This is a genomic window from Pseudomonas kielensis (genome assembly GCF_014236655.1).
In the GTDB taxonomy this organism is placed as follows: domain Bacteria; phylum Pseudomonadota; class Gammaproteobacteria; order Pseudomonadales; family Pseudomonadaceae; genus Aquipseudomonas; species Aquipseudomonas kielensis.
Map to the genome: position 1 here is coordinate 1 of NZ_JACMYG010000014.1, position 111,165 is coordinate 111,165.

114 protein-coding genes and 1 pseudogene are annotated in these 111,165 nt (G+C 62.7%); 56 read left to right on the forward strand and 59 right to left on the reverse strand.

Features of this window, described 5'->3' with window-relative positions; all coding sequences use genetic code 11:
• Positions 1-154: 154 nt before the first annotated feature.
• From H7995_RS14840 to H7995_RS14860, 5 genes are all read right to left on the reverse strand, one after another.
• On the reverse strand, positions 155-853 hold the full coding sequence (locus H7995_RS14840) for an OmpW/AlkL family protein (RefSeq protein ID WP_166590485.1): 699 nt from the start codon (positions 851-853) through the stop codon (positions 155-157).
• A gap of 183 nt (positions 854-1,036) precedes the next feature.
• Complete coding sequence (locus H7995_RS14845; protein WP_166590484.1) at positions 1,037-1,555, reverse strand: DUF3299 domain-containing protein; 519 nt, start codon at positions 1,553-1,555, stop codon at positions 1,037-1,039.
• 9 nt (positions 1,556-1,564) lie between these two features.
• Complete coding sequence (locus H7995_RS14850; RefSeq protein ID WP_166590483.1) at positions 1,565-2,830, reverse strand: ABC transporter permease; 1,266 nt, start codon at positions 2,828-2,830, stop codon at positions 1,565-1,567.
• A 1-nt stretch (position 2,831) separates the two neighbouring features.
• On the reverse strand, positions 2,832-3,542 hold the full coding sequence (locus H7995_RS14855) for an ABC transporter ATP-binding protein (RefSeq protein WP_185818550.1): 711 nt from the start codon (positions 3,540-3,542) through the stop codon (positions 2,832-2,834).
• A 73-nt stretch (positions 3,543-3,615) separates the two neighbouring features.
• The gene (locus H7995_RS14860; protein ID WP_185818551.1) at positions 3,616-4,236 is read right to left on the reverse strand and encodes a DUF2796 domain-containing protein; all 621 of its coding nucleotides are present in this window, start codon (positions 4,234-4,236) and stop codon (positions 3,616-3,618) included.
• A gap of 133 nt (positions 4,237-4,369) precedes the next feature.
• On the opposite strand from H7995_RS14860, the gene H7995_RS14865 reads away from it, so the two are divergent.
• Entirely contained in the window at positions 4,370-4,729 is a 360-nt protein-coding gene (locus H7995_RS14865) for a hypothetical protein (protein ID WP_166590480.1), read from the forward strand.
• A gap of 15 nt (positions 4,730-4,744) precedes the next feature.
• Here H7995_RS14865 and trxA read toward each other — a convergent pair whose 3' ends face one another.
• The 3 genes from trxA to H7995_RS14880 form a co-directional block, all read right to left on the reverse strand.
• On the reverse strand, positions 4,745-5,617 hold the full coding sequence (trxA, locus tag H7995_RS14870; RefSeq protein ID WP_185818552.1) for a thioredoxin: 873 nt from the start codon (positions 5,615-5,617) through the stop codon (positions 4,745-4,747).
• Between the two features lie 81 nt (positions 5,618-5,698).
• Entirely contained in the window at positions 5,699-6,358 is a 660-nt protein-coding gene (locus tag H7995_RS14875) for a class I SAM-dependent methyltransferase (protein ID WP_166590478.1), read from the reverse strand.
• Positions 6,355-6,819, reverse strand: coding sequence for a hypothetical protein (locus H7995_RS14880; protein ID WP_166590488.1), 465 nt, complete (start codon positions 6,817-6,819; stop codon positions 6,355-6,357). The genes H7995_RS14875 and H7995_RS14880 overlap by 4 nt, the downstream gene beginning before the upstream one ends.
• A 128-nt stretch (positions 6,820-6,947) precedes the next feature.
• Between H7995_RS14880 and nrdR the strand changes: the two genes are divergently transcribed.
• The 12 genes from nrdR (at position 6,948) to H7995_RS14940 (ending at position 15,639) form a co-directional block, all read left to right on the forward strand.
• Positions 6,948-7,412 (forward strand): transcriptional regulator NrdR, encoded by a 465-nt coding sequence (gene nrdR / locus H7995_RS14885; RefSeq protein WP_166590477.1) that lies wholly within the window; start codon positions 6,948-6,950, stop codon positions 7,410-7,412.
• Positions 7,409-8,542, forward strand: a complete 1,134-nt coding sequence (ribD, locus tag H7995_RS14890) for a bifunctional diaminohydroxyphosphoribosylaminopyrimidine deaminase/5-amino-6-(5-phosphoribosylamino)uracil reductase RibD (RefSeq protein ID WP_185818553.1) — start codon at positions 7,409-7,411, stop codon at positions 8,540-8,542. The genes nrdR and ribD overlap by 4 nt, the downstream gene beginning before the upstream one ends.
• Before the next feature lie 44 nt (positions 8,543-8,586).
• A complete protein-coding gene (locus H7995_RS14895; protein WP_166590475.1) occupies positions 8,587-9,252 on the forward strand; it encodes a riboflavin synthase in 666 nt (221 codons plus the stop codon).
• A 31-nt stretch (positions 9,253-9,283) separates the two neighbouring features.
• Positions 9,284-10,375 (forward strand): bifunctional 3,4-dihydroxy-2-butanone-4-phosphate synthase/GTP cyclohydrolase II, encoded by a 1,092-nt coding sequence (gene ribBA, locus H7995_RS14900; RefSeq protein ID WP_166590474.1) that lies wholly within the window; start codon positions 9,284-9,286, stop codon positions 10,373-10,375.
• 91 nt (positions 10,376-10,466) lie between these two features.
• On the forward strand, positions 10,467-10,943 hold the full coding sequence (gene ribH, locus H7995_RS14905) for a 6,7-dimethyl-8-ribityllumazine synthase (protein ID WP_003228649.1): 477 nt from the start codon (positions 10,467-10,469) through the stop codon (positions 10,941-10,943).
• A complete protein-coding gene (gene nusB / locus H7995_RS14910; protein WP_056728930.1) occupies positions 10,940-11,440 on the forward strand; it encodes a transcription antitermination factor NusB in 501 nt (166 codons plus the stop codon). The genes ribH and nusB overlap by 4 nt, the downstream gene beginning before the upstream one ends.
• Before the next feature lie 17 nt (positions 11,441-11,457).
• Positions 11,458-12,423: a thiamine-phosphate kinase gene (gene thiL, locus H7995_RS14915; RefSeq protein WP_166590473.1), complete on the forward strand. Its 966-nt coding sequence runs from the start codon at positions 11,458-11,460 to the stop codon at positions 12,421-12,423.
• Positions 12,420-12,923 (forward strand): phosphatidylglycerophosphatase A family protein, encoded by a 504-nt coding sequence (locus H7995_RS14920; RefSeq protein WP_027617722.1) that lies wholly within the window; start codon positions 12,420-12,422, stop codon positions 12,921-12,923. The genes thiL and H7995_RS14920 overlap by 4 nt, the downstream gene beginning before the upstream one ends.
• Before the next feature lie 23 nt (positions 12,924-12,946).
• Positions 12,947-13,702 carry a substrate-binding periplasmic protein gene (locus H7995_RS14925; protein WP_185818554.1) on the forward strand — a complete coding sequence of 252 codons (756 nt, stop codon included), beginning with the start codon at positions 12,947-12,949 and terminating at the stop codon, positions 13,700-13,702.
• Positions 13,703-13,811: 109 nt separating this feature from the next.
• A complete protein-coding gene (gene ribA, locus H7995_RS14930) occupies positions 13,812-14,429 on the forward strand; it encodes a GTP cyclohydrolase II (protein ID WP_027617724.1) in 618 nt (205 codons plus the stop codon).
• Positions 14,426-14,845, forward strand: coding sequence for an MFS transporter (locus H7995_RS14935; protein WP_166590471.1), 420 nt, complete (start codon positions 14,426-14,428; stop codon positions 14,843-14,845). Before ribA ends, H7995_RS14935 begins: the two co-directional genes overlap by 4 nt.
• Positions 14,845-15,639: a cobalamin-binding protein gene (locus H7995_RS14940; RefSeq protein ID WP_425312237.1), complete on the forward strand. Its 795-nt coding sequence runs from the start codon at positions 14,845-14,847 to the stop codon at positions 15,637-15,639. Before H7995_RS14935 ends, H7995_RS14940 begins: the two co-directional genes overlap by 1 nt.
• A gap of 42 nt (positions 15,640-15,681) precedes the next feature.
• Here the strand turns inward: H7995_RS14940 and H7995_RS14945 are convergent, their stop codons facing one another.
• From H7995_RS14945 to exaC, 15 genes and pseudogenes are all read right to left on the reverse strand, one after another.
• Entirely contained in the window at positions 15,682-17,580 is a 1,899-nt protein-coding gene (locus H7995_RS14945; RefSeq protein ID WP_185818555.1) for a TonB-dependent receptor domain-containing protein, read from the reverse strand.
• A gap of 157 nt (positions 17,581-17,737) precedes the next feature.
• Positions 17,738-19,636 (reverse strand): 1-deoxy-D-xylulose-5-phosphate synthase, encoded by a 1,899-nt coding sequence (gene dxs, locus H7995_RS14950; RefSeq protein WP_166590468.1) that lies wholly within the window; start codon positions 19,634-19,636, stop codon positions 17,738-17,740.
• A 99-nt stretch (positions 19,637-19,735) separates the two neighbouring features.
• Positions 19,736-20,623: a (2E,6E)-farnesyl diphosphate synthase gene (gene ispA, locus H7995_RS14955; RefSeq protein ID WP_166590467.1), complete on the reverse strand. Its 888-nt coding sequence runs from the start codon at positions 20,621-20,623 to the stop codon at positions 19,736-19,738.
• Positions 20,620-20,862, reverse strand: coding sequence for an exodeoxyribonuclease VII small subunit (locus H7995_RS14960; RefSeq protein ID WP_095080522.1), 243 nt, complete (start codon positions 20,860-20,862; stop codon positions 20,620-20,622). Before H7995_RS14960 ends, ispA begins: the two co-directional genes overlap by 4 nt.
• Positions 20,863-21,009: 147 nt before the next feature.
• Positions 21,010-21,114: pseudogene (locus H7995_RS14965) on the reverse strand (Fic family protein); the annotation flags it as partial.
• Positions 21,115-21,147: 33 nt separating this feature from the next.
• A complete protein-coding gene (locus H7995_RS14970; protein WP_182342523.1) occupies positions 21,148-21,288 on the reverse strand; it encodes a hypothetical protein in 141 nt (46 codons plus the stop codon).
• 348 nt (positions 21,289-21,636) lie between these two features.
• Positions 21,637-22,386, reverse strand: coding sequence for an XRE family transcriptional regulator (locus H7995_RS14975; protein WP_166590465.1), 750 nt, complete (start codon positions 22,384-22,386; stop codon positions 21,637-21,639).
• A gap of 228 nt (positions 22,387-22,614) precedes the next feature.
• Positions 22,615-23,142 carry an inorganic diphosphatase gene (gene ppa / locus H7995_RS14980; RefSeq protein WP_166590464.1) on the reverse strand — a complete coding sequence of 176 codons (528 nt, stop codon included), beginning with the start codon at positions 23,140-23,142 and terminating at the stop codon, positions 22,615-22,617.
• Between the two features lie 111 nt (positions 23,143-23,253).
• Positions 23,254-24,066: a M90 family metallopeptidase gene (locus H7995_RS14985; protein ID WP_166590463.1), complete on the reverse strand. Its 813-nt coding sequence runs from the start codon at positions 24,064-24,066 to the stop codon at positions 23,254-23,256.
• A gap of 6 nt (positions 24,067-24,072) precedes the next feature.
• Entirely contained in the window at positions 24,073-24,729 is a 657-nt protein-coding gene (locus H7995_RS14990) for a DedA family protein (protein WP_095166259.1), read from the reverse strand.
• A gap of 283 nt (positions 24,730-25,012) precedes the next feature.
• A complete protein-coding gene (locus H7995_RS14995) occupies positions 25,013-25,474 on the reverse strand; it encodes a GNAT family N-acetyltransferase (RefSeq protein WP_166590462.1) in 462 nt (153 codons plus the stop codon).
• Positions 25,475-25,604: 130 nt separating this feature from the next.
• On the reverse strand, positions 25,605-26,429 hold the full coding sequence (gene eutC, locus H7995_RS15000; RefSeq protein WP_166590461.1) for an ethanolamine ammonia-lyase subunit EutC: 825 nt from the start codon (positions 26,427-26,429) through the stop codon (positions 25,605-25,607).
• Between the two features lie 11 nt (positions 26,430-26,440).
• Positions 26,441-27,835 carry an ethanolamine ammonia-lyase subunit EutB gene (locus tag H7995_RS15005; RefSeq protein WP_166590460.1) on the reverse strand — a complete coding sequence of 465 codons (1,395 nt, stop codon included), beginning with the start codon at positions 27,833-27,835 and terminating at the stop codon, positions 26,441-26,443.
• Positions 27,836-27,933: 98 nt separating this feature from the next.
• A complete protein-coding gene (gene eutH / locus H7995_RS15010) occupies positions 27,934-29,214 on the reverse strand; it encodes an ethanolamine utilization protein EutH (protein ID WP_095166265.1) in 1,281 nt (426 codons plus the stop codon).
• Between the two features lie 186 nt (positions 29,215-29,400).
• Positions 29,401-30,921, reverse strand: coding sequence for an acetaldehyde dehydrogenase ExaC (gene exaC, locus H7995_RS15015; RefSeq protein WP_185818556.1), 1,521 nt, complete (start codon positions 30,919-30,921; stop codon positions 29,401-29,403).
• A gap of 358 nt (positions 30,922-31,279) precedes the next feature.
• Here exaC and H7995_RS15020 point away from each other — a divergent pair, with 358 nt between their 5' ends.
• On the forward strand, positions 31,280-33,193 hold the full coding sequence (locus H7995_RS15020; protein ID WP_185818557.1) for a sigma-54-dependent Fis family transcriptional regulator: 1,914 nt from the start codon (positions 31,280-31,282) through the stop codon (positions 33,191-33,193).
• A gap of 23 nt (positions 33,194-33,216) precedes the next feature.
• Here the strand turns inward: H7995_RS15020 and H7995_RS15025 are convergent, their stop codons facing one another.
• Positions 33,217-34,326 (reverse strand): J domain-containing protein, encoded by a 1,110-nt coding sequence (locus H7995_RS15025; RefSeq protein WP_185818558.1) that lies wholly within the window; start codon positions 34,324-34,326, stop codon positions 33,217-33,219.
• 179 nt (positions 34,327-34,505) lie between these two features.
• On the opposite strand from H7995_RS15025, the gene mpl reads away from it, so the two are divergent.
• The 3 genes from mpl to H7995_RS15040 are packed head-to-tail and all read left to right on the forward strand — an operon-like array spanning position 34,506 to position 36,770.
• Positions 34,506-35,855 (forward strand): UDP-N-acetylmuramate:L-alanyl-gamma-D-glutamyl-meso-diaminopimelate ligase, encoded by a 1,350-nt coding sequence (mpl, locus tag H7995_RS15030; protein ID WP_166590455.1) that lies wholly within the window; start codon positions 34,506-34,508, stop codon positions 35,853-35,855.
• A complete protein-coding gene (ubiX, locus tag H7995_RS15035) occupies positions 35,852-36,484 on the forward strand; it encodes a flavin prenyltransferase UbiX (RefSeq protein WP_095166275.1) in 633 nt (210 codons plus the stop codon). Before mpl ends, ubiX begins: the two co-directional genes overlap by 4 nt.
• Positions 36,477-36,770, forward strand: coding sequence for a YceK/YidQ family lipoprotein (locus H7995_RS15040; protein WP_185818559.1), 294 nt, complete (start codon positions 36,477-36,479; stop codon positions 36,768-36,770). Before ubiX ends, H7995_RS15040 begins: the two co-directional genes overlap by 8 nt.
• Positions 36,771-36,776: 6 nt before the next feature.
• Here H7995_RS15040 and H7995_RS15045 read toward each other — a convergent pair whose 3' ends face one another.
• The 3 genes from H7995_RS15045 to H7995_RS15055 form a co-directional block, all read right to left on the reverse strand.
• Positions 36,777-37,418 carry an oxidoreductase gene (locus H7995_RS15045; protein ID WP_185818560.1) on the reverse strand — a complete coding sequence of 214 codons (642 nt, stop codon included), beginning with the start codon at positions 37,416-37,418 and terminating at the stop codon, positions 36,777-36,779.
• Positions 37,419-37,445: 27 nt separating this feature from the next.
• Complete coding sequence (locus H7995_RS15050; RefSeq protein ID WP_166590452.1) at positions 37,446-39,164, reverse strand: C13 family peptidase; 1,719 nt, start codon at positions 39,162-39,164, stop codon at positions 37,446-37,448.
• A 103-nt stretch (positions 39,165-39,267) separates the two neighbouring features.
• Complete coding sequence (locus H7995_RS15055; protein WP_166590451.1) at positions 39,268-39,723, reverse strand: MaoC family dehydratase; 456 nt, start codon at positions 39,721-39,723, stop codon at positions 39,268-39,270.
• A 182-nt stretch (positions 39,724-39,905) separates the two neighbouring features.
• Here H7995_RS15055 and H7995_RS15060 point away from each other — a divergent pair, with 182 nt between their 5' ends.
• From H7995_RS15060 to H7995_RS15070, 3 genes are read left to right on the forward strand one after another with little or no spacing between them, the layout of a single operon-like run.
• A complete protein-coding gene (locus H7995_RS15060) occupies positions 39,906-40,268 on the forward strand; it encodes a CidA/LrgA family protein (RefSeq protein ID WP_166590450.1) in 363 nt (120 codons plus the stop codon).
• On the forward strand, positions 40,265-40,981 hold the full coding sequence (locus tag H7995_RS15065) for an LrgB family protein (protein ID WP_095166287.1): 717 nt from the start codon (positions 40,265-40,267) through the stop codon (positions 40,979-40,981). Before H7995_RS15060 ends, H7995_RS15065 begins: the two co-directional genes overlap by 4 nt.
• Positions 40,982-40,991: 10 nt before the next feature.
• Positions 40,992-41,582, forward strand: coding sequence for an LON peptidase substrate-binding domain-containing protein (locus H7995_RS15070; protein ID WP_166590449.1), 591 nt, complete (start codon positions 40,992-40,994; stop codon positions 41,580-41,582).
• 7 nt (positions 41,583-41,589) lie between these two features.
• On the opposite strand, the gene H7995_RS15075 is transcribed toward H7995_RS15070, so the two are convergent.
• Together H7995_RS15075 and H7995_RS15080 are read right to left on the reverse strand one after the other, a co-directional pair.
• Positions 41,590-42,906 carry a bifunctional DedA family/phosphatase PAP2 family protein gene (locus H7995_RS15075; RefSeq protein WP_182342470.1) on the reverse strand — a complete coding sequence of 439 codons (1,317 nt, stop codon included), beginning with the start codon at positions 42,904-42,906 and terminating at the stop codon, positions 41,590-41,592.
• Positions 42,907-42,949: 43 nt separating this feature from the next.
• A complete protein-coding gene (locus H7995_RS15080) occupies positions 42,950-43,633 on the reverse strand; it encodes a DNA-3-methyladenine glycosylase (protein WP_166590447.1) in 684 nt (227 codons plus the stop codon).
• 187 nt (positions 43,634-43,820) lie between these two features.
• Between H7995_RS15080 and H7995_RS15085 the strand changes: the two genes are divergently transcribed.
• From H7995_RS15085 to H7995_RS15145, 13 genes are all read left to right on the forward strand, one after another.
• Positions 43,821-45,092, forward strand: coding sequence for a glutamate-5-semialdehyde dehydrogenase (locus tag H7995_RS15085; protein ID WP_185818561.1), 1,272 nt, complete (start codon positions 43,821-43,823; stop codon positions 45,090-45,092).
• Positions 45,061-45,783: a nicotinate-nucleotide adenylyltransferase gene (gene nadD, locus H7995_RS15090; RefSeq protein ID WP_371927843.1), complete on the forward strand. Its 723-nt coding sequence runs from the start codon at positions 45,061-45,063 to the stop codon at positions 45,781-45,783. Before H7995_RS15085 ends, nadD begins: the two co-directional genes overlap by 32 nt.
• Positions 45,784-45,856: 73 nt before the next feature.
• A complete protein-coding gene (rsfS, locus tag H7995_RS15095) occupies positions 45,857-46,351 on the forward strand; it encodes a ribosome silencing factor (RefSeq protein WP_166590444.1) in 495 nt (164 codons plus the stop codon).
• 9 nt (positions 46,352-46,360) lie between these two features.
• On the forward strand, positions 46,361-46,828 hold the full coding sequence (rlmH, locus tag H7995_RS15100) for a 23S rRNA (pseudouridine(1915)-N(3))-methyltransferase RlmH (RefSeq protein ID WP_185818562.1): 468 nt from the start codon (positions 46,361-46,363) through the stop codon (positions 46,826-46,828).
• A gap of 10 nt (positions 46,829-46,838) precedes the next feature.
• Complete coding sequence (gene mrdA, locus H7995_RS15105; RefSeq protein WP_166590443.1) at positions 46,839-48,734, forward strand: penicillin-binding protein 2; 1,896 nt, start codon at positions 46,839-46,841, stop codon at positions 48,732-48,734.
• A 31-nt stretch (positions 48,735-48,765) separates the two neighbouring features.
• Positions 48,766-49,869 carry a rod shape-determining protein RodA gene (gene rodA, locus H7995_RS15110; RefSeq protein WP_166590487.1) on the forward strand — a complete coding sequence of 368 codons (1,104 nt, stop codon included), beginning with the start codon at positions 48,766-48,768 and terminating at the stop codon, positions 49,867-49,869.
• A gap of 17 nt (positions 49,870-49,886) precedes the next feature.
• Positions 49,887-50,897: a lytic murein transglycosylase B gene (gene mltB, locus H7995_RS15115; RefSeq protein ID WP_182342461.1), complete on the forward strand. Its 1,011-nt coding sequence runs from the start codon at positions 49,887-49,889 to the stop codon at positions 50,895-50,897.
• A 56-nt stretch (positions 50,898-50,953) separates the two neighbouring features.
• Positions 50,954-51,910 carry a septal ring lytic transglycosylase RlpA family protein gene (locus tag H7995_RS15120; RefSeq protein ID WP_371927845.1) on the forward strand — a complete coding sequence of 319 codons (957 nt, stop codon included), beginning with the start codon at positions 50,954-50,956 and terminating at the stop codon, positions 51,908-51,910.
• Positions 51,911-52,105: 195 nt separating this feature from the next.
• On the forward strand, positions 52,106-53,263 hold the full coding sequence (locus H7995_RS15125; protein ID WP_166590440.1) for a D-alanyl-D-alanine carboxypeptidase family protein: 1,158 nt from the start codon (positions 52,106-52,108) through the stop codon (positions 53,261-53,263).
• A gap of 80 nt (positions 53,264-53,343) precedes the next feature.
• The gene (locus H7995_RS15130; RefSeq protein ID WP_008152827.1) at positions 53,344-53,619 is read left to right on the forward strand and encodes a DUF493 domain-containing protein; all 276 of its coding nucleotides are present in this window, start codon (positions 53,344-53,346) and stop codon (positions 53,617-53,619) included.
• Positions 53,619-54,266 carry a lipoyl(octanoyl) transferase LipB gene (gene lipB, locus H7995_RS15135; protein ID WP_166590439.1) on the forward strand — a complete coding sequence of 216 codons (648 nt, stop codon included), beginning with the start codon at positions 53,619-53,621 and terminating at the stop codon, positions 54,264-54,266. The genes H7995_RS15130 and lipB overlap by 1 nt, the downstream gene beginning before the upstream one ends.
• Position 54,267: 1 nt before the next feature.
• Positions 54,268-55,290, forward strand: coding sequence for a lipoyl synthase (gene lipA / locus H7995_RS15140; protein WP_371927842.1), 1,023 nt, complete (start codon positions 54,268-54,270; stop codon positions 55,288-55,290).
• Between the two features lie 81 nt (positions 55,291-55,371).
• Positions 55,372-56,322, forward strand: coding sequence for a S66 peptidase family protein (locus H7995_RS15145; RefSeq protein WP_166590438.1), 951 nt, complete (start codon positions 55,372-55,374; stop codon positions 56,320-56,322).
• A gap of 93 nt (positions 56,323-56,415) precedes the next feature.
• Here H7995_RS15145 and H7995_RS15150 read toward each other — a convergent pair whose 3' ends face one another.
• The 5 genes from H7995_RS15150 to leuS all read right to left on the reverse strand — a co-directional run bounded on the left by H7995_RS15150 (position 56,416) and on the right by leuS (position 62,445).
• Positions 56,416-57,738, reverse strand: coding sequence for a lytic murein transglycosylase (locus tag H7995_RS15150; protein ID WP_166590437.1), 1,323 nt, complete (start codon positions 57,736-57,738; stop codon positions 56,416-56,418).
• A 61-nt stretch (positions 57,739-57,799) separates the two neighbouring features.
• Complete coding sequence (arfA, locus tag H7995_RS15155) at positions 57,800-57,955, reverse strand: alternative ribosome rescue factor ArfA (RefSeq protein WP_095166318.1); 156 nt, start codon at positions 57,953-57,955, stop codon at positions 57,800-57,802.
• Positions 57,956-58,068: 113 nt separating this feature from the next.
• A complete protein-coding gene (holA, locus tag H7995_RS15160; protein ID WP_166590436.1) occupies positions 58,069-59,106 on the reverse strand; it encodes a DNA polymerase III subunit delta in 1,038 nt (345 codons plus the stop codon).
• A gap of 39 nt (positions 59,107-59,145) precedes the next feature.
• Entirely contained in the window at positions 59,146-59,751 is a 606-nt protein-coding gene (locus tag H7995_RS15165) for an LPS-assembly lipoprotein LptE (RefSeq protein WP_166590435.1), read from the reverse strand.
• Positions 59,752-59,838: 87 nt separating this feature from the next.
• Entirely contained in the window at positions 59,839-62,445 is a 2,607-nt protein-coding gene (gene leuS / locus H7995_RS15170; RefSeq protein WP_182342453.1) for a leucine--tRNA ligase, read from the reverse strand.
• 271 nt (positions 62,446-62,716) lie between these two features.
• Between leuS and H7995_RS15175 the strand changes: the two genes are divergently transcribed.
• Entirely contained in the window at positions 62,717-63,037 is a 321-nt protein-coding gene (locus H7995_RS15175) for a hypothetical protein (RefSeq protein ID WP_166590433.1), read from the forward strand.
• A 137-nt stretch (positions 63,038-63,174) separates the two neighbouring features.
• Positions 63,175-63,942 carry a YdcF family protein gene (locus tag H7995_RS15180; RefSeq protein ID WP_182342449.1) on the forward strand — a complete coding sequence of 256 codons (768 nt, stop codon included), beginning with the start codon at positions 63,175-63,177 and terminating at the stop codon, positions 63,940-63,942.
• 55 nt (positions 63,943-63,997) lie between these two features.
• Here H7995_RS15180 and lnt read toward each other — a convergent pair whose 3' ends face one another.
• The 5 genes from lnt to miaB all read right to left on the reverse strand — a co-directional run bounded on the left by lnt (position 63,998) and on the right by miaB (position 69,407).
• Complete coding sequence (gene lnt / locus H7995_RS15185; protein ID WP_182342446.1) at positions 63,998-65,521, reverse strand: apolipoprotein N-acyltransferase; 1,524 nt, start codon at positions 65,519-65,521, stop codon at positions 63,998-64,000.
• Between the two features lie 15 nt (positions 65,522-65,536).
• Complete coding sequence (locus tag H7995_RS15190; RefSeq protein WP_016773041.1) at positions 65,537-66,376, reverse strand: CorC family transporter; 840 nt, start codon at positions 66,374-66,376, stop codon at positions 65,537-65,539.
• A gap of 5 nt (positions 66,377-66,381) precedes the next feature.
• Complete coding sequence (ybeY, locus tag H7995_RS15195; protein WP_185818563.1) at positions 66,382-66,876, reverse strand: rRNA maturation RNase YbeY; 495 nt, start codon at positions 66,874-66,876, stop codon at positions 66,382-66,384.
• A complete protein-coding gene (locus H7995_RS15200) occupies positions 66,869-67,873 on the reverse strand; it encodes a PhoH family protein (RefSeq protein WP_166590429.1) in 1,005 nt (334 codons plus the stop codon). Before H7995_RS15200 ends, ybeY begins: the two co-directional genes overlap by 8 nt.
• Positions 67,874-68,078: 205 nt before the next feature.
• A complete protein-coding gene (gene miaB / locus H7995_RS15205; protein WP_166590428.1) occupies positions 68,079-69,407 on the reverse strand; it encodes a tRNA (N6-isopentenyl adenosine(37)-C2)-methylthiotransferase MiaB in 1,329 nt (442 codons plus the stop codon).
• Between the two features lie 135 nt (positions 69,408-69,542).
• Here miaB and H7995_RS15210 point away from each other — a divergent pair, with 135 nt between their 5' ends.
• A complete protein-coding gene (locus tag H7995_RS15210; protein ID WP_003185742.1) occupies positions 69,543-69,872 on the forward strand; it encodes a DUF1820 family protein in 330 nt (109 codons plus the stop codon).
• 66 nt (positions 69,873-69,938) lie between these two features.
• On the opposite strand, the gene H7995_RS15215 is transcribed toward H7995_RS15210, so the two are convergent.
• The 4 genes from H7995_RS15215 to H7995_RS15230 form a co-directional block, all read right to left on the reverse strand.
• The gene (locus tag H7995_RS15215) at positions 69,939-70,493 is read right to left on the reverse strand and encodes a tetratricopeptide repeat protein (protein WP_166590427.1); all 555 of its coding nucleotides are present in this window, start codon (positions 70,491-70,493) and stop codon (positions 69,939-69,941) included.
• 224 nt (positions 70,494-70,717) lie between these two features.
• Positions 70,718-72,001, reverse strand: coding sequence for a glutamate-1-semialdehyde 2,1-aminomutase (gene hemL / locus H7995_RS15220; protein WP_166590426.1), 1,284 nt, complete (start codon positions 71,999-72,001; stop codon positions 70,718-70,720).
• Between the two features lie 18 nt (positions 72,002-72,019).
• The gene (thiE, locus tag H7995_RS15225; RefSeq protein ID WP_185818564.1) at positions 72,020-72,643 is read right to left on the reverse strand and encodes a thiamine phosphate synthase; all 624 of its coding nucleotides are present in this window, start codon (positions 72,641-72,643) and stop codon (positions 72,020-72,022) included.
• 18 nt (positions 72,644-72,661) lie between these two features.
• Positions 72,662-73,459 (reverse strand): hydroxymethylpyrimidine/phosphomethylpyrimidine kinase, encoded by a 798-nt coding sequence (locus tag H7995_RS15230; RefSeq protein ID WP_182342442.1) that lies wholly within the window; start codon positions 73,457-73,459, stop codon positions 72,662-72,664.
• A gap of 324 nt (positions 73,460-73,783) precedes the next feature.
• On the opposite strand from H7995_RS15230, the gene H7995_RS15235 reads away from it, so the two are divergent.
• The 4 genes from H7995_RS15235 (at position 73,784) to H7995_RS15250 (ending at position 80,137) form a co-directional block, all read left to right on the forward strand.
• Positions 73,784-76,165 carry a hybrid sensor histidine kinase/response regulator gene (locus H7995_RS15235; protein WP_185818565.1) on the forward strand — a complete coding sequence of 794 codons (2,382 nt, stop codon included), beginning with the start codon at positions 73,784-73,786 and terminating at the stop codon, positions 76,163-76,165.
• A gap of 73 nt (positions 76,166-76,238) precedes the next feature.
• A complete protein-coding gene (locus tag H7995_RS15240) occupies positions 76,239-77,888 on the forward strand; it encodes an acyl-CoA dehydrogenase family protein (protein WP_185818566.1) in 1,650 nt (549 codons plus the stop codon).
• 51 nt (positions 77,889-77,939) lie between these two features.
• Positions 77,940-79,439 carry an AMP nucleosidase gene (gene amn, locus H7995_RS15245; protein WP_166590421.1) on the forward strand — a complete coding sequence of 500 codons (1,500 nt, stop codon included), beginning with the start codon at positions 77,940-77,942 and terminating at the stop codon, positions 79,437-79,439.
• A gap of 131 nt (positions 79,440-79,570) precedes the next feature.
• Entirely contained in the window at positions 79,571-80,137 is a 567-nt protein-coding gene (locus H7995_RS15250) for a pseudouridine synthase (RefSeq protein ID WP_182344815.1), read from the forward strand.
• Here the strand turns inward: H7995_RS15250 and H7995_RS15255 are convergent.
• Both H7995_RS15255 and H7995_RS15260 read right to left on the reverse strand, forming a co-directional pair.
• A complete protein-coding gene (locus tag H7995_RS15255; RefSeq protein WP_166590419.1) occupies positions 80,132-80,341 on the reverse strand; it encodes a DUF2788 domain-containing protein in 210 nt (69 codons plus the stop codon). The two genes, H7995_RS15250 and H7995_RS15255, sit on opposite strands and share 6 nt — an antisense overlap.
• Positions 80,342-80,492: 151 nt before the next feature.
• Positions 80,493-80,972 carry an Lrp/AsnC family transcriptional regulator gene (locus H7995_RS15260; RefSeq protein WP_095166364.1) on the reverse strand — a complete coding sequence of 160 codons (480 nt, stop codon included), beginning with the start codon at positions 80,970-80,972 and terminating at the stop codon, positions 80,493-80,495.
• Between the two features lie 415 nt (positions 80,973-81,387).
• On the opposite strand from H7995_RS15260, the gene H7995_RS15265 reads away from it, so the two are divergent.
• Positions 81,388-82,200 (forward strand): DUF6515 family protein, encoded by an 813-nt coding sequence (locus tag H7995_RS15265; RefSeq protein WP_182342438.1) that lies wholly within the window; start codon positions 81,388-81,390, stop codon positions 82,198-82,200.
• On the opposite strand, the gene H7995_RS15270 is transcribed toward H7995_RS15265, so the two are convergent.
• A complete protein-coding gene (locus H7995_RS15270) occupies positions 82,194-83,090 on the reverse strand; it encodes a cation diffusion facilitator family transporter (RefSeq protein ID WP_166590417.1) in 897 nt (298 codons plus the stop codon). The genes H7995_RS15265 and H7995_RS15270 overlap by 7 nt on opposite strands.
• A gap of 28 nt (positions 83,091-83,118) precedes the next feature.
• Positions 83,119-83,538 (reverse strand): polyribonucleotide nucleotidyltransferase, encoded by a 420-nt coding sequence (locus H7995_RS15275; RefSeq protein WP_095166375.1) that lies wholly within the window; start codon positions 83,536-83,538, stop codon positions 83,119-83,121.
• Positions 83,539-83,647: 109 nt separating this feature from the next.
• Between H7995_RS15275 and hrpB the strand changes: the two genes are divergently transcribed.
• Positions 83,648-86,182, forward strand: coding sequence for an ATP-dependent helicase HrpB (gene hrpB / locus H7995_RS15280; RefSeq protein WP_166590416.1), 2,535 nt, complete (start codon positions 83,648-83,650; stop codon positions 86,180-86,182).
• Positions 86,183-86,350: 168 nt separating this feature from the next.
• Here hrpB and H7995_RS15285 read toward each other — a convergent pair whose 3' ends face one another.
• Entirely contained in the window at positions 86,351-87,430 is a 1,080-nt protein-coding gene (locus H7995_RS15285; RefSeq protein ID WP_185818567.1) for an endonuclease/exonuclease/phosphatase family protein, read from the reverse strand.
• 74 nt (positions 87,431-87,504) lie between these two features.
• Entirely contained in the window at positions 87,505-88,179 is a 675-nt protein-coding gene (locus H7995_RS15290; RefSeq protein WP_166590414.1) for a YciC family protein, read from the reverse strand.
• Between the two features lie 178 nt (positions 88,180-88,357).
• Between H7995_RS15290 and H7995_RS15295 the strand changes: the two genes are divergently transcribed.
• The 3 genes from H7995_RS15295 (at position 88,358) to H7995_RS15305 (ending at position 90,374) form a co-directional block, all read left to right on the forward strand.
• Positions 88,358-89,122 carry a DUF2076 domain-containing protein gene (locus H7995_RS15295; protein WP_166590413.1) on the forward strand — a complete coding sequence of 255 codons (765 nt, stop codon included), beginning with the start codon at positions 88,358-88,360 and terminating at the stop codon, positions 89,120-89,122.
• Between the two features lie 138 nt (positions 89,123-89,260).
• Entirely contained in the window at positions 89,261-89,740 is a 480-nt protein-coding gene (locus H7995_RS15300) for a LabA-like NYN domain-containing protein (protein WP_166590412.1), read from the forward strand.
• Positions 89,741-89,762: 22 nt separating this feature from the next.
• Complete coding sequence (locus H7995_RS15305; RefSeq protein ID WP_166590411.1) at positions 89,763-90,374, forward strand: 3'-5' exonuclease; 612 nt, start codon at positions 89,763-89,765, stop codon at positions 90,372-90,374.
• A 30-nt stretch (positions 90,375-90,404) separates the two neighbouring features.
• On the opposite strand, the gene H7995_RS15310 is transcribed toward H7995_RS15305, so the two are convergent.
• Positions 90,405-90,866: an Lrp/AsnC family transcriptional regulator gene (locus H7995_RS15310; RefSeq protein WP_166590410.1), complete on the reverse strand. Its 462-nt coding sequence runs from the start codon at positions 90,864-90,866 to the stop codon at positions 90,405-90,407.
• A gap of 160 nt (positions 90,867-91,026) precedes the next feature.
• Here H7995_RS15310 and yedA point away from each other — a divergent pair, with 160 nt between their 5' ends.
• Positions 91,027-91,917 carry a drug/metabolite exporter YedA gene (gene yedA, locus H7995_RS15315; protein ID WP_166590409.1) on the forward strand — a complete coding sequence of 297 codons (891 nt, stop codon included), beginning with the start codon at positions 91,027-91,029 and terminating at the stop codon, positions 91,915-91,917.
• Positions 91,918-91,975: 58 nt separating this feature from the next.
• Complete coding sequence (gene rhlE1 / locus H7995_RS15320; protein ID WP_166590408.1) at positions 91,976-93,304, forward strand: RNA helicase RhlE1; 1,329 nt, start codon at positions 91,976-91,978, stop codon at positions 93,302-93,304.
• 36 nt (positions 93,305-93,340) lie between these two features.
• Here rhlE1 and H7995_RS15325 read toward each other — a convergent pair whose 3' ends face one another.
• Entirely contained in the window at positions 93,341-94,579 is a 1,239-nt protein-coding gene (locus tag H7995_RS15325) for a TIGR03862 family flavoprotein (protein ID WP_182342434.1), read from the reverse strand.
• Positions 94,580-94,810: 231 nt separating this feature from the next.
• The gene (locus tag H7995_RS15330; RefSeq protein WP_166593157.1) at positions 94,811-95,731 is read right to left on the reverse strand and encodes a histone deacetylase family protein; all 921 of its coding nucleotides are present in this window, start codon (positions 95,729-95,731) and stop codon (positions 94,811-94,813) included.
• Between the two features lie 86 nt (positions 95,732-95,817).
• Between H7995_RS15330 and H7995_RS15335 the strand changes: the two genes are divergently transcribed.
• The 3 genes from H7995_RS15335 (at position 95,818) to H7995_RS15345 (ending at position 97,962) form a co-directional block, all read left to right on the forward strand.
• On the forward strand, positions 95,818-96,387 hold the full coding sequence (locus H7995_RS15335) for a GNAT family N-acetyltransferase (RefSeq protein ID WP_166593158.1): 570 nt from the start codon (positions 95,818-95,820) through the stop codon (positions 96,385-96,387).
• 106 nt (positions 96,388-96,493) lie between these two features.
• Positions 96,494-97,363 carry an acyl-CoA thioesterase II gene (gene tesB / locus H7995_RS15340; protein ID WP_166593159.1) on the forward strand — a complete coding sequence of 290 codons (870 nt, stop codon included), beginning with the start codon at positions 96,494-96,496 and terminating at the stop codon, positions 97,361-97,363.
• Positions 97,360-97,962: an HAD family hydrolase gene (locus H7995_RS15345; protein WP_166593160.1), complete on the forward strand. Its 603-nt coding sequence runs from the start codon at positions 97,360-97,362 to the stop codon at positions 97,960-97,962. Before tesB ends, H7995_RS15345 begins: the two co-directional genes overlap by 4 nt.
• A gap of 84 nt (positions 97,963-98,046) precedes the next feature.
• Here the strand turns inward: H7995_RS15345 and ypfJ (H7995_RS15350) are convergent, their stop codons facing one another.
• Together ypfJ (H7995_RS15350) and ypfJ (H7995_RS15355) are read right to left on the reverse strand one after the other, a co-directional pair.
• Positions 98,047-98,934, reverse strand: a complete 888-nt coding sequence (gene ypfJ, locus H7995_RS15350; RefSeq protein ID WP_166593161.1) for a KPN_02809 family neutral zinc metallopeptidase — start codon at positions 98,932-98,934, stop codon at positions 98,047-98,049.
• 121 nt (positions 98,935-99,055) lie between these two features.
• On the reverse strand, positions 99,056-99,907 hold the full coding sequence (ypfJ, locus tag H7995_RS15355) for a KPN_02809 family neutral zinc metallopeptidase (RefSeq protein WP_182342429.1): 852 nt from the start codon (positions 99,905-99,907) through the stop codon (positions 99,056-99,058).
• Positions 99,908-100,140: 233 nt separating this feature from the next.
• Between ypfJ (H7995_RS15355) and H7995_RS15360 the strand changes: the two genes are divergently transcribed.
• Complete coding sequence (locus tag H7995_RS15360; RefSeq protein ID WP_166591536.1) at positions 100,141-100,818, forward strand: TetR/AcrR family transcriptional regulator; 678 nt, start codon at positions 100,141-100,143, stop codon at positions 100,816-100,818.
• 79 nt (positions 100,819-100,897) lie between these two features.
• Here H7995_RS15360 and trmA read toward each other — a convergent pair whose 3' ends face one another.
• Together trmA and H7995_RS15370 are read right to left on the reverse strand one after the other, a co-directional pair.
• Positions 100,898-101,977, reverse strand: coding sequence for a tRNA (uridine(54)-C5)-methyltransferase TrmA (gene trmA, locus H7995_RS15365; RefSeq protein ID WP_166591535.1), 1,080 nt, complete (start codon positions 101,975-101,977; stop codon positions 100,898-100,900).
• Positions 101,974-103,269, reverse strand: a complete 1,296-nt coding sequence (locus H7995_RS15370) for an NCS2 family permease (RefSeq protein WP_166591534.1) — start codon at positions 103,267-103,269, stop codon at positions 101,974-101,976. The genes trmA and H7995_RS15370 overlap by 4 nt, the downstream gene beginning before the upstream one ends.
• A gap of 204 nt (positions 103,270-103,473) precedes the next feature.
• Between H7995_RS15370 and H7995_RS15375 the strand changes: the two genes are divergently transcribed.
• Positions 103,474-103,932 (forward strand): DUF4879 domain-containing protein, encoded by a 459-nt coding sequence (locus tag H7995_RS15375; RefSeq protein WP_185818568.1) that lies wholly within the window; start codon positions 103,474-103,476, stop codon positions 103,930-103,932.
• Positions 103,933-104,013: 81 nt separating this feature from the next.
• Entirely contained in the window at positions 104,014-104,565 is a 552-nt protein-coding gene (locus tag H7995_RS15380) for a DJ-1 family glyoxalase III (protein WP_166591532.1), read from the forward strand.
• On the opposite strand, the gene H7995_RS15385 is transcribed toward H7995_RS15380, so the two are convergent.
• Positions 104,531-105,814 carry an MFS transporter gene (locus H7995_RS15385; protein ID WP_166591531.1) on the reverse strand — a complete coding sequence of 428 codons (1,284 nt, stop codon included), beginning with the start codon at positions 105,812-105,814 and terminating at the stop codon, positions 104,531-104,533. The genes H7995_RS15380 and H7995_RS15385 overlap by 35 nt on opposite strands.
• A 337-nt stretch (positions 105,815-106,151) precedes the next feature.
• Here H7995_RS15385 and H7995_RS15390 point away from each other — a divergent pair, with 337 nt between their 5' ends.
• The 3 genes from H7995_RS15390 to H7995_RS15400 are packed head-to-tail and all read left to right on the forward strand — an operon-like array spanning position 106,152 to position 108,822.
• Positions 106,152-107,591 (forward strand): cytochrome ubiquinol oxidase subunit I, encoded by a 1,440-nt coding sequence (locus tag H7995_RS15390; protein ID WP_166591530.1) that lies wholly within the window; start codon positions 106,152-106,154, stop codon positions 107,589-107,591.
• 3 nt (positions 107,592-107,594) lie between these two features.
• The gene (gene cydB, locus H7995_RS15395) at positions 107,595-108,602 is read left to right on the forward strand and encodes a cytochrome d ubiquinol oxidase subunit II (protein WP_166591529.1); all 1,008 of its coding nucleotides are present in this window, start codon (positions 107,595-107,597) and stop codon (positions 108,600-108,602) included.
• Positions 108,603-108,654: 52 nt separating this feature from the next.
• The gene (locus H7995_RS15400; protein WP_166591528.1) at positions 108,655-108,822 is read left to right on the forward strand and encodes a DUF2474 domain-containing protein; all 168 of its coding nucleotides are present in this window, start codon (positions 108,655-108,657) and stop codon (positions 108,820-108,822) included.
• A 73-nt stretch (positions 108,823-108,895) separates the two neighbouring features.
• Here H7995_RS15400 and H7995_RS15405 read toward each other — a convergent pair whose 3' ends face one another.
• Positions 108,896-110,020 (reverse strand): methyltransferase, encoded by a 1,125-nt coding sequence (locus tag H7995_RS15405; RefSeq protein WP_182342425.1) that lies wholly within the window; start codon positions 110,018-110,020, stop codon positions 108,896-108,898.
• A gap of 201 nt (positions 110,021-110,221) precedes the next feature.
• On the reverse strand, positions 110,222-110,938 hold the full coding sequence (locus H7995_RS15410; protein ID WP_166591526.1) for a helix-turn-helix transcriptional regulator: 717 nt from the start codon (positions 110,936-110,938) through the stop codon (positions 110,222-110,224).
• Positions 110,939-111,165: the final 227 nt, after the last annotated feature.

The following is a 111,165-nucleotide window of genomic DNA, read 5'->3' on the forward strand; positions in this document are numbered from 1 at the left end:
CATCCACTACGTCCTACCTCATCGACGGGAGGAGCGCGTTTATCCTCGGGCGATTCGGCTGAAATCGCCGAAGTACCCGATCAAAAATAAAAATGCCAGTCAGCTTAACTGACTGGCATTAGCCTGTCGAGGCGCCTTTTTTTGCGTGTGTGGCTTAGAACTTGTAGCCCAGGCCAACCATGTAGACCCATGGGTCCACATCGATGTCGACCTTGGCGCGGGTGCCTGGGGCGACCGCGTTGTTATCCACATAACCGGTGGTGTCGATGTCGATGTAGCGCACCTGGCCGTTGATCATGACCTTGTCGGTCAGCATGTAGTCGGCACCCACTTGCCATGCCACACCCCAGGTGTTCTTGGCCCGGAAGTTGTCGAAGCCGTTGGCGCTGGCCTGGCTGCCGACGTGCTCGTCATAGATCCAGGTGTAGTTGATGCCCGCGCCCACGTAGGGTTGGAACACCGATTTGTGATCCAGTGGGTAGTACACCAGGCTCAGGGTCGGCGGCAGGTGTTTCAGGGAGCCGAGCTTGCCATTGGCCGCAGGCAGCGCGGTGCCTTTGAGTTTGACGTCGTGTTCGAACGGCGTGGCCGCCAGCAGCTCGATCCCCAGGTTGTTGGTGATCATGTACGCGAAGTTCAGGCCCAGTTGGGTGTCGCTGCTCATCGTCGCCTTGCCGCCCAGGTCGGCACCCGCCAGCGGGCCGCGATCGACCTTGACGCTGGAACTGTCAGCCTTCGGATTGACGGTGATGGCACCGGCCCGGACGATGATGTCGCCGGTTTCGTGGGCTTGGACGGAAGGGGCTGCAAGCGCGAATGCAATGAGGGAAGCGCTAAGCAAAGACTTGTGCATGGGGGCTCCAAGGGACAATTTGAATTCTATGTCCCATTTTATGGAGGGATCGACCTGGGACGTTGACGCAGCTCAATGAAAGAGTGATGGCGCATTAAGATCGTTGCTCGGAAGAGCGGGTCGTCGTAAGCGCGACTTCAGCGTAGACGTCAGTTCAGGTCAGCCCATGAAAAATATGCGGTTTCACTCCTGCAATTCGTACACGTAGATCTTCTGGGCATCCATCTGGTAGCCGGCATCCGCCAGTTCGCTGGTGGAGGCTTTGACCTGCAGGGCGCCTTCAATCCAGTACGGCTGGTACAACTCTTCGAGCTTGACCCCGATCTCGCTCCTGACATGCACGATCTGGTTCGACGGCGGCGGGGGGACGTGGATGCAGGCGCCGAAATACGGCACCAGCAAAAACTCGGTGGTGCGCCCCTGCTCATTGACCTCCAGCGGCACGATGTAGCCAGGCAAGCGAATGGCCTGGCCGTCGAGGTTCTGCACCACCGGCGCGTTGGGCAGATCCTGCCGGGCGGCCGGGGCCGACTCTGCCGACAAGGCGTCGCTCATCTGCGACAGGTCGTGCAGCGGCTTCATGTTCGGTACTTCGGCGGGCGCGTCCGGCGGAATCATCTCCGACCAGGTCAGGTCCCTGGGTTCGGCCGCCCACAGGGGCAGGGCGACCAACATCAACAGCGCAAGCAGAGCGCGGGGCATTTAACGTCCTCATAAACGGATCGACAGACCGTCGGCCAGCGATTGCCGGTAGGCCCGCCAGGCAGGCACGCTGCCCATCAGCAGCGCGGCAAGCAGGATGCCACCGAGCAGCGTCCATTCATACTCACTTGGCCAGGACAACGGTAGAAAAAGGCCGTAGTTGGACTGCACATAGCCCTGCGCCAGGGCGATGCACAGGTACAGCAGGCCGAGGCCGGCGATCACCCCCGACAGTGCCAGCGCAAAGGCTTCCAGCACCAGCAGCGTGGCGATATGCCAAGGCCTGGCGCCGACCGAGCGCAGGATCGCCATTTCCCGCCGGCGTTCGTTGAGGCTGGTGAGGATCGCCGTGAGCATGCCGATCAAACCGGTCAGCACCACGAACAGCGACACCACGAACAGCGCTTTTTCAGCGGTGCCCATCAGGCTCCAGAGCTCCTGCAACGCCACGCCCGGCAGGATCGCCAGCATCGGTTCGCCACGAAACTCATTGATCTCGCGTTGCAGGGAGAAGGTCGCGATCTTGCTGTTGAGGCCGAGCATGAACGCAGTGATGGCCTGGGGGGTGAGGTCCATGTTGCGCGCCTGCTCGGCGCTGATCCGGCCATCGCCGCGCGCCGGCACGCCGTTGTGCCAGTCGACATGGATCGCCTCCATGCCGCCTAGGCTGATGTGCAGCGTGCGGTCCACCGGGGTGCCGGTGCGCTTGAGGATGCCGACCACGGTGAAGGGCTTGTCGTCATGCTTGACCAGGCTGATCACCGCCACGCCGTGGGCCAGCACCAGTTGGTCGCCGAGTGAGTAGTGCAGCGCGTCGGCCACTTCCGCGCCCAGCACCACCTCGAACGGATCCGTGGCAAAGGCCCGGCCGCTGGCCAGTTGCAAGTGTTGCTGGCGGCCGTACTGGTAATGCTGGAAGTAGGCATCCGTGGTGCCCATCACCCGGTAGCCGCGGTGGGAGTCGCCGAGGGAGATCGGGATCGCCCACTTCACCTTGGGGTTATTGGCGAAGTGCTCGAAGCTGTCCCAGCGGATGTTGTTGGTGGCATTGCCGATCCGAAACACCGAGTACAGCAGCAGGTTCACTGAACCGGAGCGGGCGCCGACGATCAGGTCGGTGCCGCTGATGGTGCTGGCAAAGCTGGCGCGGGCTTCGGTGCGCACCCGCTCCACGGCCAGCAGCAGGCAGACCGACAGGGCGATGGCGAGGGCCGTGAGGATGGCGGTGAAGCGGCGGTTAGCCAGGCTGGCCATGGCTAGACGAAACAGATACATCTCAGACCTCTACGGGCGTGGCGGCGCGATTGAGTTCGGCCAGCGACAGGTGACGATCGAACAGCGGCGCCAGGCTCTGGTCGTGGCTGACGAACAACAGGCTGGAGCCGGCTTCCCGGCATTCGGCGAACAGCAGGCGGATGAAAGCCTCGCGGGCGTCGTAGTCGAGGGCCGAGGTCGGCTCGTCGGCGATCACCAACTCCGGCTGGCCGATCAATGCGCGGGCAGCGGCCACCCGTTGCTGTTGGCCAATCGACAGGGAGTCGGCCCGTCGCCCGAGCAGGCCTGGATCCTTGAGCCCCAGGTGCGCCAGCAGCGTCGCGGCGGCGCTGTCGACACTGCCATGGCGCTGGATCGCGCGGTTGGCGCGCAAGGTCGAGAAGTGGCAGGGCAGTTCGACGTTCTCGCGCACCGAGAGAAACGGCAGCAGGTTGAACTGCTGGAAGATGTAGCCCGTGTGGTCGACCCGAAAGCGATCCCGGGCGCCGGCCGACAGGTCCGTCAGTTCCTGCCCGAGCAAACGGATGCTGCCGCGATTGGGTTTCTGCACGCCGCCGAGCAGGCCCAGCAGGGTGGTCTTGCCGCTGCCGCTGGGGCCCTTGAGAAACAGGGTTTCACCGGCCTCCAGGCGAAACGCCGGGATGTCCAGCAAGGGCGGGTGACCAGGCCAATGGAAGCCCAGGTCGGTCAGTTCGATGAGTGCTTGGGTCATGTAGCGCCGGTCAGGTTGATGGTGAACCCAGCGGAAGCGAGCCTGCTCGCCCCACACTGGGATAGGGGATGGATCAGAATTTAAGGGTCGCCGCCTTGGCCGTCACCTCAAGCCCTTGCTGGCCGTTGGGGCTGATGAGTTGTACCTGAATTTTCTGGGTGGCGGGGAAGGTCTTGAACACCTGGGCCAGGTCCAGGGTCTTCAGCGCATCCGGTTGGCTGCAGGTGAACTGGTAATGCGCGTGGATTTCGCTGTGGTCATGGTGGTGTTCATGGCCGTCGGCGTCCTTGGCGTCCTTGGCGTCTTTGTGGTCATGGTCATGGTCGTGGTCATCGTCGGCGTCCGGTTTGTCACCGAACAGCGGGCTGTTCAGCTCCTGCTGGCTGAGCACGCAGTTGGCGGCTTGTGGCAGGCTGAACAGCACCAGCGGTTGCTCCAGTTGCGCCCGTACCGCGGCGACCTTGGCCTTGTCTGCCGGCGTGCTGGCGGCGTGTTCGAAGCCCACCAGGTTCATCGCCGGGCTGTCCAGTTCCAGCTCCAGGGTCTGGCCGTCCAGCGCTGCGTTCAAGCGGCCGACGCCATGCTCGTGGGCGCTGAGGCTGGCGTGTTGATGATCGTGGTCATGTTCTTCGGCCGCTTGGGCGATGGCCAGTGGCAACAGGGCAAACGGCAAAGCGAGAAGCAGACGGCGCATGGGAAGTCTCCGGGGCGGAAGTGAACTATTTTGTTATGTGATCTTATAACAATATCGGCGGGAGTTTGACGGCATGCTTGGCGTTGCGCAAGACGCGTGGGAGCATGTTCGCCATAAATCTGAGGAAACCCCAATGTTGCGCATACGTGGAAGCATCGGCGACTGGCCGGTGGATTTGACCCTGGAGCTCGATGATGGCGACTGGGCGAAACTTGGCGCGCAGTTGCAGGTGAGCAAGGTCGACGGCGTTGAGCCCGCCGCCAGCGCTGCGGCGAAACCGGCCAATCCGGACGACGCCCAGTGGCAGTTGGCCAAGGCGTTACTGCGCAAGTCCGGGCAACTGAGTGGGCCGGATCTGCTCGAGCAACTGGAAGGGCTGACTGGCAGCGCGGCGGCCGGCAAGCGCTTGTTGGTGCGCTTGCGCCACTGCGCCGAGGTCAAGGTGCTGAGCGGCGGCGATACACCGCTCTATAGCTGGGTAGAGCCTTTGTAGACGCTCCGGTTGCGATCAGTACAGCGCCGCAAACAACTTGCGGCGGTAGCTGGTGACCAAGGGGTGATCATTGCCCAGCAGCTCGAACACCTGCAGCAAGGTCTTGTGTGGCAAGCCTTCGCTATAGCCGCGGTTGCGGATGAACAGCTTGAGCAGCGAGTCCAGTGCCGGGTCGTATTGCTGGCGGGCCAGTTGCTGGATAGCCAGTTGATAGACGGCTTCGTCGTCCTGTGGATTCTGTGCCAGGCGCGCTTTCAAGTCGGCCACATCCGGCAGGTTCGCCGCCTGGCCGAGGAACTGGATCTGCGCCTTGGCGCCCGCCAGTGCAGCCTTGTGTTCATCGCTCTTGACCGCATCCAGCACGGCCTGGGCTTCGCCGAGCTCGCCGCGTTCGGTCAGGCAGCGGGCATACAGGATCAGTGCGCCGGCGTGGGTATTGTCTTCCCCCAGCAGCACCTTGAGCGCGGCCTCGGCCTCGGCAAACCGGCCCTCGTCGAACAACCCTTGGGCCTGTTCGAACGGATCGGCCGCAGGCGGCGGTGGCATCTGTACATGGGGTTCGAGCAGGGCGCGCACCGCGGATTCGGGTTGCGCGCCGGCAAAACCGTCCACCGGCTGACCGTCCTTGAACAGCACCACGGTCGGCAGGCTGCGAATGCCGAAGCGCGCCACCACGTCTGGCTCGACATCACAATTGACCTTGGCCAGCAGCAACTCGCCCTGGTAGCTCTCGGCGATGGTTTGCAGCATCGGCATCAGCGCCTTGCACGGTGCACACCATTCAGCCCAGAAATCCACCAGCACGGGTTTGTGGAACGAGTTCTCGATCACCGACTGCTCGAAATCAGCGGTGGTGGCGTCGAAGATGTACGGCGTGTCTTGACTCATGGGGTATCTCGAAAAAACGTGGATGGGGCAACTATAAGGCTTGGTGGGGGTTGGCCGAAAGCGCAGGACGCTCGGCCGCTGCTACGCGTTGCGGGAGGCATGGTACAGGCTCACATGGCGAAACTCTTCAGGCTCGGCCAGGTCGGGCAGGGTCATGGCCTCGAGCATCTCCAGGCGCCGGTAGAGCGGGTGCGAGAAGTCGCGCACCCGTGAGTCGGCGACCAGGGCTTCGCGGCCTCGGCTGAGGAAGGCGTCGAGTAGCGGCAGGTTGGCGCGGTCGTACAGGACGTCAGCCACCAGGATCAGGTCGAAACGGTCGGCCTCAGCGAAAAAGTCCGTCGAATAGCTGAGCTCCACAGCATTGAGCCGGGCATTGGCCCGGCAGGCGGCGAGCGCCAGGGGATCGAGGTCGCAGGCCACCACTTCGAGCGCGCCGGCCTTGACCGCCGCAATCCCCGCCACCCCGGAACCGGCACCGAAATCCAGCACCCGCTTGCCGGCCACCCACTGTGGGTGTTCGGCCAGGTAGCGCGCCACCGCCAGGCCGCTGGCCCAGCAGAAACTCCAGTACGGCGGTTCATGCAGTATGCGTCGGGTTTCTTCCGGGCTGAAGGCGCGGTCCATGTTGTCGCCGTCGATCAGCCACAGTTGCAGCTCGGTACCCGGCAGCGGGCAGGGCACCAGTTGCGCATCGCCAAGCAGTTCGCTCAGGGCGTGTTGCAGGTCGAGCGGTGCATTCATGGTGCTTTGACGAACTGCAATTGCCCCAGTGCCTGGGAGGTTGGCTGGAAAATTCGTTGCGAAGGCAGGTGCAGGATCAGTTGCCCGGACTGGCTGGCGCGCCCGCGCAGCTCGACCCGCGCGCCGGCGGGAAAGGTCTCGGGGTTGAAACGCAGGTGAAACGGCAGGGCCTGGTTGTTGCCGATCAGGTTGGCACTGGCCAGCAGCAGCTGCGGCCGCGAACGCTCGTCGACCACCAGCAGCGCCAGTTCGACTTCGGCACCCTCTGGCACACCCTGCAGTGAACCACTCAATTCGCGCTGGTAAGCCGGCAGCGGGCCCTGGTCGGCGGACGCCTGGGCCTTCTTCTGGGCCATCTGCGGCGCGGGGCCGGATGCCGGTTCTGCCGGTTTGGGCGCATCACTGCTACAGGCCACCAGCAGGCTGACGAAACTGAGTAAAACAAGCGGTCGTAGCGGCATTTGCGGCTCCAGCGAGGTGAAATCCATGGATCTAGCACTATAGCCCGTCTGTATACCGTAAACCCTATGGCTTGTCTTGCCACCGGGATGCGCTACCATGGCCCTCCCTTTTTTTGTTGCCTGCCACCATGCACTGTCCCTTCTGCGGTGCCAACGACACCAAGGTCATCGACTCGCGTCTGGTCGCCGAGGGCGAACAGGTGCGCCGCCGGCGTGAATGCCTGGCCTGCGGCGAACGCTTCACGACGTTCGAGACCGCCGAACTGGTGTTGCCGCGCCTGATCAAAACCGACGGCAGTCGCCAGCCGTTCGACGAAGAAAAACTGCGCGCCGGCATGCAGCGCGCCCTGGAAAAACGGCCGGTGAGCGTCGAGCGCCTGGAATCCTCCCTGGCGCACATCAAGCACAAACTGCGGGCGACCGGCGAGCGCGAAGTCAAATCGCTGGTGGTCGGTGAGCTGGTGATGGCCGAGCTGCAGAAGCTCGATGAAGTCGCCTACATTCGTTTCGCTTCGGTGTATCGCCGCTTCCAGGACCTCAACGAGTTCCGTGAAGAGATCGATCGCCTGGCCCGAGAACCGGTCAAACCATGACGATGCCCACTGAGCAAGCGATCCTCGACGCCCACTACATGGCGCGCGCGCTGGAACTGGCCCGCAAGGGTCACTACAGCACCCACCCCAATCCGCGCGTCGGTTGCGTGATCGTGCGTGACGGGCAGGTCGTCGGCGAAGGCTGGCATGTGCGCACCGGCGAACCCCATGCCGAAGTCCACGCCTTGCGCGCCGCTGGTGAGCAGGCGCGGGGCGCGACCGCCTACGTCACGCTCGAACCCTGCAGCCATCACGGCCGCACGCCACCGTGCGCCGATGGGTTGGTCACGGCGGGTGTGGCGCGAGTCGTTGCCGCCATGCAGGACCCCAACCCGGAAGTGGCCGGACGTGGCCTGCAACGCCTGGAGCAGGCCGGCATCGCCACCACCTGCGGCGTGCTCGAAGGCGAGGCGCGCCAGCTCAATCAGGGGTTCCTCAAACGCATGGAACACGGCTTGCCGTTCGTGCGGGTCAAGTTGGCCATGAGCCTGGATGGGCGCACCGCCATGGCCAGCGGCGAAAGCCAGTGGATCACCGGGCCGGCGGCGCGCTCCGCGGTCCAGCGCCTGCGGGCGCAGGCCGGCGTGGTGTTGACGGGGGCCGACACGGTGCTGGCGGACGACGCGCGCCTGACCGTGCGCGCCGACGAGTTGGGGCTGGACGCCGAACAAAGCGCCCTGGCCATGAGCCGTCCACCGTTGCGGGTCCTGATCGATGGCCGCCTGCGGGTGCCCCTCGATGCCCCGTTCTTCAAGGCCGGCCCGGCGCTGGTCGCCACCTGCGTGGCCGTGGAGGAACAGTACGCCAACGGCCCCGAATGCCTGATCGTGCCGGGTGAAGAGGGTCAGGTCGACCTGCGCAAGCTCCTGCTCGAACTGGCCGCCCGCGGCGTCAACGAGGTGCTGGTGGAAGCCGGCCCAAGGCTGGCGGGCGCCTTTGCCCAGCAAGGCCTGGTGGACGAGTACCAGATCTTTGTCGCCGGCAAGTTCCTCGGCTCCACGGCGCGGCCATTGCTCGATTGGCCACTGGCACAGATGAAGGATGCGCCGGCGCTGAAAATCACTGACATTCGTGCGGTTGGCGATGACTGGCGAGTCACTGCCATTCCCGTGCCGGCCGCGAGCGTATAATTCCCGGCTGCGGCCTAGAAGGTTTTGTTCTCGAGGAGGACTTCATGTTTACCGGCATCATCGAATCCATCGGCAGTATTCGTGCATTGACCCCAAAAGGCGGAGATGTACGGGTTCACGTCGCCACCGGCAAGCTCGACCTGAGCGACGTCAAACTGGGCGATAGCATCGCGGTCAACGGCGTCTGCCTGACAGCCGTCGAGCTGCCAGGCGACGGCTTTGCAGCGGACGTCAGTCGCGAAACCCTCGACTGCACCGCCATGAATGACCTCAAGAGCGGCAGCCCGGTCAACCTGGAAAAAGCCCTGACCCCAACCACCCGCCTGGGCGGTCACCTGGTCAGCGGTCACGTCGACGGCGTCGGCGAAGTGGTCGCCCGCACCGAAAACGCTCGGGCCGTGGAGTTCCGCATCCGTGCCCCGAAGGAATTGGCCAAGTACATCGCCCATAAAGGCTCGATCACTGTCGACGGCACCAGCCTGACGGTGAACGCGGTCGATGGCGCCGAATTCCTGCTGACGATCATTCCGCACACCTTGAGCGAAACCATCATGGCTGCGTATCAGCCGGGTCGCCGGGTGAACCTGGAAGTGGACCTGCTGGCCCGTTACCTGGAGCGCCTGCTGCTGGGCGACAAGGCCGCGGAGTCGACGGCCGGCAGCACCATCACTGAAAGCTTTCTGGCCGCCAACGGCTACCTCAAATCCTGAAGCTCAAATTTCGAAAGAAGGGGGGTGCCTTGTGGCGCTCAATAGCATCGAAGAACTGGTTGAAGACATCCGCCAAGGCAAGATGGTCATCCTTATGGATGACGAAGACCGCGAGAACGAAGGCGACCTGATCATGGCCGCCGAGTGCTGCCAGGCCGAGCACATCAACTTCATGGCCAAGCACGCCCGTGGCCTGATCTGCATGCCGATGAGCCGCGAACGCTGCGAACTGCTCAAGCTGCCCCTGATGGCACCGCGCAACGGTTCCGGCTTCGGCACCAAGTTCACCGTGTCGATCGAAGCCGCCGAAGGCGTGACCACCGGCATCTCCGCCGCCGACCGTGCGCGTACCGTGCAGGCCGCTGCCGCCAAGGACGCCAAGGCTGAAGATATCGTCAGCCCGGGGCACATTTTTCCGCTGATGGCCCAGGCCGGCGGTACCCTGGCCCGCGCCGGCCACACCGAAGCCGCCTGCGACCTGGCGCGCATGGCCGGGTTCGAGCCGAGTGGGGTGATCTGCGAGGTGATGAACGACGACGGCACCATGTCCCGTCGTGCCGAACTGGAAGCCTTTGCCGCTGAACACAACATCAAGATCGGCACCATCGCCGACCTGATTCACTATCGGATGATCCACGAACGTACCGTTCAGCGGATTGCCGAGCAGCCACTGGACAGCGAACTGGGCCAATTCAACCTGGTGACCTATCGTGATTCGGTGGAAGGCGACGTGCACATGGCCCTGACCCTGGGCACCGTGTGCGCCGAAGAACCGACCCTGGTGCGGGTGCACAACATGGACCCGCTGCGCGACCTGTTGATGGTCAAGCAGCCGGGCCGCTGGAGCCTGCGCGCCGCCATGGCTGCGGTTGCCGAGGCGGGCAGCGGCGTGGTGCTGTTGCTCGGTCACCCGCTCGATGGCGACGTGCTGCTGGCGCATATCCGCGAAACCGCGGACCAGGCGGTGGTGAAAAAACCGACCACCTACAGCATCGTCGGTGCCGGTTCGCAGATCCTGCGTGACCTTGGCGTGCGCAAAATGCGCCTGATGTCGGCGCCAATGAAATTTAATGCGATATCCGGTTTCGATCTGGAAGTTGTAGAATACGTGCCCTCCGAATAAAGGCCGGTGTTTTTCCACCCCTTGTTCGCGGTTCAAATATCACTGAGGGACGCGTACTGAACGCGTCCCGGCTCTTTAAGAGATTTGTCGAATGACCCTGAAGACCATCGAAGGTACCTTCATCGCCCCCAAAGGCCGCTACGCCCTGGTTGTTGGCCGTTTCAACAGCTTTGTTGTCGAAAGCCTGGTAAGCGGTGCGGTTGATGCCCTGGTTCGCCATGGCGTGAGCGAAAGCGACATCACCATCATCCGTGCCCCTGGCGCCTTCGAAATCCCGCTGGTTGCGCAGAAAGTCGCCCAGAAAGGCGAGTTCGCGGCAATCATCGCCCTGGGCGCGGTCATTCGTGGCGGTACCCCGCACTTCGAATACGTGGCAGGCGAATGCACCAAGGGCCTGGCCCAGGTGTCCATGGAGTTCGGCGTTCCAGTCGCTTTCGGCGTGCTGACCGTTGATTCCATCGAGCAAGCCATCGAACGTTCCGGCACCAAGGCCGGTAACAAAGGTGCCGAAGCTGCCCTGTCCGCTCTGGAAATGGTCAGCCTGCTGGCGCAGTTGGAGGCCAAGTGATTAGCGACGAAAGCGATCGTTTCAACCCGCGCGATCCAAAGCCTGCGGATGCTGGTAAACCATCGAAGAGCGTCAAGCGCCGCGAAGCCCGTCAGCTCGCGACCCAGGCCCTGTATCAATGGCACATGGCCAAGCAGTCGTTGAACGAGATCGAAGCGCAGTTCCGGGTCGATAACGATTTCAGTGATGTCGATGGCGCCTACTTCCGCGAAATCCTGCACGGGGTTCCGCAGTTCAAGACGGAAATCGACACCGCCCTCACGCCTTGCCTGGACCTGACCATCGACGAGCTGGATCCGGTTGAACTGGCGGTATTGCGCCTGTCCACCTGGGAACTGCTCAAACGCGTCGACGTACCGTACCGCGTGGTGATCAACGAAGGCATCGAGCTGGCTAAAGTCTTCGGTTCCACCGATGGCCACAAGTTCGTCAACGGTGTCCTCGACAAGCTGGCCCCGCGCCTGCGTGAAGCTGAAGTGAAGGCGTTCAAGCGCTGATACGCGCTTGAGACCTCATGGGCGAGTTTGAGCTGATCCGCAATTACTTCGCCGCTGCGCCGTGTGCGCAGGCGGGCGATGGCGTTGCGCTGGGGATCGGCGACGACTGCGCCTTGCTCGCTGTTCCCGCGGGGGAACAGCTGGCGATCTCCACCGACACCCTGGTGACCGGTGTGCATTTCGCAGATCCCTGCGACCCTTTTCTGCTCGGTCAGCGTTCGCTGGCGGTGGCTGTCAGTGACCTGGCTGCCATGGGCGCCACCCCCGTTGCCTTTACCCTTGCCCTGACCTTGCCGGCGGTGACCGCCGATTGGCTGGATGCCTATGCCCGTGGTTTGAACCAGATGGCGCAGGGCTGCGGCGTGCGGCTGGTGGGCGGTGATACCACGCGCGGTCCGTTGAGCCTGACCATGACCGTGTTTGGCCGCGTCCCGGCCGGCCAGGCCCTGACCCGCAGCGGTGCACAGGTCGGCGACCTGCTGTGTGTCGGCGGGGACCTGGGCAACGCCGCCGGGGCCTTGCCCCTGGTGCTCGGCCAGCGTACCGCGCCGGCGGCCATCGCCGAACCGTTGCTGGCGCATTACTGGTCGCCACAGCCGCAACTGGCGTTGGGTCAGGCGTTGCGCGGCAAGGCCAGCGCGGCGCTGGATATCTCCGATGGCCTGCTCGCCGACTGCGGGCATATCGCCAAGGCATCGGCTGTCGGCTTGCTGGTCGAGCACCAGAAACTGCCGCTATCGGCGGCACTGCTGGCGTTTCTCGGTGAGAATGCGGCCCGGGTGGCAGCGGTCAGTGGCGGTGACGACTACGTACTGGCATTCACCTTGCCGCCGGCTCATTTGCCGGCCCTGCTGGCCGAGGGCTGGCCGATCCATGTGGTCGGCCGGGTCGTGGCCGGGCAGGGCGTCACGCTGCTGGACGCCAATGGGCAGGACATCACCCCGAACATCCGGGGTTATCAACATTTCCAGGAGACACCGTGACAGATCATCCCAAACAGGTCCCGGCAGAGTTCGTGCCGCCATCGGTCTGGCGCAATCCCTGGCATTTCCTGGCCTTCGGCTTTGGCTCGGGCACCTTGCCCAAGGCACCCGGCACCTGGGGCTCGTTAGTTGCGCTACCCTTCATCCCGTTGTGGCAGATGCTGCCCGACTGGGGCTACTGGCTGATGTTGGGCATCACCATGCTGTTCGGCTTCTGGCTGTGCGGCAAAGTGGCCGACGACTTGCGCGTACACGACCACGAGGGCATTGTCTGGGACGAAATGGTCGGGATGTGGATTACCCTGTGGCTGGTACCGGAGGGGTGGTACTGGTTGTTGGCGGGGTTCCTGATGTTCCGCTTTTTCGACATCCTCAAGCCGTGGCCGATTCGCTGGATCGACCGGCATGTGCACGGCGGCGTCGGGATCATGCTCGATGACGTGTTGGCAGGGGTCTTTGCCTGGTTGGGGATGCAGGGGCTGGTCTGGTATTTCACCTGAGGGACTGTTCGAGGGGCTAGGGAATGGTGGGGCGCGGTTGCTGGATTCTGCTGTTGGCTATGGTCTGCTCGGTCGCTCGTGCGGTGGAGGTACCCGCTGTACCTGCGGTGATCCATCTGGCGAGCGAGGAGTGGGAAGACTACACCGCTGCCGACGGGCACGGTCTGGCCTGGGACATCTTGCGTGAGGTGTTCGAGCCGGCCGGGGTCAAGCTGGACATCCGCACGGTGCCGTACACCCGCTCGATCGGTCTGGTGCAACTGAAGGAAGTCGATGCCCAGGTCGGGTCCTACCGGGACGAGGCCCAGGGCGTGCTGTATCCGCACTGGAACTTCGATTCCGACCACATCTACGCCCTCGGCCTGGCGAGCAATCCGGCGCCGACCCAGGCCACCCTGGGCAAGTACCGCTTAGCCTGGGTGCGCGGCTATCGTTACGAAAACTACCTGCCCAATGTGCGCCGCTATAACCAGATCGAGCGCCGCACCGGCATTCTGCCGATGCTCCAGCAGGGCCGTGCAGACTATTACATCGACGCCCGGACCGAGGTCGAAGCGGTGCTCAAAAGCGCCGTGAACGAGCAGCAGTTCCGCTATACCCACTTGGCCGAACTGCCGCTGTTCCTGGGGTTTGCCGATACCTCCGAGGCCAGGTCGCTGATGAAGCTGTATGATCAGCGCATGACCCTGCTGGTCGGCAACGGCGGGCTGAAACCGATTTTCGAACGCTGGAAACAACCGTACCCGTTCGAGGGCAACCTGAAGCCCGCCGACCAGTGATCAAACTATTTGATCGTTATGGCCGATAATTCAGCCTAAGCGTGGTTCCGAGCCTGCTGTTACAATGCCGCCTCTGCGAATCTCCAGTACATAAATCAGGAGCACACCGGTGCCTGTCGTTTTTGTCGCCGCTTCCAAGCTGCCAACGCCTTTTGCGCAATTCACCATGCATGGCTTTCTCGATGAGTCCACCGGCCGCGAGCACGTCGTGTTGAGCTTGGGTGATGTGGCCGATGGTGCCCCGGTACTCGGCCGGCTGCACTCCGAATGCCTGACCGGCGATGCCTTGTTCAGCCAGCGTTGCGACTGCGGCTCACAACTGGAAGCCGCCTTGCAGGCCATCGCCCGCGAAGGCCGTGGCGTGTTGCTGTACTTGCGCCAGGAAGGCCGGGGCATTGGCCTGCTGAACAAAATCCGCGCCTATGAGTTGCAAGATGGCGGTGCTGACACCGTCGAAGCCAACGAGCGCCTGGGTTTTGCCGCTGACCAGCGTGACTACGCCATGTGCCTGCCGATGCTCGAGCACCTGGGCGTCAAGTCCCTGCGCTTGATGACCAACAACCCGCGCAAGGTCAAGGCATTGACCGACATGGGCATCGTGGTCGCCGAGCGCGTGCCGCTGCACACGGGCCACAACCCGCACAACAAACTCTACCTGGCGACCAAGGCCAGCAAGCTCGACCACATGATGGGCAACGAGCATCAGGGCGAGGCGGACCGGGCGTGACCCGCGGCCAGGTTCGGCGGCGCCTGTCCGTCAATTGGTGGCAGTACTTCGCGCTGGCCCTGTTGCCGTTGCTGGTGATCAATGGCCTGTTTGGCGACGCTGAAGCCCTGGCCCCGATCCTGGCGATGCCGTTCTTCATCGCCGGCATGGCCTCGATGTTCGTCAGCCTGAAGTTTTTCGGTGGCTACAAACGCGGCCTGATCACTACCCAAAAAGCCCTCGATACCCCCGCAGAGCCCGCCGCCTGGATCGCCCTGGCCGCTCAGCGCCGCAGCGCCATGCTGGTGGCTTCCCTGCCGGCCTGGATCGGTGCGCTGGCGGTGTTCGTCGGCCTGGAGGCGGTGCCTCTGGTGCTGCTGGGGTTGGCCACTGCCGTGCTGTTCTACCTCTACCGTATTCCGCGTCAACTCGGCTGATGGGGCGCTGGCTGGCGCTGCTGCTGGCCCTCAGTGGTCCGGCGGCTGCCGTGGAGCGGGTGGTCAGCCTGGCCCCCTCCCTGTCGGAAATCGTTGTTGAACTGGACTCCGCCGACCTGCTGGTCGGCGTGCTCGATGCCGGCGAGCGTCCGCCAGCCCTTGAGTCCGTGCCGTCGGTGGGGCGTTATGGCCAGTTGGACATCGAACGCCTGCTCAGCCTCAAACCCGATCTGTTGCTGCTCTGGCCCGGCAGTGTTGGCCCGGCCCAGCGGGAACAACTGAGTCGGCTGGGCATTCCCACCTACGTCGCCGAACCCCACCGCCTCGACCAACTCACCACCCAGATCGAAGACATTGCCCGGCAACTGGGTCGACCCGAACGCGGGCAGGCACTGGCGGCCGACCTGCGTCGGCAATTGGATGCCTTGCGCCAGCGCTACCGGCGCGACGTGCCGCTGCGGGTGTTCTATCAAGTCTGGGACCAGCCGCTGTACACCGTGGGTGGCGGGCAGATCATCAGCGATGCGCTCGAGGTGTGTGGTGCGCGGAATGTATTCGCCGACCTGCGCCTGCCGGCGCCGCAGGTCAGCATCGAGTCGGTGCTGGCGCGCAACCCCGAGGTGATCCTCGCCAGCAGCCAGGCCCAGCTCGATGCCTGGAGGGCCTGGCCGCAGGTCACGGCGGTGAGCCAGGGGCAATTGCTGCGGGTGATCGACAAAGGCCTGGAGCGGCCGAGTGGGCAGATGATCCAGGCGACGGCGGCGTTGTGCCGGTTGATCGCGCCGGGTCAGTAAGACCGAGGTGCGGCTATCGCGAGCAACACCGCGTACCTCAGCTCAGAGCTGCGGCATCCACGTCACCCCGAACATCAGCGCCCGGCCTTCCTCGCGATAACCGTACTGCTCGCCTTGGTACTGGTACAGCGCGCGGCTGTAGCCCTTGTCCAGCAGGTTGTCGATTTTCATCTGCAGGGTGACTTCGTGGTTCACCGCCCAACTGCTGCGCAGGCCCAGCAGGCCATAGCCGCCCAGGGGCTGGAGGTTTTTCTCGTCGTCGTAGCTGCTGCTGACCGCTTGCCAGGTCGCCCCCAGCCCGAGCTGGTCGAACTGCCGATCCAGGTCCAGGTTCAAGGTGCGGCGCGCACGGCGGGCCAGGGTGTGGCCGCTCTCGCGATCCCGCGGGTCGATGAACGAGATGCCCAGGTTGCTCTGCCAGCCGAACAACTCTTGCTTGAGGGCGGCTTCGAAGCCGTTGATCCGCGCCGAGGCGACGTTTTCCGGGCGGCTGCCGTAGATAATCGCGTCTTCGAGGTCGGTGCGGTAGAGCGAGGCTTCCAGTCGACTGCTGTCAGTCAGTTGGCTGCGCCATTGCAGCTCGTAGCTCTTTGAAGTCTCAGGTTTGAGGCCTGGGTTGTTGTAGTCCGGGTAGTAAAGGTCGTTGAACGTTGGCGCCCGGAAACCTTCGCTGTAGGTCAGCAACAGGTCATTGTCGGCGTTCAGCTGCAGGGTGAAGGTGCCGCTCCAACTGTTCTGGCTGCCGAACTGTTGGTTGTCGTCGCGACGCAGGCCCAGTTCGGTGGAGAAATGCTCGGCGGCGAAGTGATGCTGAATGAACGCGGCGCGGTTCCAGCGGCTGTCTTCGCCTAAAGCGGCGCGCGCACCGTAGTAGTCGAAGTCGCTGTTGACCCGATCTTCGTACCAGTCGCCACCCAGGATCAGGCTGTTCTGCTCGTTGAGGGCCAGGTCGTTCTGCCAGTTCACGGAGTCGCGGTAGGTGTTGAACACCGAATTTTCGGCGCTGAGCTTGTCGCGGGTTTGTTCGCGGTTCTCGCTGTGGCCCAGTTCTACGCGAGTCTTCCAGGTCGGGTTGATGCGGGCATCGAAATAGCTGCTGACGCTACTGACGTTGAAGTCGCTGTAGGGCTTTTGTTGGTAGCTTTGATCGGTGCTTGAGTCGTAGCGCCCGAACGGGCTATCGAACTCGTTCTTGCCGCGGCTATCCAGCACGTTGAAGCCCACTTCCAGATCATCACTCAAGCCATGGCTCAGGCTCAGGCTCAGCGACTGATTGCGGTAGGCGTCGTGATCGCCATCGCTGGGATAGGACTGGTGGGTGCGGTCGATCCCGGCAGTTTCATCCAGGCTGGCGCCGAGGTTGAAGCGGGTGTTGTCGTCGCCACCGGACAGGCCGAGGCTGCGCTCCCAGGTCTGGTTGCTGCCCAACCCCATGTGCAGGCGTGGCTGCAGGCCCGGCTCGGCGCTGCGCCGGGTGAAAATCTGTATCACCCCGCCAATCGCATCGCTGCCATAAATCACTGAGCGCGAGCCGCGCAACACTTCCACGCGCTCGACCTGTTCGATGTTGATGTGCTGCAGGTTGCTGTCGCCGGAGGACGAGTTGCCGATGCGCTGGCCGTCTACCAGCACCAGGCTTTGCGCGGACTTGGTGCCACGCATGTAAATCCCCGGCAAGCTCCCGCGCCCGCCCATCTGGGTGACTTGCACTCCCGGCACCCGGCTCAGCAGGTCGGTGACGCTGGAGGGTTGCAGGCGGTCAATATCGTCGCGGGTGAACACCGTGTTGGCTGCGCTGCTGTCATTGCGGGCTTCGACCTGGCGATTGGCGCTGATCAGGACTTCGGGCAGCTTCAGGGCTTGTTCGCGTTCGAAGGTGTCGGCGAGGGCGCTGACGGTAGGCAGCAGCGAGAGGGTCAGGGCGAGGCGGGGGAGGTTCATCGACGATCCGTTGAGGCTTGGCGGCAAGTAGAGATTTGATAGGCGCTGAAAACTACTGTGGGAGCGAGCTTGCTCGCGATAGCGGAGTGTCAGTCAAGGTTTCAATCGACTGAAAGGCCGCCATCGCGAGCAAGCTCGCTCCCACAGGGTTCTGCGTTTAGATGTTAAGCAGTTGCAGGCGCTCGCGAATCGAAGCTTCGATTCCCGCCTCATCCAACCCGCACTCGGCCAGCATCTGTGCCGGCTTGGCGTGTTCGACGTAGCTGTCCGGCAAGCCCAGGTGCAGCATCGACTTGAGGATGTTTTCGCGGGCGAGGAATTCGCTGACCGCGCCACCGGCGCCGCCCATGATCGCGTTTTCTTCGATGGTCACCAGCAGCTCGTGGCGGCTGGCAATGTCGCGCACCAGTGCTTCATCCAGCGGCTTGACGAAGCGCATGTCGACCACGGTTGCATCCAGGGTTTCGGCGACTTTCAGCGCTTCGGCCAGTTGCACGCCGAATACCAGCAGGGCGACTTTGTGGCCTTGGCGGCGCACCACGCCCTTGCCGATCTCGATCGGCTCCAGGTCTTTGTCGATGGTCGCGTTCGGGCCGTTGCCACGTGGATAACGCACCGCCGCCGGGCCGTTGTACAGGTGGCCGGTGGTGAGCATCTTGCGCAGTTCGTTCTCGTCGCTTGGGGTCATCACCAGCATGCCGGGGATGCAGCGCAGGAACGACAGGTCGAAGCTGCCGGCGTGGGTCGGGCCGTCTTCGCCCACCAGGCCGGCGCGGTCGATGGCAAAGAGCACATCGAGGTTCTGCACCGCTACGTCATGCACCAACTGGTCGTAGCCACGCTGCAGGAAGGTCGAATAGATCGCCACCACCGGTTTTGCGCCTTCGCAGGCCATGCCGGCGGCAAAGGTGACCGCGTGTTGCTCGGCGATCGCCACGTCGAAGTAACGCAGCGGGAAACGCTCGCTGAACGCCACCAGGTCGGAGCCTTCCTTCATCGCCGGGGTAATGCCCACCAGGCGCGGGTCGGCGGCGGCCATGTCGCACAGCCATTCGCCGAACACACCGGAGTACTTCGGCCCGCTGGCCTTCTTCGGCGCGGCGGCCGGGGCATCCAGGGGTTCGAGCTTGGTGATGGCGTGATAGCCGATCGGATCGACTTCCGCCGGGGCGAAACCTTTGCCTTTTTTGGTCACCACGTGCAGGAACTGCGGTCCCTTGAGGTCACGCATGTTGCGCAGGGTGGCGATCAGGGTAGGCAGGTCGTGGCCGTCGATCGGGCCAATGTAGTTCCAGCCCAGTTCTTCGAACAGGGTGCCGGGGACCAGCATGCCCTTGGCGTACTCTTCGGTGCGCCGGGCGATTTCCCAGGCGCCGGGCAGGCGCGACAGGACCTTTTTGCTGCCCTCGCGCATGCTCGCGTAGGTGCGGCTGGAAAGGATCTTGGCCAGGTAGTTGGACAGCCCGCCGACATTGCGCGAGATCGACATGTCGTTGTCGTTGAGGATCACCAGCATGTTGGCGTCGACTTCGGGGGCGTGATTCAGCGCCTCGAAGGCCATGCCTGCGGTCAGGGCGCCGTCGCCGATCACCGCAATGGCCTTGCGATCACTGTTCTGCAGGCGGGCGGCAATGGCCATGCCCAGGGCTGCGCTGATCGAAGTGCTGGAGTGACCGACGCCAAAGGTGTCGTATTCGCTCTCGGAACGGCGCGGGAAGGCGGCGATCCCGTCTTTCTGGCGCAGGGTGCCCATGCGCTCACGACGGCCCGTGAGAATCTTGTGCGGATAAGCCTGATGACCCACGTCCCACACCAGCCGGTCGTCCGGGGTGTCAAAGACGTAATGCAGCGCGATGGTCAGCTCGATCACGCCAAGGCCCGCGCCGAAATGCCCGCCGGTCTGACCGACCGTGTAGAGCAATTCCAGGCGCAACTCATCGGCCAGGGTTTCCAGCTCGGCTTCGCCTAACCGGCGCAAGCCGTCCGGCGTGTTGGCACGGTCGAGCAGGGGCGTGGTCGGGCGCTTGCGGGGAATCTCATGAAACGTCGTGGGCATCAGGCGAATCGTTATAGGTATAAAAGATGCGGCAGTTTACCTGATGCAGCGCACGCTGCCCACGCGGAGCGCGGAACTTGCTGGGCAGCGTGCGCCGGATCAGTTGCGGCGGTCGACGATATAGCGGGCCAGATCGCGCAGCGGCTCGGCCGACGCGTCAAACGGTCGCAGCGCGTGCAGGGCCAGATCGCGCAGTTCCAGGGCATAGGCCTTGGCCGCTTCAAGGCCGAGCAGGGCCGGGTAGGTCGGTTTGTCCCGTGCAATATCGGCGCCCTGGCGTTTGCCCAGGGTCTGGGTATCGCTTTCGACGTCGAGAATGTCGTCCTGCACCTGGAACGCCAGGCCGATGGCCTGGGCATAGGTCTGCAGCGCCTTGAGCTCGCTCTTTTCGGCCCGACCACTGGCCAGGGCGCCAAGCTTGACGCTGGCTTCGATCAGCGCGCCGGTCTTGTGTCGGTGCATGTACTCCAGGGCTTGCTGGTCGAGCTTGATGCCGACCGAACCGAGGTCGATGGCCTGGCCGCCGACCATGCCGGCCGGGCCTGCCGCCAACGCCAGGGCGCTGACCATTTGCAGGCGGATCTCGGCGTCGGCAGTGTTCAGGCGTGGATCGAGCAGGGCGCTAAAGGCCAGGCTCTGCAGGCCGTCACCGGCGAGAATCGCGCAGGCTTCATCGAATTTCTTGTGGGTGGTGGGCTGGCCGCGACGCAGGTCGTCGTCGTCCATGGCCGGCAAATCGTCATGCACCAGCGAGTAGGCGTGGATCAACTCCACCGCACAGGCCGCGCCGTTGGCTTGCTCAGCCTCGCCCCCCAGGGCTTGACAGGCGGCATAGGCCAGCAGCGGGCGTACGCGCTTGCCACCGTTCATCACGCTGTAGCGCATGGCTTCGTACAAGCGCGCGAGCTCCGGGCTCGGCGCGATAAACAGGCTTTCCAGCGCGGCGTTGACCCGGGCCTGGCTGCTGGCCGAATACGCCGCGATCATTCTGGCTGTTCCGCGTCGAAAGGTGCCTCGGCCAGCTCGCCATCACGCTCCAGCAGCACCTGGACCTTCTGCTCGGCCTGTGCCAGTGCGGCCTGGCAATCGCGGGTCAGGCCGATGCCTTGCTCGAAGGCCGTCAGCGAGTCTTCCAGCGACAGCTCGCCGTTCTCCAGACGCTCAACCAGCGTTTGCAGGTCGGCGAGGGATTGTTCGAAATCCAGTGCAGCTTTTTTACGGGCCATGGCGGCTATCCAGGTGACATTTGAACCGGCGCGACACTAGCAGATAGGGGGGTGTGGGGCAAATGAGCAGGTCTCTCAAACGGGCCTGGCGCCGGCATTGCTCGAAGAGTTGACCTGATAGCGGGTACTACGGCCTGCGCCGGGTAAACGGGTCAGGTGGCCATTGCCATCGTCGAACGGGTGGAGGGTGACAAGCCGGAAATGCGCGATGCCGGCACGCAGTAGCGGATCGAGTTGACGATCTATTCGGCTCAGCGTCCAGTTGTCTGCCACTGTTGAGCTGCTTCAGGTCGGCGTCAACGACCCCTGCTGCAACTCCTGGGTGGTGTCGATGATGAAGTTGCGCAGCCAGCGGTTGTGCGGGTCGTCGTTGTGTTCCACGTCCCAGACCATGAATACGCGGAAGGCCGGGACAAAAAACGGCACCGGGCTGACCGTCAGTCGGGCAATACGGGCGTAGGACAGCGCCGCGAAGGTGAGCAGGGGCAGTGTTTGACCAAGAAACCATCCTGGCGGGGGTTTTCAGCGGGCATTAAAAAGCCGGCTTGTGGCCGGCTTCTCGGGGACTGGCTTGGTTTATTTTTGGTAAACCGTACCAGCCTTCAAAACGTACATCCGGATCTTGCGTCCGGCTGTGGGACTTGGCGAGAAAGTCATCTGCCTTGTCGGTGCGATCGGACCGGCGCGGGGCGGGTCGATGCAAATGTGGGGGGCAGCATACTGATTTTTTTGGGGAATTCCCAGCGTGATGTGTGTTGCCGGGCGTTGCGGTGGTCATCCAAAGGGTACGGGTGGACGTTGTTTGTTGAGGGTGGACCACCAGAACACCCAGCCGAGGACGTCGATGTTCTGTTTGATGATTTGTTCGGCGCTGAAGATTTCGTCCGGGTAGCCGCTACGGTTGTGGCTGCGCAGGCGCAAGGCGCCGTCGGGGAGGCGGTGCAGGTATTTGATGCGCAGCATGCCGTCGTGCTTGAGCGCGTAGATCTGGCCGTCAATGATATGGGTCAGGCTGCAGTCGACGGCCAGGGTCGAGCCATCCTGGATTTTCTCCGACATGCTGTCGCCGACCATGGGCACGCAGATGGCGCGGCTGGGTTCGACTTCCAGCCTTTCCAGGTAGCGGCGTGGCAGGCGAACGGCTTCGCCGGGGATTTTCACCACATGGGTGTCGCGGGAGCCGAGGGCTTTGGGCCGTTCTTTGTAGAGGGGCAACTCGATGTCGGGTGAGCCGATACAGACGTGGTAGTGCTCGCGCGGCTCCTGGGTGTCCAGTAGCTTGTCGGCCTGCTCGGGAGCTTGGCCGTTGACGGGATGCTTGGGGCCTTCGCCGTTGATCAGCCATTGGCTGTTGACACTCAGCAGGCGAGCGATTTCTTCGACCCGGGGGTAGGGCACGCCGCGGATGTACCAGTTGTTGATGTGCTGGGGCTCGACGTTGCAGAAGGTAGCGAACTCCGAAGGGGTGATTTTCACCTCCTTGAGGAGTGCCTTGAAGCGTGGGCCGCATTTGTGTTTTTTCATAAACGCGGATTTTACTCAGTCAACTAACTAGATTGAATAAACAAACCGAACAATTTATGCAGGAATATTCTGTTGTTTTGCAAGGGTGTGTAAGCGAACACTAAACGTAACTAAACATCCCTCCAAACTGTATTAATTACTCTGTTACCTGAAGTTCTTATAGTTATAAAAAAACCCCGGATAACCGGGGTTTTTTCAAGCCGTCACTGGCGCCAGGCCAGTGCCGTCTCAGCCTTTGTAGGCCGCAACCGACTTCATGATCTCGGCGCGCGCAGCTTCGGCGTCGCCCCAACCATCGATCTTCACCCATTTGCCTTTTTCGAGATCTTTGTAGTTCTCGAAGAAGTGCTTGATCTGTTCCAGCAGCAGGGCTGGCAGATCGGTGTATTCCTTGATGTCGACATACAACTGGGACAGTTTGTCGTGTGGCACAGCGATAACTTTGGCATCGCCGCCGCCGTCGTCGGTCATGTTCAGGATACCGACTGGACGTGCGCGGATGACCGAGCCTGGTGCAACCGGGTAAGGGGTTACAACCAGCACGTCGAGGGGATCGCCATCGTCAGCCAGGGTGTTGGGGATGAAACCGTAGTTGGCCGGGTAGAACATTGGGGTGGCCATGAAACGGTCAACGAACAGGCAATCGCTGTCTTTGTCGATTTCGTACTTGATCGGCGCGTGGTTGGCCGGGATCTCGATCGCGACGTAGATGTCGTTCGGCAGGTCTTTGCCAGCCGGAATCTTGCTGTAGCTCATTGGGCGGTGCCCCCGTTAGTGGCCAAATGACTTGGCCGGATTGACCAAAAAGTGGCGGCGATTATAGGCATATTCCTGAGCCTGTGCCACGTGCCAGAAGTCGTGTAGACCTTAGTCGTGTGGCTGATACGCCGGATGTTCGGCTTGCAAATGCGCAAGCCTTGCCAGGGGATCCTGGCGGTAAAACAGCTGCAGTTGTCGATAGACCTGTGGATAAGTGCCGTGCAGTAAATCCGGGGCGCTGAAGAAGTACTCGCTGGTGACGGCGAAGAACTCGGCGGGGTTTTCCGCCGCATAGGGGTCGATCGGTGTGTCGGCGTCGGGGTTGTGGTCGAGCTGGCGGTTGAGGTCGTCGTAGGCGTGTTGCATCACCTGCGCCCAGTCCGAGACCCGCATGTCGCTGTGCAGCGGCGGCAGGCCGTTGGCGTCGCCGTTGAGCATGTCGAGCTTGTGCGCCAGTTCGTGGATCACCAGGTTGTAGCCTTCCCAGCCACCACTGGCCATCACCCCCGGCCAGGCCAGGATGATAGGCCCCTGTTGCCAAGCCTCACCGCTGTGCTCGCCGTCCCACTCATGCTCGACGCCACTGGCATCGCGATGGCGCTGCGGGCTGAGGAAGTCGTCGGGGTACAGCACGATCTCGTGGAAGCCCTGATACCAGTTCAGATCGCCCAGGTGCAGCAGCGGCAGTTGGGCCTGGGCGGCGAGTAGCAGGCGCTGTTCCTGGTGCAATTCAACGCCGGGCAGGCATGTCAGGTGTTTGTCCTGCAGGAACAGCACGGCCGACTCGCGCAGCCACTGGTCCTCGGCTTCGCTCAGGCCGTCGAGAAAACTCAGGTGCTGACGGACCCGCTGCCACGTTTCATCGGCAACGGGGTGCTTGGCCAGGGTGCGTTGGCGACGCCAGGTGCTGAGCAGGCCCATGGGCGATCAGCGCGACTGGGCTTTGGAGCTCGAGCCACCGAAGCGGCTGCGGACCAGGCCAATGATCATCGGCACCAGCGACAACAGGATGATGCCCACCACCAGCAGCGACAGGTTCTTCTTGATGAAGGGCACGTTGCCGAAGAAGTAACCCAGGGTCACCAGGCCGCCGACCCAGAGAATGGTGCCGAACACGCTGAAAGCGAAAAAGCGCGGATAGGGCATCTTGGCGACCCCGGCGACGAAGGGCGCGAAGGTCCGGATGATCGGCAGGAAGCGCGCCAGCGTCACGGTTTTACCACCGTGCTTTTCATAGAAATCGTGGGTTTGTTGCAGGTAGTCGCGACGGAAGATTTTCGAGTTGGGGTTACTGAACAGTTTTTCCCCGGCCGTTCGACCGACCACATAGTTGGTACTGTCTCCGAGTATCGCCGCCAGCATCAGCAAGCCGCCCAGCAGTACGGGGTCCATGCCACCACCGGCGGCAACGGCACCGGCGATGAACAGCAGCGAATCGCCCGGCAGGAAGGGCATGACCACCAGGCCGGTTTCGCAGAAGATCACCAGGAAAAGAATGGCGTAGATCCATGGCCCGTAGTTGGTGACCAGCATATCGAGGTACACATCGAGATGCAGGACAAGGTCGATCGGGTTGAAATCCATGGGGGGCACCTGTGTGACGGCTCGACTCGGCAAGCCTGTACGGAAAGTCTGAAAAAAATGGCTACAAGTTTGCGGGCTATTTCTTACGGCCGATAAAGATCGCGATTATACGGACAGCAAAGTGAAAAGCGTGTGGGTTTTGTAGCGAGGGATTACGAATGCGATGGGGAGCGGATACCAGGGCAATGGAGTGCATCGGCTTCAGCCTGGGTTCAGGTTTCAGGGGCGCATCGCACCCCCCGGCGAGAGCGTGCGCCCTCGCTACCTGGAAACATAGGTCATGTCAGAGTTCGTCGCTGATCGGCAAGATGTAGTTCTTGAACTCGTTGTCTTCACGAAAACCCATGGACTCGTAGGTCTTTTGCGCCACCAGGTTGTCGCTGCTGGTGGACACGCGCATGCGCACGGCCTGGGTTTCCTTGGCCATTTTTTTCGCGGTGCGCATCAGGTTGTCGGCGACCAGTTGGCGGCGGGCGTCTTCGGCGACGTAGATGTCGTTGAGGATCCATACCCGCTTGAGCGACAGGGACGAGAAGCTCGGGTATAGCTGGCAGAAGCCCAGCAGCCGGCCATCGTCGTCATCCGGCAGGGCCAGGTAGATCACCGACTCCTTGCGGCGCAGGCGTTTTTCCAGGAACGCGCGGGAAGAGTCCGGGTAAGGCAGCGAGCCGTAAAACTCGCGGTACTTGACGAACAGAGGCGTCAGCAGGTCCAGGTGCTCGAGAGTAGCTTGAATAATCCGCATGCTAGAGGCCTCAACTTCAAGTAGATATGACGGCAGTTTCCAGTGGATTTGACGGCAATTGATCCATCACTCGGGCAGCCGTTCGTCGACTCTGCCTCAAAGCGCGACTAAAACGCAATCCGCATTGGACTCAAGGATTCTGCGGTCCCAGCAGGAAATTGGAGCTGGTTTGTGCGTCGTTTTCTGACTCGATAGTCTGCAATTGCGCCTCGTCTTTCAGGTTGACGCCCGACAACTGCCGACGACAGGCCTCACGCATCAGGTACAGCAAGCGGTGGGCGGCCATGCCGTAGCTCAGGCCTTCGAGGCGGACATTGGAGATGCAGTTGCGGTAGGCGTCCGTCAGGCCGACCTTGGGGTTGTAGGTGAAATACAGGCCAAGGCTGTCGGGAGAGCTGAGGCCGGGGCGTTCGCCGATCAGGATCACCACCATTTTTGCCCCCAGCAACTGGCCGATTTCGTCGGCCACGGCGACGCGACCTTGCTCCACCAGGATTACCGGTGACAGGGACCAGCCTTCAGCCTGGGTCTGTTCTTCCATGCGCGCCAGGAAGGGCAGGGTGTGCCGATGGACCGCAAGTGCCGACAGGCCATCGGCCACCACCACGGCCAGGTCGACTCCGCCTGGGTGGGCCGCGGCGTAGTCGCGCAGGGTTTGCGCCGAGTGCTCGGAGAGTTTGCGCCCCAGGTCCGGGCGCTGCAGGTAGCTGTGCCGATCGCTGGCGGCGCTGTGCAGCAGCAGGCTGGCGCGTCCGGCTTCGGCCAGTTGCGCGCTCAGCCCGGCGTGATCGAAGGCCAGGTGCACGGCGTCTCGGGCCTGGGCATGGGCGTACTGGAAGTCCAGTTGGGCGCCGGTCGGCATGCTGGTGCCGGACCGGCCCAGGGCGATGCGCGCAGGGGTCAGGCGGCGCAGTTCCAGCCAGGGGTTCTGCGGGTCGATCGGTGGTTGTTCCATAAGCACCTCGTTCATCCCAGTTGCGCCAGGGCCTGGCGGAAGGCCGGCGGCAGGTTGTTGCCGAACCGGACCTTGCCGTCACCCTGCGTGAAAATGCCCATGTTCGCCAGCCATGCCTCGAATTCCGGAGCCGGTTTCAGGCCCAGGGTCTGGCGCGCGTAGAGGGCGTCGTGGAAGGAGGTGGTCTGGTAGTTGAGCATGATGTCGTCGGAGCCGGGGATGCCCATGATGAAGTTGATCCCGGCCACACCCAGCAGGGTCAGCAGGGTGTCCATGTCGTCCTGGTCGGCTTCGGCGTGGTTGGTGTAGCAGATGTCGCAGCCCATGGGCACGCCGAGCAACTTGCCGCAGAAGTGGTCTTCAAGGCCGGCGCGGATGATCTGTTTGCCGTTGTACAGGTACTCCGGGCCGATGAAGCCGACCACGGTATTGACCAGAAATGGCTTGAAATGCCGCGCCACGGCATAGGCCCGGGTCTCGCAGGTTTGCTGATCGAGGCCGAAGTGAGCGTTGGCCGACAACGCGCTGCCCTGGCCGGTCTCGAAATACATCAGGTTTTGCCCCAAGGTGCCGCGGTTGAGGCTCAGGCCGGCGTCATAGCCTTCCTGGAGTACGCTGAGGCTGATGCCAAAGCTGGCGTTCGCGGCTTCGGTGCCGGCAATCGACTGGAACACCAGGTCCAATGGCACGCCACGGTTGATCGCCTCGATGGAGGTGGTGACGTGGGTCAGAACGCAGGCCTGGGTGGGGATTTCGTAGCGTTGGATCACCGCGTCGAGCATTTCCAGCATGGCGCAGATCGAGGCGATGCTGTCGGTGGCCGGGTTGATGCCGATCATCGCGTCGCCATTGCCGTACAGCAGGCCGTCGAGAATGCTCGCCGCGATACCGGCCGGCTCGTCGGTGGGGTGGTTGGGTTGCAGGCGGGTCGAGAGGCGACCGCGCAGGCCCAGGGTCCCGCGAAAACGGGTGATCACACGAATTTTCTGCGCCACCAGCACCAGGTCTTGCACGCGCATGATTTTCGACACGGCGGCGGCCATTTCCGGGGTCAGGCCGGGGGCCAGCGCACGCAGGCTGTGTTCGTCGGCCGCGTCGCTGAGCAGCCAGTCACGAAAACCACCGACGGTCAGGTGGCTGACGGTGGCAAAGGCGTTGGCGTCGTGGGTATCGATGATCAGTCGGGTAACTTCATCGCTCTCGTAGGGAATCAGTGCTTCTTGCAAAAAATGCTTGAGCGGGATGTCCGCCAGGGCCATTTGCGCTGCCACCCGCTCGCCGTCGTTTTGCGCGGCGACACCGGCCAGGAAGTCTCCGGAGCGTGCCGGGCTGGCCTTGGCCATGACGTCCTTGAGGTCGTCGAAGCGGTAGGTCTGGGCGCCCACGCTATGGGAAAAACTTGCCATTTCAGTCTCCGTTTCAAATAGGACAGTGCGCTGCCCAGGGCCGGCCGTGGCTGAGCATGCCACGCTCGGTGTCGGCAGCGCACTTCAATGCAGCAGACTCAGGCCGTTGCCTTGGTGCCATCGGGGTGCAGGGTTTCCGGCAGCGGCAGGCCCAAGTATTCGCCCTTGGCAATGATCCCGGCGGCGCGGTCCTCGGCTTCCAGTTGCAAGGCCTTGGGTACCGACAGCCAGTACGCCAGGCCCACGGCAATGAAACCTGCACTTATCTTGCCAATCAGCACCGGCAGAATGATGGTGGGCTGGAAGTTGGCGGTGAAGGACAGGTGGTCGCCCAGCAGGAAGGCCGCGCACACGCCAAAGGCAATGTTGATGACTTTGTCCTTTGGCGGCATGAAGCGCACCAGGCGGAACATGGCCAGGATGTTGGCGATGGTGGCCAGCATGCCAGCACTGCCGACGGCGCTCAGGCCGATCTTGCTGCCCAGGCTTTCCAGCGGCTTGCCCAGGTATTTACGCAGCAGGTAGACCATCGGGAAGGCACCGGCCAGCATGATGCCGATGTAGCCGGCGGTTTCCAGGGCGCGGGTCTGGTCTTCGGCGTCGGCGATGATCGGGTGGAACCCCCAGCTGCCGAACACCAGGGTGAACACACCGGTGAAGTATTCGACGATGGAGAACACCAGCACCAGCTTGATCGCCGCGTCCAGGGTGCGACCGAAGATGATGAAACCCTTGATCATCAGGTCGGGCAAAAAGCGCAGGCCCAGGGCCAGGGCCACGACGAAGATCAGGATCGGCAGCAGGTTGGCGAAGATGCTGCCCAGGCCCAGGGCCAACTGATAGGTGGCCTCGCCGTTGGTCGATACCAGGTCGCGTACCAGCGGGTTGCTGAACGCAAGGATGACGCTGGCGATCAGCACGCCCAGGGGGATGGTCAGGATGCCCGACATGATGCCCAGGGCCATGTACTTGTGGTCGCGCTTGTCGAGCATCGCCAGGCCCATGGGGATGGAGAAGACGATGGTCGCGCCGCCCATGAAGCCGGTGATCAGTGCCATGACCAATGCTTCTTTACTGGCCGCCAGGGCCGACGCCAGGTGATAGCCACCCATGTCCGAGGCAATGATCATGGTCGCCGCCAGTGCCGGGTCGGCGCCCAGGGAACTGAAGAACGGGCCGAAGGCTTTTTCGATGACCACGGTCAGGTAGGGGATGGACGCCATGATCCCCGCCGCCGGCACGAAGATATGCCCGGTGGCGTGGATGCCTTCCATGAATTCTTTACCAAGTCCTTCATCGCTGTTGTAGATCGCCGCGAAGGCGCCGAGTACGGCGCAGAACATGATGAGATAGAGCACGTAGTTGCCGATCTGATCCATTGCGGATTCCTTTCTTATTGTTGTTTTCCAGCGCGCACGCTGTGTTCACCAAAGGCACGCGGGCCATTGCGATGTTCTGCTTGCAGCCGTGCACCCGGCCGCCTAACGGGGCCGAATGCATTGCACGGAAAATGAGTCTTGTCGGAACAAGCCAGTCCCGGCGACCGAAGTCGCCGGGAGGTTGGATCAGAAGAAGCCCAGCGGGTTGATGTCGTAGCTCACCAGCAGGTTTTTGGTCTGCTGGTAGTGATCGAGCATCATCTTGTGGGTTTCACGGCCGACGCCGGACTTCTTGTAGCCACCGAACGCGGCGTGCGCCGGGTACAGGTGGTAGCAGTTGGTCCACACTCGACCGGCCTTGATGGCGCGGCCCATGCGGTAAGCGCGGTTGATGTCGCGGGTCCAGAGACCGGCGCCCAGGCCGAACTCGGTGTCGTTGGCAATGGCCAGGGCTTCGGCTTCGTCCTTGAAGGTGGTGATGCTCACCACCGGGCCGAAGATTTCCTCCTGGAACACGCGCATTTGGTTGGTGCCCTTGAGCAGGGTCGGCTGGATGTAATAGCCGGTCGCCAGGTTGCCCTCGAGTTTTTCCACCTTGCCACCGGTCAGCAGCTCGGCGCCTTCGCCCTTGGCGATTTCCAGGTAGGAGAGAATCTTGTCGAATTGCTGCTCGGAAGCCTGGGCACCGACCATGGTGTCGGTGTCGAGTGGGTCGCCACGCTTGATTTGCAGGACCTTCTTCATCACCACTTTCATGAAGTCGTCGTAGATCGACTCTTGCACCAGGGCGCGAGACGGGCAGGTGCAGACTTCACCTTGGTTGAAGAACGCCAGCACCAGGCCTTCGGCGGCTTTCTCGATGAAGGATTCTTCGGCTTGCATGATGTCGGCGAAGAAGATGTTCGGCGACTTGCCGCCCAGTTCCACGGTGGACGGAATGATGTTCTCGGCGGCGCATTTCATGATGTGCGAGCCAACCGGGGTCGAGCCGGTGAACGCGATCTTGGCGATGCGCTTGCTGGTGGCCAGGGCTTCGCCGGCTTCTTTGCCGAACCCTTGCACCACGTTCAGCACGCCCGGTGGCAGCAGGTCGCCGATCAGTTCCAGCAGCACGCTGATGCCCAGCGGCGTTTGCTCGGCAGGCTTGAGCACCACGCAGTTACCGGCAGCCAGGGCCGGCGCGAGTTTCCAGGCGGCCATCAGGATCGGGAAGTTCCACGGGATGATCTGGCCGACCACGCCCAGCGGTTCGTGGAAGTGATAGGCCGCGGTGTGTTCGTTGATTTCGGCAGAGCTGCCTTCTTGCGCGCGGATGCACCCGGCGTAGTAACGGAAGTGATCCGCCGCCAGCGGGATGTCGGCGTTCAGGGTTTCACGCACGGCCTTGCCGTTGTCCCAGGATTCGGTGACCGCCAGGACTTCGAGGTTCTGCTCGATGCGATCGGCGATTTTCAACAGCACCAGGGAGCGGTCCTGGACCGAGGTCTTGCCCCAGGCGTCGGCGGCAGCGTGGGCAGCGTCGAGGGCTTTTTCGATGTCTTCAGCTGTGGAACGGGGGAATTCGGCAATCGGTTGGCCGTTCACCGGCGAGGTATTGGTGAAGTACTGACCTTTGACAGGCGCGACGAACTCGCCGCCGATGTAGTTACCGTATTTGCTCTTGAACGAAACGATAGCGCCTTCTTGACCGGGGTGAGCGTAACGCATGATGAGTGTCTCCTTGGCTTTTGTGCTTATAGGGGAGTACGCGCAATGAGCGCTGGTACAAGCCTAGAGCAAAGGTCGGGCCAGTGCCTTGTGGTGCCTATAAATCAAGGGCTTGCGCCGTCGGCGGCAGGGCTTTGTCCACGGGCTGTGCCAGATGCGATACGGGGCTTGTGACACTTTGTGCCGTTTGTGGCACAGCGTGTGACCGGTCGGTCTCGTCGGCATTGCAATGCGCGTCGGGCTGGAGGATGCTCGGCTGCATGAGAGGGCGAAGCACTCGCCTGAACCAGGCACAAGATAGGGGACACGGGGGTCAGGAACGCTCTGCGGACCTGACCCTCGGGGAGAACAATAAGAAATGCACAACAACCATTTGAGCCGCCATGCCCAGCAGGTCTTGACCGTCACCCAGGGCAAGAACCAGTTGCACGGTCCGGGCAGCGATCCATCCATCGCCCGCTCCTGGCTGCGGTGCCTGGAGGACTATCACCTCGATCCGGCATTGGCCATGGCGCCCACGGTGCTTGAGCATGGTCGGGTGCTGGAAAGTCGGGAGCGCTTGCAGCAGGTGCTGCAGATCGCCGGCGGCGAAATGAACAGCCTGCATCAGCAACTCAGCGGTGCCGGGCATGCGGTGCTGTTGACCGACGCCCGCGGGGTGATCCTCAACTGTGTCACGGCGCCCACCGAGCGCAAGATCTTCGAGCGCGCCGGCCTGTGGCTCGGTGCCGACTGGAGTGAGGCCTGCGAAGGCACCAACGGGATCGGCACCTGCCTGGTGGAACGCCAGGCGCTGACCATTCATCAGGATGAACACTTCCGGGGACGCCACACCGGCCTGACCTGCTCGGCCAGCCCGGTGTTCGACCCCCATGGCGAACTGCTGGCGGTGCTCGACGTCTCCTCGGCGCGCCATGATGTTTCGCGCCAGAGCCAGTTCCACACCATGGCGCTGGTCAATCTCTCGGCGAAAATGATCGAGAGCTGCTACTTCCTGCGCCATTTCGACAACCAGTGGTTGCTACGCTTTCACCTGCAGGCCGAGTCGGTCGGGCTGTTCAGCGAAGGGCTGCTGGCGTTTGACGGGGAAGGGCGCATCAGCGCCGTCAACCAGAGCGCGCTGAACCTGCTGGGGCATATTCGCGGCGGCCTGGTGGGCAAGCCGGTGGAGGCCTTTTTCGACTGTTCGCTGGATCAACTGTTATCCCGCGCCAGCGTCAACGCCAGCGCCAGTTGGCCGCTGCGCACCCGTGACGGCCGGGCCTTGTTTGCCCTGCTGCGCGGTCAGCCGCGCAGTGTGCCTGCGCCAGTTGTGCCTGCGCCGAGGATTGCCGAACGCCCGCGCTTGGCCGGTATTTGCCTGGGTGATGAAGGTCTGCAGGCCGATTTTCGCAAAGCCCTGCGGGTGTTCGAGCGTGATGTGCCGCTGTTGATCAACGGCGAGACCGGCTCGGGCAAAGAGGCCTTTGCCAAGGCCGTGCACCAGGCCAGCCAGCGTGCCGACAGAGCCTTTGTCGCGCTCAATTGCGCGGCCATTCCGGAAAGCCTGATCGAGAGCGAACTGTTCGGTTACCGCGGCGGCAGCTTTACCGGCGCACGCAAGGAAGGTATGCGCGGCAAGCTGCAGCAGGCCGATGGCGGCACCTTGTTCCTGGATGAAATCGGCGACATGCCCCTGGCCCTGCAAACCCGCTTGTTGCGGGTGCTCGAGGACCGGCTGGTGGTGCCGATTGGTGGCGAGCCGCAGGCGGTCAACGTGCGGATCATCAGCGCCACCCACCGGGACTTGCTGGAGCGGGTGCAGGATGGCAGCTTCCGTGAAGACCTGTACTACCGGCTCAATGGCCTGGAGGTGGGCTTGCCGCCCCTGCGTGAGCGCGGTGATAAATCCCAGTTGCTGGACTTCCTGTTGGCTGAAGAGGCGGGGGACGAGACCGTCCTGATCGACGCCCCCGCGCGCCAGGCCCTGCTCGATTTCTCCTGGCCGGGTAACGTGCGGCAGTTGCGCACGGTATTGCGGACCCTGGCGGCATTGTGTGAAGACGGACGCATTGGCGTCGAAGACTTGCCGGCGATGATTCGCCAGGCACGTCCGGCGCTGACCCCCTCGGTCGGCGAACTGCCGGAACTGCCGCTCAATGATGCCGAACGCTTGGTACTGCTCAATGCCCTGGAGCAAACACGCTGGCACATGACCCACACCGCCGAACAGTTGGGCGTCAGCCGCAACACCCTCTATAGAAAGCTGCGCAAGCACGGGATAACCCGTTAGGTGTCGGCTGACGTGACGGTTGTTCAGCGAAAGAACGGGTCGTCGTTGAGTGATTTTTCCATCTCGCGCTCATAGTCCCTCTGTGCCTTGAGCCAGGCTTTCAGGTTCTTGGGATCATTCAGCTCTTCGCCGAGCAGCATAAGTTCCTGAATATCATCCAGGACCGAGTCGAGTTGATGCTGGTAAAAACCAGGTAGGTTCGCCAGTGTCAGTTTGTCGAATGGGTCGATATTAAATTGCAGTCTGAACCCTTGCTCCTGATCGAATACTTCCTGTTTCAGCTCATCGAGTTGCTCGGTCAATACGCGGTTGTAATGTTTCAGTCGATCAGCGGTCAGCGTGTTGAGGGTGCTGGCATCGATGTGCTCCAACTCCAGCTGCAGTTGCAGCAGCCCAAGCAGATTGCGCTGGCCATAGGCATGGTTGACGCGCTGCATCAACACGGTTTTGCGCTCGCGCTCGTCGGGGTCGGTTTCTCGGTCTGGGTGCAGGGCGCTGGCCAGTTTGCGATACACCTCGCGCACGGACTGGCTGGCCTCGGCGGCGGCTGCTTCCTGGCGTAGCTGGTGGGCGTTTTTCTTGCCAGGTTTGCTTGGCTCGGGTTGTTCGCTCTGCAAGCGTTGATTTATTTTTTCCGCGATTTCCTCGGGAGACAGCCCGTGGATATCGTCGTCGAGCTCGACCCCGAACATCTCCTGCAGCCCCAGTTTGAGAAGCTCGTTGTCTTCTTCCTCATCGGTATCGAAGTCGCGGCCACTGTGCTGGTTGTACAGCGCTTTCAAGCGAACCAGTTCCTCATCACTGCAATTGCCGCTATCAAGCAAGCTGTAGGCTTGGCCGCAAATTTCCTGGGTCAGCGTCTTGCGATCAGTTTTCGAGAGTTTGATCCGCTCACCCAGGTCGCTCAGCAGTTGCACGAACCCGACCGTGTGCTGATGCAGGATGTCGAGCTGGGGAAGGAACTCACTGTGCCAGCGCTGCTCATACAGCGGGGTGGCCGCTTCCCACGCTTGCAGGATCTGCCGCTGTTTGTCGATTTTCTTCACCAGCTCATTGAATTTTCGCTGCCCGGCAGACAGTTTTTTGGGGTCTTTGTCTGGGGAGATACTGAGCTCATGGGGGGTTGTACTCATGCGCAGCCTCTGGCGATCACTCTGGCGTGTGGGGTGCCAAGACTATCAAGGACATTGGTGTTGTACAGGGTCGCAGGCAGATTCTGGATGTTCAGTAGTGCAATGGCGTGCGGTTGAAACATCAGGTGCGATTTTTCCCACCCTAGGCTAACCTGCCTCGATGTTTTACGAGGTTGACTATGCACATTCATATCCTGGGTATCTGCGGCACTTTCATGGGCTCGATGGCGGTTCTGGCCAAAGAGCTGGGCCATCGCGTGACCGGCTCCGACGCGAATGTCTATCCGCCGATGAGCACGCAACTGGAAGCTCAGGGCATTGAACTGACGCAGGGTTATGACCCGGCCCAGCTCGACCCGGCCCCGGACCTGGTGGTGATTGGCAATGCCATGTCCCGCGGTAACCCGGCGGTCGAATACGTCTTGAACAAAGGCTTGCCGTACGTCTCCGGCCCGCAGTGGCTGGCCGACCATGTGCTGCAAGGACGTTGGGTGCTGGCGGTTGCCGGCACCCACGGCAAGACCACCACCAGCAGCATGCTCGCCTGGGTGCTGGAGCACGCGGGCATGAGCCCGGGCTTCCTGATCGGCGGCGTGCCACAGAATTTCTCGGTCTCGGCGCGTCTGGGCGACACGCCGTTTTTTGTGATCGAAGCCGACGAATACGACAGCGCCTTCTTCGACAAGCGTTCGAAGTTCGTCCACTACCGCCCGCGCACGGCGATCCTCAATAACCTTGAGTTCGATCACGCGGACATCTTCCCCGATCTGCCAGCGATCGAGCGGCAGTTCCACCATTTGGTGCGCACCATCCCAAGCGAAGGGCTGGTGATTCATCCCACCACTGAGCCGGCTTTGCAGCGCGTGATCGAGATGGGCTGCTGGACCCCGGTGCAAACCACCGGTGCCGGCGGGCAATGGCAGGTCAAGTTGCTCAGCGAAGACGGGTCGAAGTTTGAAGTGCTGTTCGAGGGCGTCGCCCAAGGCGTGGTCGAGTGGGACATGACCGGTCAGCACAACGTCGCCAACGCCTTGGCGACCCTGGCGGCGGCGCGCCATGTCGGCGTGCTCCCGGCCATGGGCATTGCAGCGTTGAGCGCGTTCAAGAGTGTGAAGCGGCGGATGGAGGTTGTGGCCCAGGTCAACGGCATCACCCTCTACGACGACTTTGCCCACCACCCGACGGCCATCGCTACAACCCTGGACGGCCTGCGCAAGCGCATCGGCGACGCCCCGCTGATTGCCATCATCGAGCCGCGTTCCAACTCCATGAAACTCGGCGCGCACCGCGACGGATTGCCCCAAAGCGTGGTCGATGCCGACCAGGTGATCTGGTACGCCCCGGCCAACCTGGGCTGGGATCTGGCGGCCACCGCGGCGCTGTGTACGGTGCCATCGATCGTCAGCGATTCGCTGGAGGGCATCATTGCGCGGGTCAAAAGCCAGGCTCAACCCGGCACGCACGTGGTAATCATGAGCAATGGCGGCTTCGGCGGCCTGCACGGCAAGCTCGCCGAGGCGCTTAAATGAACAACGGTCCGGATCGCATCACGCTGGCCATGACGGGCGCTTCAGGCGCCCAGTATGGCTTGCGCCTGCTCGATTGCCTGGTGCGCGAAGACCGTGAGGTGCATTTTCTGATCTCCAAGGCCGCGCAATTGGTGCTGGCCACCGAGACCGACGTCACGCTGCCGCCCAAGCCGCAGATGATGCAGGCCTTCCTCACCGAATACACCGGCGCGGTCGCCGGGCAGATTCGGGTGTATGGCAAGGAGGACTGGATGTCGCCGGTGGCTTCGGGCTCCGGCTCGCCGGCAGCGATGGTGGTGGTGCCCTGTTCCACCGGGACCTTGTCCGCCATCGCCATGGGCGCCTGCAACAACCTGATCGAACGTGCCGCCGACGTGACCTTGAAAGAGCGCCGGCAGCTGATTGTGGTGCCGCGCGAGGCGCCGTATTCGAGCATTCACCTGGAAAACATGCTCAAGCTGTCGAACATGGGCGTGACCATCCTGCCGGCGTCGCCGGGTTTCTATCATCAGCCGCAGACCATCGATGACCTGGTGGATTTTGTCGTGGCGCGGATTCTCAATGTGCTGAACATCCCGCAGGACATGCTGCCACGCTGGGGCGAACACCATCTGAGCAGTGATGAATAAGCTGCTGCTGGTGCTGCTGGTGCTGCTGGCCTTGCAGCTGGCAGGGTGCGCCAGTGTGCGCACCCTGGATGCGGCGCAACCGGGCGCTCCGGTGGTGTATTCCGGGACGCGACTGGACTGGTATGCGCTGCAGGGCGGCTGTTGTGCCAAGGATCGATTTGGCGCCGAAGCGCCGAGTTACCCCGGCCTCGACCTGCCGGCCAGCGCCTTGCTCGACACGCTGTTGTTGCCGTTGTCAGTGTTGACGGTGCTCGGGATCGGGTTTCAGGCGACGGGTGGGTTGTAGCGGGGGCTACTTGCCCAGCTTGCGCAGTTCGTCCGATTCCACCACCCGCACCCCATCCTGCTCCTCCAGCGCCAGGCGCCACATGGCGCGGGCCAGTTGGCAGGCTTCGATGCCGCGGTACTTGCCCGGGATCAACCGGGATAGCGGGCCGGCCACTTGCTCGGCCAGGCGTGGCTCCAGGCGTTCCCCCAGCAGCAGGGAAGGTCGGCAGATGGTCAGCTGTGGCCAGTCTTGCGCGCGCAGGGCCTGTTCCATTTCCCCTTTGACACGGTTGTAGAACACCGAGGACTTTGGGTCCGCGCCGATGGCGCTGATCACGATCAGGTGCCGTGCACCCATTTCGCGCGCGCGTTTGGCGAAGGCCACCACCATGTCCATGTCTACCGCACGGAACGCCGATTCCGAGCCCGCCTGCTTGATCGTCGTTCCCAGGCAGCAGTAGGCGATGTCTACCCGACCACTGAGTTGAGGCAGGAATGCGCAGGGGTCGCCGACCGGGTTTTCCAGGTGCGGATGTTCCGCCAGCGGCCGGCGAGAGGGCGCCAGTACGCGGCTGATGGTGGGCTCGTTGAGCAAGCGGTCGAGCAAGTGTTCACCGGTCAGGCCGGTGGCTCCGGCGAGCAGTACGTGCTGAGGCGTCAAGTACATAGTGTTTCTCCCTTGATACTGTTCAGCTTAGTTGCTCTTTGCGTCCGTGTTGTTCAACGCCGCATTTTGCAGCGCTTTTCGTGCTTGCTGTTTGCGCAGCACCTGCCAGCGCGCCAGGACCCCCTTGGGTGCCCAGATCTGTGGTTCAGAGGCTTCGAAGTTGTCGGCCAGTTCCCGTTCGGCAACCGTGGCCTTGGCCAGCTTGAAGGCGTGTTCGAGGTCGTCGGTCTGGTTCAGGGCCTGGGCGAACAGGGCATCGCCGAAGTAGGTGAAGTCCGCCTCCTCGGAGCAGCCGAACGACACCCGATCAGCCTGCGAGGCGGTCATGACCAGCGTACGATTGTCCTTGAGGGCCGGCAGGAAACCGCCGGAGTAACAGGCGGAAATCACGATGATCTTGTCGCGGTTTTTCAGCGGCGCCAGGACGGCGGCCAACTCATCGGCGGGCAGGTCGGCCAGCTCCATGCGTGGTTGGTCGAGCACCAGTTCGTGTTCGTGGGTGCCGTGGCTGGTCAGGTAGATGAACAGCAAGTCTTCCGGACCGCTGCGCTCGGCCAGGGTCAGGGCCGCGCGGCGCAGGTTTTCCCGGGTGGCCATGGGCCGGTCGCTGAGGTGGTCGCGGTGGTTGACCAGGCGGATCTGGCCATAGGCGCCAAACCGGCTGGCCAGCATGTTGCTGACGTAGTCGGACTCGCGCAGGAATACGCTCTGCTTGCCGTCGCCGCCGAGCGTCAGGCTGTACAGTTCGACCGCGGGAGTTGAGGCGGGCACATTGGCCAGTGCTTCATCGAGCAGTCGGCCCTGGGCCAGCAAGCCCAGCTCCAGGGTATCGGGCAGCAGTTTGCCGTCGGCATCACGCACGCGCTGGCCATTGATCCAATCGCCGCTCTGCACCGTACCGTCGGTCAGTACCAGTGTGCCGTGGCCCTGATAGCTGTCGTTGTCGAACTGGCCGACGTAGAAGCTGCCATCGGGCAGGTTCAGGCGCCCTTGGCCTGTGAAGCGCCAGTCGCTGAAGTGCCCGAGGTAGTGACTGTTGTCGGCGCCGATCAGCTCGCCCTTGCCGCTGAGCGCGCCTTCCTTGAATTGGCCGATCCACACGTCGCCGTCGGCGTTTTCGTAGCGGCCTTTGCCGTGCAGCTGATTCTGTTTGAAGCCACCGACATAGCTGTCGCCTTCGGCGCTGTTGAAGCTGCCGATGCCGTCCAGTTGGCCGTTGATGAAGTGGCCGCTGAACTGATTGCCGCTGGCATCGCTGCGCTGGCCTTCGCCATTGGGTTTGCCGTGGGCGAACTGGCCCTGGTACTGGCTGCCGTCTTCGAGCTCAAGGCGGCCGAGTCCGGAGTACTGGTCGGCCTTGAATTCGCCCCGGTAGGTCATGCCGTTTTCCTTGAGCGTGCCCTCGCCGTCGCGCCGCCCCAGTTTAAAACCGCCGGTGTAGCTGCTGTCGCTGGTGCTCAGGGCGCCCTGGCCATGGAACAGCCCTTGCTGGAAGGCGCCGCGGTAGACCTCGCCATTGCTGCCGTGCCATTCGCCTTGTCCGTGCCACTGGCCCTTGTCGAACTGGCCGGCGTACCAACTGCCGTTCGGGTAGTCGATGCGACCCCGGCCTTGCAGCAGCCCGTCGACCAGGTCTCCCCGATAGCGGCCGCCGTCGGGCAGGCGCGCGTCCGGCGGCAACAGCGATTCGCCGTCGCCACAGGCGGTGAGCAACAGGGTCAATGCGAGGGGTACAAGTGAGCGCATAGCAGGATCCGGGTGATTAGGCGACCGAGTATGCCGCAGCTATGTGCCTGATAAATAGAGACGCGGTGCGAAACAGCAGCAACTGCTCCGCATCCGGCAGGGGTTACACGAACGCCAGCGACAGGGGTTCGGCGATATAGGCCGGTTTTTCCTGGCCTTCGATTTCCAGGGTGGCGGTGGCCTTGAGCAGCCATTGGCCGGGTTTTTTCTCGGTGACTTCGGTCAGATCGACCTTGAGCCGGACCCGGGAATCGACTTTCACCGGCTGGATGAACCGCACGCTGTCCAGGCCGTAGTTGACGACCATTTTCAAGTCCTGGGGCAGGACCATGATGTCTTCCATCAGTTTTGGAATCAGCGACAGCGACAGGAAGCCGTGGGCAATGGTGCTGCCGAATGGCGTCTGTGCGGCCTTTACCGGGTCAACGTGGATGAACTGAAAGTCACCCGTGGCTTCGGCGAACAGGTTGATGCGTTCCTGATCGATGGTGAGCCATTCGGAACGTCCGAGTTCCTTGCCGACATAATTCTTGAGCTCTGCAACGGGTACATAGGGCATTGAGACTCTCCTTGGGTTCATCGGTTTTATAGTTTTTCTGAGTGAGCTGAAACCACCTTAGATCATCATGGCGGTGGGTGCCGGTCAATCCTCCATACCATTGGCGAATACCCATGCATAGCAGATGCCATGCTTATAATGGCAGGCCCGTTTTGGGGGGCGAGTCTTGTGGGGGATGATTCATGTTGCTTCGCGGCCTGACCTGGCTGGTGCTGTTTCAATTGCTCGGCACGGCCATCAACCATTTGCTGTTGCCGGTGCTGCCGGGGCCGATTATCGGTCTGCTGCTGTTGCTGGTGTTCCTGATCGTTCGCGGTGAAGTCGGCGAGCCACTGAACCTGGCCGCCGGTAGCTTGTTGCGCTATTTGCCGTTGCTGCTGGTCCCGCCTGCGGTGGGGGTGATGGTGTATGCCGCGGATATCGCGGCCGACTTCTGGGCCATCGTCGGCGCACTGGTGTTGTCGTTGCTGCTGTCCATGGCCTTTGCCGGGGTGCTGATGCAATGGCTGGTCAAGCGCCAGGCTCGGCGGGAGGAGCGCTCATGATGTTTGACTGGCAAGGCGCGGTGGCGGCGGTGATCCATCACCCGCTGTTCGGGATCGGCATTACCCTGGGGGCTTATCAGTTGGTGCTGGCGGCGTTCGAGAAAACCCGCTGGATCTTCCTGCAGCCGGTGCTGGTGTCCATGCTGCTGGTGATTGGCGTGTTGCTCACCTGTGGCTTGACCTATGCCGAGTACCGTAAAAGCACGGAAATCCTCAGCATCCTGCTGGGGCCGGCGACGGTGGCCCTGGCGGTGCCGCTGTACCTCAACCTGCGGCGCATCCGCCAACTGTTCTGGCCGATTTTTACTACGCTGGTGGTAGGTGGGGTGGTCGCTACCGGTCTGTGCGTGTTGCTGGGCTGGTGGTTTGGTGCCGAGCACATGATTCTGATGACCATGGCCCCGAAGTCGGTGACCTCGCCCATCGCCATGCTGGTGGCCGAGCAGATTGGTGGCGTGGCGGCGTTGGCGGCGGTGTTTGTGCTGATCACCGGGGTGATCGGGGCGATTTTCGGCCCGGCGCTGCTCGATCGCCTCGGGGTCCATGGCCCCGAAGCCCGCGGCATGGCCCTGGGCATGACCGCTCATGCGGTGGGCACTTCGGTAGCCTTGCAGGAAAGTGAAGAGTGCGGTGCGTTTGCCGCGTTGGCGATGAGCCTGATGGGCGTGGCCACGGCGGTGTTGTTGCCGTTGGCGGTGTCGATGGTGGTGTAAGGACATGTCTATGAGTCTGGCGCTTTTCCCTCTGAACACGGTGCTGTTTCCCGGCTGTTTCCTTGATCTGCAGATTTTCGAGGCGCGCTACCTGGACATGATCAGCCGCTGCATGAAGCAGGGGGCAGGGTTTGGCGTGGTGTGCATTCTTGAGGGCAAAGAGGTCGGCCTGGCTGCGCAGGGGTATGCACGGGTCGGCTGCGAGGCGCGGATTACCGATTTCAAGCAGCAGGACAACGGCCTGCTGGGGATTCGCGTGCAGGGTGGGCGACGCTTCAATGTACTGCGCAGCGAAGTGCAGCGTGATCAATTGACTGTCGCCGAGGTCGAGTGGCTGGACGAGTTGCCCGAGCAGCCCTTGCAGGAAGAAGACGCCGACCTGATGGCCTTGCTCAAGGCGCTGGCCGAGCACCCGATGGTCGAGGCGTTGAACATGGGCACTGACGCCGCAGGGCAGCAGTCACTGGCGAACCAGTTGGCCTACTTGCTGCCATTTTCCGAGCTGGAAAAGATCGGGCTGCTGCAGGTCGATGATCCGCAACAACGCCTGGATGCGATCCAGGCGTTGTTGGATGAACTGCAGGGCGATTTGTTCGCCTGAGGTTGTCTCAGTACGCGTAACGCATCATCGCGTGCGGCAGATTCTGCAGGGCGTAGAAGCCGAACAGCCCCACCATGACGGGCAGGATCAGCCACCAGATTTTCGCTGGCAGTGGCTCGAGTGGTGCCTGACGCTGACTCAGCCACAGGCTGGCGGCACACACGCAGGCCGCCAGCATGGCTCCGGCCACCACGTCGGTGGGCCAGTGAGCCCCCAGGTAAACCCGCGACAGGGCGATGGCCAGGGCCGGCAGGCAGCCGAGCAGCACCCAGGTCAGGCGCATGCGCTGGGGTTGTCCTCGACCCGCCAGCACGGCCAGGGCCAGGAACAGCGCAAACGAACCGGAGGCGTGGCCGCTGGGCATGCTGTAGCTGGTCAGTGGATCGGTCAGGACTTCCGGGCGCATCCGCGCGAACAGCTGCTTGGTGGCGGTATTGGCCAGGGCCGTCACCAGCAGGGTGCCGCCGGCGAACAGCAAGTGCCGCCATTGCCGCGTGGCCAGCAGCACCAGGGTCAGCGCCGCGCTGATCACCAGCATGTGCTTGAACTCACCGAGTTGGGTCAGCATCACCGCGAACTCGTCGAGCAGCGGCTTGCGGTGTTCCTGCACCAGCGTCATCAGGCCTTGATCAAAGGCGCCGAGGTGCGAATAGCCGACAAACAGCCCACCCAGGATCACCAGGCTCAGGCCGGCGATCAGCAGGGTAGAGCGCCGATGACCGCGCAGGCCGCTGTTGATGCCCAGGCCCACCAGTACCGCGATGCTGCCCACTACCAGTCCGGCCTGGGGCCAGAAACCCTCGGGCAGTGGCAAGCGGATAGCCGCCCCGGTGGCCCAGCCCGGTAGCAGATAGGCCACCGCCCAGCCGGCGCCCGCCAGCAGGCTGACGGCAAAAAAGCGCGGGAAGGGCATGTCGAACATCCCGGCCACCATTGGCAGCATCGGGCGCAGCGGGCCGATAAAGCGCCCCACCAGCAGGCTGGCGATCCCATAGCGCTGGAAATAGGCTTCGGCACTGCCGATCCATTCCGGGTGGTGACGCAGGCCTGGTAAGCGCCGGATGTTCTGATGGAAGTGTCGGCCGAGGAAGTACGACACCACGTCCCCCAGCAAGCCACCGAGAAAGCCCAGCAGCAAGGTTTCCCCCAGCGACAGGGCGCCGCTGCCCGCCAGTACCGCAACGGCAAACAACAGGACGGTGCCGGGGACGATCAGTCCGGCGATCGCCAGGCACTCAATGCAGGCCACGATAAAGACGGCTGCCGCCAGCCATTGCGGGTTTGCCGTCAACCAAGCGGTCAGGCTATCGAGCCATGGGCCCATAGGTACAACTCCAGGATTGTTGTTGGCCCATCGAGGGCAGGAATCAGATCAGTAAATAGTCGCGGCCTTCGACCTGGCCGCGGCGTAGAGGGTTCCGTGTGCAGTAGGGCGCGTAGGCGCTGTCGACGAAGCGGTACATCAGGTGTTCATCGCGTCCGTGGGGGATGCCCAGGCGAGTGGTCTGGATCACATGGGGTGGCGGCCGGCCAAGGTCTTCGACAAACAGCACTTGAGGGTCAAAGCGCTTGGCGTCCCAAATCGGTACTTTAAGTCCCAGGGCCCTGCACAACAGGGTCTGGCCGGCGCAGAGCTTCTGCGAGGGGCGCGGCCGGCCATTGGCGTCGGGGTTGTTGAGCAGCATCTGGGCCAGGCTCGCGGGCCCCGAGACCTCGTCGACCCAAGGATAGGCGGACTTGATCAGGACCGCATTGCCGGGTCCGTGGGCGCTGAAGTTCAGGGAGTCGCCGCCGCGGGCGTAATACATGTAGATGTGCCCGCCATCCAGAAACAAAGCCTTACGCTTTTCTGTGTAGCCGAGGGAGGCATGACTGCCTTTTTCGTCGCAGTAATAGGCTTCGGTCTCAATAATTTTTGCCGAAAGCCACAAATCGCCCACGCGATGGCGGATGACTTTGCCCAGCAATTCGCAGGCGAGCACCTGTGCGTCGCGGTTGAAAAAGCTGTCAGGCAGGGCCTTTGGCTGCTTGGGATGGGGCAGGATGGACATGGGTCGCAGCATTCAGAGAGCAAATGTGGCGTTATGATAACAACCAGGGCCTTAATCCAGGCTGAAGACTGACTATTTGCTGTCCATTTCGACCATCCGCCCGTCACCGCTGTTAGTCGAGTGACGCGACAGCTATAATCTGCCGCTTTACTCTTTACCACGACCATAGCAAAGACCACTCCAGACTATGACTGAGTCCGTTCTTGACTACATGACCCGCTTGGGTCGCGCTGCGCGCGATGCTTCCCGCGTGATCGGCCGTGCCAGCACCGGGCAGAAAAACCGCGCCCTGCTGGCCGCCGCGAACGCTCTGGATGCCGCACGCGCCGAGTTGACCGCCGCCAATGAGCTGGACCTGGCCGCTGGCCGGGCCAATGGCCTGGAGCCGGCAATGCTCGAGCGTCTGGCCCTGACCCCCGCACGCATCGACGGCATGATCGTCGGTTTGCGTCAGGTGGCGGCCTTGCCGGACCCGGTAGGCGCGATCCGCGACATGAGTTATCGGCCGTCGGGTATCCAGGTGGGCAAGATGCGCGTACCCCTGGGTGTGGTCGGGATCATCTACGAATCGCGGCCAAACGTGACGATCGACGCCGCCAGCCTGTGCCTGAAGTCGGGCAATGCGACCATCCTGCGCGGTGGCTCCGAGGCGATTCATTCCAACCGTGCCATTGCCGCCTGCATCCAGCGCGGCCTGGCCGAAGCCGGACTGCCGGCTGCCGTGGTGCAAGTGGTCGAGACCACTGACCGTGCCGCCGTGGGCGCGCTGATCACCATGCCGCAATACGTCGACGTGATCGTACCGCGCGGCGGCAAGGGCCTGATCGAACGGGTCAGCCGCGACGCCCGGGTGCCGGTGATCAAGCACCTGGACGGCATCTGCCACGTCTACGTCAGTGCCCACGCCGACCTGGCCAAGGCCCAGCGCATCGCGTTCAACGCCAAGACTTACCGCTACGGCATCTGCGGCGCCATGGAAACCCTGTTGGTCGACCAGGCGGTCGCCAAGGACTTCCTGCCGGCCATGGCGGCCCAGTTCCGCGAAAAAGGCGTCGAACTGCGTGGTTGCGAGCGGACCCGGGCAATCATCGACGCCGAAGTCGCCACCGAGCAAGACTGGAGCACCGAGTACCTGGCGCCGATCCTCTCGATCCTGGTGGTCGACGGCCTGGACCAGGCCATCGAGCACATCAACCATTACGGCTCGCACCATACCGACTCGATCGTCACTGAACACCAGGGCGACGCCCGGCGTTTTGTGGCCGAAGTCGACTCGGCGTCGGTGATGATCAACACCCCGACCTGCTTTGCCGATGGCTTCGAATACGGATTGGGTGCCGAGATCGGCATTTCTACTGATAAGCTGCACGCCCGCGGTCCGGTGGGTCTCGAAGGTCTGACCTGCGAGAAGTACATCGTGGTCGGTGATGGCCAGTTGCGCGGTCAGGAGCCGGTCTGACTTGGGCGACCTCGAGCCGTCAGCCACCGTGACCCGTCAGGCACCCTGTCCCCGGCGCATTGGCGTACTGGGCGGGACCTTCGACCCGGTGCACATCGGTCATTTGCGCGGTGCGCTGGAGGTGGCCGAGTCGCTGAATCTCGATGAGTTGCGCCTGACGCCCAGCGCCAGGCCACCCCATCGGGGTACGCCGCAGGTATCGGCGCTCGATCGTCTGGCGATGGTCGAATGCGCGGTGGCTGGGGTTGCACCCCTGGTGGTGGACGACCGCGAACTCAAACGCGACAAGCCGTCCTACACTATTGACACCCTGGAGCTGATGCGCGCGGAACTCGCCGCCGATGACCAGGTATTTTTACTTTTGGGCTGGGACGCATTTTGCGGCCTGCCCACTTGGCACCGCTGGGAAGAGTTGCTCCAGCATTGCCACATCCTGGTGCTGCAACGCCCGGATGCCGACAGCGAACCGCCGGATGCCTTGCGCAACCTGCTGGCCGCGCGCTCGGTGAGCGACCCGCTGGCCCTCAAAGGGCCGAGTGGACAGATTGCATTCGTCTGGCAGACACCGCTCGCGGTATCCGCCACCCAGATCCGTCAACTGCTGGCCAGCGGTAAGTCGGTACGTTTCCTGGTGCCCGACGCGGTCCTGGCCTACATCGATGCGCACGGACTTTACCGTGCGCCGAACTGAATAGGAGTGCCTCAAGGCACGTGGCAACAACGTGTATTGATGCGCCCGAACATACGAGCAAAACGAGTTTTATATGACTGACAAAGACCAAACCAAAGTAAAGCGTAAAGGCACGTTCAAGAGCGCCCCGCTGCCAGTAGAAGCGCACACTGGCGTGATCCTGGCTGGCGAAGAGCTGGTCAAGGTTGCCGTAGCGGCCCTGGAAGACGTCAAGGCCCAGGACATCCAGGTGATCGACGTTCGTGAGAAGCAGAGCATCACTGACTTCATGATCATCGCCACCGGTACCTCCAACCGCCAGATCGGCGCGATGCTGGACAAGGTCCGCGAAGCGGTCAAGGCACAGGGCGTCAAGCCGCTGGGCGAAGAAGGCAAGGGCGACAGCGACTGGGTCCTGCTGGACATGGACGATGTCATCGTGCACATGATGACCGCCTCGGCACGCCAGTTCTACGACCTGGAGCGCCTGTGGGCCGGTGCCGAGCAAAGCCGTTCGGCCAGCGCCGCGCACCACAGCCCGGAAAACACCCATGAGCACTTCACCAAGCTCAACAAAGACCAGCAATAAGGGACCGCTGTGCGACTGCGACTGATCGCCGTCGGTTCACGCATGCCCAAGTGGGTGGAAGAAGGCTGGCATGAATATGCCAAGCGTCTTCCGTCCGAGCTGGCGCTGGAACTGGTGGAAATACCGCTCAACACCCGGGGCAAGAATGCTGACGTGGCGCGTTTCATTCGCCAGGAAGGCGAAGCCATGCTGGCCAAGGTCGGGCCGAACGAGCGCATCGTCACCCTCGAAGTCCACGGCAAACCGTGGAGCACCGAGCAACTGGCGGTGGAACTCGATCGCTGGCGCCTGGACTCGCGCACGGTGAACTTCATGGTCGGCGGCCCCGAGGGGCTGGCGCCGGAAGTCTGTGCGCGGGCTGATCAGCGCTGGTCGTTATCGCCCTTGACCTTGCCGCACTCGCTGGTGCGGATCCTGATCGGCGAACAGCTGTACCGTGCCTGGACTGTTCTGTCCGGCCACCCTTACCACAAGTAGTTCTGCCCTCATGCCCCAGCCGATCCGCATCAAGGACCACGAAAAAGACGCCCGTCTGGTGCGTGGCCGTGTCGTGTTCGGGGCAATTGCAGTGGTGGTGCTGATCGGCGTGCTGATTGCGCGGCTGTATTTTCTGCAGGTGATCCAGTACGAGTACCACTCGACCCTGTCGGAAAACAACCGCGTCCACGTTCAGCCGATTCCGCCGACGCGCGGCCTGATCTTCGACCGTAATGGCGTAGTGATTGCCGACAACCGGCCCAGCTTCAGCCTGAGCATGACCCGCGAACGCTCCGGCGACTGGCAGCAGGTCCTCGATGTGATCGTCGAGGTGCTGCAGCTGACGCCCGAGGACCGGGTGATCTTTGAAAAACGCATGCGCCAGGGGCGTCGGCCGTTCGAGCCGGTGCCGATCCTCTTCGAACTGACGGAGGAGCAGATTGCCCGCATTGCGGTGAATCAGTTCCGCCTGCCAGGCGTCGAAGTGGTTGCCCAGTTGGTGCGCCATTACCCTCAGGGCGCGCATTTTGCGCACTCGGTGGGCTACATGGGGCGGATCAACGAAAAAGAGCTCAAGACCCTCGATCCGGTGAACTACAGCGGCACCCATCATATCGGCAAGACCGGTATCGAACGTTTCTACGAGCCCCAGCTGCACGGCCAGGTCGGCTACGAAGAAGTCGAGACCAACGCCCGAGGCCGCGTGCTGCGGGTGCTCAAGCGCACCGACCCGATTCCCGGCAAGGACATCGTCCTGAGCCTGGACATCAAGCTGCAGGAAGCGGCCGAAGCGGCTTTGGGCGGCCGTCGTGGCGCGGTTGTAGCCCTGGACCCGAACACCGGCGAAGTCCTGGCGATGGTCAGCCAGCCGAGTTTCGACCCGAACCTGTTCGTCACCGGTATCAGCTTCAAGGCCTATGCCGAGTTGCGTGACTCCATCGACCGACCGCTGTTCAACCGCGTGCTGCGTGGCCTGTATCCGCCGGGTTCGACCATCAAGCCAGCCGTGGCGATTGCCGGCTTGGACTCCGGGGTGGTGACGGCTTCCTCGCGGGTGTTCGACCCGGGTTACTACCAGTTGCCCAACTACGATCACAAATACCGTAACTGGAACCGCTCCGGTGACGGTTTTGTCGACCTCGACACGGCGATCATGCGTTCCAACGACACCTACTTCTATGACCTGGCCCACAAGCTGGGGATCGATCGGTTGTCGGCCTACATGGGCAAGTTCGGCATCGGCCAGAAGGTCTCGCTGGACATGTTTGAGGAATCGCCGGGGCTGATGCCGTCCCGCGAGTGGAAGCGCGCTACTCGCCGCCAGGCCTGGTTCCCGGGGGAAACCCTGATCCTGGGGATTGGCCAGGGTTACATGCAGTCCACCCCGCTGCAGCTGGCCCAGGCCACGGCACTGGTGGCCAGCAAGGGCAAGTGGATTCGTCCGCACCTGGCCAAGACCATCGAAGGCGAAAAGCCGGTGGACGACAACCCGATGCCGGACATCATCCTGCGCGATCCGCTGGACTGGAACCGGGTCAACCATGGCATGCAGCAAGTGATGCACGGTGCTCGCGGCACGGCGCGCAAAGCGGCGATCGGCGCGCAATACCGGATCGCCGGCAAGTCGGGTACCGCTCAGGTGGTCGCGATCAAGCAGGGCGAGAAGTACGACCGCTCCAAGGTGCAGGAACGCCATCGCGACCACGCCTTGTTCGTGGGTTTCGCACCCGCCGACAACCCGAAAATCACCGTGTCGGTGATGGTCGAGAACGGCGAGTCCGGCTCCGGCGTCGCCGCGCCGGTAGTCCGTCAAATCATGGACGCCTGGCTTCTGGACCAGGACGGCCGGCTCAAACCTGAGTTCGCCAGCCCCAATACCGCGGAGGCTACGGCCCGTGAAGAGTAATTTCGATCGCATTCTCTCCAGCGAGGATGTGATGCGTCGCCGTGCGACGCTGTTGCAACGCATGCACATCGACGGTCCGCTGCTGATCCTGCTGCTGATTCTGGCGGCCGGCAGCCTGTTCGTGCTGTATTCGGCCAGCGGCAAGAGCTGGGACCTGCTGGCCAAGCAGGCCACCTCGTTCGGCATCGGCCTGGTGTCGATGGTCATCATCGCCCAGTTCGAGCCGCGCTTCATGGCGCGTTGGGTGCCGCTGGGCTACGTGTTCGGCGTGGTGCTGTTGATCGTGGTCGACATCATGGGCCACAACGCCATGGGGGCGACGCGCTGGATCAACATTCCCGGGGTGATCCGCTTCCAGCCCTCGGAGTTCATGAAGATCATCATGCCGGCAACCATTGCCTGGTACCTGGCCAAGCGCACGCTGCCGCCACAACTCAAACACGTCGGGGTCAGCCTGATCCTGATCGGCATCCCGTTCATCCTGATCGTGCGCCAGCCCGACCTCGGCACCTCGCTGCTGATCCTCGCTGGCGGCGCTTTCGTGCTGTTCATGGGTGGCCTGCGCTGGCGCTGGATCATCAGCGTGCTGGCGGCCACGGTTCCGGTGGCGATCGCCATGTGGTTCTTTGTCATGCACGACTACCAGAAGCAGCGCGTGCTGACCTTCCTCGACCCGGAGAGCGATCCGCTCGGCACCGGCTGGAACATCATCCAGTCCAAGGCCGCCATCGGCTCCGGCGGGGTATTTGGCAAGGGCTGGCTGCTGGGCACCCAGTCGCACCTGGACTTCCTGCCGGAAAGCCACACCGACTTCATCATCGCGGTGATGGGCGAAGAGTTCGGCCTGGTGGGCATTTGCGCCCTGTTGCTGATCTATCTGCTGCTGATTGGCCGTGGCCTGGTGATTACCGCCCAGGCCCAGACACTGTTTGGCAAATTGCTGGCCGGTGCACTGACCATGACGTTTTTTGTTTACGTTTTCGTCAACATCGGTATGGTCAGTGGCCTGTTGCCGGTAGTAGGGGTGCCGTTGCCGTTCATTAGCTACGGCGGAACTTCGCTGGTGACGCTGCTGTCAGCGTTTGGGGTTTTGATGTCGATCCATACCCATCGTAAGTGGATCGCGCAGGTTTGAATAAGGTGAAGAGTTCAATGCAAGTAATGCGTGGCTGGGCGACTCGATACGCTCCGTGGGTCGGCCTGGTAAGCATCCTTGGTACGGCGCCCATGGCGCTGGCCGGCGAATATGAAGGCTCGCCCCAAGTGGCCGAATTTGTCGGTGAAATGACCCGCGACTACGGTTTTGCCGGCGAACAGCTGATGGGCGTGTTCCGTGAAGCCCAGCGCAAGCAGGCGATTCTCGACGCCATCTCGCGGCCTGCCGAGCGGGTCAAGCAATGGAAGGAATATCGCCCGATGTTCCTCACCGATGCCCGCATTGCCCGCGGCGTGGACTTCTGGCGCCAGCATGAGGCAGTGCTGGCCCGTGCCGAGCAGGAATACGGCGTGCCGGCCCAGGTGATTGTCTCGATCATTGGGGTCGAGACGTTTTTCGGCCGCAATACCGGCAATTATCGGGTAATCGATGCGTTGTCGACCCTGGGTTTCGACTACCCTCCACGTGCCGAATTCTTCCGCAAGGAATTGCGCGAGTTCCTGTTGCTGGCGCGCGAAGAGCAGGTTGACCCGCTGACGCTCAAAGGCTCCTACGCCGGCGCCATGGGCCTGCCGCAATTCATGCCCAGCAGTTTTCGGGCGTATGCGGTGGACTTCGACGGCGACGGCCACATTAATATCTGGACCAACGCCGATGATGCCATTGGCAGCGTCGCCAGCTATTTCAAGCGTCACGGCTGGGAAGCCGGGCAACCGGTGGTCAGTCTCGCCCAGGTGCGGGGCGATCAGGTCGACGACGGCCTGACCACCGGGATCGAACCGACGAAAACCGTCGGGGAGTTGCGAGCGCTGGGCTGGTCGAGTCATGATGCGCTGCGCGACGATATGCCGGTCACCGCGTTTCGTCTGGAAGGCGACAATGGCCCTGAATACTGGATGGGCCTGAAGAATTTTTACGCGATTACGCGTTATAACCGCAGCGTGATGTACGCCATGGCCGTACATCAGTTGTCTGAACAGCTGGTCCAAGCACGGGGCGTCAAGTAATGCCGGCATTGCCAATCCGCAAACCCCTGAAGCTGGTGGCTTTCACCGCGTTGTCGATGCTCATGGTCAGTTGCTCGACCAGCCGCGCACCGCAGCCGCAGAAAGCCCCGACCGCTGTCCGCGCCACACCGGGGCTGGACATCAACCGAGCCCACAAGGACGGCGCGCCGTGGTGGGATGTTGATGTGTCGCGCATTCCCGACGCCACGCCCACCCTGCACACCGGGTCCTACAAGGCCAACCCCTACACCGTGCTGGGCAAGACCTACTACCCGATGCCCGAGTCCAAGCGTTATGTCGAGACGGGGACGGCGTCCTGGTATGGCACCAAGTTCCATGGCCAGAACACCGCCAATGGCGAGGTCTATGACCTGTACGGCATGAGTGCCGCGCACAAGACCCTGCCGTTGCCTGCCTATGTGCGGGTGACCAACCTGGACAACAAACGCACGGTGGTCCTGCGGGTCAACGACCGTGGGCCGTTCTATTCCGACCGCATCATCGACCTGTCCTACGCCGCGGCGAAGAAACTCGGTTATGCCGAAACCGGTACAGCGCGAGTCAAGGTCGAAGGCATCGACCCGCAAGAGTGGTGGGCGGCCAAGGGCCGGCCGGCACCGTTGATGCTCAACGAGCCGCAGATCGCGCAAAACAGCGGGCCGGTCATCACCACGTCGACCGGCAAGGTCGAACAATGGACCCCGCCGCCACAGCAGCACGCGGCAGCCGTCGTGCCGATGCAGATCAACGCTAAAAAAAACGCTTCTGTACCAGCCTCTGGCCAGTATCTACAGGTGGGCGCGTTCGCCAACCCGGACGCTGCAGAGCTCCTGAGATCGAAGCTCAGCGGGATGGTGAGCGCTCCGGTGTTCATCAGTTCGATCGTGCGCAATCAGCAGACCCTGCACCGGGTTCGCCTGGGGCCTATCGGTTCGCCGGGTGAGATTACGCAAGTGCAAAACAGCGTGCGCCTGGCCAATCTCGGTTCGCCGAGCCTGGTGACGGCCGAGTAAGTAACACCTGATTCAAGGTTCGCTTGCAGTATTGGGGGGTGAACCTGAGTTGTTGGCTCGTAGTACAACAAAAGCCCGGCAAGGGTCAGTGAGTGAACAACTGAACACGCGACACCCTCAAGGCCTTGTGCCGTGAGGGTTGTCAGATTAGTTTTGCCCGCGAGGGCAGTTTCCATTAGCGATTTCGAGAGACGGATGAACATCACCACCTTTGCCAAACGCCTGTGCCTGCTAGTCCCGCTGCTCCTCTCGCCGTCCGCTTTCGCGGCCGAGATGATGCCGTCGTCACCACAACTGGCCGCCAAGGCCTACGTGCTCATGGACGCCAGCAGCGGCAACGTGCTGGTCGAGAACAACGGTGACCAGCGTCTGCCGCCAGCCAGCCTGACCAAGCTGATGACCGCGTACATCGCGACCCTGGAAATCCGTCGTGGCCAGATCGGTGAAAACGATCCGGTGACCGTCAGCGAAAACGCCTGGCGTACCGGCGGTTCGCGGATGTTCATCAAGGTCGGCTCCCAAGTGTCGGTCAGCGACCTGCTGCACGGCATCATCATCCAGTCGGGCAACGACGCCAGTGTTGCGCTCGCCGAGCACATCGCCGGCAGCGAAGACGCGTTCGCCGACATGATGAACAAGACTGCCGCTGACCTGGGTATGACCAACACCCACTTCATGAACCCGACCGGCCTGCCAAACCCTGAGCACTACTCCTCGGCTCACGACATGGCGATCCTGGCGCGCGCGATCATCCACGAAGACCCGGCTCACTACGCGATCTACTCGCAGAAAGAGTTCTTCTGGAACGGCATCAAGCAACCTAACCGCAACCTGCTGCTGTGGCGCGACAAGACCGTCGACGGTCTGAAAACCGGTCACACCGACGAAGCCGGCTACTGCCTGGTGTCCTCGGCGGTACGTGATGGCATGCGCCTGGTCTCCGTGGTGTTCGGCACCAACAGCGACACCGCGCGTGCAGCTGAAACCCAGAAGCTGCTGACCTACGGCTTCCGCTTCTTCGAAACCCAGACCTTCTACCAGAAGGGCGCCGAGCTGGCCCAGGCTCCTGTCTGGAAGGGCACCACCAACCAGGTCAAGGCTGGCCTGGCTCAAGACCTGACCATGACTCTGCCAAAAGGCCAGCTGAAGAAGCTCGCTGCCAGCATGACCATGAACCCGCAACTGATCGCGCCAATCGCCAAGGGCGACGTGATCGGTAAAGTCGAAGTCAAGCTGGACGACAAGGTGGTGCACAGCGCCGACCTGATCGCGCTGGACGCCGTCGAGGAGGGTGGTATCTTGCGCCGCATGTGGGATAGCATCCGTCTATTCTTCTTCGGCTTGTTCAACTGATTTAGTGTGGACCTGCATGGCCCCGTTCCGACCTGGAGCGGGGCCATGTCCGTTGCCACGGCTTACGAGGCCGTTACGCCATGACAGATACAGAAGTAAAGGCGCCAAAGATCGAATTCCCTTGCGCGGATTACCCGATTAAGGTGATCGGCGACACCGGTGTGGGCTTCAAGGACAAGATCATTGCGATCCTGGAAAAGCACGCCACCGTAGACCACAAGACCCTGGCCGAACGCCAGAGTACCAATGGCAAGTACACGACCATCCAGCTGCACATCATCGCCACCGGTCAGGAACAGCTCTACGACATCAACAGCGAGTTGCGCGCTACCGGTTTCGTGCACATGGTGCTGTGATGACGGCACCGCTGGGCTTTCGTGAACTCGGCCAGCTGGCTTACGAGCCGGTCTGGCAGGCCATGCAGCGCTTCACCAATGAACGTGGCAGCGAGCGTGCCGACGAGATCTGGCTGGTCCAGCACCCGGCGGTGTTCACCCAGGGTCAGGCCGGCAAGGCCGAGCACCTGCTGCTGCCGGGGGACATTCCGGTGGTGCAGGTCGACCGCGGCGGCCAAGTGACCTACCACGGTCCGGGGCAGTTGGTCGCGTACCTGCTGCTGGATGTGCGCAAGCTGGGGTTCGGCGTGCGGGACCTGGTCAGCCGGATGGAACGCTGCCTGATCGAGTTGCTGGCCAGCTATGGTGTTACCGCCGTGGCCAAGCCGGATGCACCGGGGGTCTACGTCAATGGTGCAAAAATCGCCTCTCTGGGGCTGCGGATCCGCCACGGTTGCTCCTTTCATGGCCTGGCCCTGAACGTGGATATGGACCTTGAACCGTTCCGACGGATTAACCCCTGTGGCTACGCCGGGCTGGCAATGACTCAGCTGCGTGACCATACAGGGCCGATAGAATTTGCCGAGGTAAGTGCCCGGCTGCGCGCGCAGCTCGTCAAACACCTCGACTATGCTGAGCAGACGACCCTAACGGGCGGAATCGACTGATATGACTACTGATGCAGTGCAAACCATGATCCCGACGCTGGATGTCACCGAGCGTGCGGCCCCGCGTGCCAAGGTTGAAGCCGGCGTTAAGCTGCGCGGCGCCGAGAAGGTTGCACGCATCCCGGTAAAGATCATTCCGACCACCGAACTGCCGAAGAAGCCGGACTGGATTCGCGTGCGCATCCCGGTTTCCCCGGAAGTCGACCGCATCAAGGCCCTTCTGCGCAAACACAAGCTGCACAGCGTCTGTGAAGAGGCTTCCTGCCCGAACCTGGGCGAGTGCTTCTCTGGCGGCACCGCGACCTTCATGATCATGGGCGACATCTGCACCCGTCGTTGCCCGTTCTGCGACGTCGGCCACGGCCGTCCGAAACCACTGGACGTCAACGAGCCAGAAAGCCTGGCCATTGCCATCGCCGACCTGAAACTCAAGTACGTGGTGATCACTTCGGTCGACCGCGACGACCTGCGTGACGGCGGTGCCCAGCACTTTGCCGACTGCATCCGCGAGATCCGCAAGCTGTCGCCGAACGTCCAGCTCGAAACCCTGGTCCCCGACTACCGTGGGCGCATGGACGTGGCGCTGGCCATCACCGCGGCCGAGCCACCGGATGTGTTCAACCACAACCTGGAAACCGTGCCACGCCTGTACAAGGCCGCACGCCCGGGTTCGGACTACCAGTGGTCGCTGACCCTGCTGCAGAAATTCAAGCAGATGATGCCGCACATTCCGACCAAGTCCGGCTTGATGCTGGGCCTGGGCGAAACCGACGAAGAAGTCATCGAAGTCATGAAGCGCATGCGCGAACACGACATCGACATGCTGACCCTGGGCCAATACCTGCAGCCGTCGCGCAGCCACTTGCCGGTGCAGCGTTTTGTGCACCCGGACACCTTCGCCTGGTTCGCCGAGGAAGGTTACAAAATGGGCTTCAAGAACGTTGCTTCCGGCCCGCTGGTGCGTTCCTCGTACCACGCGGACGAGCAGGCCAAGCTGGTCAAGGCCGAGCTGATGTCGTCCTGACCGCTGTGTGAAACACCAAGGGCCCGCAAGGTTAGCGCTTTGCGGGCTTTTTTTTAATCGGGTCATTGGGAGGAATCACGGATGACCACTCGCTCTACCGCCATCGTTGTGCCACATACCGCCGTCCCGGCATTGCCTGCCGCCGGTCGCATTGCAGTCATTGCGCCAGCAGGTCCGGCGGCACTGGATACCGAACAGGCGCTGCTCTGGATGCGCACGCGCGGTTACTCGCTAAAGATCTATCCCGGGGTCCTGGAGAAGGACGGCTACCTGGCCGGCAGCGATGAGGTGCGCCTCAATGACCTGCACCAGGCGTTCAGCGACCCGACGATCGACGCCATCCTGTGCCTGCGCGGCGGTTATGGCAGCCCACGCCTGCTCGACCGGATCGACTATGAGCTGCTGCGCCGGCATGCCAAACCGTTTGTCGGCTACAGCGACATCACCGCCTTGCACCTGGCGATCAGCCGCTATGCGGGGTTTGTCACCTTTCACGGGCCGATGCTCAATGCCGACCTGCTGGGGGGCAAGCAGGCGCCGACCGAGGCGTCGTTGTTCAGCCTGCTCAGAGGGCAACTGACGGCCGGCAGTCGGCTGGCGCACCCGGTGGCCTACCCATTGACCACCCTCGAACCAGGCATCGCCCAGGGGCGACTGCTGGGCGGTAACCTTTCGATGATTGCGGCCACCATGGGCACGCCGTTCGAAATCGACGCCGACGGGATCATTCTGTTCATCGAAGACATCAACGAGCCGCTGTATCGCATCGATCGCTTGCTGACGCACCTGCGTCTTGCCGGCAAACTCAGTCGTTTGCGCGGGGTGCTGGTGGGGGATGTGGCGGGGGTTGAGCGCGATGCCCTGGCGCGCCTGCTCAAGCAGACCTTCGCGCCGTTCGCCATCCCGGTGCTGGCCGGTTGGCGCAGTGGCCATTGCGACCCGAACCTGAGCTTGCCGATGGGCGCATTGGTGACGCTGGATGCGGGGGGCAAGAGCCTGGTGCTGGAGCAGGATGTGGTGCTCAGGCGCTAGAGACCGACCAGGCTCACAATTGATGCTGGACGCTTGCAGATGTTGCAAGCACCCACACAGACCTGTGTGGGTGCGAGCTTGCCCGCGATGGGTTCAACGGCTGCGCAGGGCGTCCAGCAGTTTGTGCGTCGGGTAGCCGTCCGCCGGCCAGCCGAATGACTGTTGTGCTGCGCGAATGGCCTTGCGGGTATTGGCGCCGATGATGCCGTCGGGGTTGCCTGCGTCGTAGTTGTGGGTGCTCAGCAGGTTCTGCAATTCAATGCGCTCGGAACGGCTCAGCGGCAGGTCATCCTTGGGCCATTGGCCGTTGATCCGGCCGCCACCGCTGAAGCGCTGGGACAACAGGTTGACGGCCAGAGCGTAGGACGACGAGTTGTTGTACTTGAGCACTGCGCGGAAGTTATCGAGGATCAGGAACGCCGGGCCACGGTAACCGGCTGGCAGTAGCAGGGCGGCGGACAGTTGTTCGGAGCCGGCTGGCACGCTGGCGCCGTTGGGCAGCTTGACGCCCAGTTGTGTCCATTCGGCGACGGTTTTGCGAATTGCACCGTCGGCCAGGGAGTAGTTGAAGCTGCTCGGTACCTCGACTTCAAAGCCCCACGGCTGGCCTTTCTGCCAGCCGGAGCTTTGCAGGTAGTGGGCGGTGGACGCCAGCGCATCGGCCGGGCTGCCCCAGATGTCGCGGCGACCGTCGCCATCGAAGTCCACGGCGTGGGTGTTATAGGTGGTCGGGATGAACTGAGTCTGGCCCATGGCTCCAGCCCAGGAGCCGAGCATCTTCTCGGGAGCGATATCACCCTGTTGCAGAATCTGCAGCGCGGCCAGCAATTGCGCGTGGGCAAAACCCGGGCGCCGGCCTTCGTAGGCCAGGGTCGCGAGCGAACGGATCACCGACTTGTCGCCCTGGAAGCTGCCGAAGTTGCTTTCCATGCCCCAGACGGAAACCAGTGCCTGGCGGTCGACGCCGTAGCGCTGTTCGATCGCGCCCAGGGTGTCGGCGTATTGCTCCAGCAGGGCCTGGCCACGGCGCACGCGCAGGGCTGACAGCGCGCCGTCGAGGTATTCCCACACCGGGCGGGAAAACTCTGGCTGGCTGCGGTCGGCGCGGATCACGCTCATGTCCGGCGTGACGCCGGCAAAGGCGCGGTCGAACAGGCTCGGGCTGACACCGGCGGCGAGCGCGTCCTTGCGGAAGCTGGCCTGCCATTGCTCGAATGTCTGGGTCGGCTGGATCTCGAGGTTGTCTCCGGTCGGCACCACGGGCGCGACAACGGCCGGTGCGGTCGGGACAGGAACGGTCTGAAGCGGTTGGGCGTCGGCGGCGGTTGGTTTTTCCGCGCAGGCGACAAGCAGAACGAGGCTTGTGGCAGCGATCAGTTGGCGCAGGTGCCAACGACGGGAAATACTAAAGGGCATGCACAGGTCCAGAGAATACGAATCAGGTGCCGACCTTAACATGTCGAGGGGGTGCTGCGCTTCACGCGGCCAGAAAGTAAGAAGCCTCCCAGCTTTTAGACTGGAAGGCTTCGCGGCGGTAGCTGCCTTTGCCCTTGGCCGGTTGTTCCTGGCGGCTGCGGAACAATGGCTGGGCGACGATGGATTTGGCCTTGTTGGGCCGCTGTTTTCTGCTCATGGGCGATTGACTCCAAGGGTGGGGGGGGACGAGGCGAATCATCGGCTGAAGTGAGGGATCTGTCTAGTCCCTACAATATGTAGGACCTTTCGCGCGTGATTGCAAGCAGGGCCTTACTCGGCAGGCAAGTTCAGGCGCTGGCCGGCCATCAGCAACGACAGGCGGCTGAGGCTCATCCACGGTGAGCCGGCGGCCTGGCCCTTGATCTGCGCGTCGATGCGTTGCGCTTCGAGCAGCAGTTGCGCCCAGCGCGGTGCCGAGTAGCGTTGCAGGGCCTTGCTCATCAGCGGTTTGCGCTTGTCCCAGACCGGTGGTCGGGCCTGGCTGAAGGCTTTGTCCAGCGGCACGCCCTGGCTGTATTGCAGCGACAGGTTGGCCAGCAAACGCAGTTCACGGGCCAGGGCCCAGAGAATCACCGGCGGCTCCACGCCCTCGCCACGCAAGCCTTCGAGCATTCGCAGGGCGTGGGCGGCTTCACCGTTGAGAATCGCGTCGGTGAGCCCGAACACATCGAAGCGCGCGCTATCGGCCACGGCCGCTTGCACTGTCTCGACCGTGATCTGCCCGCCCTCAGCCATCAACTTGAGCTTTTCGATCTCCTGGGCGGCCGCCAGCAGGTTGCCTTCGACGCGGGCAGCAATCAGCTCCACGGCATCCTGGCTGGCGCTGAGCCCGGCCTGGGACAGGCGTTGGCGAATCCACTGCGGTAACTGGTTGGCGTCCACCGGCCAGATCTGCACGAACTGAGTCTGCGGGCCTTCGACCAGGGCCTTGCCCCATTTGGTTTTCTGCGCACTGCCGTCGAGCTTGGGCAGGCTGATCAGCAGCAAGGTATCTTCGGCCGGACGAGCGCAGTACTCCATCAGGGCCGCGGCACCCTTGTCCCCCGGCTTGCCGGACGGCAAACGCAGTTCCAGCAGGCGTTTTTCGGCAAACAACGACATGCTGGCCCCGGCTTGCAGCAACGTGCCCCAGTCAAAGCTGGCATCGGCGCTGAAGACCTGGCGCTCATCAAAACCTTGCTGGCGGGCAGCAGCGCGAATCGCGTCGGCGGCTTCCTGGCAGAGCAACGGGTCATCGCCGCTGATGATGTAGACCGGCGCGAGGGTGCCTTGCAGGTGTTTGGCGAGTTGGGCGGGGGCAAGTTTCATAGGGCGGGGCAAACGGGGCGCACAGGCGCCCCGTAAGACTTACTCGGCAGGGACTTGCAGCGGCGACTGACGCGGGGTGTTCGCTTCAGCCTTCTGTGCCGCTTCCAGCGCATCGGCTTCGGCCTTGGCACGGGCGTCAGCGGTTTGCTGCAGCTGATCCAGCTGGGCTGGGGTCAGTTGCTGCAGGCGCAGCATCATGCGCTGCACCAGGTCGCGACGGATTTCCTTACGCGCTTCGTCTTCTTCCTGAACGGAGCCGGTGATGTTGCTGCCATCGTGCATGACAACCTTCTGCACCTGCAGCCTGTCGCTGATCAGCGACAGGTTGTTCTGGCCAACGATCTGGTAGTTCAGCACCGTGGTCAGCTCGTTCTCGGCGGTCCGCCCGGCACCGGAGTAGCTCAGGCTGCGCTGGGTGGTCTGTTCGTCGGTGAACACCAGTTTGTACGGTGCGCCGGCCACTACGTTGACGCCGCTGCTTTGCAATACCTGACGCATCATGACCACGGTTTCGCCATAGGCGTTACGTGCGCTCAGGTCGAGCTCCTTGATTGCCAGTTCGGTCGTACCGGTACCGCGCAGCTGGAAACCGCAGGCGCTCAGCAGGACCGCGAGGCCCATCACCAGCAGATTGCGTTTGATCATCTTGTTGCTCCCCTTGAAACCATGTGGGCCGCTATGGCGCCCGAAAGGTTTTGTTCGGTGCCAGGCCGGGCCTGGCACCTGCTCCAATTAGCTGGCGACGATGTTGACCAGTTTCCCGGGTACCACGATCACTTTACGAATGGTCAGGCCGTCTACGAAACGCAGTACGTTTTCGTTGGCGCGCGCCGCCGCTTCAACCTCTTCGCGGGTGGCGCTGGCGGGCATTTCGATCTGGCCGCGCAGTTTGCCGTTGACCTGGATAACCAGGGTCAGGCTGTCCTGGACCAGGGCGCTGTCATCCTGCACTGGCCAGTTGGCGTCGATCACTGCGTCAGCGTGGCCCAGTTGATGCCACAGCTCGTGGCTGATGTGCGGGGTGATCGGAGCCAGCAGCAAGGTCACGGTTTCCAGGCCTTCTTGAACCAGGGCGCGATCTTGTGCGGTGCCTTGCGGGGCTTTTTCCAGCACGTTCATCAGCGTCATCACCTGGGCGATGGCGGTGTTGAATTTGTGGTTCTGGCCGACGTCGTGGCTGGCCTGCTTGATGGCCAGGTGGATCGAGCGGCGAATGGCTTTCTGTTCGTCGTTCAGACCGGCGACGTCCACCTTGCCCGGCAGGCCCTGGGTGATGTGCGCTTGCGCCAGGCGCCAGACGCGCTTGAGGAAGCGGTGCGAGCCTTCGACGCCGGAGTCGGACCATTCCGCGCTCATGTCAGGTGGCGAGGCGAACATCATGAACAGGCGGCAGGTGTCTGCGCCGAACTGGTCAATCATCGACTGTGGGTCAACGCCGTTGTTCTTCGACTTGGCCATCTTCTCGGTGCCGCCGATTTCCACCGGCAGGCCGTCGGCGATCAGCTTGGCGCTGATCACTTTGGCCTTGCTGTCGCGCTCCAGCTCGACGTCCGCCGGGTTGAACCAGGTGTAGGCGCCGTTGGCTTCGCGACGGTAGTAGGTCTCGGCAATCACCATGCCCTGGGTCAGCAGGTTCTTGAACGGCTCGTTGGAGCTCACCAGGCCTTCGTCGCGCATCAGCTTGTGGAAGAAGCGCGCATACAGCAGGTGCAGAATGGCGTGTTCGATACCGCCGATGTACTGGTCGACAGGCAACCAGTGGTCGGCCGCGGATTTTTCTACCAGGCCACCTTCAAAGTGCGGCGAGGCGTAGCGGGCGTAGTACCACGACGACTCGACGAAGGTGTCCATGGTGTCGGTTTCGCGCTTGGCCGGTGCGCCGCATTTCGGGCAGCTGCACTCGTAGAACTCAGGCATGCGCGCCAATGGCGAACCGGCGCCGTCCGGCACCACGTCTTCGGGCAGTACGACCGGCAGTTGATCTTCCGGCACGGGCACGTCACCGCAGGTTTCGCAGTGGATGATCGGGATCGGGCAGCCCCAATAGCGCTGGCGGCTGATGCCCCAGTCGCGCAGGCGGAACTGGGTGCGCGAGGCGCCCAGCTCTTTCTTGATCAGGGCCACTTCCATGGCGTCGAAGGCGCCGACGAAGTCGAGACCGTCAAATTCGCCGGAGTTGATCAGCGTGCCGTGCTCGCCGTAGGCGTCTTGCCACGGGGCCGGGTTGGTGTCACCGGAGCTGGTGCGCACCACCGATTTGACTGGCAGGTTGTACTTGTGGGCGAATTCGAAATCGCGTTCGTCGTGGGCCGGCACGGCCATTACAGCGCCATCGCCGTAGTGCATCAGCACATAGTTGGCGACCCACACCGGCAGTTTTTCACCGGTCAGCGGGTGCTCGACGAACAGGCCGGTCGGCAGGCCTTTTTTCTCTTGAGTGGCGACGTCGGCTTCAGCGACGCTGCCGCCCTTGCATTCAGCGATGAACGCTTGCAGCTCAGGATTGTTTTTTGCAGCCAGCGAAGCCAGGTGGTGCTCGGCGGCCACGGCGACGTAAGTCGCTCCCATCAAAGTGTCCGGACGGGTGGTGAAGACTTTAAGGGTGCCTTCTTCGCCGATCGAATCGACGTTGTACGGGAACTGCACTTCCATGCCGCGGGATTTGCCGATCCAGTTGCGCTGCATGGTCTTGACCTGTTCCGGCCAGCCAGTCAGTTCGTCGAGGCTCTCCAGCAGCTCATCCGCGTAGGCGGTGATCTTGAAGTAGTACATCGGGATTTCGCGCTTTTCGATCAGCGCGCCGGAACGCCAGCCGCGACCGTCGATCACCTGTTCGTTGGCCAGGACGGTCTGGTCGATCGGGTCCCAGTTCACGGTGCCGTTCTTGCGGTAGATCACGCCTTTTTCGAACAGGCGAGTGAACAGCCATTGTTCCCAGCGGTAGTAATCGGGCTTGCAGGTGGTCACTTCGCGGGACCAGTCCACCGCCAGGCCCAGGCTGCGCAGTTGGGTCTTCATGTAGGCGATGTTTTCGTAGGTCCACTTGGCGGGCGCCACGTTGTTCTTCATCGCGGCGTTTTCCGCCGGCATGCCGAAGGCGTCCCAACCCATGGGTTGCAGGACGTTTTTGCCGAGCATGCGCTGGTAGCGGGAGATCACGTCGCCGATGGTGTAGTTGCGCACGTGCCCCATGTGTAGCTTGCCGCTGGGGTAAGGGAACATCGATAGGCAATAGAAAGTCTCCTTGCCTGGCTGTTCACTGACTTCAAAGGACTTTTGCTCGTCCCAGAATGATTGGGCGGCGGCTTCTATTTCACGGGGCTGATATTGTTCGTGCATGGCTACTTTTGAACTGAATAGGGGTGGCCTAATCCTCTTCAATGCAACGCTGGACCCGGATTGCGCCAAATGAGGCGTTTTCGATGCCCAGCCGAGCTGGAAGTGGAGTTACAGGAAGCGCCGTAGCATACATGACCGTACTCGGCCTAGGGAAACCCTGATTGCGCAGCGTTACCCACAGTCGGGGCCGTTGGTCGCGGCGCACCGCCGGTTTGTGCGACGAAGCTAAGCTCTAGTTGGGGAGTAGGTCTTATCTTCAATGAGGTGAGGGATGGTTGAGTCGCAAACAAAAGTTACGCAACCCGAGTTGTACGAAAAACTGATAGATCGTCTGGGGGTGGCCCTGGACGCAGTAAAGACCGCCGGGCGGTTGCGTGATGAGCGTCCGCTGGAACTGGAACTTCGCGGGTTGAGCCCCGCAGAGTTCGATCTGATCAAGGCTTATCTGGACCGTAGTGAACGCGAGGCGCATGGAATCTTGTCAGCAGCAGTGATGCACAATGATGCCCCTCGTTCGGCCAAAGTCATCTGGTTGAAAGACAAGGCACCTGGCAGCGACGCGGTAAAGGTCCGGTCCCTGCAGGTCAAGTAAGTGATCAGGTACATGTTTATCGCCCCGAGCGGGCACAGGAAGTCGCCGGTGATGGTTTTTTGATGAAAAGGTCCGTCACCTTGGTTGTCGCTTTACTTCAACCCACTTAGGCTTCGGGCATCTTTCGGAGATGCTCGATGCCCTTTCGTTACTTCGTCAAACAACTGCTCATGCCCCCCGGCCTTCTTTTGCTGTTGCTGGTTCTTGCCTGGTGGTTTCGCCGTTCCCGGCCGCGCCTGGCAACCTTTTGTTTTGTCCTGGGTGCCGGTGGTTTCTGGCTGATGAGCCTGCCGGTGGTGGTGCAATGGGGCGCCACGGCCCTTGAGCGGGAACCGGCGCTGGCGCGCGGTGAGTGGGCGAGCCTGGCCGAGCGCGCGGACGTGATCGTGGTGCTGGGGGCGGGCCGTGAGCGGGGCGATCCAGCCTGGGGTTCTGACCAGCCGACGGGCGTGGCACTGGAGCGTGAGCGCTATGCGGCTCGCCTGGCCAAGGCCTCGGGCTTGCCAGTGCTGACCAGTGGCGGCCTGCATTACGGTACGCCACCGACTGAAGCCAAGCTGATGTCGGATTCGCTGCAGGAGGATTTTGGGGTCACGGTGCGCTGGCAGGAAGGGCGCAGCCGCACGACCTGGGAGAACGCCCAGTTCACCGCCGAACTGCTGCAGCCATTGGGTTTGAAACGCGTTGTGCTGGTGACCCAGGCGTGGCACATGCCGCGCAGTGTCTGGAGCTTTGAGGCTGCGGGATTGAGCGTGGTACCGGCCCCGGTGGGCTTTTTGGGCACCGCTACCGCCAACGCCGAGCCATTGGGCGGCTGGCTGCCGACCTTCAAGTCGATCTGGCGCTCCGGGCAGTTGTTGAATGAGGCGGTGGGGCAGGCGGGGTATACGCTGTTCTACCGATAGCCCGATGCACCCCTGCAGGCGCTGACCAGCCTGCGCCTGCAAGGGGTGGGGTGTTCTAGACGGTCTTGGCCATCCGGCTGGCCAGCAGTGCCCAGCCAAACAGCAGCAGGCAGAGAACGATCAGCGGCCACGAGCGCCATTGCAGGTACGGTGTCAGGTTGTGCATCGGCACCACTTCGCCGTAGAGGATGCCGCGTTCGAACTGCGGGATCTGCACGGTGATCTTGCCGAATGGGTCGATCAGCCCGGTGACGCCATTGTTGGTTGCCCGAATCATCCAGCGCCCGGCTTCCAGTGCGCGCATCTGCGCCATCTGCAGGTGTTGCAGCGGGCCGATGGAGGTGCCGAACCAGGTGTCGTTGCTGATCGTCAGCAGCAGGTCACTGCGCGCTGACAGGCTCGCGGCAAACTCCGGGTAGACCACTTCGTAGCAGATGAACGGGGCGATCTGATAGCCCTTGGCCTGAAGCATCGGCTGGTCGGACGGGCCACGGGCGAAGTCCGACATCGGCAGGTCGAAGAAGGCGATCAGGCCGCGCAGCACGTCCTGCAAGGGCACATATTCACCAAACGGCACCAGCTTTTGCTTGAGGTAGGTGCCGTCGCCTTCGCCGACCACGGTAATGCCGTTGTAGAAGCGTTTTTCCTGGTGCACCACCTGGCGGATCGGTACGCCGGTAATCAGCGCCGAATCCCGCTCGGCAGCGAAGGTACCCATCATGTTCAGGTAGCCCTCGGCGGACTCCTTGAGTACCGGCACCGCGGTTTCCGGCCAGATCAGCAGGTCGACGCGCTTGGAACTCAGGCTCATGTCGCGGTACAGCGCCAGCTGCGAGTTGAGCTGCGCCGGGTCCCACTTCATGCTTTGTTCGACGTTGCCCTGAATGGCCGCCACGCTCAGCGGCTCGCCGGAGGGGCTGGTCCAGGCGTGGCCCTTGAGCGCGATACCTGCTGCCCATGGGCCGACCAGCAGCACCACGCCGGCGGCGATGAAGGCTGGGCGGCGGTTGCGCAGCAGGCGAGGCGCATTGCACAGCAGTGCCGCGGTCAGGGCTATGGTGAACGACACCAGCCACATCCCACCCACTGGCGCCAGGCCCGAGAGCGGGCCGTCGAGCTGGCTGTAGCCGGAATAGAGCCAGGGGAAGCCGGTCAGGAACCAGCCACGGAAGGCTTCCTGGGCAACCCACAAGGCGGCAAAGGCCAGGGCATCGGCCAGCGGCGCTTCGTTACGGCGCAGCCAGCGCGCCCAGACCCAGGCGGGCAGGGCGAAGAACCAGGCGATCGCTGCGGTGAACAGCAGCATCAGGAACCCGGCAAGCAGCATCGACGCGCCGCCGAAGTGGTGAATGCTGTAGTAGATCCAGCTGGTACCGGCGCCGAACAGGCCGAAACCGAAGCACCAGCCGCGTCCCAGTGCCTGGCGCGGGCTAAGTTGGCGCAGGCCGGCGTAGAACAACCCGGCCGCCAGCAGCGCCAGCGGCCAGATATCGAACGGCGCCAGCGCCAGGGTGGTGATTGCACCGGCCGCCACGGCCAGCAGGTTACCGGGCCAGCCGGGGCGGGTTATCCAGCGCATTTCGATCCTTAGGGGTTACCGGGCGATAGGTGTCAGGCGCAGCAAGTGGATACGACGGCTATCGGCATTGAGGATGCGGAAGCGATAGGCGCCGATTTCCGTGATTTCGTTACGTTTTGGCAGATGCCCGAACGCGCTCATCACCAGGCCGCCCACGGTGTCGAATTCGTCGTCGGAGAATTCGCTGTCGAAGAACTCGTTGAAGTTCTCGATCGGCGTCAGGGCTTTGATCAGGAAGTCGCCGCTGGGCAGAGGCTTGATGTAGCTGTCTTCTTCGACATCGTGCTCGTCTTCGATGTCGCCGACGATCTGTTCCAGCACGTCTTCGATGGTCACCAGGCCTGCCACTCCGCCGTACTCGTCGATGACGATGGCCATGTGGTTATGGTTGGCGCGAAACTCGCGCAGCAACACGTTCAGGCGCTTGGACTCCGGTACGAAGGTGGCCGGGCGCAGCAGGTCCTTGATGTTGAAGCTGTCGCCATTTTCCTTGAGGATCAACGGCAGCAAGTCCTTGGCCAGCAACACGCCCATCACGTCATCGTGGCTTTCGCCGATCACCGGATAGCGCGAGTGAGCCGAGTCGACCACGGCTGGCAGGAACTCACGGGGAGTCTGGGTCGCCTTGATGCTGACCATCTGCGAGCGCGGCACCATGATGTCGCGCACTTGCAGGTCAGCCACCTGGATGGCGCCTTCGACGATGGCCAGCGCTTCGCTGTCCAGCAACTTGTTCTGATGGGCATCGCGCAGCAGCTCCAGGAGCTCCTGACGGTTCTTCGGCTCGTGGGCAAAAGCCTGGGTGAGCTTACCCAGCCATGACTTCTGCCCGTTGCTCGATCGATCTTCGCTCATAGCGATTACTCTGAATCCTTTGTTGTAACAGTAGGGGATAGTTCGTTTTCGTCGTCTGCATAAGGGTCCGGATGACCCAGTTCAGCAAGCAACGTTCGTTCCAGTGCTTCCATTTCCTCGGCTTCCTCGTCATCTATATGGTCGTAACCAAGCAGATGCAAGCAGCCGTGAATCACCAGGTGGGCCCAGTGGGCGTCCAGCGCCTTGCCTTGCTCGGCGGCTTCACGCTCGACCACGGCCACGCAGATCACCAGATCGCCCAGCAGTGGGATGTCGAGAAACTCGTCGGGCACGTCGGCCGGGAACGACAGGACGTTAGTTGCGTAATCTTTCTGACGCCAGGTGTGATTGAGCTCACGGCCTTCGGCTTCGTCGACCAGGCGAATGGTCATTTCCGAGTCGGCCGTGCGCTGGCGCAGGGCCAGCTCGCACCATTGACGGAGTTGGGCTTCGCTGGGGGCATTGCCCTGGCTGGCAAGCTGCAGGTCAAGCTCAAGCATCGCGGCGGTTGTCCTTCGGGGCGTCGGGTACAGCGCGATTTTCGAAGCGCTCGTAGGCTTCGACTATGCGCTGCACCAGCGGGTGGCGCACCACGTCTTTGGGCTTGAAGTGAGTAAAGCTGATACCCGGTACGTCCTCGAGCACTTCAATCACGTGGTTGAGTCCGGACTTGGTGCCCTTGGGCAGATCGACCTGGGTGATGTCGCCGGTGATGACCGCCGTGGAGCCAAAGCCGATCCGGGTCAGGAACATTTTCATCTGTTCCACGGTGGTGTTCTGGCTTTCGTCGAGGATGATGAAGCTGTTGTTCAGCGTACGTCCGCGCATGTAGGCCAGCGGCGCGACCTCGATTACCTGGCGTTCGATCAGCTTGGCCACGTATTCGAAACCGAGCATTTCATACAGGGCGTCGTACAGGGGGCGCAGGTAAGGGTCGATCTTCTGCGACAGGTCGCCCGGCAGGAAGCCGAGTTTCTCGCCCGCTTCGACCGCCGGGCGCACCAGCAGGATGCGGCGAATCTGCTCGCGCTCCAGGGCATCTACCGCGCAGGCGACAGCCAGGTAGGTCTTGCCGGTACCGGCCGGGCCGATCCCGAAGTTGATGTCGTTAGCGAGGATTTCCTTCACGTAGCGCTGCTGATTCAAGCCGCGAGGGCGAATCATGCCTTTTTTGGTGCGCAAGGCTACGGCGGGTTCGGCGGGGGCGTGGTTGTCCAGCTCTTCGACGGCCGATTCCTGCAGGAACAGGTGAACCATGTCCGGCGACAGCTCGCTACCCTTGGTTTCGCGGTAGAGACGGCGCAGCAGGTTTTCCGCCCAGGTGGTGTGCTTGAGCTCGCCGATCAGTTCGAACTGATTGCCGCGGTTGCGGATCACGATCGCCAGGCGCTGTTCGATCAAGCGCAAATGCTCGTCGAATTGCCCGCACAGATTGGCGAAGCGGTGAGCCTCAAAGGGCTCGAGGATAAAACGATGCGGTTCTATGGGTGCGTTCAAGGTTGTTTTCAGCCGCCCTTGGGCAATTAAGATGAAATCAAGGATAACGCCAGTGGCCTGGGTGCGAAAGCTCTTAAATAACCAACGTCGTACGCAGTCCCTGTGGGAGCGAGCTTGCTCGCGATGGCGGCGTGACAGACGACACATTTGCTGAATGTCAGATCGCAATCGCGAGCAAGCTCGGCTCCTACAGTGATCGGCGGTGTTATTGGATCAGCGAACCCCGCAGCGAGTGTGGCTGTGCGGCGTCGATGTGCACGTCGGCGAACTGGCCGATGAGGGTCGGTGTGTCGCAGCGGAAGTTGACGATGCGGTTGTTCTCGGTGCGCCCCTGCAGTTCGCCAGGGTCTTTTTTCGAGTAGTCGGTGACCAGGATCCGCTGGATCGAGCCGACCATTTGTCGGCTGATTTCGAAGCCTTGCTGATTGAGGCGATGCTGCAGGGCGTTCAGGCGCTGTTTTTTCAGTTCTTCCGGCGTGTCGTCGGCGAGGTCGGCGGCCGGGGTGCCCGGGCGCTGGCTGTAGACGAACGAGTAGGAGAAGTCGAAGCCAACGTCTTCGATCAGCTTCATGGTCTGTTCGAAGTCTTTCTCGGTTTCACCCGGGAAGCCGACGATGAAGTCCGAGCTGATGCAGATGCCCGGCACGGCGGCGCGCAATTTGCGCAGCTTGGACTTGTACTCAAGTGCGGTGTGGTTGCGCTTCATGGCCGAGAGGATTCGGTCCGAACCCGATTGCACCGGCAAGTGCAGGTGCTTGACCAGCTCCGGTACGTCGGCGTGGGCCTGGATCAGGCTATCGGAAAACTCCAGCGGGTGGGACGTGGTGTAGCGGATACGGTCGATGCCGTCGACCGCCGCCACCACCCGGATCAGCTCGGCCAGGTCAGCCAGGCGCCCGTCGTGGGTGGTGCCGCGGTAACCGTTGACGTTCTGCCCCAGCAGGGTCACTTCACGCACGCCATTCTCGGCCAGGTGAATGATCTCGGCGATCACGTCATCGAACGGCCGGCTGACTTCTTCGCCACGGGTGTAGGGCACCACGCAGAAGGTGCAGTACTTGCTGCAGCCTTCCATCACCGAGACATAGGCGCTCGGGCCGTCGATGCGCGGTTCGGGCAGGTGATCGAATTTTTCGATTTCCGGGAACGAGACGTCGACCTGCGGCAGTTTGGTGATCCGCGCGGCGTCGATCATTTCCGGCAGGCGGTGCAGGGTCTGCGGGCCGAAAACCACGTCGACATAGGGGGCGCGGTCGCGGATGGCGGCGCCTTCCTGGCTGGCCACGCAGCCGCCGACGGCGATCACCATCTCCGGGTTGGCCAGCTTCAGCTCACGCCAGCGGCCCAACTGGGAGTACACCCGGTCCTGGGCACGTTCGCGGATCGAGCAGGTGTTGAGCAGAATCACGTCTGCGTCTTCGGCGCGGGCGGTCACTTCCAGGGCCTGGTGTTCACCCAGCAGATCAACCATGCGCGAGCTGTCGTACTCGTTCATCTGGCAACCGTGGGTTTCGATGTAAAGCTTCTTGGCCATGGACGGGTTCATCACGTGATTCAAAGAACCGCGCATTATAGGGAACAAGTCCTCAGGTTCCTACCGTCGTGCGTCCAGCGGCTATGCTATAGTTCGCGCCCTCATTTTTATCCCTCGATGTGTTACCCGCCCACCATGACCAAACGTGAAGCTCCAATCTACAAGGTGATTTTCCTCAACCAGGGCCAGGTGTTCGAAATGTACGCCAAGCAGATCTATCAAAGTGATCTGTGGGGCTTCCTGGAAGTGGAAGAGTTCGTCTTTGGCGAGCGCACGCAAGTGGTCGTCGATCCGAGCGAAGAGAAGCTCAAGGCGCAGTTCGAAGGCGTGGTGCGCAGTTTTGTGCCGATGCATTCGATTGTGCGCATCGACGAGGTCGAGCGCCTGGGCACGCCAAAAATCAGCGAAGCCCGTGGCGCGGTCGGCAATGTCATGCCGTTTCCGATGCCAATGCCTGAGAAGTAAGCCTTAATACCGCGTCGTCTTCATCGCGAGCCTGCTCGCGATGGGGCCAGGCAGGTCTGTGAAGGCTTACGGCAGTGGCGAAAACGGCGTACGCCCATCGGCGTTTTGCAGTTCCATCAGGTACTTGCGGAAAATCTGCCCCAGCACCTGGGTGGCGACTTCCAGTTCATCGCGTTGCATGTGCTCGGCGACTTCGTCGGCAGTGTCCAGCGCATCTTCGGCGCCGTTGACCGCAGCCATTTTCAGCACGATGTACGCCTGGACGTTGTTGGCGGGCACGCCTTCGCCGTGGAAGAACATGGTGCCGAGCTTGAATTGCGCCTGGGCGTGGCCTTGCAGGGAGGCCTTTTCGAAGTAGCTCAGGGCTTGATTGAGGTCGCGCGGTGCATTTTTACCGTCGTAGTAGAACTCGCCCAACTCGTATTGCGCTTCCGCATCCCCGGCGTCCGACGCTTTCTGGCAGGCTTCAAGGGCCTCCTTCAGGTCTTCAGGCTGGGTATTGAGGGTGCAACGACCCATTGCCGGGATCAACAACGAGTTGCCGCCTGCTTGTGCGTGCGCGAGCAGCGGCTGAAGGAGCAACAGGCAGCCCAATGCAAGGGTGCGGCCGGTGCGGTTCATGGGAATCGACTTACCTCTGAAGGGCGCGCGGACCCATCGAGGGATCCAATAAGCGCGCATTATGAAATAAGCAGGACCATCCTTACAAAGTCTTTACTCGTTTTTCTGCCGCGCGGGAACTATATCTACCGCTTTTAGCGGGAACTTGGATAGTCGTAGCAGCAAAAAGACAGCAATGTAGGATAAAGCTGACGTCGACCCAGGCCGACGTCAGCGGTTTTGGCTTACTTCAGCGCGGCAAATGCACGCTCGGCTGCGTCCAGGGTCAGCTGCAACTCGGCGTCGCCGTGGGCGATCGAGGTGAAGCCGGCTTCGAAGGCGCTTGGCGCCAGGTACACGCCGCCTTCGAGCATCAGGTGGAAGAAACGCTTGAACAGGTTGGCATCGCTGGCCATGACGTCGTCAAAGGTCACGATGTCGTCGGCGCCACTGAAGTACAGGCCGAACATGCCACCTGCCTGGGTCGTGACGAACGGAATGCCCGCCGCATCGGCACGCTGTTGCAGGCCATCGAGCAGGCGGCTGGTGTAGTCACTGAGTTCGGCGTGGAAGCCTGGGCGGCTGATCAGGCGCAGGGTGGTCAGGCCGGCCGCCATCGCCAGCGGGTTACCCGACAGGGTGCCAGCCTGGTAGACCGGGCCCAGCGGGGCAATGTGCGACATGATTTCGCGCTTGCCGCCGAAGCAACCCACCGGCATGCCGCCGCCGATGATCTTGCCGAAAGTGCTGAGGTCTGGAGTCACGCCGTAGTACGCCTGGGCGCCGCCCAATGCCACGCGAAAACCGGTCATCACTTCGTCGAAAATCAGCACCACGCCGTGCTGGTCGCACAGGCTGCGCAGGCCTTCGAGGAAGCCGGGCGCCGGCGGTACGCAGTTCATGTTGCCCGCAACCGGCTCGACGATGATGCACGCCACTTCCTGACCGACTTCGCCGAGCATCTTGGCCACGGCATCGATGTCGTTGAACGGCAGTGTCAGGGTGTGCTTGGCAAAGTCGGCGGGCACCCCGGCGGAGCTCGGCACACCTTGGGTCAGCAGGCCCGAGCCGGCCTTGACCAGCAGGCTGTCGGAGTGGCCGTGGTAGCAGCCTTCGAACTTGATGATGCTGTCACGGCCGGTGAAACCACGGGCCAGGCGAATCGCGCTCATGGTCGCTTCAGTGCCGGAGCTGACCATGCGCACCATTTCCATGGACGGGACGATCGAGCAGACCAGGTCGGCCATTTCGGTTTCCATCGCCGTCGGGGCGCCGTAGGACAGGCCGTGCTCCAGCTGCTTGCGCACCGCGTCCAGCACGTCGGGGTGGCTGTGGCCGAGAATCATCGGGCCCCAGGAGCCCACGTAGTCGACATAACGCTTGTCGTCTTCGTCCGTCACGTAGGCGCCTTCGGCGTGCTTGAAGAACAGCGGAGTGCCGCCCACGCTCTTGAATGCACGTACGGGGGAGTTCACGCCGCCGGGAATGTGTTTCTGGGCATTGGCAAACAGGGTTTCGGAACGAGACATGGTAGGGCTCTCAAAAATTCAGGAAGTGAACAGTGCGTTGAAGGCGCGCGCGCGGCGGGTCACTTCGCTCGTGCTGTCGGCGCCGAACAGGCCATGGACCACGGCCAGCAAGTCGACCCCATGGGCCACCAGCGGGGCGGCGTTGTCCAGGGTAATACCACCGATCGCACAGATCGGCAGGTTCAACCGGGCGCGGGCCTGGTCGAGCAGCTCGAGGCTGCAGGTCGGTGCGCCGGGTTTGGTGTTGGAGTTGAAGAAGCGGCCGAAGGCGACATAGCTGGCGCCTTCCTTGGCCGCTTGTTCAGCCAGCTCGATCTGCGCGTGACAGGTCGAGCCAATGATCGACTGGCGGCCCAGCAGTGCTCGGGCCGGGGTCAGTGGGCCATCGGTTTGCCCCAGGTGAACGCCGACGCCCAGGCGCGCGGCCAGTTCGGCGTCGTCGTTGATGATCAACTGGGTCTTGTAGCGCTCGCACAGGTCGCGCAGGGCTTGGGCTTCGCGCAAGCGGCGCGCCTCGTCGCTGCTTTTATCGCGGTACTGCAGCAAGGTCACGCCACCCTCCAGTGCTGCTTGCACATAGGGCAGGAACTTGCCGGCCAGTAACTGACTGTCGGTAATGGCGTACAGACCACGTAATTTCATCGGGCAAGCCTCATGGCGTTACGAGCAAAAATCCAGCGGCAGGCGACGCGGAACAAACTGGCCTTTGCCCAGTTGTTCGGCGTCACGCAGGGTGCGCCAGGTGTAGTCCAGTGCTGACTTCACCGCGCTGGCGAGGTGTTCACCCTGGGCCAGGCGACCGGCCAGCGCACTGGCCAGGGTGCATCCGGATCCGTGGTAGCTGCCGGGCAGGCGCTGGCAGGTAAAGGTTTCGCGGTGACCGTCGCGGCTGTAGAGGCGATTGTGTACTTGATGTTCGTCGCCATGCCCGCCGGTAATCAGCAAGTGTTTGACGAAAGGGAGGAGTTTTTCTGCGCACTGGTCGGCGCTGCCGTCTGGCAGTTCAGCCAGGATCCGGGCTTCAGGAAGGTTGGGGGTGGCGATAATCGCCAGTGGCAGCAGGCGCTCGCGCATGGCGTAGCCGACTTCGTCCTTGCCCAGGCGTCCGCCACCGCCAGCGCGCAGCACCGGGTCGCAGACCACGGGCAGGTGCGGATGCGCCTGGAGCAGTTCGACCACCGTGTCGACCATTTCCAGTGAGCCGAGCATGCCCAACTTGACCGCCGCAACCTGCGAGTCGTTGAGGACGGCATTGGCCTGGGCCAGTACCCACTCACGATCGAGGACGCGGAAATCACTGACATTGACGGTGTCTTGCACGGTCAGGGCAGTGACGGCCGGGGCCGCATGACAACCCTGAGCCAGCAGGGCTTCGATATCTGCCTGCAAGCCGGCGCCACCACTTGGGTCGTGGCCGGAGAGACAGAGGACAACGGGGCGAGAGCTGTAGATATTCATGGTGCGCGAGCTTACCACCAAACAAGTTTTTTCGGTGCGCCTGGCAGCACGCCAGGACTTGCTGCCAGCCGCGTGGTCTCGTGGCCGCGGCGGTTGGTTATGAATGATCCTCATAATCTGACCAGATCTTCAGATCTTGACTGTCGTGGGCCCCTGAAAAGCCCGTGCTAGAGCCTTTAAACTAAAAATTTCAATGGTGTTCAATCGCCACCAACGGCTATGCTAGAGTGGATCCAAACCAATAACAGGTTGTACCGGCTCGACGTCTGCTCAAAAGGAAATGGGGGGCTTCCTGACGCACCGGACAGGCCATGCTGGGGCTTTATGCGCTATTTGCTGATGTTGCTGTTGAGCTTGCCCATGTTGGCGAGCGCAGCGGATTTTGATGAGTCCACCCAAAAACTCCCCTTGGGTCGGATCATGCAGGTGTACGAGGATGTCGCCGGCACTGCGAGCATCGAAGACGTCCAGGCACAAGCGGCGGCCGGCCATTTCCAACCCCATCACAAAGCCACCCTGAACGCCGGTTACTCCCGTTCGGTGTTCTGGCTGAAGATCGACCTGCATTACCGCCCGAACAATCCCGACGTCTTGCGCACCTGGTTGCTGGAGCTGGCGTATCCGCCTCTGGATCACGTCGACCTGTACCTGGCCGATGGCGCTGGGAATTATCAGCTCAAGCAGCGCACCGGCGACGCCTTGCCGTTCGCCACCCGGGAAATTCGCCAGAACAACTACCTGTTTGACCTGCCCTTCGTGGCCAATGAACAGAAGACCGTTTATCTGCGCCTGCAAAGCCAGGGTTCGATCCAGGCGCCGTTGACGCTGTGGTCGAGTACCGCCTACCTGGAAGACCAGCCGGTGCGCCTGTATATCCTCGGGCTGATTTACGGGGTCCTGTTGGGGATGCTGGTCTACAACCTGTTCATCTACCTCAGCGTGCGCGACACCAGCTACCTCTATTACATCTTCTATATCGCCTCGTTCGGCCTGTACCAGCTCTCGGTAAACGGGGCGGCAGTGGAGTACTTCTGGCCGGACAACCCGTGGTGGGCCAACGCCGCGACTCCGTTTTTCATCGGCTGCGCGGCACTGTTCGGCAGTCAGTTCGCCCGCAGCTTCCTGCAGACCTCCAGCCACAGTCGCTGGCTTGATCGTCTGCTATTGGCATTGGTGGCCTGCAGCGCGGTGGTGGTCGGCCTGTCGTTGATGACCAGTTATGCCCTGGCTCTGCGTCTGGCCACGGCACTGGCGCTGATCTTTACCGTGGTGATTTTCTCGGCGGGGATTTTCGCCTGGTGGCGCGGCCTGCGGGTGGCACGCTATTTCATCATCGCCTGGTCGGCGTTCCTGCTCGGCGGCATCGTCAATACGCTGATGGTGCTGGGCTACCTGCCTAACGTGTTCCTGACCATGTACGCCAGCCAGATCGGTTCGGCAATTGAAGTCGCGTTGCTGTCCCTGGCCCTGGCTGATCGCATCAACACCATGCGCGAGCAGCAGGCGCAGACATTGCTCGACGCCGGGCAGAAGCTGGAAGTGTTGAACCAGCAACTGGCCCACAGTAACCAGCTCAAGGACGAGTTCCTGGCGACCCTGACCCACGAACTGCGCACGCCGATGAACGGGGTGATCGGTTCGCTGGAGTTGATGCAGACCGTCGAGCTGGATCCGGAGCTGGAGCAGTATCAGCAGACCGCCGCCGGTTCGGCGCGGGACATGATGCGCATGGTCAACGGCATCCTGACCCTGACCGAGTTGCAGGCCGGGCGCCTCAAGGTCTACCCGGAGTCGTTCAGCCTGCGTTCGGTGGTCGATGGCCTGCACCAGCAGTTCGCCGCCAATGCCGCGAGCAAGGCCCTGGATTTCAAGGTTGAGCTGGCCCAGGGCCTGCCCGATCGCCTGCACGGTGACAGCGCCAAGCTGGTGCAGTGCCTGGAGTGCCTGCTGGACAACTCGATCAAGTTCACCCACGTCGGCGGGCTGGCGTTGCGGGTCAGCGGCAAGCCGGCTGAAGCCGGGCGCCAGGCGTTGTCCTTTGCGGTGATCGACACCGGCATCGGCTTCACTGACCTGGGCGAAGCGACCATGTATCAGCGTTTTTTCCAGCTCGACGGCTCCATGACGCGCGAGTACGGCGGCCTGGGCGTGGGGCTGGCGATCTGTCGGCAATTGGTCGAGTTGATCGGCGGGCGCCTGACCCACCGTTCCGAACCCGGGCGTGGCAGCCGGTTCCAGCTGGATGTCGAGTTCGAGATAGTGACGGTGCAGCCGAGCGTCGCCCCTGTGCGCCACGGCCAAGACCTGGCGAGCGTGCGCGCCCCTCAGGATTGCAGGGTGTTGTTGGTCGACGACGACAGCATCAATCAACTGGTGGTGCGCGGCATGCTGCTCAAGCTCGGCTATCGGGTGCGCAGTGTCGACAGCGCCCCGGCCGCGCTGGAGTGCCTGCGCCGTGAACAATTTGATGCGGTGTTGCTGGACAGTCCCATGCCTGCGCTGGGCGGGCAGTCGATGTGCGAACAGGTTCGCGCGCTGCCGGGCTACGCCAATGTGGCAGTGCTGGCTGCGGTGGCCGCCACCCGCCTGGACTTCGAGTCCGGGCTGACCGATTACCTGAGCAAGCCGGTGAAATTCGAAGAGTTGCAGGCGGTGCTCCATCGCCGGTTACTCTGCCAGAAGCAAGGTGAAAGCGCCGGTATTTAGGCGCATATGCCACTTTTTTAGGGGGTGGCAGGGTGCTTAACTGAGGGTCTTCGCTGACCCTAGAAGGCCCGCCATGAACCTGCACCAGTTCGCCGAAACCCACGAAGTCACCAATCAGCCACCCTCCCTGGACGGGGTCAACCTGTACCGGATCGACCTGCCGTTACAAGAATGGTCGCGACGTTTCGGGGCGGGCTGGGCCGAGTCGCGAATCGACGCCTATGGTGCTTTGGCGGGGGGGCCGCTGATGGCGGCGGGGTTCCTGGCCAACCAGAACAAACCGCTGTTCTCCAGCCATGATCGCTATGGCCACCGCATCGATCTGGTGGAGTTTCACCCGGCCTACCATGAACTGATGCGGACGGCGGTCGAGCACGGGCTGACGTCCTTGCCCTGGACCGACCCGCAGGCCGGCGCCCATGTTGCCCGGGCCTCGATGTCGTACCTGCACAGCCAGGCCGAAGCCGGCAGTGGCTGCCCGCTGACCATGACCTTCGCCAGCGTGCCTGCCTTGCATCTGCAGCCGGACATCGCCCGGCAATGGCTGCCGAAAATCCTCGCCCGCGAGTATGACCCACGCAATGTCGGCATGGCCCACAAGGCCGGCGTCACCATCGGCATGGCGATGACCGAGAAGCAGGGCGGTACCGACGTGCGGGCCAATACCACCAAGGCGTACCCGGTCGGTGCTGCCGGTCCGGGCCAGGCCTATGAACTGGTGGGCCATAAATGGTTCTGCTCGGCGCCGATGTGCGACGCCTTCCTGACCCTGGCCCAGACCGACAAGGGCCTGACCTGCTTCCTGCTGCCGCGTCATCGTCCGGATGACACGCGTAACCAGTTCTACATCCAGCGTCTGAAAAACAAACTGGGCAATTGCTCCAATGCCTCCAGTGAAGTCGAGTTCCGTGGGGCGCTGGCGTGGATGATCGGTGAAGAGGGACGTGGGGTACCGACCATTATCGAAATGGTCGCCATGACCCGTTTTGATTGCATGGTCGGTTCCAGTGCCTTGATGCGCCAGGCGCTGACCCAGGCCAGCCATCACTGTGCCCACCGCCAGGTGGGTGGCAAGTTACTCAACGAACAGCCGCTGATGCAGAACGTGCTGGCCGACCTGGCACTGGAAAGCGAGGCCGCCCTGGCCTTGAGCCTGCGCATGGGCCAGGCGCTGGATCAGCGGGATGACGCCCAGGAAGCCAAATTCGCCCGGCTGGTGACGGCGGTGGGCAAGTATTGGATCTGCAAGCGCGCCCCGGCCATGATCAACGAGGCGGCCGAATGCATGGGCGGCGCCGGTTATGTCGAGGAAAGCATCCTGCCGCGCCTGTACCGTGAGGCGCCGGTGAACTCGACGTGGGAAGGTTCCGGCAACGTACAGTGCCTGGACGTGCTGCGCGCCCTGTCCAAAGAGCCCGGAGTGCTCGATGCGTTGTTCTGCGAACTGGGCGACGGGCATGGCGACAAGCGCCTGGCCGCACACATCCAGCAGTTGCAGGCGGCGTTCAAGGACACCAGCGACATCCAGTACCGCGCCCGCCAGTTGACCGAAGACATTGCCCTGGGCCTGCAGGCCAAGTTGTTGCTTGAAGCGGGCAATTGCAGTGTCAGCGATGGCTTTATCGCCAGTCGGTTGGGAACGGCTGGGCGGGTGTATGGCACCTTGCCGCGCGGCCTGGATGTCGAGGCGATTGTGGCGCGCTCGACCCCGCAGGGTTTCTGATTGCGCGACACCCCCACTCCGGTGTTCCCGTGACGCGGTGTTGCAGGCAAGATGAAGGCCTGCAAGCCAGAACACAGGAAGCTGATCGTGACCGAAGACTTTATTGTCGTTCAAACCGCTGAACAAGCCGTGGACCGGCTCGCCGCGCTGCACGAGCGAGCCACTACGGCGTTGAACCAGGCGCTCAAGCGTTATCTCAAGGACCGCATCGAACCCGATGCCGAACAGCGTGCGATGTTCCGCTACCCGGAACTGCGCCTGACCTACCTGTGCCAGGGCGAAGTCCCACAGACCACCCGGGCTTACGCCAAGGTGCAGTTGCCCGGGACCTACAGCGTCACCGTCACCCATCCGGCGGCGTTTCGTAAGTACTTGCTGGAGCAACTGGTGCCCCTGATGCACGACTTCACCGTGACGGTGGAAGTGGGTGTCAGCCAGCAGAATATCCCTTACCCCTACGTGGTCGAGCAGGGCGATGAACTGGCCGGCTCCGGCGTCACCGCCGCGGTGCTGGCGCGGGTGTTCCCGAGCACCGACCTGTCGGCGGCCACCGATGGCATCGCCGATGGCCTGTACGATTGGGAGAACACCGATCCGCTGCCACTGGCCTTGTTCGACGCCGCGCGCGTCGATTTTTCCCTGCGCCGCCTGGTGCACTACACCGGCAGCGACTGGCGGCACGTGCAGCCGTGGATCCTGCTGACCAACTACCACCGCTATGTCGACCAGTTCATCGTCCATGGCCTGGAGCAACTGCGTAATGACCCGCGGTTTGTGCGCATGGTGCTGCCGGGCAACGTGATCATCGAAAAGAGCATGGATCACGGCGAAGCCTCGGCCATTGCCGCCGGTGTGGTCTGGCACCGCTACCAGATGCCGGCCTACCACTTGCTGGCGTCCGACGGCCATGGCGTGACCCTGGTCAACATTGGTGTCGGCCCGTCCAACGCGAAAAACATTACCGACCACCTGGCGGTGCTGCGTCCGCACTGCTGGCTGATGATCGGGCACTGCGGCGGCCTGCGCCAATCCCAGACGATAGGCGACTACGTGCTGGCCCACGCCTACATGCGGCGTGACGGGATTCTCGACCGGGTGGTGCCGCCGAACATTCCGATCCCGGCGTTGGCCGAAGTGCAAATGGCGCTGCAACAGGCAGCGGCCAACGTCACTGGCGAGAAGGGTGATGACCTGAAAAAACGCCTGCGCACCGGTACCGTGCTGACCTACGACGACCGTAACTGGGAACTGCGCTGGGCCCAGGAGCGGCCGTTGATCAACCTGTCGCGGGCCGTGGCGGTGGACATGGAAAGCGGCACCATCGCTGCCCAGGGTTATCGTCTGCGGGTGCCGTATGGCACGTTGTTGTGTGTCTCGGACAAGCCGCTGCACAGTGAAATCAAGCTGCCGGGTTCGGCCAACGCCTTTTATGAACGTGCGGTCAGCCAGCACCTGAAAATCGGCATCGCCGCGGTGGATCTGCTGCGCACCGAGCTCAACTCGTTGCACTCGCGTAAACTGCGCAGCTTCGACGAGCCGCCGTTCCGCTGATTGTTATCGTGGTCATTTGACGGTCGGGGCACTAGCATGGGCAGCCCTGACCGTTAGATGTTGTGTTTGCCATGTCCCGTCCTCGTCCTCTTTCCCGTCGTCCAGGTGCTGCAGCCGCCGGCCCGCGCCGCGTGGCCAAAGCGCCCCCGGCTGAACCGAAACTGATTCTGTTCAACAAACCCTTCGATGTGCTGACGCAGTTCAGTGATGGCGAAGGGCGGGCGACGCTCAAGGATTACATCGAGATTCCGGGGATCTACCCGGCCGGACGCCTGGACCGGGACAGCGAAGGGCTGCTGTTGCTGACCAATGATGGCCAGTTGCAGGCGCGGATTGCCGACCCCAAGCACAAGCTGGCCAAGACCTATTGGGTCCAGGTCGAAGGCGAGCCGACGGCCGCGCAGTTGCAGCGCTTGCGTGACGGTGTCGAGCTCAATGACGGCATGACCTTGCCCGCCGAGGCCCGCCAGTTGGAAGAACCCGAGCTGTGGCCACGCAACCCGCCGGTACGCTTTCGTAAAAGCGTGCCGACCCATTGGCTGGAATTGGTGATTCGTGAGGGGCGCAATCGGCAGGTGCGGCGCATGACCGCGGCCGTGGGCTTGCCGACCTTGCGCCTGGTGCGCGTGCGAATCGGTGACTGGACGATCGAAGGGCTCGACCAGGGCCAGTGGAAGGAAGTGCCTGCGCGCTTATAAAGTGCCGGATTCGATCAGGCCAATCACCACGCTCTTGATGATGAATGCCGCCACACCCAGGCCCAGCACAAAGAACAGGATGAACGAGCCGAAACGTCCGGCCTTGGATTTCTTTGCCAGGTCCCAGACGATGAAACCCATGAAAATGATCAGGATGCTGACCAGGCCGGTCATCATCCACTCTTCAAACAGTGCAGGATCCATCGAACATCTCCAGCGTACGCAGGGCAAAAAAGGCCGGGGGAGTATACGCCAAGGGTGCGCGGCGGGGCATTGACCTGCGTCGGTGTGCCGCAGCTGTTCGTCGCCGCCACGAGCGCGCCCCGTAGGAGCAAGGCGTGCCCGCGATGCGCACTCAGCCGCGCAAATGGGTCAACGGCAACTCGGTGCTGTTCAATACCTGGTTGAGCACGAAGCTGGAGCGCACACTGGTCACCCCTTCAATTCGGGTCAGGTGGCCGAGCAGCAGTTTCTGGTAATGGTCCATGTCCGGCACCACCACCTTGAGCTGGTAGTCGGCGTCCATCCCGGTGACGAGGCTGCACTCCAGTACCTGGGGCAGGGTGCGAATAGCGGCCTCGAAGTTCTCGAAGCGCTCGGGGGTGTGGCGGTCCATGCCGATCAACACGTAAGCCGTCAGGCTCAGGCCGAGCAGCTTGCGGTCGAGCAAGGCGACCTGGCGACTGATGTAGCCATCGTCCTCCAACTGCTTGACCCGCCGCGAGCAAGGCGAGGGCGACAGGCCAATGCGCTCGGCCAACTCCTGATTGGAGATGCGTGCGTCGCGCTGCAATTCCGCCAAAATGCTCAAGTCGTATCGGTCGAGTTTGCTCATGAAACAGGCCTTTGTCATAACAATTGCGGTGGATTATCTATCAGTGGTGAAAAATTGCGCAAGTCATGTTTATTTGAGCAATCTTCGCAATCCTCTGTCGTGGCCTCAGGCCTATTCTTATTACCAGAATCACTGCCCGGACAAACAGTCCACAGCGGCCCGCCGAATCAGGCCAGCCGCGGCCACCCCTCCAACAGGAGGCGAGTTGGCCCCCGGGCTACACACTGTCCAGAAGACGGAGTGAGGTGAGCCGGCGTCAAAAGCGTCGAGCACGGACTAAGTTCTCAAGGGGAGGCCGACGGGCCTCCCTTTTTTATTGCCTGCGAAATAAGGCCAGGCACTGATAACCTCTCGCAGCACCGGCCGGTGCAGTTCCAATCGTGTGTACAGGTCACCCTAGGCAGTGAGGAATAGCATGAAGTCGCGCATCTGGCGTGTAGCAGGTGTTGGTCTGGTGTGGGCAAGTGTCAGCGTGCCGACGCAGGCCGGGAACCAGGAGTATCCGCAAAACCCTTCCACCGCCGCTGAACTGCCGATCCAAAGCCGTCCCGACAGCGTGCGCCAGACTCAGGAGCCACGACCTGGCTACTACCAGGACGTGCCACGGCGCCACGATAACCCGCACGGATACCAGGGGCCGCGCCCAGGCTACGACCCGCATTGGCCTGGACGTCCCGACGGGCATGGCAATGGTTGGGGCCCTGGCCCGCAATACCGCCCGGGCGATGTGACCGAGCGTTTTCCCGAGCACAATGACCATGTGCCTTACCGGGGCGCGGACTATTTCTACTCCGCCGGCTACTGGTATCGCCCTCAGGGGCCGAGGTATGTGGTGGTGCGGCCGCCCTATGGAATTGGAGTCAACTACCTGCCGGACTACGCGCGGCAGGTGTGGAGCGCTGGGGCGCTACTGTTCTTCGCCGCGGACACTTACTACCGCTACGACGCCAGTACCCAGCAGTATGTGGTGGTGCAGCCGCCGATGGCGGGGCCCGAGCCCCAGCCGCCCCCTGTGAGCAATGGCTACGACGTGTTGGCCTATCCAGCCAACGGCCAGTCACCGCAGCAGGTCAATCAGGATGGGGAGGATTGTTCTCGCTGGGCTGTGCAGCAGACTGGGTTCGATCCACGGACCATGACCTATCAGCCTGCGCCACAGGTGATTCAAGCCTACCGCCAGGCCCAGGGCAATTGCCTGGGCTCGCGGGGTTATCAGGTGAGTTACTGATGGCGAACGGGGTTGACCACTTCCTGCGGATCAGCGTGCACCAGCACTTCGGCTCGCGGGTAAGCGGCGTGAATGGCATCGGCCGCCTGGTCGCTGATGTCGTGGGCGACGGATAGGGTCAGCTCCCCCGGCAACTCCAGATGCAGTTGCACAAACCAGTGGCTGCCCGAGACCCGGGTGCGCAAGTCGTGGGCACCCAGCACGCCGGGAACGCCACAGGCCAGCTCGAGCATGTGCTGGCTGACCTCGGGCGGCAGCTCCTCGTCCATCAGCACGGTAAAGCTTTCCCGGGCGATCTGAATCGCACTCCACAGAATGTAGGCCGCAATGGCCAGGCCGAACCAGGCGTCCAGTTGATGCCAGCCAAACCCGGCCAGCACCAGGGCAAGCAGGATGCTGCCATTGAGCAGCAGGTCGGAGCGGTAGTGCAGTGAATCGGCGCGCACCGCATTGGACCCGGTTTCGCGGATGACCCGGTGCTGCAGCATCAGCAATGCCGCCGTCATGCCGAGGGAAAACACAATCACCCCGATACTGATCCAGGGGGCACCGATCGGCTCAGGATGCTTGAGCCGGTCGAAGGCCTGGAAGGCGATCAGTAACGCACTGCCACCGATGAACAGCGCCTGGGCCATGCCCGCCAGGGACTCGGCCTTGCCATGCCCATAGCGGTGATCATCGTCCGCCGGGCGCAGGGCGTAGTGCACCGCCAACAGGTTGAGCAGCGAGGTCACGCCGTCGAGTGCCGAATCCGTCAAGCCGGCGAGCATGCTCACCGACCCGCTCAACCACCAGGCAATGGCCTTGGCGACAATCAGGATACTGGCCACCGCCACCGACGCGCGGGTGGCCAGGCGTAACAGGCGAGCGTGTTCCGGGCTGCTGGTCATAGGGGCATCGTTCCTTCAGTGCGCGCCATCAAGCGGCGGGTTGCAGCCCTAGCGATGCCAGTTGCTGGGCACTGCCCTTGTGCTGGATCAGGCGTGGGTCGTCCAGCGGGAAGCTGCGGCCCAGCTCGGTTTGCAGGATGGTCTGCAGCTTGGCGTTGTCGACCTGGCCGTCGGCGCCGATGGCCTGCTGGAGTTTTTCCGGGGCCACCTGGGCGGTCTTGCCTGGCTCGAAATAAATCGCCCCGGTGGTGAAGTCCACGGCAAATGCGATCAGTCCGGGGATCACATAAAACAGCAGGCCCACGGCATCGAGCACGGCAATCGCCGGGTCGATCTTGCCGTCGATCTGGCCACGGCGATCGGGGTAGAAAATCGACCCGCACGCGGTCAGTTGGGTCAGCAGGGTTGCTACCAGCACACCGCCAATCAGACGAAACGGAACACGCATAAGAATTCTCCTGGGCAAACTTGAAACGAAACGTCGTCGCTGTGAATTAGGACCGTGACGAACGCAAAGCAGTTCGCCGTTATACTCGCCGCTCTGTTTTGGAGCCAGCATGATTTCTTTGCCGATTGATGAAGTTTTACCCGCGCTGCGTGAAGCCCTGGCGACACGCCATGAAGCCGTGCTCGAAGCACCGCCCGGCGCCGGTAAGACCACCCGGGTGCCGTTGGCGCTGCTCAATGAGCCGTGGCTGGCCGGGCAAACCATCCTCATGCTGGAACCGCGCCGGCTGGCCGCGCGCGCAGCGGCCGAGCGCCTGGCCAGTGAGCTGGGGGAAAAAGTCGGGGAAACCGTCGGCTACCGGATCCGCCTGGACAGCAAGGTCGGTCCCACCACCCGCATCGAAGTGGTCACCGAAGGCATCCTCACCCGGCGCTTGCAGGAAGACCCGGCGCTGGAAGGCGTGGGCCTGCTGATTTTCGACGAGTACCACGAGCGTAGTCTGGATGCCGACCTGGCGCTGGCCCTGAGCCTCAATGGCCGGGAGCTGTTTCGCGACGAGCAGCCACTGAAGATTCTGCTGATGTCGGCCACCCTTGAAGGCGAACGCCTGGCGGGCTTGCTGGGTGACGCGCCGATCCTGCGCAGCGAAGGCCGCATGTACCCGGTGGCGATGCGCTGGGGCCGGCCGTTCCAGCCGGGCGAATTCATCGAGCCACGGTTGGTGCAGACGGTGCTCGAAGCCTTGAATGACGAGACCGGCAGCCTGTTGGTGTTTCTGCCCGGGCAGGCGGAAATCCGGCGGGTGCACCAGCAATTGGCCGATGCCCTGGGCGAGCGTTCCACGGTGCTGTTGTGCCCGTTGCACGGCGAACTCGACCTGGCCGCGCAGCGGGCGGCCATCGATCCGGCGCCAGCGGGGCAACGCAAGGTGGTGCTGGCCACCAACATTGCCGAGACCAGCCTGACCATCGACGGCGTGCGGGTAGTGATCGATGCCGGGCTGGCGCGGGTGCCGCGTTTCGATCCTGGCAGCGGCATGACGCGCCTCGATACCCAGCGAATCTCCCGCGCCAGCGCCACCCAGCGCGCCGGTCGGGCCGGACGTCTGGAGCCGGGGGTGTGTTATCGGCTGTGGTCCCAGGACCAGCATGAACAACTGGCCGCCTACGCCAGCGCCGAAATTCTCTCGGCGGACCTCGCCGGCCTGGCGTTGCAATTGGGGCGCTGGGGCGTGACCCCGGGGCAACTGGTGTGGCTCGATGTGCCGCCGGCGGCGGCATATGCCCAGGCCCAGGACCTGCTCGAACGCTTGGGGGCCCTGCAAGGCTCCTCGCCACAAGACTGGCAACTGACCCGCCATGGCCAGGCCATGGCCGAACTGCCGGCCCACCCCCGTATTGCCCATTTGTTGCTGCGCGGCCAGGCGCTGGGCCTGGCGAACATGGCCTGCGATGTCGCGGCGTTGCTCGGCGAACGGGATATTCTGCGCGGTGCCGGTGCCGACCTGCACAGTCGCCTGGTGCTGCTGTCCGGTGAGGAGCGTGCGGCCCGGGGCGCCCAGGGAGGTGTGCAGCGGGCTCGGCAACTGGCGCGGCAGTATCGCGGTTATCTGCGTGGCAAAGCCGAGCAACCGGTGCCGGACCCGCAACATCCGCGCTGGCTCGGCGCGTTGCTGGCCCTGGCCTACCCGGACCGCGTGGCCCAGCAGCGCCGCCCGGGCGGTGCGGAGTATCGCTTGGCCAACGGGCGCGCGGCGTTGTTTGCCGAAGCCGACAGCCTGATGAAGCAGGGCTGGCTGGTCATCGCCGACCTGGGCAGTCGCCAGGGGCAACGGGAAGAACGGATCTACCTGGCGGCGGAGTTTGACCCGGCACTGTTCGACTCGGTCTTGGCCGAGCAAGTGCGTTGCGTCGATCAACTGGATTGGGACGAGCGCGAAGGCGTGCTGCGGGCCGAGCGCCAGCGCAAGGTCGGTGAGCTGGTATTGAGTCGTGAGCCGTTGACCGGCCTGGATGAAGCGGCGCGCAGTCAGGCGCTGGTCAACCTGGTGCGGCGCAAGGGCCTGGAGCTGTTGCCCTGGACCCCGGAGCTGCGGCAATGGCAGGCCCGTGTGGCGCTCTTGCGCCAGCTCGACCTCGATCAGCAGGGCGACAGCGGTTGGCCGGATGTCAGCGACGGCGCGCTGCTCAAGGGCCTGGAACACTGGCTGATGCCTTATCTGGGGCGGGTTTCGCGGCTCAGCCACTTTGCCAACCTGGACCTGTCGAGCATTGTGCATAACTTGCTGCCCTGGCCGTTGCCCCAACGCCTGGATGAACAGGCGCCCCATCACCTGAGCGTGCCTTCGGGGTCGTCGATCCGCCTGGACTACAGCGAACAGCCACCGATTCTCGCGGTGCGCCTGCAGGAATTGTTTGGCCTGGCCGAGACCCCGCGCATTGCCGGTGGCCGGCAGGTGGTCAAGCTGCACCTGCTGTCACCGGCCCGCCGCCCGGTGCAAGTGACCCAGGACCTGGCGAACTTCTGGCGCAGTACCTACGCCGAAGTGAAGAAGGACTTGAAGGGGCGATACCCCAAGCACTACTGGCCCGATGACCCCCTGGTGGCAGAGGCCACGGCACGGGCCAAGCCGCGCAAGTCCTGAAGGTTGGGTGGGAGCGGGCGGGTTGGCGCTCCGCTTGCCCTCGGTGGTCTCGGTATCTACACAACAGTGGTGCGACGTTGCACCTCTGGGCCGACCGGGATGTTGGATATGTACTCGGCCAAATCCAACACCCCGGTCAGCCAAGAGGCCGCTACAAAAAGCCCAGGGTTACGGCGCTGCCGGTAACAGGAACCGTGCAATCACCGGCAAGTGATCGGAGATGCGCAGCGTATCGTCCTGCCGGACCTCGCCTTCTACCCGCTTGATCCGTGGGCTGTAGAACAGGTAGTCGACCGTTCGGTCCGGGCCGTTGAGTCCGGGGTCGTTGGGGTAGTGGGTCAGCCAGCGGGCGCGGTCGATGCCGCTGGCTTCGTTGTTGGTCGGGATCATCGGGTACTTGTCCCACAACGCGTGCAGGGGGCTGTCGGCGGTGTAGGGCGTGCGCTGTTCAGGGGGCAGGCGCTGGAACTGGCCCAGGGGCAGCAGGTTGAAGTCACCCCCGATCAGCCACGGGGTGCCGCGCGCTTCGAATTTGTCCACCACCTTGGCGATGGCCGCGACCTTGTTCTGCTGGCTGTCGTCCGGCTGGCGTACCCAGTCCAGGTGAGTATTGAGCAGCGCCACCTGGCCGCCGTCTCTGAGGGGCAGGTAGCTCACCAGCAAGGCGTTTTTCGGTTGGAACTGGCGACTGATGAAGTTCAGCGGCGGCTCGGGCAATTGCTGGCGTTCGGCGTGTTCGATCTGGTAGCGGCTCAAGGTGGCCAGTTGCCGGCCAACACTGCCGAAAATATGCAGGTCCGGCACGAAGTCAGCTTTCCAGTCGAACGCCCAGGTACTGCAGGGATAGAGATCCGCCAGACGTTCGCGCAGCAGTTTGAGCTGGTCCTGATAGTCGCTGGCCTTGGCGCCGTCATCCAGCTCCTGCAACAGCACGACATCCGGCTGTTCATCGCGGATCACCCGCGCCACTTCATCCAGGCTGAAGGCCATGTCTTCCGGGGTCGGGGATTCGTCGCTGCCCTGGGCCAGGTCGTTCCAGAACACATAACGCTTGCCCGCCAGGTACTGCACGTTCCAGGTCATGACCTTCAGCGCCTGGCCAGGCACCAGCGACGGGGCGGGGCCGCTGCACTGCACGGTCAGGGATTCCTTGGCCTCGGGGCGCCAGGTCAGGCTGTAGGTCGAGGCCAGCAACAGGCCGGCAAGGATCAGCAGGCCCAACAGGGTGTAGCGCAGTAGGCGGGTCATGGGCTCGGCTTATGGCGTTACAAAGTTGGTCCCGAGCATAACCGAGAGCAGGGGCCAGCCCAAGGGGGCTGCCGTCAGGCGTTGCCCTGGGTTTTGTCAGGCGCTTCGCTGATCAGCATGAACAGGCGAAACAGCACCACGCTGGTGAACAGTTGCAGAAAGCTGTGAGCGCTTTCGATAAGCACCGACAGCACCGGGTTCTGGGGTGACGGATAGAGCGAGAAAGTCACGCCCTTGAGCAGCCACAGTGGCCCCATCACACAGAGAATGCACACCAGGATGCGCAGGAAATTACCCCGGGCCAGGCGCATGCTTTCGCGGATCGCGGCCAGTGGCGCCAGATTGCGCAGCACCAGCAGGTACTCGGCGAACGCCAGCATCACCATCAGCCAGATGCCCGGCAGGAAGTACAGCGACAAGCCCACCAGAATCATCAGCGTGTTGACGGCCGTCAGCAAGGCGAAGCGCGGCCACAGGCTGGCCGAGGCTGCCAGCAGGTCACGGGTGCGCGGCGACTCGCCCCGGCTGCGGGCATCGAGAAACAGGATCAGCGCGGCGGTGTACAGCGGATAGACCAGCAACCCGACAATCACGCTGTAGCCGGGAAACGCCTCGGGTCCCTGGGTGTGATCGACCAGTTGTTGCAGCAGGGCCTCGATCACCACCAGCGGCAGGCACAGCGCAACGATGCCGCTCAGGTTGCGCTTGAAGAAATACAAGGAGTCGCGGAGTACGTCTAACGGATTCATCGGTCGCTTTCGCAGGTTGCAGAGTATGGCGACACTGTAACCGATGGGGGGCGTACCTGAACAAAGGTAAACGTTAGGTAAAGCGCATTGAAACAGTTGGCATCGGCCCCATTACTGCCGGGCACCTTATCCAGACGGGATAAGGGCACAGATTTCTCCGGCAATCTATGAGGTCGCCATGAACAACCAAGAGCAAACCCTGATCGATGACCTGTTTGCACGACTGCAACAGGCACAAACCCAGGCCGAACCGCGCGACGCCCTGGCGCAGGCGCGGATCAACGAGCACCTGGGCCGCCAGCCCGACGCCGGTTATTTCATGACCCAGGCGATCCTGGTGCAAGAAGCGGCGCTCAAGCGCCTCGACGAGCAAAACCGGGCGCTCGCGCAACAGGTCGAGCAATTGCAGAACCAGTTGTTGCAGGCCCGGGCGCAGACCCCGGCCGCGGCGCCAAGCGGCGGTGGCGGGTTCCTGTCCAGCCTGTTTGGCGGGCCCCGTGATCCACTGCCTGGCGCCTCCCGGGCTCCGTCGGCGTCCGGCGGCAATGGCTGGCGTGAGCCCGGACGCTCGGCACCCACTGCGCAGCTCGGCGCGCAAAACTTCAGCGCGCCGGCCCAGAACGCCGCCGCCCCGGTGCAACAGGCGCCAGCGGCTGGCGGCAGCTTCCTCGGTGGCGCCCTGAAGACCGCTGCCGGGGTGGCGGGCGGGGTGATGCTGGCGCAGGGCATCAGCAGTCTGTTCCACAGCAACCAGGCACCACAGGAAGTCGTCGAAGTGATCAAGGAAGAACCCGCGCCGGTCAATGACAGCGGTACCGGTTGGGGTGACGAACCGCGCATGGCCGGTAACGACAGCTACGGCAACGACCAGGGCGGGTTTGCCGACGCCGACTACAGCGATGACGGCTCGTCGTTGTTCGGCGACGACGACAGCTTCGTCTGATCCGCCATTCGTCCGGGGCATTGTGCTGCCCCGGACTGATGATTCGCCCAACCTTCCTTGCGGCTGGCATACTGGGCGACTTTTCGGGCCCTGGGTCCGAACAATCGCCAGCGCCTGTGCGCGCAAAGAGGATGTGCGGTGAAGAAGATCGCAGTGTTCGCCGATGTCCAGAACCTCTATTACACCGTGCGCCAGGCCTACGGCTGTCATTTCAACTATGCCGCCTTGTGGGCTGACATCAGCCAGCACGGGCAGATCGTCGAGGCCTATGCCTACGCCATCGATCGCGGCGACAGCAAGCAGCAGCAGTTCCAGCAGATCCTGCGCAACCTCGGTTTCACCGTGAAGCTCAAGCCCTACATCCAGCGCAGCGACGGCTCGGCCAAGGGCGACTGGGACGTGGGCATCACCCTGGATATCATGGACGCCGCCGATCACGTCGACGAAGTGGTGCTGGCTTCCGGTGACGGCGATTTCGACATGCTGCTCGAGCGCATCATCAACAAGCACGGGGTGGCCGCCGTGGCCTACGGTGTGCCGGGTCTCACCGCCAATTCGCTGATTCGCGCGGCCACACGCTACGTGCCGATCGAAGGCGCGTTGCTGCTCAAAAACTGATTATTGAACGCAAGGAACAGGTTTGGAACGCATAGCCGTCATCGACTTTGAAACCACCGGAATCTCCCCCAGCAGCAGCTGCCGGGCCACGGAAATCGCCGTGGTGATTCTAGAACAGGGGCGCATCGTCGAGCGTTACCAGAGCCTGATGAATGCCGGCGTGCGCGTGCCGGCGTTTATCGAACAACTGACCGGCATCAGCAACGCCATGCTGCGCACCGCGCCCAGTGCCCAGCAGGTGATGAACGAGGTCAACGAGTTTGTCGGGACCACGCCATTGCTGGCGCACAACGCAGCCTTCGACCAGAAGTTCTGGGACTTCGAGCTGGGGCAGATCAAGCGCACACGCTTGCAGCACTTTGCCTGCTCGCTGTTGCTGGCCCGGCGCCTGATGCCGGCGGCGCCCAACCACAAGCTGGGTACCCTCACCCGATTCGCCGGGTTGCCCCACACCGGCCAGGCTCACCGGGCCATGGCCGACGCCGAGATGGCGGCCAACCTGACCGCGCACCTGGCGCAGGAGCTGCGGCACACGCACGGCGTGCGCGAGCTGTCCCATGATCTGCTGCGCAGCCTGCAGAAAGTCCCGGCGGCCAAGATCAACGAACATCTCAAGCGCCATCGCGGGTTCTGACTTTCCAGGCCGCCCGAGCAGCCCGGGACCTCATGCGCCGTTTTTGCCGTTGCCTTCCAGTTGCCCTAGGGGGATGCGTTTTTCGAAGGCGCTGGAAAGCACGATCGAGGTCTTGCTGGAGCCGAACTGGGCGACACGATTGATCAAGTCTTCCAATTCGATCATCGAGGCCACCGCGCCGCGCATGATCACGCAGGAGTCGCCGGTGACGCGATGGCACTCGGTGAGCTGGGGGATCCTGATCATTTCGTCATAGGCTTTCTGGTTGCCGTGCTGGGTCAGGCGCAGCTCGATCAGGCACTGGATCGGCAGGCCGACCTTGGCCAGGTCGACGTTGGCCTGGTAGCCGGTGATCACGCCGCTGGACTCAAGCTTGGCCACGCGCTCGGCGACGGCGGGGGCTGACAGGTTCACTTTGCGCGCCAATTCGGCGTAGGACGCTCGCCCGTTTTCCATGAGGGCGCTGAGCAGCATCCGGTCGTATTTATCCATAAACAGGCTCCCTGAACAGCTGGCTTTCGAAAGTACGGCTTATAGCCGTTATCTCCGTGTTTTGAAAAGTGTATGGGCCTTATAAACAGGTTTTGTAACTTAAGTTCCGTCTGTCGGCTTTCTAGAATAACGCTCCACTTGTCCTGCCTTAGAGCGTCCCATGCCTGGTCTTCGCCGATTCCCGTTACCGCTGATTGGAGCCTTTTTTGCGCTGTATGTGATCTGGGGGTCGACCTACCTGGTGATCCGCATCGGCGTCGAGTACTGGCCACCGCTGATGCTGGGGGGCGTGCGTTTCATCATTGCCGGGACCCTGCTGTATGCCTTTTTGCGCTGGCGCGGGGTGCCGGCCCCCACGTGGCAGCAGTGGAAGGCGGCTGCGGCGATCGGGGTGCTGTTGCTCAGTTGTGGTAACGGCGCGGTGACGGTGGCCGAGCACGCGGGCGTGGCCTCGGGGGTGGCGGCCTTGGCGGTGGCCACGGTGCCGCTGTTCACTCTGCTTTGCGGTTATTTCTGGGGCGCGCGCAATACCCGCCTGGAGTGGGCGGGGATCGTGCTGGGCCTGATCGGGATCGCCATGCTCAACCTCGGTTCCAACCTGCAGTCCAGCCCCCTGGGCGCGGCGTTGCTGATCTTTGCCGCGGCGGCCTGGGCCTTTGGTTCGGTGTGGAGTAAACATTTGCCGTTGCCCCAGGGGGCGATGGCCAGTGCCGCCGAGATGCTGGTGGGGGGCGTGGTGCTGATGATCGCCAGCGCCCTGTCCGGCGAGCGCCTGCACAGCCTGCCGCCGATCGAAGGCTGGGCCGCGCTGATGTACCTGGTGCTGCTCGGTTCGATCGTCGCGTTCAACGCCTACATGTACTTGCTCAAGCACGTGCGCCCGGCAGCGGCCACCAGCTATGCCTACGTCAACCCGGCCGTGGCGGTGTTGCTGGGGATCGTTTTTGCCGGCGAAACCATAGGCCTGGAAGAGGCCCTGGCCATGACGGTGATCATCAGTGCCGTGGTGCTGATCGGCTTGCCGCAGTGGCGTAAGCAGAAACCGCAGTGATTTAAGGTAAACTGCCGCGCATTGCCCACGTGCGCTGATTTTTTCCTACGGTATCCCAATGACTTTCGCCACTCTTGGCCTGATCGAACCCTTGCTGCGCGCCCTAGAGACGCTCGGTTACCAGACCCCAACCCCGGTCCAGGCGCAAGCCATTCCGGCGGTACTGGCTGGTCGCGACCTGATGGCCGCGGCCCAGACCGGCACCGGCAAGACCGCCGGCTTTGCCGTGCCGCTGTTGCAGTTGCTGGCCATGGAAGGGCCGAAAGTCACCAGTAACTCGGTGCGCGCGCTGATCCTGGTGCCAACCCGCGAGCTGGCCGAACAGGTGCATGAAAGCGTGCGCCAGTACGCCGAGCATCTGCCGTTGAGCACTTACGCCGTGTACGGCGGCGTCAGCATCAACCCGCAGATGATGAAGCTGCGCAAAGGCGTCGACCTGCTGGTGGCCACTCCCGGTCGCCTGCTGGACCTGTTCCGCCAGAACGCGCTGAAATTCAATCAGCTGCAGACCCTGGTGCTCGACGAAGCGGACCGCATGCTCGACCTGGGCTTCTCCGAAGAGCTGTCGAACATCTACCGGGTGCTGCCGAAAAAGCGCCAGACCCTGCTGTTCTCCGCGACGTTCTCGGATCAGATCCGCCTGTTGGCCGGGCAAATGCTCAACGACCCGCTGAGCATCGAAGTCAGCCCGCGCAACGTTGCCGCCAACACGGTCAAGCAATGGCTCTACACCGTCGACAAGAAGCGCAAGCCAGAGCTGTTCGTGCATTTGCTGCGCAAGCACAAGTGGAAGCAGGTGCTGGTGTTCGCCAAGACCCGTAACGGCGTGGACGCGCTGGTGGATAAACTCCAGGGCCTGGGCGTCAATGCCGACGGCATTCATGGCGACAAACCCCAGGCAACCCGCCAGCGGGCGCTGGACCGTTTCAAGGCCAGCGAAATCCAGATCCTGGTGGCCACTGACGTCGCGGCCCGTGGCCTGGACATCGAAGACCTGCCGCTGGTGGTCAACTTTGATCTGCCGATCGTGGCCGAGGACTACATCCACCGGATCGGCCGTACCGGTCGTGCCGGGGCCACCGGTGAGGCGATTTCGCTGGTGTGCGCCGATGAAGTGAACCTGTTGTCGGCGATCGAGATGCTGACCCGTCAGGGCCTGACTCGCCATATGGAGCAGGACTTCGAGCCGGAGCACCGGGTGCCGGACACCGACGCCAGCGGCCTGGTGATCAAGAAGCCGAAAAAACCGAAGAAGCCCAAGGCTTCCGGTGGTGGCAAGCGTAACCTGGGCAAATGGGTGGACAGCGGCGAGACCGTGGCCGATGTGCCGGTCAAGCCGGTGCGCAAGGTACCGGTATTCAACACCGGGCCGCGCAAGAAGAAGTGAGGCGCCTGTAAGCCGCAAGCTTGAAGCGTGCGGCTTTTAGCGGCTCCTCAGCCACTGCACCATCCCCATCCCCGCCGCACGCCCACTGGCGAAACAGGCGGTCAGCAGATAGCCGCCGGTCGGCGCTTCCCAATCGAGCATTTCGCCCGCGCAGAATACGCCGGGCAATGCCTTGAGCATCAACTGTTCATCCATGGCTTCGAAGGTCACGCCGCCGGCGCTGCTGATGGCTTCGTCCAGCGGCCGGGTCTTGACCAGTGTCAGGGGCAGGGCCTTGATGGCGTGAGCCAGCGCCAACGGATCGGCGAAGGACTCGCTCGGCGCCAGTTCGCGCAGCAGCGCGGCCTTGACGCCATCCAGGCCCAACTGGCTGTGCAGGTGCTTGGCCATGGAGCGGGAGCCGCGGGGCTTGCTCAGCGCCGCGTGGATTTTATCCACAGGGCGCCCGGGCAGCAGATCCAGGTGCACAGTGGCCGAACCCTGCTGCTCGATGGCATCGCGGATCGGCGCAGACAGGGCATAGATCAGGCTGCCCTCAACCCCAGTGGCGGTCATCACGCATTCCCCCAGGCGCGGGACATCGTCATTCAAACCGATGGCGATGTTTTTCAGCGGCGCTCCGGCAAATTTGCTGCGCATCAGTTCACTCCAGGCCGCCACCTCGAACCCGCAGTTGCTCGGTCTCAGGGGCGCCAGGGCGATCCCGCGTTGTTCCAGGGGCTGCATCCAGGCGCCGTCGGAGCCCAGGCGCGCCCAACTGCCGCCACCGAGTGCCAGCAACAGGGCGTCGGGGTTGATCGCCTGTTCGCCGTCGGGATTGGCAATGCGCAGGCTGCCGTCCGGGTTCCAGCCCAGCCAGCGGTGGCGGGTGTGGATAACCACTCCGCCATCGCGCAGGCGCTTGAGCCAGGCACGCAGCAGCGGGGCGGCTTTCATGTCGGTGGGGAAAACGCGGCCGGAACTGCCGACGAAGGTTTCTATCCCCAGGCCGTGAATCCAGGCACACAGCGTGGGTGCATCGAAGCCGCGCAACAACGGGGCGATGTGCGGGGCGCGCGCGGCGTAGCGTGCGAGGAATGCCGGGTAGGCTTCGGAGTGGGTGATGTTCATGCCGCCGACACCGGCCAGCAGGAATTTGCGGCCCACCGACGGCATGGCGTCGTAGAGGTCAACCCTGATCCCGGCCTGGCTCAACACCTCGGCGGCCATCAGGCCGGCAGGGCCACCGCCGATGATGGCGACGTGCTGGGGAGGGAGAGGGGCGGGTTGGCTCATGGCGTGCACTGCGATTCGGTTCGAAAGGCCGCGTATTCTAGCAGCACCGCAGGCCCCCTGTAGCAGCTGCCTCGCAAGCTCGGCAGCGGCTACAGGGGGAGTCATGGGGCGATGGAGCTGGTTGAAAAATGATCAGCGCCTTGCAAGGCATAGGGGGCAGGGCTTCTAGGTCCTTTCACTCAGGTTATCCACAGGCCGTTCCACAGGCATTGTGGGTAAAGCATCCATAACTCAATGACAGCCTGATGACTGCCAGACCCGTTGCGCGCTGTGATGGAGGATGCCGTGGCGTCGGGCCAGGGCCTGGCGGTCCTTGCTGTAGCCCCCGCCGATCACGCCCATCACCGCGATGTCGCGGCCCAGGCAGTGGCGCAGTACGGCTTCATCGCGGGCGGCAACACCGGCGTCGGTCAGCTTCAGATAGCCCAGGGCGTCGTCCTTGTGCACATCGACCCCGGCGTCATACAGCACCAGGTCCGGCTGGTAGAGCGGCAGCAGGTAGTTGAGCGCGTCATCGACCACCTTGAGGTACTCGGCATCGCCCATGCCCATGGGCAGCGGGATGTCCCAGTCGCTGTCGGCCTTGCGTGCGGGAAAATTCTTTTCGCAATGCAGGGAAACCGTCACTGCGTCCGGGGTATGTTGCAGAATCCGCGCCGTGCCGTCGCCCTGATGCACGTCACAGTCGAAGATCAACACCCGTGAAACCCGCCCGCTTCCCAACAGGTAATGGCTGATGACCGCCAGGTCGTTGAAGATGCAGAAACCGGCGGGGTGATCGTAGTGGGCGTGGTGGGTGCCACCGGCGAGATGGCAGGCCATGCCATGCTCCAGCGCCTGTTCGGCGGCCAGCAGGGAGCCGCCGACTGCCCGCACGGTGCGCCGGGCCAGGGCTTCGTTCCAGGGCAGGCCGAGGCGCCGCTGGTCTTCGCGGGACAACTCGCCGCTCATGTAGCGTTCGATATAGCCGGGGTCGTGGGCCAGGGCCAGAATGTCCGCCGGGCAGATCTGTGGACGCAGCAGGTGCTGGTCCTCGGTCAGGCCACTGTCCACCAGGTGATCGCGCAGCAGCCGGAACTTGTCCATGGGAAAGCGATGTTCCGCGGGGAACTCGGGGCTGTAGTCTTCGTGATAAATCAGCGGCAGGGGCATGGTGGGTTCGTGGCGTGGCGTGGAGTGACGAAGTGAAGGATCCTACCAGCGATCTAGACTTGTTTGCAGGGAAACGGAGGGGAGCGATGGAGCCGATACTGGAACTTGAGAGTGCGCGGCTGCTGATGCGCCAGTGGCGGGATGAGGATTTGCCGGCATTTGCCGCGATGTGCGCCGACCCGCAGGTCATGCGCTACTTCCCGGCACCCTTGAGTCGCCTGGAAAGCGCTGCATTGATCGGGCGAATCAGGGGGCATTTTGCTGAGCATGGTTTTGGTGGATGGGCGCTGGAGCGCAAGGACAACGGTGCATTCATCGGCTTTACCGGCTTGGGGGTAGTCGGGTTCGAGGCCCCGTTCACGCCGGCCACCGAGATCGGGTGGCGCCTGGCCCGCGAGCACTGGGGCCTTGGGTACGCCAGCGAAGCGGCCTGGACCGCTCTGCGCTGCGGCTTTGACCGTTTGCAGCTGGATCAGGTGGTGGCCTTTACCACCGAGGCCAACCTGCCGTCACAGAAAGTCATGCAAGCCATTGGCATGCACCCTGACCCGGCGGGCGATTTCCAGCACCCCAATGTGCAGGCCGGTCATCCGCTGCGCAGCCACGTGCTGTACCGCATCACCCGTGAGCAATGGTTGGAAACCTTGCATGGATAAGCTGGCCGGGATGTTTACAATGTGCGCAATGTTGGCCCGGGCCAAAATCTGAATTGACCGCCGCAGCCAAGACTGCGCGGCATCGCTCTGTGTGAGGAGAGTCTGAATGAGCCAAGTGCTGGAAGATCTGGTCGACCTGCTGACCCTGGAACCGATCGAAGAAAACCTGTTTCGCGGCCGTAGCCAGGACCTGGGCTTTCGTCAGTTGTTCGGCGGCCAGGTGCTGGGCCAGTCCCTGTCGGCGGCCAGCCAGACCGTAGAGGAAGCGCGTCACGTGCATTCGATGCACGGTTATTTCCTGCGTCCCGGCGACGCCGGGTTACCGGTGGTCTACCAGGTGGATCGGGTACGCGACGGTGGCAGCTTCAGCACCCGCCGGGTGACGGCGATCCAGAAGGGCCAGCCGATCTTCACCTGCAGCGCTTCGTTCCAGTACGACGAAGAAGGCTTCGACCACCAGAGCGCAATGCCCCAGGTGGTTGGCCCGGAAAACCTGCCCTCGGAGCTGGAGTTGATCCAACAGCGGGCGCACCTGATCCCCGAACACATGCGCGAAAAACTGCTGTGCCCCAAGCCGATCGAGTTCCGCCCGGTGACCGACAGCGACCCCTACAATCCGCAGCCGGCCGACCCGGTCAAGTACGTCTGGTTCCGCGCCGACGGCGCGCTGGCGGACTCGCCGGCGCTGCACAAGTATCTGCTGGCCTATGCCTCCGATTTCGGCCTGCTGGTCACTTCGTTGCTGCCCCACGGCAAATCGGTCTGGCAAAAAGACATGCAGGTGGCCAGCCTCGACCACGCCTTGTGGTTCCACGCCGACGTGCGTGCCGATGACTGGTTGCTGTACGCCATGGACAGCCCATGGGCCGGCAACTCCCGAGGCTTTTCGCGCGGCAGCGTGTTCAACCGCGCCGGCAAACTGGTGGCCTCGGTGACCCAGGAAGGCCTGATTCGCCATCGCAAGGATTGGGCATGAGCCTGGCGCAGGTACGCCATTGGGTATTCGACATGGACGGCACCCTGACGGTTGCCGTGCATGACTTTGCGGCGATCCGCCAGGCCCTGGCGATTCCCCCTGAGCACGACATCCTGACCCATCTCGCCGCGCTGCCGGCCGCCGAAGCCGCGGCCAAGCATGCCTGGCTGCTGGAGCACGAGCGGGACCTGGCGCTGGGTTCGCAGCCGGCCCCTGGCGCCGTCGAGTTGGTGCGTGAGTTGGCCGGGCGTGGTTATCGTTTGGGCATCCTTACCCGCAATGCCCGGGAACTGGCCCACATCACGCTGCAGGCGATTGGCCTGGCAGATTGCTTCGCGGTCGAGGATGTCCTGGGGCGCGATGATGCGCCGCCCAAGCCCCATCCCGGTGGATTGCTGAAACTGGCCCAGGCCTGGGAGGTGGCTCCCGGCAATATGGTGATGGTCGGTGACTACCGGTTTGACCTTGATTGCGGTCGCGCGGCGGGCACGCGCACGGTGCTGGTGAATCTACCGGACAACCCGTGGCCGGAATTGACCGACTGGCACGCCGCCGACTGCGTGGCACTGCGCAATCTGCTGTCGGCCCCAGACGCCTGAGAGCCCCGTGCTGAGCCGTGAAACAGCGCTTGCTGGCCCTGGTGGCCGGGGCTGAGGATCAGCCGCCAGCCAGGGTTTTGCCATTCAGAGGCTCTTCGCGGCAAAGGTGTCGCATTGACCGATCTGGCCTTGGGCGAAGCCGGTCTTGAACCAGCGCACGCGTTGCGCCGAGGTGCCATGGGTGAAGGAGTCCGGGACCACGCGACCTTGACCCTGTTGCTGCAAGCGATCATCGCCGATGGCGTTGGCGGCGTTCATCGCTTCTTCAACATCACCCGGTTCAAGCCAGTTCAAACGCTTCTGCGCATGGTTGGCCCAGACGCCAGCCAGGCAGTCGGCTTGCAACTCCTGGCGCACCAGCAGCCCACCATCACCTTCCATGCGTTGCCCTTGCTGGCGCGCAGCCTGGATCTTGGCGGAGACCCCGAGCAGGGTCTGCACGTGGTGGCCGACCTCGTGAGCGATGACGTAGGCCTGGGCGAAGTCGCCGGCGGCGCCAAAACGCTGGGACATTTCCTGGAAGAAGCTCATGTCCAGGTACACCCGTTGATCCGCCGGGCAGTAGAACGGCCCGGTCGCCGCCGAAGCACCGCCGCAGGCTGAGTTGACCCGACCGCTGAACAGCATCAGCTTGGGCGCCGCGTACTGGCGCCCGGCCTGTTGGAAGATCTGGCCCCAGGTGTCTTCGGTGTCACCGAGGATCCGCGCGACAAATTCCGCCTGCTCGTCATTGGCCGGCGGCGCCTTGCGGGTTTGGGTGGTGGCGGGGGCTGATTGCTGGTCCATTTGCCCGGCCAGTTGCCCGAGAATCTGCATCGGGTCCTGTCCGGTGATCCAGCCGATCCCGACGATCAGCACGATGGCCGTCAGGCTCAGCCCCTTGCCCCCGCCGAAACGCATACCACCGCCACCACCCCCCTCACCTCGGGCATCCACCACGTTGTCACTGCGGCGGCCTTTTTTCCATAACATGTGGGAATCCTCTGATTTTGCGTGGTGTGAGTGTTGCTGGTGAGTGGGATAGTCGCCAGTCCAGTCGTCAGACGATGTCGGACGAAAGGCAGTATGGCATTCGGTGTGCGGCGCTGTCGGGCTACAGCGGGTTGGCCGAGAAGGTATCGCACTGCTCGATGCGACCTTGCTCGAAACCGCGCTCGAACCAGCGCACACGCTGCGCGGAAGTGCCATGAGTGAAGGTCTCAGGCATCGGGCCGGTCGTTTGGTTCCCGCGCCGGTAATCGTCACCGAACACCGCGGCCGCTTCCAGCGCGGCCTGCAGATCGCCTGGCTCCAGCCAGTTCAGGCGCTGCTGGGCGTGGTGTGCCCAGACGCCCGCCAGGCAATCGGCCTGCAGCTCCGCGCGCACTTCCAGGCCGTTGTCACCGGCAGTGGGGTGGCCGGCACCCAGGGCTTCGTCGAAGGGCCGGGACAATCCCAGGCGGGTCTGCACGTGATGTCCGACTTCGTGGGCGATCACATAGGCCTGGGCAAACGCGCCGAAGTCGCTCATCCGTTGGGCCATCTTGCGGAAAAATCCCAGGTCCAGGTACAGCGCCTGATTGTCCGGGCAATAGAACGGCCCGACCGCCGACGAAGCGTAACCGCAGCCGGAAGTCACGCCCTGTTCGAAGAGGGTCAGGGTGGGTTCAGGGTAGGGCTGGTCCAGGGATTGAAACAGGGCTCTCCAGGTGTCCTCGGTATCCCCGAGCACGGCACGCACGAACGCCAGGTCGAGGTCCTCGGTGTTTTCCGGCGTGACTTCGCTCACGGGCGGCGATGCCGGGTCAGCCTCCTGGGGGGCGGTCAGGCTGCCCAGCGCCACGGCTCCCGAGAGGGCGGCAGCACCGAGGGCGATCACGAGTTTTTTGCTCGGGGGGAGGCGGTTGGAGGGGGATTGGCGGGTATCGGTGACGTTATCGCTGGGACGGGCTTTGTTCCAAAGCATGTCGACATTCCTTGTGATTTGAGCGGCATTCATTGCCTGGTGTCTGCATACCAGCTACGGCGCGAAAAGTGACGGTCAATGTGTAAACGCAGGTGAGCGACAGCACCGCCGTGTGCCGGGGCAAGTTGTATTGAAATCGTAAGCAGGGGGCTTATACGAGGTAGCGATACTTCCTTCGCTACAGCGAGCGGCCCATAATCGTCGGCCTCTGCAGCGTCGGCCACGAGCCCGGAATGAGAATGACCACAGACCTTACCGTAGCGCCCGAAGCGGCAGCGCTCGAGCCACGCAAGAGTCGTAAGAACAACCCGGAAAAGACCCGCGAGAACATCCTTCAAGAAGCCATTGTCGAGTTCGTCCAGCAGGGGTTGTCCGGGGCGCGAGTGGATGCCATCGCCGAACGAATCCATACCTCAAAGCGCATGATCTATTACTACTTCGGGAGTAAGGAGCAGCTCTATGTCGAGGTGCTGGAGAAGCTCTACGGGAATATCCGCAATACCGAGAATCGCTTGCAGCTCGCCGAACTCGCACCGCGCGAAGCCATCCAGCGGCTGGTGGAGTTCACCTTCGATCACCATGATCGGAACGTCGATTTTGTGCGCATTGTCAGCATCGAGAACATTCATAACGCCGAGTACGTGAAGCACTCCGAGTCGATCAAGGCGATGAACAACACCATCCTTGATGCACTGGGGGAGATACTGCGACGTGGAGTCGCGCAAGGGGTGTTCCGTGAAGGACTCAACCCGCTGGACGTGCACCTGCTGATCACCTCGTTCTGCTTCTACCGAGTGTCGAACCGCCACACCTTCGGTGAGATCTTCCAGATCGACCTGCCCGATGTGGCGATCAAGCAGCGTCATCGGCAGATGATCGGCGAGTCGGTGCTGCGCTACCTGCAGGCCTGAACCGAGATGAGGGGCCGTGGCCCCGGCACCCACAAAAAAGCCGTCCTCGGGACGGCTTTTTTGTGGACCGCGTCAGCGATTAACGACGGGTCAGCAAGACCCCGGATTCCATGTGGTGGGTCCACGGGAACTGATCGAACAGCGCACAACGGGTGATGCGATGGGTGTCGTGCAACTGGGCGATGTTGGCTGCCAGGGTCTCTGGGTTGCACGAGATGTACAGGATGTTGTCGAAGCGTCGGGTCAGCTCGCAGGTGTCCGGGTCCATGCCGGCGCGCGGTGGATCGACGAACACGCTGCCGAACGCGTAGCTCTTCAAGTCGATACCGTGCAGGCGACGGAACGGGCGCACTTCGTTCAAGGCTTCGGTCAACTCTTCGGCGGACAGGCGCACCAGGGTGACGTTATCCACCGCGTTTTCGCTGAGGTTGCTCAGCGCGGCATTGACTGAAGTCTTGCTGATTTCCGTGGCCAGTACTTTGCGTACGCGGGTCGCCAGGGGCAGGGTGAAGTTGCCGTTGCCGCAGTACAGCTCCAGCAGATCGTCCGGACGCTCGCCCAGGGCGTCATATGCCCAGTTGAGCATCTTCTGGTTCACCGTGCCGTTGGGCTGGGTGAAGGCCCCTTCGGGCTGGCGATAGCTGAAGGTGCGCCCGCCGACTTCGAGTTTCTCGACCACATAATCCTGGCCGATCACTTCGCGTTTGCCCTTGGAGCGCCCGATCACGCTGACGTTCAAGTCGGCCGCCAACTGGCGGGCCGCCGCATGCCAGTGCTCATCGAGCGGGCGGTGGTAGCACAGGGTGATCATCGCGTCGCCTGCCAGGGTGGTCAGGAACTCCACCTGGAACAGCTTGTGGCTCAAGGCTGCGCTGGCCTGCCAGGCGGCCTTGAGCTGCGGCATCAACTGGTTGATGCGCAGGCTGGCGATCGGGAACTCTTCGATCAGGATCGGCGTGCGCTTGTCTTCCTGGGAAAACATTGCGTAGTGCCGCTCGCCGGCTTCGCGCCACAGGCGGAATTCGGCGCGCAGGCGGAAGTTGGCCAGCGGCGAGTCGAACACCGCAGGTTGCGGGGCATCGAACGGTGCCAGCAGGTCACGCAGGCGCGTGACCTTGTCTTCGAGCTGAGCGGCGTAAGCCTGGGAATCGAATGTCATGCGTTGAACCAACCCAACTTGATCACGAACAGAATGGAGAGAATCACCAGCGCCGGGTTCAGCTCACGGCCACGACCGGACAGCAGTTTGATGGCGGTCCAGGCGATGAAACCGAAGGCAATGCCGTTGGCGATGGAGTACGTGAAAGGCATCGCCAGGGCAGTGATCACCACCGGCGCAGCCACGGTGATGTCATCCCAGTCTATTTCCGCCAGGCCGGAAGTCATCAGCACGGCGACGAACAGCAGGGCCGGCGCGGTGGCGAAGGCCGGAACGCTGGCGGCCAGTGGCGAGAAGAACAGCGCCAGCAGGAACAGGATGGCCACCACCACGGCGGTGAGGCCGGTCCGGCCACCGGCGCTGACGCCTGCTGCCGATTCGATGTAGCTGGTGGTGGTCGAGGTGCCCAGCAGGGAGCCGGCCATGGCCGCCGTACTGTCGGCGATCAGCGCCCGGCCCATTTTCGGCATGTGACCGTCCTTGCCCATCAGGCCGGCGCGCTTGGCGACGCCGATCAGGGTGCCGGAGTTGTCGAACAGGTCGACGAACAGGAAGGCGAAGATCACGCTGACCAGACCGATGTCCAGGGCGCCCATGATGTCCAGTTGCAGGAAGGTCGGCGCCAGGGAGGGCGGCATCGACACTACGCCGCCGAACGGGGTGAAGCCCAGGGCGATGGAGGCGATGGTCACGGTCAGGATGCCGATCAGTACCGCACCGCGCACTTTCAGGGCTTCGAGGGCCACGATCATGGCAAAGCCCAGGGTCGCGAGGATCGGTGCCGGTTGCTTCAGGTCACCGAGGCCGACCATGGTCGCCGGGTTGCTGACCACGATGCCAGCGTTGTGCAGGGCAATCAGGGCCAGGAACAGGCCGATACCGGCGGCAATCGCCGAACGCAGCGGCAGCGGGATGCTGTTGATGATCCATTCGCGGATGCGGAAGATCGACAGCAGGAAGAACAGCACCGCCGAAATGAACACCGCGCCCAGCGCCACTTGCCAGGTGTGGCCCATGTGCAGGACCACGGTGTAGGTGAAGAAGGCGTTCAGGCCCATGCCCGGTGCCAGTGCGATCGGGTAGTTGGCAATCAGGCCCATCACGGTGGAGCCGATGGCGGCCGCCAGGCAGGTCGCGACAAACACCGCGCCCTTGTCCATGCCAGTCTCGCCGAGGATGCTCGGGTTGACGAACAGAATGTAGGCCATGGCCAGGAAGGTCGTGACGCCCGCAAGAATCTCGGTGCGCACGTTGGTGTTGTGTGCCTTGAGTTGAAACAGCCTTTCCAGCATGTCTGCTCCCCGTGGCGCATCTTGCGCCGTGAATGTATCGACTTGAACAGCAAAGCACAGACCACAGCAGGCGCCCGGGATTTTTCTGTCGGTCGGAAAAAGCCGCGCATCATACCAGCAGCTTGGGGCTATGGCTGCGATCGTCGGCGATGTTTTGCCTTTGAGGCGGCTGGGGCATACTGCGCGCCGGTTCCGGGAGTGGTCATGTCTTCTAAAAAGCGCAGGTTGAGTCTGGTGGTGGGCGTGTGTGGCGCCTTGTTGTCCGGCATGCAGGTGGCCCAGGCGGCTTCCGCACCGCCGTTGAGTGAAATCAAGGTGCTCAAGGTCCAGTCGCCGTCCTGCGGCATGGAGGACATCAGTCCCGGGCAGGCGCAAACCCACTGTGATCATGAAGGGCCGAACATCAAGATCTACGTGCTGGAGGTCGGTTATGGCCGTTCGCCCCAGGCCGGACTGGATGGCGCGGACATCGACGGCGTGCGCATCCGGGTGTGTGCCTTTGATAACGGCGACCTGACGGAATGCTCCGGCATGGTCAGCAAGATCGTCGGCTACCTCTATATCTTCGATATGGCCGGCAAGCAGCGTGGCACCTTCACCTTGCGCAATACCTCGATCAACGCGCCGGGCAACAGCCTGTCGACCCAAATCTACATCAAGTAGTCGGCACAGGCGCGTAGGGGGAGTTGAACGTCGGTCAATAAAGGTGACTACGCTTTAAGGATCACCCTGTGGACACCGACCATGACCTTTAGAGCCCTGATTACCCTTGCCGAGGGCATCGACGACCTGCAAAGCGTCACCCTGATCGACGTGCTGCGTCGGGCGAATGTCGAAGTGGTGGTGGCCAGCATCGAGGCGCGGCGCATGCTGACGTGCGCCCGGGGCACACGCCTGACCGCCGATGCGATGCTGGTGGACGTGCTGGCGCAACCCTTCGACCTGATTGTCCTGCCCGGCGGCGCCGTGGGCGGCAAGCACCTGGCGGCCCATCAGCCGTTGCAGCAGTTGCTCAAGGACCAGGCCGCCGCCGGCCGGCTGTTCGCCGCCATCGCCGAGTCGCCGGCGCTCGCCCTGCAGGCCTTCGGCGTGTTGCGCCAGCGACGCATGACCTGCCTGCCTGCCGTCAGCCAGCAACTGCTGGGCTGCACCTTCGTCGATCAGCCCGTGGTGGTCGACGGCAACTGCATCACGGCCCAGGGTTCGGCAGCGGCCCTGGCATTTGCCCTGCAATTGGTGGAGCAACTGTGCGGCAGGGCGGTCAAGGTTGCGGTGGCGCGGGAACTGCTGGCTTAGCGGCGGTCTGCGAGTCCTTGGGGGCATCCACCGGTATATGCATGCGATCACGCTGGGCCAGGGTAGGGAACAGCTTGATCCAGGTCCCGGTGACCAGCAGCGTGCCGACGCCACCCATGACCACCGCCGGCACTGTGCCGAACCAGTGTGCCGTCAGGCCGGACTCGAACTCACCCAACTGATTCGAGGCGCCGATGAACAAGCCGTTTACGGCGCTGACCCGGCCGCGCATTTCATCCGGGGTTTCCAGTTGCACGAAAGATGCGCGGATCACCATGCTGATCATGTCCGCCGCCCCCAGCACCACCAGCACCGCCAACGAGAACCAGAATGAGGTCGACAGGCCAAAGGCTATGGTCGCCACGCCGAACACGCCGACGGCGGTAAACATCACCCGGCCCACTTTGCGTTCCACGGCAAACCGCGCCAGCCAGAGTGACATCAGCAGGGCGCCCACGGCCGGTGCCGAGCGCAGCAGCCCCAGGCCCCAGGGGCCGGTCAGCAGGATGTCCTTGGCGAACACCGGCAACAGCGCGGTGGCGCCCCCCAGCAGCACCGCGAACAGGTCCAGGGAGATCGCCCCGAGAATGTCCGGGCGACTGCGGATGAAGCGAACGCCGGCCAGCAGGGAATCCAGGGTGGCCTTGCCTTTGTTCAGCGGGGTTTGCCGCGCTGGCAGGTTGAGCATCAGGGTGCAGGCGATGGCGTACAAGAGCACCGTCGGCCCGTAGACCCAGACGCTGCCAAAGGCATAGAGCAGGCCGCCAAGGGCCGGGGCGATGATGGTGGCCGACTGTTGCGCCGACTGTGCCGCCGCCACCGCACGTGGGAACAGGGCCGTGGGCACGATGCTGGGCAGCAGGGCCTGGGTGGTGGGTAACTCGAACGAGCGCGCGGCGCCCAGCAGGAACGCGAGGATGAAGATCAGCTCGCGCGTCACCTGGTCGGTGGCGCTGCCGATGGCCAGGGCCAGGGCAATCAGCGCCTGCAAGGACTGGCAGAGGGCCGCGACCTTGCGCCGGTCATAGCGGTCGGCCACATGCCCGGTGTGCAGCATGAACAGCACCCGCGGAGCGAATTCCACCAGCCCGACCAGGCCCAGGTCCAGCACGTTGCCGGTGAGTTGGTAGAGGTTCCAGCCAATGGCCACGGTGAGCATCTGAAAGCCGCTGGCGGTGAAAACCCGTGCCAGCCAGAACGCAAGGAAAGGGCGGTGATGACGTAACAGCAGGGGCTCTGGGCTGGGCATCGGCGGACAGGTCTGGTGGGAAAAAGCTGAGCCTATCATCAAGTTGTAACCGGAGGTTGCAGTGATCGCCTCGATCGGCGCACCAGGGGCCTGAGGCAACCTGTCACGCGGCAATAGACCACACGCTCTGCCGGTGAAAATGCGACTACTCTTTGATCGTTGCTTGATCCAGATCAAAGCCCCTGGGGGATTTGTTCTGACGGCCAGAAGGCCAGACTCCCTGCGTTGTGATGTTTGTAAAAAAAGAACGAATTCGAATTCGCCACACTCCATACCCGTAGGGGCGGTGGGTGCAGGCCACAAGCCTGTAGCCGTATTACCTGACAGAGGAAGACTTATGTTCGGTTTGGAGGCACTTGATCTCGCCCGAATTCAGTTCGCGTTCACCATCTCATTCCACATTCTGTTCCCGGCGATCACCATCGGCCTGGCGAGTTACCTGGCAGTACTCGAAGGTCTGTGGCTGAAAACCAACAACAACACCTACCGTGACCTCTACCATTTCTGGTCGAAGATCTTTGCCGTCAACTTCGGCATGGGGGTGGTCTCTGGCCTGGTCATGGCCTACCAGTTCGGCACCAACTGGAGTCGCTTTTCGGACTTCGCCGGCTCCATCACCGGGCCGTTGCTGACCTATGAAGTGCTCACGGCATTCTTCCTCGAAGCGGGTTTCCTCGGCGTCATGCTGTTTGGCTGGAACAAGGTGGGGCGCAAGCTGCACTTCTTCGCCACGGTCATGGTGGCGATCGGTACGCTGATCTCGACGTTCTGGATCCTCGCTTCCAACAGCTGGATGCAGACCCCCCAGGGTTACGAAATCATCAACGGCCAGGTCATCCCGGTGGACTGGTTCGCGGTGATTTTCAACCCCTCGTTCCCCTATCGCCTGATGCACATGGCCACCGCCGCCTTTGTCGCGACCGCGTTCTTTGTCGGTTCGTCGGCGGCCTGGCACCTGCTGCGCGGTCGCGACAACCCGGCCATCCGCACCATGTTGTCGATGGCCATGTGGATGGCGTTGATCGTTGCGCCGATCCAGGCCGTGATCGGTGACTTCCACGGGCTCAACACCCTTAAGCACCAACCGGCGAAAATCGCTGCGATCGAAGGTCACTGGGAAAACCATGGCGACGAACCAACGCCGCTGATCCTGTTTGGCTGGCCGGACATGAAGGAGGAGCGGACCAAGTACGCGGTGGAAATTCCGTACCTGGGCAGCCTGATCCTCACGCACTCCCTGGACAAGCAGGTGCCCGCGCTCAAGGAGTTCCCGCCGGAAGATCGGGCGAACTCGACCATCGTGTTCTGGTCGTTCCGGATCATGGTGGGCCTGGGCATGCTGATGATCTTCACCGGCCTGTGGAGCCTGTGGCTGCGCAAGCGTGACCGGCTGTATTCGAACCGCGCGTTCCTGTACCTGACCCTGTGGATGGGGCCTTCCGGCCTGATCGCGATTCTTGCGGGCTGGTTCACGACGGAAATCGGGCGCCAACCGTGGGTGATCTACGGGGTGATGCGCACCGCCGATGCGTCCTCCGGGCACAGCGTGGTGCAGATGAGCATTACCCTGGCGCTGTTTGTGGTGGTGTATTTCTCGCTGTTCGGTGTGGGCCTTGGCTACATGATGCGTCTGGTGCGCAAGGGGCCAAAGCTCAACGAAGGGGCCGAACCGAGCCACGGTGGTCCTGGTCAGCAACGCACGCCGGCCCGTCCGCTTTCCGCTGCCGATGACGGCACCGAAGGTGACCACAGCGACAGCCTGAACAAGGGGAATTGAGTCATGGGTATTGATCTTCCACTGATCTGGGCCGTGATCATCATCTTCGGCATCATGATGTACGTGGTCATGGACGGCTTCGACCTGGGGATCGGGATTCTTTTCCCGTTCATCAAGGGCAAAAGCGACCGTGACGTGATGATGAACACCGTCGCCCCGGTCTGGGACGGTAACGAAACCTGGCTGGTACTGGGGGGCGCCGCGTTGTTCGGGGCCTTCCCGCTGGCCTATTCGGTGGTTCTGTCGGCCTTGTACCTGCCGTTGATCCTGATGCTGATCGGCCTGATCTTTCGCGGCGTGGCCTTTGAGTTCCGCTTCAAGGCCAAGGACGACAAGGTGCACGTCTGGGACAAGGCGTTTATCGGTGGCTCGATCACCGCGACCTTCTTCCAGGGCGTGGCCCTCGGTGCGTTTATCGATGGCTTCAAGGTGGTCGACCGGCAGTTCGCCGGCGGCTCCCTGGACTGGCTGACGCCGTTCACCCTGTTCTGCGGTGTGGCGCTGGTGGTGGCGTATGCGCTGCTGGGGTGCACCTGGTTGATCATGAAGACCGAAGGCAAGCTGCAGGAGCAAATGCACAACCTGGCGCGGCCGCTGGCGTTCGTGCTGTTGGCGGTGATCGGTATCGTCAGTCTCTGGACGCCGCTGGCCCATACCGAGATCGCTGCGCGCTGGTTCACCCTGCCTAACCTGTTCTGGTTCCTGCCGGTGCCGATCCTGGTGCTGGTGACCATGTACGGATTACTGCGCGCGGTAGCCCGCAATGCCCACTACACCCCGTTCCTGCTGACCCTGGTGCTGATCTTCCTGGGCTACAGCGGGCTGGGCATCAGCCTGTGGCCGTACATCGTGCCACCGTCGATCACCATCTGGGACGCGGCCGCACCGCCGCAAAGCCAGGGTTTCATGCTGGTCGGCACGCTGTTCATCATTCCGTTCATCCTGGGCTACACCTTCTGGAGCTACTACGTGTTCCGCGGCAAGGTGACCCACGAAGACGGCTACCACTAGGTGTACGACGGCGCCCTGACCGGCGCCCTCTCCCCAACCGAGGACCTGAGCCATGGCAGATAAACATTCTTTGCAGGAAATCGAAGAGGCTGAAAAGAAGCCGCTATGGCATCGGCTTGGCTGGCTGGCCGGGATCTGGGTCGGCAGCGTGCTGGCGCTGTTCGTGGTCGCCAGCCTGATGCGCCTGTTCATGAACGCCGCAGGCTTGAGTACCCACTGAGCACTGAACTTCCCATCCCGTTGCCTTGCGGCACGGATTTATAACCCTCCGCTGGAGGGTTTTTTTTGGCCGGTTACTTGCGTGCTTTGAGGATCACGAACTTTGGCGTGGCCGCCACTTGCTCGACGCCACGGAACAGGCGCGCCAGTTTGCTGTGATAGCCCAGGTGCCGGTTGCCGACGATGTACAGGGCACCGCCCACGACCAGGGCTTCGCGTGCCTGCTGGAACATGCGCCAGGCCAGGAAGTCGCCCACCACCTGTTGCTGGTGGAACGGTGGATTGCACAGCACCACGTCCAGCGACTGCGGCTCCTGCCCGGCCAGGCCATCGCTGGCGCGCACGGTCACTTCGCGCTGAGCCAGCGCGGCCTGCCAGTTCTGCGCGGCCGACTGCACGGCCATGAACGACTCGTCGACCAGGGTGTAGTGAGCTTCAGGATTGTTCAGGGCGCTGGCGATGGCCAGTACGCCGTTGCCGCAGCCCAGGTCGGCGACCCGCGCCTGGCCGAGGTTGCTGGGCAGATGAGGGAGGAAGGCCCGGGTGCCGATGTCCAGGCCCTCGCGGCAGAAGACGTTGGCATGGTTGAGCAGTTCGATCGCCGGTTGATCGAGGCGATAGCGGGTCGGGTAGGGCGATGCCACCGCAGGCCGGCCATCCGGGGTCGCGATCAGCAATCGGGCCTTCTTGACCGCCAGCGAGGCCTGCATCGGGCCGACATACCGTTCCAGCAGTTCGCCCGCGGCCCGCGGTAGATGTTTGATCATGGCGGCGGCAACCACTTGAGCGCCGGGCGCCAGTTTCCCCTGCAAGCGGATCAACTGCTCTTCCAGCAAGGCCAGGGTCTTGGGTACACGAATCAGCACCCGATCGAACGGGCCGAGCAGGGGGGCGCTGGCGGGGATCACCGTGACCGCGTCAAACGGCAGGCCATTGCGGGCCAGGTTCTTTTCCAGAGCCAGGGCGGCGAGAAACGAGTCGGTGCTGCTGGTGAGCGCCACCTTGCCCACCAGGCTTGCCGCCAGGGCGCCAAAGCTGTCGTTGAGCACCAGCACTCGCGTGCTCGCGGCGGGCTGCTGTTCGGCCAGATGATTGAGCAGGTACTCATCCGCGGCATCGAAGGCCTGCAGCGGTTCGTTGGGCTGTTCCGGTTGGCGAATCAGGTCGAGTTGAGCGAAGGGGCTTTCGAGCAGGGGCATGGGGCGGGGACTCTGGATAATCAACGAATGTCCCGCGGGTCTGCATGGGGTGAGGCTGGCGGGACCGCCTGAGTGGACTGCGGCGCGTGGATTTGGGCGCCACCACTCAGAATGGAGCAAATGGTACGTTTTTTTCGGCGCGAATACTTGTCGGTTTTCCTCGCCGCGCAAGGATCATTCACGGCGCGGTCCGGTCAACGTTCAGATCATGCGTGATCTGGCGGCCTTCACCACGGCCGATATCTTGTTGCTCACCCCCAGCTTCCTGATCGAACTGCTGACGTGGAAATTCACCGTACGCTCACTGAGGTTCAGAATGGTGGCAATGTCCGAGGCGGTCTTGCCATCTGCCGACCATCTCAAGACTTCGATTTCGCGCGGGGACAGGTGGGTCACATTCACGCACTGCGGGTGCTGGTTGCAGAGCCTTTGCATGGCCAGGGAATGCAGCGCGTGACTGATAAACACCGCATAGCCGAGGTGCTCGTAAAGCTCGAAAGCGCTGATCTGGCAATGACTGCGGGCCATGCTCAGCATGCTGACGCTCTGGCCGTTGGGGTCGCGCGCCGGCTGTGACCAGCCATGCTGCAAGCCTTGCTCCTCCAGTGCGTGCCAGAGGGCGGGGGCCTTGGCAAACGTCTTGCTGTCCCAGACGATGGGCAGAATCGAGTGGTGGCAATGAGCAACTATTGGATCGATCGAACTGTAGTGGTTTTTCTCATACTCGGTGTTCCAGTCGTGGGGGTAGTTGTTAAGGTTAACGCTGTCGAAACGTTGGCCCGCCAAATGCGCAGTCGTCGAGAATGCACAATATTCATAACCCATACTATTGAAGAAGTTCAGAGCGATTCTGTAGGCGGTTTCTACATTCGATTCAACCGCCAATTTCCTTAGCTGGGTTTCCTTCCAGATCTCCATTCAAACCTCTCCTGATCGTCGGCGTCACAATAATGCTGGCTGCGTCCAAATAACAGCACAGCCTGAGTGTAGGATATGTCCTGCCACTAGTCTGTGATTTTTTTGCTCTTGCGAGAGGGGATAAAACAACTAATTGGTTATGAGTTACATGGTTGTATTGTTGCCGGCTTTCACGAAGTGTTAATTGATAGTGTTTATGTGTTAAGTGGCTGTATTTAAAGGATGGC

Coding starts and splice junctions, on each gene's coding strand:
- H7995_RS14875 (WP_166590478.1), bottom strand. CDS start 6,358: ATGAATGCACCGCTCGACCTGCAACACGCCCTGAGCGAACTGCTTGGC.
- H7995_RS15130 (WP_008152827.1), top strand. CDS start 53,344: ATGACAGATACAGAAGTAAAGGCGCCAAAGATCGAATTCCCTTGCGCG.
- exaC (WP_185818556.1), bottom strand. CDS start 30,921: ATGCGTTACGCTCACCCCGGTCAAGAAGGCGCTATCGTTTCGTTCAAG.
- arfA (WP_095166318.1), bottom strand. CDS start 57,955: ATGAGCAGAAAACAGCGGCCCAACAAGGCCAAATCCATCGTCGCCCAG.
- lipA (WP_371927842.1), top strand. CDS start 54,268: ATGACTACTGATGCAGTGCAAACCATGATCCCGACGCTGGATGTCACC.
- H7995_RS15390 (WP_166591530.1), top strand. CDS start 106,152: ATGTTCGGTTTGGAGGCACTTGATCTCGCCCGAATTCAGTTCGCGTTC.
- H7995_RS14995 (WP_166590462.1), bottom strand. CDS start 25,474: ATGCGGATTATTCAAGCTACTCTCGAGCACCTGGACCTGCTGACGCCT.
- H7995_RS15345 (WP_166593160.1), top strand. CDS start 97,360: ATGAGCCTGGCGCAGGTACGCCATTGGGTATTCGACATGGACGGCACC.
- ispA (WP_166590467.1), bottom strand. CDS start 20,623: ATGATCGCGGCGTATTCGGCCAGCAGCCAGGCCCGGGTCAACGCCGCG.
- H7995_RS15050 (WP_166590452.1), bottom strand. CDS start 39,164: ATGCGCTCACTTGTACCCCTCGCATTGACCCTGTTGCTCACCGCCTGT.
- H7995_RS15175 (WP_166590433.1), top strand. CDS start 62,717: ATGGTTGAGTCGCAAACAAAAGTTACGCAACCCGAGTTGTACGAAAAA.
- H7995_RS15070 (WP_166590449.1), top strand. CDS start 40,992: ATGAGTCTGGCGCTTTTCCCTCTGAACACGGTGCTGTTTCCCGGCTGT.
- H7995_RS15240 (WP_185818566.1), top strand. CDS start 76,239: ATGAACCTGCACCAGTTCGCCGAAACCCACGAAGTCACCAATCAGCCA.
- tesB (WP_166593159.1), top strand. CDS start 96,494: ATGAGCCAAGTGCTGGAAGATCTGGTCGACCTGCTGACCCTGGAACCG.
- thiE (WP_185818564.1), bottom strand. CDS start 72,643: ATGAAATTACGTGGTCTGTACGCCATTACCGACAGTCAGTTACTGGCC.
- H7995_RS15255 (WP_166590419.1), bottom strand. CDS start 80,341: ATGGATCCTGCACTGTTTGAAGAGTGGATGATGACCGGCCTGGTCAGC.
- H7995_RS15125 (WP_166590440.1), top strand. CDS start 52,106: ATGAACATCACCACCTTTGCCAAACGCCTGTGCCTGCTAGTCCCGCTG.
- H7995_RS15290 (WP_166590414.1), bottom strand. CDS start 88,179: ATGAATCCGTTAGACGTACTCCGCGACTCCTTGTATTTCTTCAAGCGC.
- H7995_RS14895 (WP_166590475.1), top strand. CDS start 8,587: ATGTTTACCGGCATCATCGAATCCATCGGCAGTATTCGTGCATTGACC.
- H7995_RS14850 (WP_166590483.1), bottom strand. CDS start 2,830: ATGTATCTGTTTCGTCTAGCCATGGCCAGCCTGGCTAACCGCCGCTTC.
- H7995_RS15310 (WP_166590410.1), bottom strand. CDS start 90,866: ATGGATAAATACGACCGGATGCTGCTCAGCGCCCTCATGGAAAACGGG.
- H7995_RS14945 (WP_185818555.1), bottom strand. CDS start 17,580: ATGAACCTCCCCCGCCTCGCCCTGACCCTCTCGCTGCTGCCTACCGTC.
- H7995_RS15325 (WP_182342434.1), bottom strand. CDS start 94,579: ATGAGCCAACCCGCCCCTCTCCCTCCCCAGCACGTCGCCATCATCGGC.
- yedA (WP_166590409.1), top strand. CDS start 91,027: ATGCCTGGTCTTCGCCGATTCCCGTTACCGCTGATTGGAGCCTTTTTT.
- lipB (WP_166590439.1), top strand. CDS start 53,619: ATGACGGCACCGCTGGGCTTTCGTGAACTCGGCCAGCTGGCTTACGAG.
- H7995_RS15215 (WP_166590427.1), bottom strand. CDS start 70,493: ATGAACCGCACCGGCCGCACCCTTGCATTGGGCTGCCTGTTGCTCCTT.
- ribD (WP_185818553.1), top strand. CDS start 7,409: ATGACGATGCCCACTGAGCAAGCGATCCTCGACGCCCACTACATGGCG.
- H7995_RS15260 (WP_095166364.1), bottom strand. CDS start 80,972: ATGAGCAAACTCGACCGATACGACTTGAGCATTTTGGCGGAATTGCAG.
- H7995_RS14975 (WP_166590465.1), bottom strand. CDS start 22,386: ATGAAAAAACACAAATGCGGCCCACGCTTCAAGGCACTCCTCAAGGAG.
- H7995_RS14860 (WP_185818551.1), bottom strand. CDS start 4,236: ATGCGCCGTCTGCTTCTCGCTTTGCCGTTTGCCCTGTTGCCACTGGCC.
- ppa (WP_166590464.1), bottom strand. CDS start 23,142: ATGAGCTACAGCAAGATTCCGGCTGGCAAAGACCTGCCGAACGACATC.
- H7995_RS14925 (WP_185818554.1), top strand. CDS start 12,947: ATGGTGGGGCGCGGTTGCTGGATTCTGCTGTTGGCTATGGTCTGCTCG.
- ypfJ (WP_166593161.1), bottom strand. CDS start 98,934: ATGTTATGGAAAAAAGGCCGCCGCAGTGACAACGTGGTGGATGCCCGA.
- amn (WP_166590421.1), top strand. CDS start 77,940: ATGAAGGCCTGCAAGCCAGAACACAGGAAGCTGATCGTGACCGAAGAC.
- H7995_RS15075 (WP_182342470.1), bottom strand. CDS start 42,906: ATGGGCCCATGGCTCGATAGCCTGACCGCTTGGTTGACGGCAAACCCG.
- H7995_RS14855 (WP_185818550.1), bottom strand. CDS start 3,542: ATGACCCAAGCACTCATCGAACTGACCGACCTGGGCTTCCATTGGCCT.
- H7995_RS15235 (WP_185818565.1), top strand. CDS start 73,784: ATGCGCTATTTGCTGATGTTGCTGTTGAGCTTGCCCATGTTGGCGAGC.
- H7995_RS15265 (WP_182342438.1), top strand. CDS start 81,388: ATGAAGTCGCGCATCTGGCGTGTAGCAGGTGTTGGTCTGGTGTGGGCA.
- H7995_RS15270 (WP_166590417.1), bottom strand. CDS start 83,090: ATGACCAGCAGCCCGGAACACGCTCGCCTGTTACGCCTGGCCACCCGC.
- H7995_RS15375 (WP_185818568.1), top strand. CDS start 103,474: ATGTCTTCTAAAAAGCGCAGGTTGAGTCTGGTGGTGGGCGTGTGTGGC.
- H7995_RS15275 (WP_095166375.1), bottom strand. CDS start 83,538: ATGCGTGTTCCGTTTCGTCTGATTGGCGGTGTGCTGGTAGCAACCCTG.
- H7995_RS14940 (WP_425312237.1), top strand. CDS start 14,845: ATGGGGCGCTGGCTGGCGCTGCTGCTGGCCCTCAGTGGTCCGGCGGCT.
- eutC (WP_166590461.1), bottom strand. CDS start 26,429: ATGGAACAACCACCGATCGACCCGCAGAACCCCTGGCTGGAACTGCGC.
- ribH (WP_003228649.1), top strand. CDS start 10,467: ATGACCCTGAAGACCATCGAAGGTACCTTCATCGCCCCCAAAGGCCGC.
- H7995_RS15360 (WP_166591536.1), top strand. CDS start 100,141: ATGAGAATGACCACAGACCTTACCGTAGCGCCCGAAGCGGCAGCGCTC.
- H7995_RS15060 (WP_166590450.1), top strand. CDS start 39,906: ATGTTGCTTCGCGGCCTGACCTGGCTGGTGCTGTTTCAATTGCTCGGC.
- H7995_RS14865 (WP_166590480.1), top strand. CDS start 4,370: ATGTTGCGCATACGTGGAAGCATCGGCGACTGGCCGGTGGATTTGACC.
- ypfJ (WP_182342429.1), bottom strand. CDS start 99,907: ATGCTTTGGAACAAAGCCCGTCCCAGCGATAACGTCACCGATACCCGC.
- H7995_RS15180 (WP_182342449.1), top strand. CDS start 63,175: ATGCCCTTTCGTTACTTCGTCAAACAACTGCTCATGCCCCCCGGCCTT.
- H7995_RS15065 (WP_095166287.1), top strand. CDS start 40,265: ATGATGTTTGACTGGCAAGGCGCGGTGGCGGCGGTGATCCATCACCCG.
- H7995_RS14990 (WP_095166259.1), bottom strand. CDS start 24,729: ATGGATTTCAACCCGATCGACCTTGTCCTGCATCTCGATGTGTACCTC.
- H7995_RS15380 (WP_166591532.1), top strand. CDS start 104,014: ATGACCTTTAGAGCCCTGATTACCCTTGCCGAGGGCATCGACGACCTG.
- cydB (WP_166591529.1), top strand. CDS start 107,595: ATGGGTATTGATCTTCCACTGATCTGGGCCGTGATCATCATCTTCGGC.
- H7995_RS15210 (WP_003185742.1), top strand. CDS start 69,543: ATGACCAAACGTGAAGCTCCAATCTACAAGGTGATTTTCCTCAACCAG.
- H7995_RS15190 (WP_016773041.1), bottom strand. CDS start 66,376: ATGAGCGAAGATCGATCGAGCAACGGGCAGAAGTCATGGCTGGGTAAG.
- H7995_RS15285 (WP_185818567.1), bottom strand. CDS start 87,430: ATGACCCGCCTACTGCGCTACACCCTGTTGGGCCTGCTGATCCTTGCC.
- H7995_RS14880 (WP_166590488.1), bottom strand. CDS start 6,819: ATGCCGCTACGACCGCTTGTTTTACTCAGTTTCGTCAGCCTGCTGGTG.
- rodA (WP_166590487.1), top strand. CDS start 48,766: ATGCGTCGCCGTGCGACGCTGTTGCAACGCATGCACATCGACGGTCCG.
- H7995_RS15165 (WP_166590435.1), bottom strand. CDS start 59,751: ATGATCAAACGCAATCTGCTGGTGATGGGCCTCGCGGTCCTGCTGAGC.
- trxA (WP_185818552.1), bottom strand. CDS start 5,617: ATGAGTCAAGACACGCCGTACATCTTCGACGCCACCACCGCTGATTTC.
- holA (WP_166590436.1), bottom strand. CDS start 59,106: ATGAAACTTGCCCCCGCCCAACTCGCCAAACACCTGCAAGGCACCCTC.
- thiL (WP_166590473.1), top strand. CDS start 11,458: ATGGGCGAGTTTGAGCTGATCCGCAATTACTTCGCCGCTGCGCCGTGT.
- hemL (WP_166590426.1), bottom strand. CDS start 72,001: ATGTCTCGTTCCGAAACCCTGTTTGCCAATGCCCAGAAACACATTCCC.
- H7995_RS15385 (WP_166591531.1), bottom strand. CDS start 105,814: ATGCCCAGCCCAGAGCCCCTGCTGTTACGTCATCACCGCCCTTTCCTT.
- miaB (WP_166590428.1), bottom strand. CDS start 69,407: ATGGCCAAGAAGCTTTACATCGAAACCCACGGTTGCCAGATGAACGAG.
- mrdA (WP_166590443.1), top strand. CDS start 46,839: ATGCCCCAGCCGATCCGCATCAAGGACCACGAAAAAGACGCCCGTCTG.
- H7995_RS15085 (WP_185818561.1), top strand. CDS start 43,821: ATGACTGAGTCCGTTCTTGACTACATGACCCGCTTGGGTCGCGCTGCG.
- nadD (WP_371927843.1), top strand. CDS start 45,061: ATGGCCAGTTGCGCGGTCAGGAGCCGGTCTGACTTGGGCGACCTCGAG.
- ybeY (WP_185818563.1), bottom strand. CDS start 66,876: ATGCTTGAGCTTGACCTGCAGCTTGCCAGCCAGGGCAATGCCCCCAGC.
- H7995_RS15330 (WP_166593157.1), bottom strand. CDS start 95,731: ATGCCCCTGCCGCTGATTTATCACGAAGACTACAGCCCCGAGTTCCCC.
- leuS (WP_182342453.1), bottom strand. CDS start 62,445: ATGCACGAACAATATCAGCCCCGTGAAATAGAAGCCGCCGCCCAATCA.
- H7995_RS15080 (WP_166590447.1), bottom strand. CDS start 43,633: ATGTCCATCCTGCCCCATCCCAAGCAGCCAAAGGCCCTGCCTGACAGC.
- H7995_RS14985 (WP_166590463.1), bottom strand. CDS start 24,066: ATGGGCCTGCTCAGCACCTGGCGTCGCCAACGCACCCTGGCCAAGCAC.
- trmA (WP_166591535.1), bottom strand. CDS start 101,977: ATGACATTCGATTCCCAGGCTTACGCCGCTCAGCTCGAAGACAAGGTC.
- H7995_RS14845 (WP_166590484.1), bottom strand. CDS start 1,555: ATGCCCCGCGCTCTGCTTGCGCTGTTGATGTTGGTCGCCCTGCCCCTG.
- H7995_RS15040 (WP_185818559.1), top strand. CDS start 36,477: ATGAATAAGCTGCTGCTGGTGCTGCTGGTGCTGCTGGCCTTGCAGCTG.
- hrpB (WP_166590416.1), top strand. CDS start 83,648: ATGATTTCTTTGCCGATTGATGAAGTTTTACCCGCGCTGCGTGAAGCC.
- H7995_RS15055 (WP_166590451.1), bottom strand. CDS start 39,723: ATGCCCTATGTACCCGTTGCAGAGCTCAAGAATTATGTCGGCAAGGAA.
- H7995_RS15335 (WP_166593158.1), top strand. CDS start 95,818: ATGGAGCCGATACTGGAACTTGAGAGTGCGCGGCTGCTGATGCGCCAG.
- dxs (WP_166590468.1), bottom strand. CDS start 19,636: ATGCCCACGACGTTTCATGAGATTCCCCGCAAGCGCCCGACCACGCCC.
- rsfS (WP_166590444.1), top strand. CDS start 45,857: ATGACTGACAAAGACCAAACCAAAGTAAAGCGTAAAGGCACGTTCAAG.
- H7995_RS15230 (WP_182342442.1), bottom strand. CDS start 73,459: ATGAATATCTACAGCTCTCGCCCCGTTGTCCTCTGTCTCTCCGGCCAC.
- H7995_RS15145 (WP_166590438.1), top strand. CDS start 55,372: ATGACCACTCGCTCTACCGCCATCGTTGTGCCACATACCGCCGTCCCG.
- H7995_RS15405 (WP_182342425.1), bottom strand. CDS start 110,020: ATGCCCCTGCTCGAAAGCCCCTTCGCTCAACTCGACCTGATTCGCCAA.
- mltB (WP_182342461.1), top strand. CDS start 49,887: ATGCAAGTAATGCGTGGCTGGGCGACTCGATACGCTCCGTGGGTCGGC.
- mpl (WP_166590455.1), top strand. CDS start 34,506: ATGCACATTCATATCCTGGGTATCTGCGGCACTTTCATGGGCTCGATG.
- H7995_RS15150 (WP_166590437.1), bottom strand. CDS start 57,738: ATGCCCTTTAGTATTTCCCGTCGTTGGCACCTGCGCCAACTGATCGCT.
- nrdR (WP_166590477.1), top strand. CDS start 6,948: ATGCACTGTCCCTTCTGCGGTGCCAACGACACCAAGGTCATCGACTCG.
- H7995_RS14840 (WP_166590485.1), bottom strand. CDS start 853: ATGCACAAGTCTTTGCTTAGCGCTTCCCTCATTGCATTCGCGCTTGCA.
- eutH (WP_095166265.1), bottom strand. CDS start 29,214: ATGGATCAGATCGGCAACTACGTGCTCTATCTCATCATGTTCTGCGCC.
- ubiX (WP_095166275.1), top strand. CDS start 35,852: ATGAACAACGGTCCGGATCGCATCACGCTGGCCATGACGGGCGCTTCA.
- H7995_RS15025 (WP_185818558.1), bottom strand. CDS start 34,326: ATGAGTACAACCCCCCATGAGCTCAGTATCTCCCCAGACAAAGACCCC.
- H7995_RS15005 (WP_166590460.1), bottom strand. CDS start 27,835: ATGGCAAGTTTTTCCCATAGCGTGGGCGCCCAGACCTACCGCTTCGAC.
- rhlE1 (WP_166590408.1), top strand. CDS start 91,976: ATGACTTTCGCCACTCTTGGCCTGATCGAACCCTTGCTGCGCGCCCTA.
- H7995_RS15120 (WP_371927845.1), top strand. CDS start 50,954: ATGCTCATGGTCAGTTGCTCGACCAGCCGCGCACCGCAGCCGCAGAAA.
- H7995_RS15295 (WP_166590413.1), top strand. CDS start 88,358: ATGAACAACCAAGAGCAAACCCTGATCGATGACCTGTTTGCACGACTG.
- H7995_RS15400 (WP_166591528.1), top strand. CDS start 108,655: ATGGCAGATAAACATTCTTTGCAGGAAATCGAAGAGGCTGAAAAGAAG.
- H7995_RS15020 (WP_185818557.1), top strand. CDS start 31,280: ATGCACAACAACCATTTGAGCCGCCATGCCCAGCAGGTCTTGACCGTC.
- H7995_RS14960 (WP_095080522.1), bottom strand. CDS start 20,862: ATGGCCCGTAAAAAAGCTGCACTGGATTTCGAACAATCCCTCGCCGAC.
- H7995_RS15370 (WP_166591534.1), bottom strand. CDS start 103,269: ATGCTGGAAAGGCTGTTTCAACTCAAGGCACACAACACCAACGTGCGC.
- H7995_RS15410 (WP_166591526.1), bottom strand. CDS start 110,938: ATGGAGATCTGGAAGGAAACCCAGCTAAGGAAATTGGCGGTTGAATCG.
- H7995_RS15045 (WP_185818560.1), bottom strand. CDS start 37,418: ATGTACTTGACGCCTCAGCACGTACTGCTCGCCGGAGCCACCGGCCTG.
- lnt (WP_182342446.1), bottom strand. CDS start 65,521: ATGCGCTGGATAACCCGCCCCGGCTGGCCCGGTAACCTGCTGGCCGTG.